General features: G+C 57.5%; 102 protein-coding genes and 1 tRNA gene (1 of these 103 only partly in view). 57 read left to right on the top strand and 46 right to left on the bottom strand.

Going from position 1 to position 115,343, the window contains the following annotated elements; genetic code table 11:
* Positions 1-1,046: the 3' portion of a response regulator gene (locus tag MED193_RS14750; protein ID WP_039966231.1), read on the top strand. It extends 1,288 nt beyond the left edge of the window; 1,046 of the gene's 2,334 nt are visible here — the last part of the coding sequence; its start codon lies beyond the left edge, outside the window; the stop codon is at positions 1,044-1,046.
* Between the two features lie 9 nt (positions 1,047-1,055).
* On the opposite strand, the gene yaaA is transcribed toward MED193_RS14750, so the two are convergent.
* The 3 genes from yaaA to MED193_RS14735 all read right to left on the bottom strand — a co-directional run bounded on the left by yaaA (position 1,056) and on the right by MED193_RS14735 (position 4,388).
* The gene (gene yaaA / locus MED193_RS14745; RefSeq protein WP_009810541.1) at positions 1,056-1,826 is read right to left on the bottom strand and encodes a peroxide stress protein YaaA; all 771 of its coding nucleotides are present in this window, start codon (positions 1,824-1,826) and stop codon (positions 1,056-1,058) included.
* 41 nt (positions 1,827-1,867) lie between these two features.
* Positions 1,868-3,940, bottom strand: a complete 2,073-nt coding sequence (recQ, locus tag MED193_RS14740; RefSeq protein ID WP_009810540.1) for a DNA helicase RecQ — start codon at positions 3,938-3,940, stop codon at positions 1,868-1,870.
* A gap of 160 nt (positions 3,941-4,100) precedes the next feature.
* Positions 4,101-4,388, bottom strand: coding sequence for a YggT family protein (locus MED193_RS14735; protein WP_009810539.1), 288 nt, complete (start codon positions 4,386-4,388; stop codon positions 4,101-4,103).
* 133 nt (positions 4,389-4,521) lie between these two features.
* Between MED193_RS14735 and MED193_RS14730 the strand changes: the two genes are divergently transcribed.
* From MED193_RS14730 to MED193_RS14715, 4 genes are read left to right on the top strand one after another with little or no spacing between them, the layout of a single operon-like run.
* On the top strand, positions 4,522-5,070 hold the full coding sequence (locus MED193_RS14730) for an acyl-CoA thioesterase (RefSeq protein WP_009810538.1): 549 nt from the start codon (positions 4,522-4,524) through the stop codon (positions 5,068-5,070).
* A gap of 57 nt (positions 5,071-5,127) precedes the next feature.
* Entirely contained in the window at positions 5,128-6,492 is a 1,365-nt protein-coding gene (locus tag MED193_RS14725) for an MFS transporter (protein ID WP_009810537.1), read from the top strand.
* Between the two features lie 29 nt (positions 6,493-6,521).
* The gene (gene mepA, locus MED193_RS14720; RefSeq protein WP_254655500.1) at positions 6,522-7,358 is read left to right on the top strand and encodes a penicillin-insensitive murein endopeptidase; all 837 of its coding nucleotides are present in this window, start codon (positions 6,522-6,524) and stop codon (positions 7,356-7,358) included.
* Between the two features lie 11 nt (positions 7,359-7,369).
* Complete coding sequence (locus MED193_RS14715) at positions 7,370-8,308, top strand: esterase-like activity of phytase family protein (protein ID WP_009810535.1); 939 nt, start codon at positions 7,370-7,372, stop codon at positions 8,306-8,308.
* A 59-nt stretch (positions 8,309-8,367) separates the two neighbouring features.
* Here MED193_RS14715 and MED193_RS14710 read toward each other — a convergent pair whose 3' ends face one another.
* The gene (locus tag MED193_RS14710) at positions 8,368-8,847 is read right to left on the bottom strand and encodes a hypothetical protein (protein ID WP_009810534.1); all 480 of its coding nucleotides are present in this window, start codon (positions 8,845-8,847) and stop codon (positions 8,368-8,370) included.
* Positions 8,848-9,171: 324 nt separating this feature from the next.
* Between MED193_RS14710 and MED193_RS14705 the strand changes: the two genes are divergently transcribed.
* The 8 genes from MED193_RS14705 to MED193_RS14670 all read left to right on the top strand — a co-directional run bounded on the left by MED193_RS14705 (position 9,172) and on the right by MED193_RS14670 (position 15,303).
* Positions 9,172-9,795 (top strand): queuosine precursor transporter, encoded by a 624-nt coding sequence (locus tag MED193_RS14705; protein ID WP_009810533.1) that lies wholly within the window; start codon positions 9,172-9,174, stop codon positions 9,793-9,795.
* A 91-nt stretch (positions 9,796-9,886) separates the two neighbouring features.
* Positions 9,887-10,312, top strand: coding sequence for an alternative ribosome rescue aminoacyl-tRNA hydrolase ArfB (gene arfB / locus MED193_RS14700; protein WP_039966229.1), 426 nt, complete (start codon positions 9,887-9,889; stop codon positions 10,310-10,312).
* Between the two features lie 62 nt (positions 10,313-10,374).
* A complete protein-coding gene (locus tag MED193_RS14695) occupies positions 10,375-11,121 on the top strand; it encodes an SDR family oxidoreductase (RefSeq protein ID WP_009810531.1) in 747 nt (248 codons plus the stop codon).
* A complete protein-coding gene (locus MED193_RS14690) occupies positions 11,118-11,471 on the top strand; it encodes a cupin domain-containing protein (RefSeq protein WP_009810530.1) in 354 nt (117 codons plus the stop codon). Before MED193_RS14695 ends, MED193_RS14690 begins: the two co-directional genes overlap by 4 nt.
* A gap of 128 nt (positions 11,472-11,599) precedes the next feature.
* The gene (locus MED193_RS14685; protein WP_009810529.1) at positions 11,600-12,631 is read left to right on the top strand and encodes a P1 family peptidase; all 1,032 of its coding nucleotides are present in this window, start codon (positions 11,600-11,602) and stop codon (positions 12,629-12,631) included.
* A gap of 89 nt (positions 12,632-12,720) precedes the next feature.
* Positions 12,721-13,200, top strand: coding sequence for a cytochrome c family protein (locus tag MED193_RS14680; RefSeq protein ID WP_009810528.1), 480 nt, complete (start codon positions 12,721-12,723; stop codon positions 13,198-13,200).
* 185 nt (positions 13,201-13,385) lie between these two features.
* Positions 13,386-13,928, top strand: a complete 543-nt coding sequence (gene idi / locus MED193_RS14675) for an isopentenyl-diphosphate Delta-isomerase (protein ID WP_009810527.1) — start codon at positions 13,386-13,388, stop codon at positions 13,926-13,928.
* 115 nt (positions 13,929-14,043) lie between these two features.
* Positions 14,044-15,303 (top strand): flavin-dependent oxidoreductase, encoded by a 1,260-nt coding sequence (locus MED193_RS14670; RefSeq protein ID WP_009810526.1) that lies wholly within the window; start codon positions 14,044-14,046, stop codon positions 15,301-15,303.
* A gap of 258 nt (positions 15,304-15,561) precedes the next feature.
* Here the strand turns inward: MED193_RS14670 and glpK are convergent, their stop codons facing one another.
* The 3 genes from glpK to panB form a co-directional block, all read right to left on the bottom strand.
* Positions 15,562-17,046 carry a glycerol kinase GlpK gene (glpK, locus tag MED193_RS14665; protein ID WP_009810525.1) on the bottom strand — a complete coding sequence of 495 codons (1,485 nt, stop codon included), beginning with the start codon at positions 17,044-17,046 and terminating at the stop codon, positions 15,562-15,564.
* A 95-nt stretch (positions 17,047-17,141) separates the two neighbouring features.
* Positions 17,142-17,984 (bottom strand): pantoate--beta-alanine ligase, encoded by an 843-nt coding sequence (gene panC, locus MED193_RS14660; RefSeq protein ID WP_009810524.1) that lies wholly within the window; start codon positions 17,982-17,984, stop codon positions 17,142-17,144.
* Between the two features lie 7 nt (positions 17,985-17,991).
* Positions 17,992-18,825 (bottom strand): 3-methyl-2-oxobutanoate hydroxymethyltransferase, encoded by an 834-nt coding sequence (gene panB, locus MED193_RS14655; protein ID WP_009810523.1) that lies wholly within the window; start codon positions 18,823-18,825, stop codon positions 17,992-17,994.
* Between the two features lie 163 nt (positions 18,826-18,988).
* Between panB and MED193_RS14650 the strand changes: the two genes are divergently transcribed.
* From MED193_RS14650 to MED193_RS14620, 7 genes are all read left to right on the top strand, one after another.
* Positions 18,989-20,467 carry an ABC transporter substrate-binding protein gene (locus MED193_RS14650; RefSeq protein ID WP_009810522.1) on the top strand — a complete coding sequence of 493 codons (1,479 nt, stop codon included), beginning with the start codon at positions 18,989-18,991 and terminating at the stop codon, positions 20,465-20,467.
* Positions 20,468-20,538: 71 nt separating this feature from the next.
* Positions 20,539-20,955 carry a cupin domain-containing protein gene (locus MED193_RS14645; RefSeq protein ID WP_009810521.1) on the top strand — a complete coding sequence of 139 codons (417 nt, stop codon included), beginning with the start codon at positions 20,539-20,541 and terminating at the stop codon, positions 20,953-20,955.
* Between the two features lie 5 nt (positions 20,956-20,960).
* Positions 20,961-21,908: an ABC transporter permease gene (locus MED193_RS14640; RefSeq protein WP_009810520.1), complete on the top strand. Its 948-nt coding sequence runs from the start codon at positions 20,961-20,963 to the stop codon at positions 21,906-21,908.
* A 127-nt stretch (positions 21,909-22,035) separates the two neighbouring features.
* Positions 22,036-22,848: an ABC transporter permease gene (locus MED193_RS14635; RefSeq protein ID WP_009810519.1), complete on the top strand. Its 813-nt coding sequence runs from the start codon at positions 22,036-22,038 to the stop codon at positions 22,846-22,848.
* Entirely contained in the window at positions 22,848-24,440 is a 1,593-nt protein-coding gene (locus MED193_RS14630; protein WP_009810518.1) for an ABC transporter ATP-binding protein, read from the top strand. Before MED193_RS14635 ends, MED193_RS14630 begins: the two co-directional genes overlap by 1 nt.
* Positions 24,440-24,910, top strand: a complete 471-nt coding sequence (locus tag MED193_RS14625) for a GNAT family N-acetyltransferase (RefSeq protein ID WP_009810517.1) — start codon at positions 24,440-24,442, stop codon at positions 24,908-24,910. Before MED193_RS14630 ends, MED193_RS14625 begins: the two co-directional genes overlap by 1 nt.
* The gene (locus MED193_RS14620) at positions 24,903-26,375 is read left to right on the top strand and encodes an aldehyde dehydrogenase family protein (RefSeq protein ID WP_009810516.1); all 1,473 of its coding nucleotides are present in this window, start codon (positions 24,903-24,905) and stop codon (positions 26,373-26,375) included. The genes MED193_RS14625 and MED193_RS14620 overlap by 8 nt, the downstream gene beginning before the upstream one ends.
* 182 nt (positions 26,376-26,557) lie before the next feature.
* Here MED193_RS14620 and pncB read toward each other — a convergent pair whose 3' ends face one another.
* From pncB to pncA, 3 genes are all read right to left on the bottom strand, one after another.
* On the bottom strand, positions 26,558-27,847 hold the full coding sequence (gene pncB / locus MED193_RS14615; protein WP_039966221.1) for a nicotinate phosphoribosyltransferase: 1,290 nt from the start codon (positions 27,845-27,847) through the stop codon (positions 26,558-26,560).
* 168 nt (positions 27,848-28,015) lie between these two features.
* Positions 28,016-30,277, bottom strand: a complete 2,262-nt coding sequence (locus MED193_RS14610; RefSeq protein WP_009810514.1) for an ATP-binding protein — start codon at positions 30,275-30,277, stop codon at positions 28,016-28,018.
* A 110-nt stretch (positions 30,278-30,387) separates the two neighbouring features.
* Complete coding sequence (gene pncA / locus MED193_RS14605) at positions 30,388-30,987, bottom strand: bifunctional nicotinamidase/pyrazinamidase (protein WP_009810513.1); 600 nt, start codon at positions 30,985-30,987, stop codon at positions 30,388-30,390.
* 184 nt (positions 30,988-31,171) lie between these two features.
* Between pncA and MED193_RS14600 the strand changes: the two genes are divergently transcribed.
* The gene (locus MED193_RS14600) at positions 31,172-32,083 is read left to right on the top strand and encodes a rhodanese-related sulfurtransferase (RefSeq protein ID WP_009810512.1); all 912 of its coding nucleotides are present in this window, start codon (positions 31,172-31,174) and stop codon (positions 32,081-32,083) included.
* Between the two features lie 272 nt (positions 32,084-32,355).
* Positions 32,356-33,300 (top strand): PAS domain S-box protein, encoded by a 945-nt coding sequence (locus MED193_RS14595; RefSeq protein ID WP_157041359.1) that lies wholly within the window; start codon positions 32,356-32,358, stop codon positions 33,298-33,300.
* A gap of 18 nt (positions 33,301-33,318) precedes the next feature.
* On the opposite strand, the gene MED193_RS14590 is transcribed toward MED193_RS14595, so the two are convergent.
* From MED193_RS14590 to gcvT, 5 genes are all read right to left on the bottom strand, one after another.
* Complete coding sequence (locus MED193_RS14590; protein WP_009810510.1) at positions 33,319-33,747, bottom strand: helix-turn-helix domain-containing protein; 429 nt, start codon at positions 33,745-33,747, stop codon at positions 33,319-33,321.
* A gap of 1 nt (position 33,748) precedes the next feature.
* Positions 33,749-35,866, bottom strand: a complete 2,118-nt coding sequence (locus tag MED193_RS14585) for a cation-translocating P-type ATPase (protein ID WP_039966915.1) — start codon at positions 35,864-35,866, stop codon at positions 33,749-33,751.
* A gap of 365 nt (positions 35,867-36,231) precedes the next feature.
* A complete protein-coding gene (gene gcvP, locus MED193_RS14580; RefSeq protein ID WP_009810508.1) occupies positions 36,232-39,093 on the bottom strand; it encodes an aminomethyl-transferring glycine dehydrogenase in 2,862 nt (953 codons plus the stop codon).
* Positions 39,094-39,204: 111 nt separating this feature from the next.
* Positions 39,205-39,570: a glycine cleavage system protein GcvH gene (gene gcvH, locus MED193_RS14575; protein WP_009810507.1), complete on the bottom strand. Its 366-nt coding sequence runs from the start codon at positions 39,568-39,570 to the stop codon at positions 39,205-39,207.
* Between the two features lie 31 nt (positions 39,571-39,601).
* The gene (gene gcvT / locus MED193_RS14570; RefSeq protein ID WP_009810506.1) at positions 39,602-40,699 is read right to left on the bottom strand and encodes a glycine cleavage system aminomethyltransferase GcvT; all 1,098 of its coding nucleotides are present in this window, start codon (positions 40,697-40,699) and stop codon (positions 39,602-39,604) included.
* A gap of 241 nt (positions 40,700-40,940) precedes the next feature.
* Between gcvT and MED193_RS14565 the strand changes: the two genes are divergently transcribed.
* On the top strand, positions 40,941-41,555 hold the full coding sequence (locus tag MED193_RS14565) for a helix-turn-helix domain-containing protein (RefSeq protein WP_009810505.1): 615 nt from the start codon (positions 40,941-40,943) through the stop codon (positions 41,553-41,555).
* A gap of 40 nt (positions 41,556-41,595) precedes the next feature.
* Here the strand turns inward: MED193_RS14565 and MED193_RS14560 are convergent, their stop codons facing one another.
* Both MED193_RS14560 and MED193_RS14555 read right to left on the bottom strand, forming a co-directional pair.
* Positions 41,596-41,883, bottom strand: a complete 288-nt coding sequence (locus MED193_RS14560) for a DUF1330 domain-containing protein (protein WP_009810504.1) — start codon at positions 41,881-41,883, stop codon at positions 41,596-41,598.
* Between the two features lie 4 nt (positions 41,884-41,887).
* On the bottom strand, positions 41,888-42,589 hold the full coding sequence (locus tag MED193_RS14555) for a GntR family transcriptional regulator (protein WP_009810503.1): 702 nt from the start codon (positions 42,587-42,589) through the stop codon (positions 41,888-41,890).
* 107 nt (positions 42,590-42,696) lie between these two features.
* Between MED193_RS14555 and MED193_RS14550 the strand changes: the two genes are divergently transcribed.
* The 9 genes from MED193_RS14550 to MED193_RS14510 all read left to right on the top strand — a co-directional run bounded on the left by MED193_RS14550 (position 42,697) and on the right by MED193_RS14510 (position 52,641).
* Entirely contained in the window at positions 42,697-43,299 is a 603-nt protein-coding gene (locus tag MED193_RS14550; RefSeq protein ID WP_009810502.1) for an amino acid synthesis family protein, read from the top strand.
* Positions 43,271-45,004, top strand: a complete 1,734-nt coding sequence (locus MED193_RS23350) for an alpha/beta fold hydrolase (RefSeq protein ID WP_009810501.1) — start codon at positions 43,271-43,273, stop codon at positions 45,002-45,004. Before MED193_RS14550 ends, MED193_RS23350 begins: the two co-directional genes overlap by 29 nt.
* Before the next feature lie 5 nt (positions 45,005-45,009).
* A complete protein-coding gene (locus MED193_RS14540) occupies positions 45,010-46,047 on the top strand; it encodes an LLM class flavin-dependent oxidoreductase (RefSeq protein WP_009810500.1) in 1,038 nt (345 codons plus the stop codon).
* A 27-nt stretch (positions 46,048-46,074) separates the two neighbouring features.
* Positions 46,075-47,538, top strand: coding sequence for an aldehyde dehydrogenase (locus MED193_RS14535; RefSeq protein ID WP_009810499.1), 1,464 nt, complete (start codon positions 46,075-46,077; stop codon positions 47,536-47,538).
* A 105-nt stretch (positions 47,539-47,643) separates the two neighbouring features.
* Positions 47,644-48,342, top strand: a complete 699-nt coding sequence (locus MED193_RS14530; protein WP_009810498.1) for a fumarylacetoacetate hydrolase family protein — start codon at positions 47,644-47,646, stop codon at positions 48,340-48,342.
* Positions 48,343-48,856: 514 nt separating this feature from the next.
* A complete protein-coding gene (locus MED193_RS14525; protein WP_009810497.1) occupies positions 48,857-49,903 on the top strand; it encodes a TRAP transporter substrate-binding protein in 1,047 nt (348 codons plus the stop codon).
* A 74-nt stretch (positions 49,904-49,977) separates the two neighbouring features.
* Positions 49,978-50,559, top strand: coding sequence for a TRAP transporter small permease (locus tag MED193_RS14520; RefSeq protein ID WP_009810496.1), 582 nt, complete (start codon positions 49,978-49,980; stop codon positions 50,557-50,559).
* Complete coding sequence (locus MED193_RS14515; RefSeq protein WP_039966219.1) at positions 50,556-52,061, top strand: TRAP transporter large permease; 1,506 nt, start codon at positions 50,556-50,558, stop codon at positions 52,059-52,061. Before MED193_RS14520 ends, MED193_RS14515 begins: the two co-directional genes overlap by 4 nt.
* A 130-nt stretch (positions 52,062-52,191) precedes the next feature.
* Positions 52,192-52,641 carry a thioesterase family protein gene (locus MED193_RS14510; protein WP_009810494.1) on the top strand — a complete coding sequence of 150 codons (450 nt, stop codon included), beginning with the start codon at positions 52,192-52,194 and terminating at the stop codon, positions 52,639-52,641.
* Between the two features lie 3 nt (positions 52,642-52,644).
* Here MED193_RS14510 and MED193_RS14505 read toward each other — a convergent pair whose 3' ends face one another.
* Both MED193_RS14505 and MED193_RS14500 read right to left on the bottom strand, forming a co-directional pair.
* Complete coding sequence (locus MED193_RS14505; protein ID WP_009810493.1) at positions 52,645-53,859, bottom strand: winged helix-turn-helix domain-containing protein; 1,215 nt, start codon at positions 53,857-53,859, stop codon at positions 52,645-52,647.
* Positions 53,859-54,884, bottom strand: coding sequence for a LacI family DNA-binding transcriptional regulator (locus tag MED193_RS14500; protein WP_009810492.1), 1,026 nt, complete (start codon positions 54,882-54,884; stop codon positions 53,859-53,861). Before MED193_RS14500 ends, MED193_RS14505 begins: the two co-directional genes overlap by 1 nt.
* Before the next feature lie 168 nt (positions 54,885-55,052).
* Between MED193_RS14500 and MED193_RS14495 the strand changes: the two genes are divergently transcribed.
* The 4 genes from MED193_RS14495 to MED193_RS14480 all read left to right on the top strand — a co-directional run bounded on the left by MED193_RS14495 (position 55,053) and on the right by MED193_RS14480 (position 58,162).
* Positions 55,053-55,129, top strand: a tRNA-Arg gene (locus MED193_RS14495).
* Positions 55,130-55,284: 155 nt separating this feature from the next.
* The gene (locus tag MED193_RS14490; RefSeq protein WP_009810491.1) at positions 55,285-56,142 is read left to right on the top strand and encodes a hypothetical protein; all 858 of its coding nucleotides are present in this window, start codon (positions 55,285-55,287) and stop codon (positions 56,140-56,142) included.
* Positions 56,139-56,606 carry a plasmid mobilization relaxosome protein MobC gene (locus tag MED193_RS23260; RefSeq protein WP_009810490.1) on the top strand — a complete coding sequence of 156 codons (468 nt, stop codon included), beginning with the start codon at positions 56,139-56,141 and terminating at the stop codon, positions 56,604-56,606. Before MED193_RS14490 ends, MED193_RS23260 begins: the two co-directional genes overlap by 4 nt.
* Positions 56,606-58,162, top strand: a complete 1,557-nt coding sequence (locus MED193_RS14480) for a relaxase/mobilization nuclease domain-containing protein (RefSeq protein ID WP_009810488.1) — start codon at positions 56,606-56,608, stop codon at positions 58,160-58,162. The genes MED193_RS23260 and MED193_RS14480 overlap by 1 nt, the downstream gene beginning before the upstream one ends.
* 207 nt (positions 58,163-58,369) lie before the next feature.
* Here MED193_RS14480 and MED193_RS14475 read toward each other — a convergent pair whose 3' ends face one another.
* Together MED193_RS14475 and MED193_RS14470 are read right to left on the bottom strand one after the other, a co-directional pair.
* Positions 58,370-59,779: a Glu/Leu/Phe/Val dehydrogenase gene (locus tag MED193_RS14475; RefSeq protein WP_009810487.1), complete on the bottom strand. Its 1,410-nt coding sequence runs from the start codon at positions 59,777-59,779 to the stop codon at positions 58,370-58,372.
* Entirely contained in the window at positions 59,776-63,378 is a 3,603-nt protein-coding gene (locus MED193_RS14470; RefSeq protein WP_009810486.1) for a hydantoinase B/oxoprolinase family protein, read from the bottom strand. The genes MED193_RS14475 and MED193_RS14470 overlap by 4 nt, the downstream gene beginning before the upstream one ends.
* A gap of 114 nt (positions 63,379-63,492) precedes the next feature.
* On the opposite strand from MED193_RS14470, the gene MED193_RS14465 reads away from it, so the two are divergent.
* From MED193_RS14465 to MED193_RS14455, 3 genes are all read left to right on the top strand, one after another.
* A complete protein-coding gene (locus MED193_RS14465; RefSeq protein ID WP_009810485.1) occupies positions 63,493-64,452 on the top strand; it encodes a TRAP transporter substrate-binding protein in 960 nt (319 codons plus the stop codon).
* Between the two features lie 69 nt (positions 64,453-64,521).
* Positions 64,522-65,046 (top strand): TRAP transporter small permease, encoded by a 525-nt coding sequence (locus MED193_RS14460; protein ID WP_039966216.1) that lies wholly within the window; start codon positions 64,522-64,524, stop codon positions 65,044-65,046.
* Positions 65,047-65,048: 2 nt separating this feature from the next.
* Positions 65,049-66,350: a TRAP transporter large permease gene (locus MED193_RS14455; RefSeq protein WP_009810483.1), complete on the top strand. Its 1,302-nt coding sequence runs from the start codon at positions 65,049-65,051 to the stop codon at positions 66,348-66,350.
* On the opposite strand, the gene MED193_RS14450 is transcribed toward MED193_RS14455, so the two are convergent.
* The 4 genes from MED193_RS14450 to MED193_RS14435 all read right to left on the bottom strand — a co-directional run bounded on the left by MED193_RS14450 (position 66,347) and on the right by MED193_RS14435 (position 68,809).
* Positions 66,347-66,868, bottom strand: a complete 522-nt coding sequence (locus MED193_RS14450; RefSeq protein WP_009810482.1) for a winged helix DNA-binding protein — start codon at positions 66,866-66,868, stop codon at positions 66,347-66,349. The two genes, MED193_RS14455 and MED193_RS14450, sit on opposite strands and share 4 nt — an antisense overlap.
* A 199-nt stretch (positions 66,869-67,067) precedes the next feature.
* On the bottom strand, positions 67,068-67,967 hold the full coding sequence (locus MED193_RS14445) for an HNH endonuclease (protein ID WP_009810481.1): 900 nt from the start codon (positions 67,965-67,967) through the stop codon (positions 67,068-67,070).
* A gap of 4 nt (positions 67,968-67,971) precedes the next feature.
* The gene (locus tag MED193_RS14440) at positions 67,972-68,268 is read right to left on the bottom strand and encodes a hypothetical protein (protein WP_039966215.1); all 297 of its coding nucleotides are present in this window, start codon (positions 68,266-68,268) and stop codon (positions 67,972-67,974) included.
* A 4-nt stretch (positions 68,269-68,272) separates the two neighbouring features.
* On the bottom strand, positions 68,273-68,809 hold the full coding sequence (locus tag MED193_RS14435; protein ID WP_254655455.1) for a helix-turn-helix domain-containing protein: 537 nt from the start codon (positions 68,807-68,809) through the stop codon (positions 68,273-68,275).
* Between the two features lie 253 nt (positions 68,810-69,062).
* Here MED193_RS14435 and MED193_RS14430 point away from each other — a divergent pair, with 253 nt between their 5' ends.
* On the top strand, positions 69,063-70,157 hold the full coding sequence (locus MED193_RS14430) for a tyrosine-type recombinase/integrase (RefSeq protein WP_009810478.1): 1,095 nt from the start codon (positions 69,063-69,065) through the stop codon (positions 70,155-70,157).
* Between the two features lie 113 nt (positions 70,158-70,270).
* Here MED193_RS14430 and MED193_RS14425 read toward each other — a convergent pair whose 3' ends face one another.
* The gene (locus tag MED193_RS14425) at positions 70,271-71,689 is read right to left on the bottom strand and encodes a WD40 repeat domain-containing protein (RefSeq protein WP_009810477.1); all 1,419 of its coding nucleotides are present in this window, start codon (positions 71,687-71,689) and stop codon (positions 70,271-70,273) included.
* 239 nt (positions 71,690-71,928) lie between these two features.
* On the opposite strand from MED193_RS14425, the gene MED193_RS14420 reads away from it, so the two are divergent.
* The 11 genes from MED193_RS14420 (at position 71,929) to MED193_RS14365 (ending at position 86,523) form a co-directional block, all read left to right on the top strand.
* Complete coding sequence (locus tag MED193_RS14420; RefSeq protein ID WP_009810476.1) at positions 71,929-72,513, top strand: ANTAR domain-containing response regulator; 585 nt, start codon at positions 71,929-71,931, stop codon at positions 72,511-72,513.
* Complete coding sequence (locus tag MED193_RS14415; protein ID WP_009810475.1) at positions 72,510-73,700, top strand: CmpA/NrtA family ABC transporter substrate-binding protein; 1,191 nt, start codon at positions 72,510-72,512, stop codon at positions 73,698-73,700. The genes MED193_RS14420 and MED193_RS14415 overlap by 4 nt, the downstream gene beginning before the upstream one ends.
* A gap of 218 nt (positions 73,701-73,918) precedes the next feature.
* Positions 73,919-75,286: a CmpA/NrtA family ABC transporter substrate-binding protein gene (locus MED193_RS14405; protein ID WP_009810474.1), complete on the top strand. Its 1,368-nt coding sequence runs from the start codon at positions 73,919-73,921 to the stop codon at positions 75,284-75,286.
* Between the two features lie 73 nt (positions 75,287-75,359).
* On the top strand, positions 75,360-76,433 hold the full coding sequence (locus MED193_RS14400) for an ABC transporter permease (protein WP_009810473.1): 1,074 nt from the start codon (positions 75,360-75,362) through the stop codon (positions 76,431-76,433).
* A 5-nt stretch (positions 76,434-76,438) separates the two neighbouring features.
* Positions 76,439-78,115: an ABC transporter ATP-binding protein gene (locus MED193_RS14395; RefSeq protein WP_009810472.1), complete on the top strand. Its 1,677-nt coding sequence runs from the start codon at positions 76,439-76,441 to the stop codon at positions 78,113-78,115.
* Between the two features lie 3 nt (positions 78,116-78,118).
* Complete coding sequence (gene nirB / locus MED193_RS14390; protein ID WP_009810471.1) at positions 78,119-80,545, top strand: nitrite reductase large subunit NirB; 2,427 nt, start codon at positions 78,119-78,121, stop codon at positions 80,543-80,545.
* Positions 80,542-80,877: a nitrite reductase small subunit NirD gene (gene nirD / locus MED193_RS14385; RefSeq protein WP_009810470.1), complete on the top strand. Its 336-nt coding sequence runs from the start codon at positions 80,542-80,544 to the stop codon at positions 80,875-80,877. Before nirB ends, nirD begins: the two co-directional genes overlap by 4 nt.
* Positions 80,874-83,465: a molybdopterin-dependent oxidoreductase gene (locus tag MED193_RS14380; RefSeq protein WP_009810469.1), complete on the top strand. Its 2,592-nt coding sequence runs from the start codon at positions 80,874-80,876 to the stop codon at positions 83,463-83,465. The genes nirD and MED193_RS14380 overlap by 4 nt, the downstream gene beginning before the upstream one ends.
* Positions 83,462-84,427 carry a glycosyl transferase family protein gene (locus MED193_RS14375; RefSeq protein ID WP_009810468.1) on the top strand — a complete coding sequence of 322 codons (966 nt, stop codon included), beginning with the start codon at positions 83,462-83,464 and terminating at the stop codon, positions 84,425-84,427. The genes MED193_RS14380 and MED193_RS14375 overlap by 4 nt, the downstream gene beginning before the upstream one ends.
* Positions 84,424-85,413, top strand: a complete 990-nt coding sequence (gene cobA / locus MED193_RS14370) for a uroporphyrinogen-III C-methyltransferase (RefSeq protein ID WP_009810467.1) — start codon at positions 84,424-84,426, stop codon at positions 85,411-85,413. Before MED193_RS14375 ends, cobA begins: the two co-directional genes overlap by 4 nt.
* A gap of 126 nt (positions 85,414-85,539) precedes the next feature.
* A complete protein-coding gene (locus MED193_RS14365) occupies positions 85,540-86,523 on the top strand; it encodes a hypothetical protein (RefSeq protein ID WP_009810466.1) in 984 nt (327 codons plus the stop codon).
* A gap of 63 nt (positions 86,524-86,586) precedes the next feature.
* Here the strand turns inward: MED193_RS14365 and MED193_RS14360 are convergent, their stop codons facing one another.
* The 11 genes from MED193_RS14360 to MED193_RS14310 all read right to left on the bottom strand — a co-directional run bounded on the left by MED193_RS14360 (position 86,587) and on the right by MED193_RS14310 (position 98,645).
* A complete protein-coding gene (locus MED193_RS14360) occupies positions 86,587-89,037 on the bottom strand; it encodes an FAD-dependent oxidoreductase (protein ID WP_009810465.1) in 2,451 nt (816 codons plus the stop codon).
* Positions 89,038-89,123: 86 nt separating this feature from the next.
* Complete coding sequence (locus MED193_RS14355; protein WP_039966213.1) at positions 89,124-90,131, bottom strand: GlxA family transcriptional regulator; 1,008 nt, start codon at positions 90,129-90,131, stop codon at positions 89,124-89,126.
* A 30-nt stretch (positions 90,132-90,161) separates the two neighbouring features.
* Positions 90,162-91,055 (bottom strand): homocysteine S-methyltransferase family protein, encoded by an 894-nt coding sequence (locus MED193_RS14350; RefSeq protein WP_009810463.1) that lies wholly within the window; start codon positions 91,053-91,055, stop codon positions 90,162-90,164.
* 13 nt (positions 91,056-91,068) lie between these two features.
* On the bottom strand, positions 91,069-92,118 hold the full coding sequence (locus MED193_RS14345; protein WP_009810462.1) for an alcohol dehydrogenase family protein: 1,050 nt from the start codon (positions 92,116-92,118) through the stop codon (positions 91,069-91,071).
* Between the two features lie 55 nt (positions 92,119-92,173).
* Positions 92,174-94,621, bottom strand: coding sequence for an FAD-dependent oxidoreductase (locus MED193_RS14340; RefSeq protein ID WP_009810461.1), 2,448 nt, complete (start codon positions 94,619-94,621; stop codon positions 92,174-92,176).
* Positions 94,622-94,636: 15 nt separating this feature from the next.
* Entirely contained in the window at positions 94,637-95,020 is a 384-nt protein-coding gene (locus MED193_RS14335; protein ID WP_039966211.1) for a GFA family protein, read from the bottom strand.
* The gene (locus MED193_RS14330) at positions 95,017-95,646 is read right to left on the bottom strand and encodes a LysE family translocator (protein WP_009810459.1); all 630 of its coding nucleotides are present in this window, start codon (positions 95,644-95,646) and stop codon (positions 95,017-95,019) included. Before MED193_RS14330 ends, MED193_RS14335 begins: the two co-directional genes overlap by 4 nt.
* On the bottom strand, positions 95,643-96,137 hold the full coding sequence (locus MED193_RS14325; protein ID WP_009810458.1) for a hypothetical protein: 495 nt from the start codon (positions 96,135-96,137) through the stop codon (positions 95,643-95,645). The genes MED193_RS14330 and MED193_RS14325 overlap by 4 nt, the downstream gene beginning before the upstream one ends.
* Positions 96,137-96,706 (bottom strand): helix-turn-helix domain-containing protein, encoded by a 570-nt coding sequence (locus tag MED193_RS14320; RefSeq protein WP_039966210.1) that lies wholly within the window; start codon positions 96,704-96,706, stop codon positions 96,137-96,139. The genes MED193_RS14325 and MED193_RS14320 overlap by 1 nt, the downstream gene beginning before the upstream one ends.
* 216 nt (positions 96,707-96,922) lie before the next feature.
* Entirely contained in the window at positions 96,923-97,378 is a 456-nt protein-coding gene (locus tag MED193_RS14315; RefSeq protein ID WP_009810455.1) for a GAF domain-containing protein, read from the bottom strand.
* 94 nt (positions 97,379-97,472) lie between these two features.
* Positions 97,473-98,645, bottom strand: a complete 1,173-nt coding sequence (locus tag MED193_RS14310; RefSeq protein ID WP_009810454.1) for an acetyl-CoA C-acyltransferase — start codon at positions 98,643-98,645, stop codon at positions 97,473-97,475.
* Positions 98,646-98,744: 99 nt separating this feature from the next.
* Here MED193_RS14310 and MED193_RS14305 point away from each other — a divergent pair, with 99 nt between their 5' ends.
* The 3 genes from MED193_RS14305 to MED193_RS14295 all read left to right on the top strand — a co-directional run bounded on the left by MED193_RS14305 (position 98,745) and on the right by MED193_RS14295 (position 101,465).
* Positions 98,745-99,083 (top strand): STAS domain-containing protein, encoded by a 339-nt coding sequence (locus MED193_RS14305; RefSeq protein WP_009810453.1) that lies wholly within the window; start codon positions 98,745-98,747, stop codon positions 99,081-99,083.
* Between the two features lie 43 nt (positions 99,084-99,126).
* Complete coding sequence (locus tag MED193_RS14300; protein WP_009810452.1) at positions 99,127-99,567, top strand: ATP-binding protein; 441 nt, start codon at positions 99,127-99,129, stop codon at positions 99,565-99,567.
* Between the two features lie 320 nt (positions 99,568-99,887).
* Positions 99,888-101,465: a gamma-glutamyltransferase family protein gene (locus tag MED193_RS14295; RefSeq protein WP_009810451.1), complete on the top strand. Its 1,578-nt coding sequence runs from the start codon at positions 99,888-99,890 to the stop codon at positions 101,463-101,465.
* Positions 101,466-101,649: 184 nt separating this feature from the next.
* On the opposite strand, the gene hspQ is transcribed toward MED193_RS14295, so the two are convergent.
* On the bottom strand, positions 101,650-101,976 hold the full coding sequence (gene hspQ, locus MED193_RS14290) for a heat shock protein HspQ (protein WP_009810450.1): 327 nt from the start codon (positions 101,974-101,976) through the stop codon (positions 101,650-101,652).
* An 85-nt stretch (positions 101,977-102,061) separates the two neighbouring features.
* Between hspQ and MED193_RS14285 the strand changes: the two genes are divergently transcribed.
* Together MED193_RS14285 and MED193_RS14280 are read left to right on the top strand one after the other, a co-directional pair.
* Positions 102,062-102,949, top strand: coding sequence for an AEC family transporter (locus MED193_RS14285; RefSeq protein WP_009810449.1), 888 nt, complete (start codon positions 102,062-102,064; stop codon positions 102,947-102,949).
* A 60-nt stretch (positions 102,950-103,009) separates the two neighbouring features.
* On the top strand, positions 103,010-103,597 hold the full coding sequence (locus MED193_RS14280) for a hypothetical protein (RefSeq protein ID WP_009810448.1): 588 nt from the start codon (positions 103,010-103,012) through the stop codon (positions 103,595-103,597).
* A 925-nt stretch (positions 103,598-104,522) separates the two neighbouring features.
* On the opposite strand, the gene MED193_RS14270 is transcribed toward MED193_RS14280, so the two are convergent.
* From MED193_RS14270 to MED193_RS14255, 4 genes are all read right to left on the bottom strand, one after another.
* On the bottom strand, positions 104,523-105,125 hold the full coding sequence (locus MED193_RS14270) for an outer membrane lipoprotein carrier protein LolA (RefSeq protein WP_039966908.1): 603 nt from the start codon (positions 105,123-105,125) through the stop codon (positions 104,523-104,525).
* Between the two features lie 79 nt (positions 105,126-105,204).
* Positions 105,205-108,252 (bottom strand): DNA translocase FtsK, encoded by a 3,048-nt coding sequence (locus tag MED193_RS14265; protein ID WP_009810445.1) that lies wholly within the window; start codon positions 108,250-108,252, stop codon positions 105,205-105,207.
* Between the two features lie 113 nt (positions 108,253-108,365).
* Positions 108,366-109,550, bottom strand: a complete 1,185-nt coding sequence (locus MED193_RS14260; protein WP_009810444.1) for an aminotransferase class I/II-fold pyridoxal phosphate-dependent enzyme — start codon at positions 109,548-109,550, stop codon at positions 108,366-108,368.
* Between the two features lie 142 nt (positions 109,551-109,692).
* Positions 109,693-111,027: an amidase gene (locus MED193_RS14255; RefSeq protein WP_039966209.1), complete on the bottom strand. Its 1,335-nt coding sequence runs from the start codon at positions 111,025-111,027 to the stop codon at positions 109,693-109,695.
* 155 nt (positions 111,028-111,182) lie between these two features.
* Between MED193_RS14255 and MED193_RS14250 the strand changes: the two genes are divergently transcribed.
* A complete protein-coding gene (locus tag MED193_RS14250) occupies positions 111,183-112,409 on the top strand; it encodes a UbiH/UbiF/VisC/COQ6 family ubiquinone biosynthesis hydroxylase (RefSeq protein WP_039966207.1) in 1,227 nt (408 codons plus the stop codon).
* A 109-nt stretch (positions 112,410-112,518) separates the two neighbouring features.
* Here the strand turns inward: MED193_RS14250 and MED193_RS14245 are convergent, their stop codons facing one another.
* From MED193_RS14245 to MED193_RS14230, 4 genes are all read right to left on the bottom strand, one after another.
* Positions 112,519-112,707: a Trm112 family protein gene (locus MED193_RS14245; RefSeq protein WP_009810441.1), complete on the bottom strand. Its 189-nt coding sequence runs from the start codon at positions 112,705-112,707 to the stop codon at positions 112,519-112,521.
* Positions 112,704-113,348 carry an LON peptidase substrate-binding domain-containing protein gene (locus MED193_RS14240; protein WP_009810440.1) on the bottom strand — a complete coding sequence of 215 codons (645 nt, stop codon included), beginning with the start codon at positions 113,346-113,348 and terminating at the stop codon, positions 112,704-112,706. The genes MED193_RS14245 and MED193_RS14240 overlap by 4 nt, the downstream gene beginning before the upstream one ends.
* A gap of 27 nt (positions 113,349-113,375) precedes the next feature.
* Positions 113,376-114,308 carry a tetratricopeptide repeat protein gene (locus tag MED193_RS14235; RefSeq protein WP_009810439.1) on the bottom strand — a complete coding sequence of 311 codons (933 nt, stop codon included), beginning with the start codon at positions 114,306-114,308 and terminating at the stop codon, positions 113,376-113,378.
* Positions 114,309-114,539: 231 nt separating this feature from the next.
* Positions 114,540-115,328: an exodeoxyribonuclease III gene (locus tag MED193_RS14230; RefSeq protein ID WP_009810438.1), complete on the bottom strand. Its 789-nt coding sequence runs from the start codon at positions 115,326-115,328 to the stop codon at positions 114,540-114,542.
* Positions 115,329-115,343 lie beyond the last annotated feature (15 nt).

Raw genomic sequence — 115,343 nt, 5'->3', positions numbered from 1 at the left:
AAGGCAAGGGGTCTTGCTTTGGGTTCCGTATTCCCTTGCCCATCGTCGAAGGGAGCCATGCAGGCACGCCTAAGCTGCCCCAAAGCCTGCGCCACATTTTGCTAGTGGACTACTCCACCCTCAACAGTGAAATTCTTCAGCGCCAGTTGATGCTGCTCGGGGTGGAAACCACAACCGCTGACAGCGTCTCAGACGCCCTGAGCAAAATGAATGACGGCATTGATTTGATCCTTAGCGATCATGCCATTTCAGGTGGTGGTGGGCTAGAACTGGCACAACAATTGCGGCAGGGCGGCTGGCCAGACGCTCCCATGGTGATGCTCTGTTCAAACCCGCATGAGTACAACGCCACGGACATCGAAAATCTCAACATAGACCTGCTGCCCCGTCCCACCCCGCGTGGTGAGCTATTCGCCAAACTTGAAAGCCTCGGAAATGGGTTACTGGACAAGCAGGATGCCTCAGCACCTGCTGAAGACCAGCCACCCCAGATTGAGCAGCCCCAGCTTGAAATGGGCCAAATCGATACGGACCGAACTGAAACGCAACCAGGGTGCGCCGACCAGACCCTGGAAGAGGCCTATGCCGCCGACAATGCGTCCGCTCCCCCGCTGCCCGATCCCGAGCCAAGCGGCGCGCGGCAGATGCGCATTCTGGCAGCCGAAGACAACAGAACCAATCAGCTGGTCTTCCGCAAGATGGTAAAAGATCTCAATATTGAGCTTCAATTTGCCAACAACGGTGTCGAGGCGGTGGCTCTGTATCAATCCTTTGAACCCGATCTGGTTTTTATGGACATTTCAATGCCGGAGATGGACGGCAAAGAGGCCACAGGCGAGATCCGCAAGCTCGAAGCCCTCACAGGGCGACACGTCCCCATCGTCGCCCTGACAGCCCATGCCATGACCGGAGATTCCGATGGTATCCTGGCTGCTGGTTTGGATCACTATTTGACCAAGCCCCTGCGCAAGGCCGTTATCTTGGAGCGCATCCTGCAGCATGTCTCAGAAGGTTTCCAAGAGGTTGAGACGACCTCGGCCGCATAAGGTCCCGGTTCAAGCAGAGACCTTACGCAAGAACACTGGCTTCAGCGGCTCCGACATCTGTGGTTGGTAAGCATAGCCGCCGCTGTCAAACTCCTGCAAACTCGCAACATCGGAAATCCGGTTTTGAATCACATAGCGCGCCATCGCCCCACGCGCCCGTTTGGCATAAAAGCTCACCACCTTTGGGGTACCATTCTTGTCTTCCATAAAGACTGGCGTCACCACCTGCGGCTTCAGGGCTTTCAAATCAACCGCACCAAAATACTCCTGGCTGGCGCAGTTTACCAACACCTGCGACCCGGTTGTTTCAGCCTGCGTATTCAGCGCCTCAGCGATCTGGCTGCCCCAATATTCATACAGGTTCTTACCGCGTGGGTTGGTCAGTCTCGAGCCCATTTCCAACCGGTAGGGCTGCATCGCATCCAGTGGCCGCAGCAGACCATAAAGCCCCGAAAGAATACGGAAATGATCCTGTGCCCAGGCCAATTCGTCAGGATCCAGCGAACTGGCTTCCAGTCCCTGATAGGTGTCGCCTGCAAAGGCCAGCGCGGCGGGGCGAAGATCCTCGGCTTTGGGGTCTGAGGCAAAATCGCGAAACCGGTCGTAGTTCAGCTTGGCCAGATCTTCGCTGATATGCATCAACTTCATCAGCTCGGCCACCGTAAGGTCACGCGCCACAGCGTTCAAAGCGATGGCATCGCTCTGAAAGTCAGGGAAGGTCATCTCCTGATCTTGCTCCGACCAATCCAGCTTCTTGGCCGGGGACACCACTACCAGCATCGCGCGCTCCTTTGTTTCCGATTTGTTTCCTTTTTCCAGACTTAATCAGTCTGACGCAAAACGTCCAGAAAAGCGGGCAAGAATCTCTCAGCGCGACGCTCTCCCAGCAATATCGTGATGCTGCGGCTGTCCTCCGCACGCATCTGAGCCAGCTTTGCCAACATGGTAGCTGGACAGCTAAGCGGTTTCAGCGTGCCACAATCGCCACGGATCAACTGGCTCTGCGCATCCATCAAGGCGTCGTAGATCGTACCCGCGCCGGCCCGTGTTGCCAGTTTGCGGCGCTGGGGGTGCACTTGCTCTACGGCGCCATTGATCACCTCTAGAAACTCATCGCCATAGCGATCCAGTTTTTTTGCACCAACACCACCAATCCGCGCCATCTGGTCCAGGGTTTCAGGTCGGGTTTCCGCCATCTCAATCAGCGTCTTGTCGTTAAACACCACATAAGCCGGCACTTTTTGCGCCTCCGCCAACGCCCGGCGCTTGGCCTTCAGGGCCGACAGAAGCGGCGCATCTTCTTCGGACACCAGCATTTTAACCGCCGGACGGCGTTCGGCAGATTTGATGGTATCCTTGCGCAGGGAGATCTGCGCCCCCCCTTTCAGCACCGGCAGCGCTGCCTCGGTCATCCGCAGCGCGCCGTGGCGTTCGGGATCAGGGCGCACCAGATCATGGCCCATCATTTGCCGAAACACCGCCTGCCACTGGCGTTTGCTGTATTCCTTACCACAGCCAAAGACCGACAAATCGTTATGACCCTTTTCCCGCACCCGGTCGGTTTCATTGCCAAAAAGGATGTCGATCAAATGCCCAGCGCCATAGGTCTCATTGGTGCGCAAAATAGCCGAGAGCGCCTTGCGTACCGCCGTGGTGCCGTCAAAAACCTCCACCGGGCTATCGCAGAGATCGCAATTGCCACAGGGCTGAGACTCTTCTTCGAAATAGGCCAGCAGGCTCTGCCGACGGCAGGTCAGCGCCTCAGCCAATCCCAGCAAGGCGTTTAGCCGACCATGATCAGCAGCCCGGCGTTCGGGGGGGGCGAGACCCTCGTCGATCTGACTGCGGCGCAGACGGATGTCATCAGATCCAAAGAGCGTCAGCGTCTCGGCCGGGGCCCCATCACGGCCGGCGCGGCCAATTTCCTGATAATAGGATTCGATCGATTTGGGCAGATCCGCATGGGCCACCCAGCGAATATCCGGCTTATCAATCCCCATGCCAAAGGCCACCGTGGCCACCACGATTAGCCCATCTTCGCGCGCGAACCGCACCTCCACATCGCGACGCTCCCCTGCCTCCATGCCACCATGATAATGGCAGGCCGCATGCCCCGCATCCCGCAGGGCGCGGGCCAGGTCTTCGGTCTTGGCGCGGGTGCCACAGTAGACGATGCCCGACTGCCCCTTACGCGGCGCTGCAAACTCAAGGATCTGCCGTCGAGGACCGTCCTTGGCGGCAAAGGCCAGATGGATATTGGGCCGATCAAATCCACGCAGAAAGGCGCGCGGCGCATGGCCGTCAAACAGCTTGCGTGTGATTTCTTCGCGGGTCTCGGAATCGGCGGTGGCGGTAAAGGCCGCCAGCGGCACATCCAGCGCCTGACGCAGCTCGCCAATGCGCAGATAATCGGGGCGGAAGTCATGGCCCCATTGGCTGACACAATGGGCCTCATCCACGGCGATCAGGCTGACATTGATGCGATGCAACATGTTGAGCGTCGATCCGGATGCCAGCCGTTCTGGCGCCATGTACAACAGCTTCAGCTCACCTGCCTCTATGGCTTGCCAGACGGCCTCGGTCTCTGCTTCGGTATTGCCGGAGGTCAGCGCGCCTGCCGTGACACCAACGGCCTGCAGAGCCCGCACTTGATCGCGCATCAAGGCAATCAGAGGTGAAATCACCACAGTGATGCCGGCCCGTTGCAGCGCGGGCAACTGGAAACACAGGGATTTTCCGCCCCCTGTGGGCATGATCGCCAAGACGTTTTCGCCCCGCGTCACCGCATCGACGATTTCCTCCTGGCCGGGGCGAAAGGCATCAAAGCCAAAAATCTCACGCAGCAGCGGAGTGGCACTGCTCTCCGTCTCGGTGATCGCGGACGCGGCTGTCATGAAGTGGGACCTCGTTGGGTGCGGCTGCTCTGATTTGGTGGCCACAATCCCACAGGTCGATTCGGGCGGCAAGAGCAAGGGGCAAAGCTTTACGCTTCGCCCCCCTAGTTTTACTCAGATCATCCACCGGAAGCAGCCCATCACAGGCCCGCAGAAAGGCTTAGTAGAAATAGACCATGTTGTTCTGGATGATGATGCGCAGAGCATAGACAGAAATCAACACCACCAGCGGAGCCAGATCTATGCCGCTCATATTTGGCAGAATACGGCGTACCGGCGCGTATAGGGGCTCGAGAATGCGCTGTAGCATATACCAGATCTGGCTCACCAGTTGCTGTTGCAGGTTCAGCACTTGGAAATTGATCAGCCAGCTCATGATCACATGAGCAATGATAAAGAACCAGACGATGTCCAGGATCAGCAGCAGAATTTGGAACAGAGAGAGCATTCTTTACCTCTTTGGAATAGCAGCCCTACAGGTAAGCAGCCCTGTGCTTATGTGCAAGGCTTCCCCGAGGTTGCGGTTGACCATTGGTTAATCGGTGGCATGAGGGGCACAATGCGCAAAGAAAGAAATGCCGATGTTTCCCATTGTCCGCCTTATCAAAGACCTGCTGAAGGCCCGCCGAATGGCGCCCCTGAACCTCACCGAGACCCATGTCTCCAGCCATATCTGCTGGCCCTGGGATCTGGATTTCTGGCTGGAACTGAACAATGGTCGCGCCATGACGCTCTATGATCTGGGGCGCACCATGCTGGCGCAGCGGGTTGGCTTGATCGGCACCCTGCGCCAGAACCGCTGGGGCATGACGGTTGCTGGCTCCTCTGTGCGGTTTCGCCAGCGCATTCGCGGTTTTGAACGCTTCGAGATGCGCAGCCGGGCCGTGGCCTGGGATGATAAGTTCATCTACCTGGAACAAAGCATGTGGAAAAAGGACGGGGAATGCGCCAGCCATGTGATGCTGCGCACCGCCCTCACCGACAAAAACGGTATTGTGTCCCCTTCCCGCGTGCTCAAGGCGATGGGCCATCCTGATCTGCCCACCTTTGAAATGCCCGATTGGATTGACGCCTGGCGCGCGGCGGACGCGCAACGCCCATGGCCGCCCATGCAAGATCCCCTTGCCTAGGGGCCTAAGTGCCTGTCTTATCGCTGGTAACAAATAGGTGGGGACAGGCAGGAACACATGAGCAATATTTCAACGCGCAAGCGCATTTGGGGCTGGTGGTTCTTTGACTGGGCCAGCCAGCCCTATCACACGCTCTTGGTCACCTTTGTCTTTGGCCCCTTCTTTGCCGCCGTGGCGGCAAATTATTACTTGGGAGAGGGGCTGGAGCCCGAAGCCGCCAAGGCCCAAGCTCAGACCATGTGGTCAACGGGGATGACCATCATTGGATTGCTGATCGGCTTTGGCGCGCCCTTCATCGGTGCCCTGGCCGATATTTCTGGGCGTAAGCGGCCCTGGTTGTTGGGCTTTTCGCTGATGTATGTGCTTGGGGCCTGGGGGATCTGGTATTCGGATCCCGCCGGCAGCAACCTTTGGTGGATGCTGGTGACCTTTGGGTTTGGTTTCATTGGGGCGGAATTCGCCCTCATTTTTGCCAATTCGCAGCTGCCTAGCCTCGGAGAAAAGGATGACGTTGGTGCCATCTCTGGGTCCGGCTTTGCCTTTGGCTATCTGGGCGGGGTCTTGGCGCTGTTCATCATGCTGCTCTTCTTTGTTGAACAAGGCAGTGGCAAAACCCTTATCGGGTTAGATCCCATATTGGGGCTGGATGCGGAAACCCGCGAAGGCACCCGCGCGGTGGGACCGATAACCGCCCTGTGGTTCATCATTTTTATGATCCCCTATTATCTCTGGGTCAAAGATGGTCCCCGCACAGGCAAGCGTGGTACTTTAAGCCAAAGCGTCTCCTTGGTGGTCTCTTCGGTTAAGGCCCTGCGGCATCGCTCCAGCCTGGCCCACTACCTTGGTTCGTCCATGTTGTACCGGGATGCATTGAACGGGCTGTATAGCTTTGGCGGTGTCTATGCCGCGCTGGTCTTGGGCTGGCAAATCACCCTTATCGGTATCTTCGGAATCATCTCGGCTATTGCCGCTGCGGCCTTTAGCTGGGTCGGCGGCATGGCTGACAAACGTTATGGCCCCAAACCAGTTATCATCGCTGCGATTTTGGTGCTCACTCTGGTCTGCATCATCGTCGTCAATATGTCCCGCGAAACGCTGTTTGGTTTTGAATTGGCCGAGGGCTCCAAGCTGCCAGATGTGGTTTTCTTTGGCTGCGGTGTGCTGATCGGTGGTTTCGGCGGAATCTTGCAGGCCGCCAGCCGCAGCCTGATGGTGCGTCATACCAACCCTGCAAAGGCAACCGAGAGCTTTGGGCTCTATGGTTTGTCCGGGCGCGCCACCGCCTTTTTGGCGCCTGGGCTAATTTGGGTTGCCACAACCTGGACAGGTAGCGCACGATTGGGCATTAGCCCGGTGATCTTTCTGTTTATCCTCGGATTGATCGTCTTGTACCGGGTCAAGGCAGAAGGAGATCAGGTTTGAGACTGCTTGTAGCGAGTTTTTGTTTAGCCATTGTAGCGCTTGGTGGCGCCAGCGCCGCCACCCCGGCCAAGCAGCTTTTTGGTGCCAAGGATACAGGATCACAGCAGGCGCCTGCTCCCTATGGCTCCTATGCCAAGGGCTGCGTCGCCGGCGCGGTGCAGCTGCCGGAAACCGGGGCCACCTGGCAGGCCATGCGGCTCAGCCGGAACCGCAATTGGGGCCATCCCGAAACCATCGACTTTATCGAAAAGCTCAGCCAATTTGCTGCCCGCCAGCCTGGTTGGAACGGGCTTTATATTGGCGACATCAGCCAGCCTCGTGGTGGCCCAATGCTGTCAGGGCACCGCAGCCATCAGGTGGGGCTGGATATTGATATCTGGATGCGCCCGGCTGACAAGCTGACCTACAGTCGGGCCCAGCGCGAAAAGATCTCCTCCATCTCGATGCGGCGCAACAACGGCGCCTATGTGAATTCAGACTGGACCCGCGCCCATCACGAGATCATCAAGGCAGCCGCCCAGGACAAACGTGTGGCGCGAATCTTTGTGTTTCCCGGTGCCAAGGTACAAATGTGCAAAGACGCAAAGGGGGATCGACGCTGGCTGCGCAAGATCCGCCCCTGGTGGGGGCATCACTACCATTTCCATGTGCGCCTTGCCTGCCCCAAGGGATCGCAGGGCTGCGTCAATCAGGATCGCCCCCCTCGTGGTGACGGCTGTGATGCGGCCCAGAAATGGGTCGATGACATCCTGAACCCGCCCCCACCGCAACCCGTTGATCCAAATGCGCCAGCGCCGAAGCCGCGCCGGGAGTACACCCTGTCAGATCTGCCCAGGCAGTGCTCTGGCGTCTTGCAATCAAACTGAGCTGACCCAGAATGACGCCTTGGAAATTGGCCAGTTGGTTGACCGGTGGCCTCGTGCTGCTCAGCGGCCTGATTGCAGCGGCAGCTCTGGCAGCCAACCGACAGGCCGACCCCTTTGCGCGTGCACGAGCGGCACTGGAACAGGCGCAACCGGCGGGCAGCTACACCTGGCGGGCCAATCCCAAATGGTTCGGCGGTTTCTCCGGAATCGAGCTCTCAGCGGATGGGTCGCAAATGGTTGTCCTAAGCGACCGTGCCCATGTGGCCCGGGCCTATATCCATCGGCAGGACGGTGAGATTTCAGGGATCTCCCTACGCAGTGCCCAGCATTTGCGTTCCTCCAAAGGACAGCAGCTATTGGGGCGGATCATGGACAGCGAAGGCCTGGCCCTGGCGCCCGATGGCTCGCTGTTTATCTCCTTTGAAGGCCTGGCGCGCGTGGTCCACCACCAAACCGAGGCCAGCCGCGCCCGTGTGCTGCCCCGCCCCAATGATTTTCGCGGCTTGCCCTTGAACAAATCGCTTGAGGCCCTGGCGATTGACCCCCAGGGGCGGTTGTACACCCTGCCAGAAAACGCGCTGAACGCCGCCGGAGAAATCCCGGTCTGGCGCTGGAATGGCGCGCGGTGGAGCCAGCCCTTTGCTCTGCCCCGGCGGGGTGGATTTTTGCCGGTGGGCGCCGATTTTGGCCCTGACGGACGCTTCTATCTGCTGGAACGCAGTTTTGTCTTTATCGGCTTTCGCAGCCGGTTGCGGCGTTGGGACATCACCGATCAGGGCGCGGTGAATGAGGTCACCCTGCTGGAGAGCAGCACCGGGGTGCATGACAATCTCGAAGGTCTTTCGGTCTGGCGCGATCCCAAGGGAACCCTGCGCGCCACCATGGTATCTGATGATAACTTCAAAGCTCTGCAACGTACCGAACTGGTGGAATACACCCTGCCAGACTAGTCAGGACCTCAGGATACTTCTCTTACAGCCACACTGGAAGCCCAGTCGGAAAGCCCACCTTAGTATCCCCTGAGAGTGGCCTGAAAGATTTTGAATCTCCGAGCGATCTCCTGCACAATCGTTTTGTCGCTGAATACTCGAAACGCCAATGCGCAAAGGAACGTCAAAGCAAAAGAGGCGAGAAAGAAGCCTGCAAAGGCATACCCTTCGCCGGAATTGTCAAACATGAGCTTCGGAATCGAAACTCCTACAAAAGCGATCGGAAAGGCCATTACCGCAGACCAGAGCAGTGACCTATTGCCAATCAACCCAATTGCCAACCAAGAAAGAACAACATCCCTGCAAACGTTTGCCACGCTTGATAATCCATAAACTCCATAATAAAATTCTTCGGTTTCCCGGTCAGTTCTCACCTTGTTTAGTAGTCTTTTTCCGTGTTCCAACGAGATAGGGTCAACCAAAAACTGTTCAAGACACTCAACCGCAAATGATCCAAGTAAACACCACAGGAAGACCTGGCCCACATTCTTCAAAATCATAATTTTCCTTCACTTCACCTTCTCCAAGAGCGCCAACTTGCACAAGCAACCTTTGCAACCGCAACCCTCTCCCGTTGAGCCCACCTTGCAATGATAAGCAAGACTTTCTCGTCTGCAATCATAGAGCGCTGCCCGGCCCAACGGGAGCGGCAGATTCTTTGAAGGTGGTGGTCCAGGCGGGAGCCGCCGCTTTCGCAGCTCCGCTAGGTTCTTCGATGCTTCAAAACACTTGCCAAGTGTCTCCAACACAGCTAGATGAGCGCGTCTTCCGCACAAGATGCGGAACAAGTCGCCGCGACCTTGTATAAAAAACGGAACTGAAAAATGAATCGTTCTCATCTACCTGGCATTCTTGCCATGGCTGCCGTTGTGGTGGCCTCCAATATCCTGGTGCAATTCTTGTTTGGCCAATGGCTGACCTGGGGCGCCTTTACCTACCCAATCGCCTTTCTCATCACCGATGTGATGAACCGCGTTTACGGCGCCGGACCTGCCCGCCGCGTGGTTTTTGTGGGCTTTGTGGTGGGCGTCATCTGCTCACTCATTGGCACTCAGATCATGGGTGAATTTGGCCCGCTTGTGACCCTGCGCATCGCGCTTGGCTCTGGTCTCGCCTTCCTTACCGCGCAGCTGCTTGACGTGTCGATCTTTGCCGCCCTACGTGAGGGCAAATGGTGGCGCGCGCCGCTGGCCTCAACTCTGGTTGGTTCCTCAGTGGATACGGCCATCTTCTTTACCATCGCCTTTTCTGGTGCGCTGACCTGGGTCGAACCCGGCAATGACGTCTCCTGGGCCACCGAAATGCTGCCACTCTTGGGCGCAGGCCCCATGGCGCCACTCTGGGTGTCGCTGGCAGTGGCCGACTGGCTGGTGAAACTCTCGCTGGCGCTGCTGGCGCTGGTGCCTTTCCGCATGATCGTCACCCGCCTGACAGCCAAACCTGCCTAACACCTACGTCAATACAACAGTTCCGGCAAAAGGCCGTGGTCCAGCGGACTGCGGCCTTTTCCATTTGCGCCAGCCGCGCTACATGCGGCCCATGCTCCATATCAACAACGATATCGCACTCCAGGATTGGGAACTCTCGGAAAGCTTCATGCGCGCTTCGGGTCCCGGTGGGCAGAACGTGAACAAGGTGGCCACAGCCGTCGAGCTGCGGTTTGAGGCTGCCCGCAGCCCCGCGCTCACCCCCGCAGTGAAAGCGCGGCTCAAACGGCTGGCTGGTCGGCGCTGGACCAAAGAGGGCGCGATTCTGATGCAATGCGACGAAACCCGCTCGCAGCTGCGCAACCGCGAGCTGGTGCGCGAACGCTTAGCCGAGCTCATTCGCAAGGCCTTGGTAGCGCCAAAGCGTCGTATAGCGACCAAACCAACGCGCGGGTCCGTCAAACGGCGACTGGAGAGCAAAAAGCAACGCAGCAGCCTCAAATCGACGCGAGGAAAAATCACGCCAGAAGGCTCCTAGCGATTGCACCTCGCCACGGGCTTGGCCATGTTTGCTGTAAATGACTTTTGAGGGAGAACATTATGCGGCTTGCAGGAAAATGCGCAATTGTAACAGGTGGAGCCTCTGGTTTTGGGCTTGGCATCGTTGATAAATTTCTAGCCGAAGGAGCCCGGGTGATGATCGCCGACATCAATGGCGACGGTGCCGCTGCCCTGGCGGCTGAGCGCGGTGACGCCGCGCATGCCCAGCAGGTCGACGTTGGCCATGCCGCCTCAGTCAGCGCCATGGCGGAGGCCGCGATAGAAGCGTTTGGTCAGGTCGACATATTGATCAACAATGCTGGCGTCACCCATCTGCCCACCCCGTTGGACGAAGTGAGCGAGGAAGATTTTGACCGCGTCTTCAACGTCAATATGAAGTCGGTCTATCTGACAGCCCGCGCTTTGGTGCCGCATATGAAGGCAAATGGCAGCGGCGCCATTCTCAACGTGGCCTCCACCGCCGGGGTTTCGCCGCGCCCTAATCTGAACTGGTACAATGCCTCCAAGGGCTGGATGATCACCGCAACCAAGGCCATGGCGGTCGAGCTGGCCCCCAAGGGCATTCGCGTCAATGCCATCAACCCGGTGGCCGGCGAGACCCCGCTGCTGAAGTCCTTTATGGGAGAAGACACACCAGAGGTGCGCGCCAAGTTCATCTCAACCATCCCGATCGGGCGCTTTTCGACGCCAGAAGACATGGGCAATGCCGCCTGCTATCTGTGCTCAGACGAGGCCAGCATGGTCACCGGGGTTGCCATGGAAGTGGACGGGGGCCGCTGCATATGAAGACGGTAAATCTAGCCGAGAAACTGGCGCTCTTTGACAGCCATTGGGACCCAAAGGTAGTGGCTGACTACAACGACAACGAGATAATGGTGGTCAAATTCCAGGGCGCCTTCCCGTTTCACCTGCACGAGAACACCGATGATTTCTTTCTGGTGCTTGAAGGCGAAATGGTCATGGATATCGAAGGAGGGGCCGCACATCCCGTGCGCACTGGTGAGCTGTTTGTCGTGCCCAAAGGTGTCACCCATCGCCCCCGCGCCGAGCATGAATGTAAGGTCTTGCTCATTGAACCAAAAGGAGAGCCCAATTCCGGCGACCCTGCTACGGCGGCGGCAAAAAATCGAATTTGACGCTCTCCCTCTGTGCTCTGTGCTTCCGGCGCAACCTGTTTGCGCCGGATCAAAGACCCCACTGGAAACGACTCTAAAAGGAAGGGGCGCATTTGCCCCGCCGCACGTTTTGAAACAGGACACTCCACATGACTCCAGGTGCCAAGAACCTCATCACCGATGTGCCCGGCCTGATGGTCGGCAATGCCAGTGATGCCGACTTGAAATCCGGCACGACAGTCTTGTTGGCTGCCAAGCCTCTAACCGCTTCAGTGCATGTGATGGGCGGCGCGCCGGGAACGCGCGAGACGGATCTGCTGGCGCCGGATAAATCCGTCGCAAAGATCGACGCGCTGGTCCTATCTGGAGGCTCCGCCTTTGGGCTGGATGCCTGTTCCGGCGTGGTAGATGGGCTGCGCGCCCAGGGACGCGGCTTTGCCTTGGGACCAGCAATCATTCCGCTGGTGCCTGGTGCGATCCTGTTTGATCTGTTGAATGGTGGCAACAAGGATTGGGTCGATAATCCCTATCGCGCCCTCGGCCGCGCTGCGTTTGAAGCGGCTTCTGATGATTTTGCCCTTGGCAGCCACGGTGCTGGAACCGGAGCGCTGACAGCGATGCTTAAGGGGGGCTTGGGCTCTGCCTCCTTCGTGCTGGAAAACGGCGTCACTGTGGGGGCACTGGTGGCCGCCAATCCCATGGGCAGTGTCACCACACCTGGGGATCGCCATTTCTGGGCTGCACCTTTTGAGGTCGATGGCGAATTTGGCGGTGCGGGACCAGACAGCGCAGTGGGCTTGGGGCGCAACCTCGATAGCCGCAAAATGCAGGCCATGCGCGCTCTCGCAGCGGGTGAAGATCTGCCCACTGAGCGCGGCAATACCACCATTGCCATTGTGGCCACCGATGCCGCCCTGACCAAGGCCGAATGCCAGCGCATGGCCACTGCCGCCCATGACGGTATTGGCCGCGCCACCGTTCCGGCTCATGCGCCAGGAGACGGCGATTTGGTGTTTGCCGCCAGCACTGGTACGCGGGTTCTGGCCTCCCCCGAAGCTGAACTGGGCCAAATTGGCCATGCCGCCGCCCTGTGCCTCAGCCGCGCTATTGCGCGCGCTGTATATAGTGCCCGGCCAGCAGAGAAGGATCTGCTGCCATGTTGGAGCGCAATCCAAACCTAACCCCCCTCCCATGCGGCAGTTTCGCCCGTTGACACTGTCGGCCAACAAGCGCCGTATTCCATCAGCCAACTCAAAACTGGAGCAAGCATATGAAACCCGTCCTGACTGCAGCCCTTCTTAGCCTTCTGGCTGCCCCCGCCTTTGCCGAGGGCGATGCCGCAAAAGGCCAAAAACTCTTTAACAAATGCAAATCCTGCCACACCATCGTCACCGACACCGGTGAAAAGATCGTCAAAGGCGGCAAAACCGGTCCCAACCTCTGGGGTGTTGTCGGCCGTACAGCTGGCACCTATGAAGGCTTCAGATATGGCAAGGATCTGGTTGCCGCCGGCGAAGGTGGCTTGGTTTGGGATCTTGAGAGTTTTACCGCCTATACTCAGGACCCGCGCGGCTTCCTGCGGAGCCATTTGGACAACAGCAAAGCCAAGTCCAAAATGTCCTTCAAGCTGAAAAAAGGGGCTGAAGACATCTATGCTTTCCTGGCTCAGTTCAGCCCAGTTGCGGAAGAGCCTGCAGAGGACGATGCTGCTGAAGCAACTGAGACCAGCGAACAGCCCGCTTCCGAGTAAACGGCCCTTGCAGTCCGGCTCTTTGCCCTAGGGAGCGAAACGGGCAGGCATATCGGACTGCCTGAAACTTGAGCATCAAAGGCCGTGACCTCAGGGGCGCGGCCTTTCGCGTAGTTGCTTTGCTAGGCGACCCGCGTTAGCCATTGCTGGCTGCGCGACGACGGCAAGACGATTATGGATCCGAAATGCCCCATATGATCCCGGCCTGGGTGAACGGCGAACTGACACCGGTGGAGAAGCTCCTGGCACACGAACAGGGGCTAAAGCACAAGGCTGTCTCGGTGTTTGTGGTCAAAGGCGTCAAGATCTTGATGCAACGTCGGGCTTTAGGAAAATATCACACGCCCGGCCTTTGGGCCAATACCTGCTGCACCCATCCCATGTGGGAAGAGGCCTCCTCTGCCTGTGCCGTGCGCCGCATGGAAGAGGAACTGGGCCTCAAAGGTCTATATCCTGAGTTTCGCCATCAGCTGGAATACAGGGCCGATGTGGGTCACGGCATGGTGGAACATGAGGTCGTCGATGTCTTTCTTGCTCATGCCCATCGTCCACTCACCCCCGTCGCCAACCCGGATGAGGTGATGGAAACCCGCTGGATGGACTACCATGACCTTTTGGCTGAGGTGCAACGCCACCCCGAACGGTTTACGCCCTGGCTCAAGATCTATCTTCACAAATATGCCGATATCATCTTTGGTCCTGACCTGATTATCGCCTCCAAAACCTGATCTCAGCAGTGGCATTTTGCCCTTGGCAACAAGGCCACGATCTGGCCCGTTTCTCCTTGCCCTTAGGACGGTCCATATGGTTTTGTGCCCCCAAATAATGGGAGGCACACGTATCATGTCAGTTCTTATTGCAGGCGGCGGTATCGCCGGGCTCAGCCTGGGTCTGACATTGCACCAGATCGGTGTTCCCTTTCATATCTACGAATCCGCTGCGCAATTGCGCCCGATGGGCGTGGGCATCAATCTGCAGCCCAATGCCGTACGGGAGCTGTTTGACCTCGGACTAGAGGCCGAATTGGAACGGATCGGCATCCGTACCCGGCAGCTGGGTTTCTATTCCAAATTCGGAAAGACCATCTGGGAAGAGCCGCGTGGCTTGGAGGCCGGATACGCCTGGCCGCAATACTCGGTCCATCGCGGTGCTTTGCAGATGATGCTATATCATGCGCTGGTGGCACGGGCGGGCGCTGATTGTATCACCACTGATGCGCGCGCTGTTGGTTTTGATCAAACAGCAAGCGGGGCAGACCTGATTTTGGCAGATGGGTCTCGCAAGAGCGGCACATTGGTTCTGGCAGCAGATGGCATCCACTCCGCCCTGCGCCAGCAGATGTACCCGGATGAGGGTGCCCCGATCTGGAATGGTCGCATCCTGTGGCGTGCGACCACCAAAGGCGCGCCCTGGAAGGGAGGGGCTTCCATGGCGATGATCGGTCATGACAGCCTGCGCATGGTCGCTTACCCAATCTCCCGTCCTGATGCCGAGGGGCTGGCGACCCTCAACTGGATTGCCGAGAAGAGCTTTGATCCCACCAGTCCCTGGAAGAAAGAGGATTGGAACCGCGCCGCCGACATCAACGATTTCATCGGCGACTTCGAGGACTGGAAATTCGACTGGATTGATGTACCTGGCCTAATCCATGGCGCTGAGGTGGTTTACGAATACCCCATGGTTGATCGTGATCCTTTGCCGCAGTGGGGTTTTGGCGCTGTGACACTGATGGGAGATGCAGCCCACCCAACCTACCCTGTTGGCTCAAACGGAGCCAGCCAGGCGATTCTCGATGCACGGGTCATTGGCGCGAGCATGCTGTCCCACGGTGTCACCCCAAAAGCACTTGCAGCCTATGAAACCGAGGTCCGCCCCCTAGCCACTGGCATTGGTCAGACCAACCGCGCAGGCAAAGGGCCAGATGCGGTGTTGCAACAGGTCGAAGATCTCTGCGGCGGTGAGTTTACCAGCATCGATGATGTGATCCCCAGTGGCGACCTCGCCGCTCATGCCGCGCGCTATAAATCCATCTCAGGGTTTTCCATAGAAGATCTGAATGCCCGCCCAGAAACAATCAAAGCCGGTGCCAGACTAACCGGTTAAAGGTGGGGGGCTCCCGCCCGTCATCAGGCCCTTTTGGGCCCTCTTCCCGTTGGGCCTGGCGCCGTGCTGGCGCACGACGGTGGTCCTGTACCCACTCCGGTTAATTTGCGCGAAACTGCGCCGCGCGCAAGCGCGGCGCCGGGCCCAAGGCCGCCAGGGTCACACGGCGCCAGCCGATGCCCCGCGGGCGCGGGAGCTCCCGCTTTGCCCTTGATGACCTTGGCGTCGCAGCGCCGATCCTGAACTGCGATGACGATGTCAAATACCTATGACTGCCTGAACTGCGCGCTGCCAACGCGCATAGGCCATATTGCGCTGCTCTGGCGCCATCTGCGGCGTAAACTTGTGATCCAGCGCCCAGGTCGCTGCAAACCCGGCTTGGTCAGGATAGATCCCGGCCTGCATGCCAGCCAGCCAGCCAGCCCCCAATACTGTCGTCTCCTGCATCTTCGGACGATCCACTGCGGCACCAAGCAGATCAGACAAGCTCTGCATCGTCCAGTCGCTGGCGCTCATGCCGCCATCAACCCGCAGGGTGACATGAGTTTCCTCGGGCCAATCCGCCCGCATCGCCTCCCAAAGATCCCGCGTCTGATAGGCGACGCTTTGCAGAGCCGCGCGGGCCATTTCCGCCGGGCCGGAGCCCCGCGTCAGGCCAAAGACGGCGCCACGGCATTCGGGCTGCCAATAGGGCGCACCCAGACCCGTAAACGCAGGTACCAAAAGTACATCCTGTTCGGGGTCTGCTGCGCGCGCCAAAGCGCCCGACTGGGCCGCATCCTCCAGAATACCCAATCCATCCCGCAACCACTGCACCGCTGCACCGGCGATAAAGATCGACCCCTCCAATGCATAGGTGGGCTGGCCCTTCAGCTGATAGGCCACAGTGGTCAGCAGACGATTGTTTGAGACAACCGGTGTGTCGCCGGTGTTCAACAGGGCAAAACAGCCAGTTCCATAGGTGGATTTCATCATTCCCGGTTCAAAACAGGCCTGCCCGATAGTCGCCGCCTGTTGATCGCCGGCAACGCCGAGAATGGGCACCGCAGCGCCGAGGATTTCAGGCTGGGTCGTGCCAAACTCCGCCGCGCAATCCTTGACTTGAGGCAACATCTCCATCGGCACCTTGAGCACCCGGCAAATCTCTTCGCTCCAAGCGCCTGCACGAATATCATAAAGCATGGTGCGCGAGGCATTGGTTGCATCCGTCACATGCGAAGCCCCCCCGGTCAGCCGCCAGATCAGAAAACTGTCGATGGTACCAAACAGAAGCTCCCCCTGTGCAGCCCGCGCGCGAGCCCCCGGTTGCTGATCCAGGATCCAGCTGACCTTGGTGCCTGAGAAATAGGGATCCAGCAGCAGCCCTGTCTTGTAGCGGATCATCTCCTCATGCCCCTCAGCACGCAGAGCCTCGCATATTTCAACGGTCCGACGATCCTGCCAAACGATCGCTTTGTGGATCGGCTTACCACTGTCTTTTTCCCAAACAGCGGTGGTTTCGCGCTGATTGGTAATGCCGATCCCTGCAAGATCAGCGGCTGTAAGGCCCCGTTCTGCCAGCACTTTGCGGCAGGTCTCTACAACGCTCTCCCAGATCTCTTCCAAGTCGTGCTCAACCCAGCCCGCCTTGGGGAAATACTGGGGAAACTCCCGCTGTGCCGTGCCAACGGCCTGCATATCTGCGTCAAACAACACCGCACGTGTCGACGTGGTGCCCTGGTCGATTGCCAGAATATATGTCATGTCCCGCCCCTGTGATGAATCTCCTCAGAGCGGGACTTTAGCCGCTAGATGTTACCGCTGCCAGTCCTGACTAAAGTATTAGTTTAAAAACCGGATCACACAGCGATATTGTCAATCAGTCGGACACCTTCGATCCAGGCTGCAACAAACAAACGTGCTGGCTCCCGGGCCAGCTCCGTGGCACTTAAATCCTCGGCAGAGCAGAGCGACAGATATTCCAGCTCGTCAAATCCTGCCGCCAGGATCGCAACCTCCGATTGCTGTTTTAGATCCGCAAAGGCACCGCCCGCGGACAACTCTCCAGCCAGAGAAGTCAAGATTGGGTACAGTGCCCCGGCCTTGCTGACCCCCTCAGCCGACAACCGCATATTGCGTGAGGACATCGCCAAACCCGAAGCTTCGCGCACAGTTGGACAGCCCACCACCTCAATCGGGATATCCAGATCGCGCGCCATGCGCCGGACCACCAGAAGCTGCTGATAGTCCTTTTCACCAAAGAACGCCTGGTGCGCCCCGGTTTGCAGAAACAGCTTGGCCACAACTGTGGCGACCCCGTCAAAGTGGCCCGGGCGGCTTGCCCCCTCCATCTGATCTGCCACCCCGGTCACAGAGACAGTGCTGGCAAAGCCATCGGGATAGATCTGTTCCGGGTCCGGCACATAGATCACATCCACATCATAGGGCGCCAGTTTGATAGCATCCTCATGTTCAGTCCGGGGATAATTGGCCAGATCTTCCGGGTTGTTGAACTGCTTGGGATTGACAAAAATCGTCACAATCACCCGGTCACAGGCTGCCTTGGCGGCGTCAACCAGGGACAAGTGACCGGCATGCAGCGCCCCCATTGTGGGCACCACAGCGACACGTTCTCCAGCGCGAATCCAGTCACTATGCTTGGCTCGCAGCTCCGCGAGTTGGCGAATAATCGGGGCAGTCATGTTGGATTTACCCTTTTGCAGGTGTTATCTGGTCAGCGAATATATGTTCAGCAGCAGGAAACTCCCGCGCGCGGACCTCGGCTGCATAGGCAGCGATGGCGGCTTTGGCATCAACGCCCAGCGCGCCGTAGCGTTTCACGAATTTTGGTTTGAAGGCAGTAAACAGGCCCAGCATGTCATCCACCACCAGGACCTGGCCATCACAGCCTGCTGAGGCGCCAATGCCAATGGTAGGGATTGGCACTTCAGCCGTGATCTCATCCGCCAATTTTTGTGGCACTTTCTCCAGCACCACCGCAAAGGCCCCGGCCTCTGCCACTGCCTGGGCCCCTGCGAGCACAGTTGCACCAGCGTCATCACGGCCCTGCACCTTGTAACCGCCCAAAGTGTTGATCGACTGCGGTGTCAGCCCAACATGGGCCATCACCGGAATACCACGCTCCACGAGAAAACGGATCGTCGGCGCCATCTCGACGCCGCCCTCCAGCTTGACTGCCGCCGCATTGGCTTCCCGCATCAGGCGAGCCGCGTTGCCAAAGGCCTGTTCTGGGCTCTCTTCGTAAGAGCCAAAGGGCATATCAATCACCAACATGGCCCGGTTCAGCCCCCGCGCAACCGCCGCACCGTGGAGAATCATCATCTCCATGGTAACTCCCAACGTCGAAGAAAGCCCGTGCAACACCATGCCAACACTGTCACCGACCAAAACAAAGTCACAATGTTCATCCATCATCTGCGCCATTGGCGTGGTATAGGCCGTCAGGCTGACAATTGGCGTTTTGCCCTTCTGCGCAAGGATATCGCTCGCAGTAATGGCCGTGGTCTTTGAGGTCGCGCTCATGGTTTTCCCTAGGTTTGTACGGGTTGCGCACGGCTAACAACTAACGCGGCGCACTTCCAGAGGGCGAAATGTCTCGCAGCCCTTGATTACCCAGCGGAAAACGGGAAACCTTGGCGCTAAGGCCCCGGCAACAGGGGATCAAACGCAACAAGGGAATTGAGAAATGACATTCAGATCAATCATCTTTGCCGCCAGTTCGACCCTGGCTTTGATGGCCGGTGCCGCTTTTGCCAAGGATTCCGTTACCATCGGTCTTCAACTGGAGCCCCCCCATCTTGATCCTACCAGTGCCGCAGCCGGTGCCATTGATCAGGTGCTTTACTCTAACGTCTTTGAGGGTCTGACCCGGTTTATGGGCGATGGATCGGTTGTCCCCGGCCTGGCCAAAAGCTGGGAAATCTCCGAAGATGGGCTAACCTATACCTTCCATCTGAACAGCGGCGTCACCTTTCATGATGGTACCACCATGGATGCCGATGACGTGAAATTCTCGTTGGACCGCGCCCGCGCTGAGGACAGCACCAACGCACAAAAAGCCCTCTACGCTGATATCGCCAGCGTCGAGGTCATTGATCCCGCGACAGTCAAGCTTACCCTCAGCAAACCAAACGGCAATATGCTGTTCAACCTGGCCTGGGGGGATGCTGTCATCGTGGCACCCGAAAGCATTGATGACATCAAGACCTCCCCCGTGGGCACCGGCGCGTTCAAATTCGCAAACTGGGTGCAGGGCGACCGCATCACCCTGGAAAAGAACGCAGATTATTGGGGCACACCCGCGGTGCTGAACAGCGCGACGTTTAAATTCATCTCCGACCCGACCGCCGCCTTTGCTGCGGTGATGGCCGAAGATGTGGATGCCTTTTCCGGCTTCCCGGCGCCGGAAAACCTGCCACAGTTTGAGGCCGATCCGCGCTTTCAGGTGCTGGTCGGCTCGACCGAGGGGGAAACCATCCTGTCGACCAACAACAAACAGGCGCCCTTTGATGATGTGCGCGTGCGCGAGGCCCTGGCCCATGCCATCGACCGTCAGGCCATCATTGATGGTGCCATGTTTGGCTATGGCACCCCGATTGGCACCCACTTTGCGCCGCATAACCCCGCCTATAAGGATCTGACTGGCGGCTCGGCCTATGACCCCGAACGCGCCAAGGCGCTGCTGGCGGAGGCAGGCCTGGCGGACGGCTTTGAAACCACTTTGCACCTGCCGCCGCCCTCTTACGCGCGTCGCGGTGGCGAGATCATCGCAGCGCAGCTGGCCCAGGTCGGCATCAAGGCTGAGATCATCAATGTGGAATGGGCTCAGTGGCTTGAAACCGTGTTCCGCGGCAAGGATTTTGGCCTGACAATCGTCAGCCATACCGAGCCCATGGACATCGGCATCTATGCGCGCCCCGACTACTATTTCCAGTATGACAACTCTGGCTTCCAGGATCTGATGACCACCCTGAATGGCACCACCGATCCCGACAAGCGCATGGCGCTGCTACAGGAAGCCCAGGAGACCATCGCCAAGGACTATGTGAACGGCTACCTGTTCCAGCTGGCCTCGCTCGGCGTCGCCAAGGCCGATCTGCAGGGGCTTTGGGCCAATGCGCCAACCCAGGCCACCGACCTGACCGCCGTCAGCTGGGCTGAGTAAACCATCAACACCTCGCCGGGCGCGACAGAGCTTTGCGCCCGGCAGAGTCACCTCTTTTCAGGACACATTCGATGATTGATCTCTATCCGGCCGGCAGTCGCCCCAGCCGCAAAGCCCCGGCCCAGTGGTTCACCGGCGAGGTTTGGATGGATCCGATCATCACAGCCCCTGCACCCGCCCGTATCAATGCACTGCGCGTCAGCTTTGCCCCTGGTGCGCGCACCGCCTGGCATACCCATCCCCTGGGTCAGACCCTGAACATCATCAGCGGGCTGGGACTGGTTGGACTGCGCAATGAAGCCCCCCGCGAGATGCGCCCTGGCGATACCATCTGGATCCCGCCAGGGGTGGAACACTGGCATGGTGCCGCGCCCGAAACCGCCATGGTGCACCTTGCCCTGCAGGAAGAGCAGGATGGGTCGGCCGCCGCGTGGCTGGAACATGTCTCCGACGCCGACTATCTGCCTAGCACAGACGATAGCGCCTGAAACAGATGCTACGCTATGCTCTGAAACGTGGGTTTTCGCTGATAATCAGCCTCGCCGTTGCCTCGCTTGTCATCTTCTTCGTGATTGAAATCGCGCCCGGAGATCCCGCCTCTTTTATGCTTGGCATCAATGCCGAGCCCGATACCGTGGCCGCCCTGCGCGCCGAGCTGGGGCTGGATCAGGGCAAGTTGCAGCGCTACCTCGCCTGGGTTGGCGGCATGCTGCAGGGGGATTTTGGTATGTCCTATACCTATCGCACCCCTGTCGCGGGCATGATTGCCGACCGCATGTGGGTCTCGCTGCCGCTGGCGCTCTATGCGCTGGCGCTATCAACGCTGATCGCCTTTCCAGCCGGTATCTACGCGGCGGCGCGGCGCGGCAAGGCAGGCGATATGGCCGTAATGGGCGCAACCCAGCTGGGCGTTGCGGTGCCCAATTTCTGGTTTGCTATGATCCTGGTGCTGGTCTTTGCCATCAACCTACGCTGGTTTGGCGCGGGTGGCTTTGCCGGATGGGATGACGGGCTTGGCACAGCCCTGCATTCGCTGACTCTGCCCGCCATCGCCCTGGCCCTGCCACAGGCGGCCATCCTGGCCCGTGTCATGCGCTCCGCCCTGCTGGATATTCTGGGCGAGGATTTCATGCGCACCGCCCGTGCCAAGGGGCTCACCCGTCGGCAAGCATTGTGGCGCCACGGGCTGCGCAATGCGATGATTCCGGTGCTCACCATCATCGGCCTGCAGTTTTCCTTTTTGCTGGCCGGGGCCATCATCATCGAACAGGTGTTTTTCCTACCCGGACTGGGGCGGTTGGTGTTTCAGGCGATTTCCTCGCGTGATCTGATCGTGGTGGAATCGGTGGTGATGATACTGGTCTTTGCGGTGATCACTGTGAACTTTCTGGTCGATCTGGCCTATGCGCTGGTCGACCCCCGGCTGAGGAGCCGCACATGAGACTGGTCAATCGATACGCCATTGGTCCGGCCAAGCCGGACTGCGCCCGACCCTCCCCACGGGAGGGCGCTTTGCACCCACCCAGGGTCAGGCGCAGTCCTAGCGTCCAATCAGCAAAGGCACATCCATGACCCGCAACCTCATCCTCGGCACAGGGCTGTCCTCATTGGTGGTTCTGGCGGCGCTTGTCTCCTTCATCTGGACGCCTTTTGATCACACGGCGATGGATATCCCGGCCAAACTACAGCAGCCCAATGGCACCCATTGGCTGGGCACCGATCACTTTGGCCGCGATATTTTTTCGATGATCATGGTCGGAGCGCGGACCTCTATCGCCGTGGCCCTGGTGGCCGTGGGTATCGGCATGGGGCTAGGCGTGCCGTTGGGGCTGGCCGCCGCCGCCAACAAGGGCAGCTGGCTGGACGAGATCATTATGCGCGGCAATGATCTGGTCTTTGCCTTTCCATCCCTGGTAATCGCCATTCTGATCACTGCCATCTTTGGCGCTGGCGCCATAAACGCCATTGCCGCCATCGGCATCTTCAACATTCCCGTCTTTGCCCGCATTACCCGGGGCGCGGCGCTGTCGCTCTGGGAGCGAGAGTTCATCCTCGCGGCGCGGGTTGCAGGCAAAGGTGCCGCACGTATTTCCGGCGAGCACATCCTGCCCAATATCGCCAACCTGCTGATCGTGCAGGGCACCATCCAGTTCTCGCTGGGGATCCTGGCCGAGGCAGGGCTGTCCTACGTGGGTCTGGGTGCACAGCCCCCCACTCCCAGCTGGGGTCGGATGCTGGCAGATGCCCAAACCATGGTCAGCTTTGCGCCGCATCTTGCCCTTATTCCCGGTTCCGCAATCGTGATCACTGTGCTGGGGCTGAACCTAATGGGCGACGGTCTCCGCGACTGGTTGGACCCAAAATTGAGGCTGGCGCGCTGATGACCCTGCTTGATATAACCAATCTGTCGCTGCGGATCGGCACCCACGAGATCCTCAAAGAGGTCTCTCTGTCGGTAGAGGCAGGCGAGATTGTCGCCATCACCGGCGAAAGCGGCTCTGGCAAATCAATGACCGCATTTTCTGCCATGGGATTGCTACCTGAAACAGCGACGACATCAGGTGGGATCAGCCTCTCTGGAACCGATCTTTTGGCACAAAGCGAGGCCCAGATGTGCGACTTGCGCGGGCAGGCCATTGGCATGGTGTTTCAAGAACCGATGACAGCGCTCAACCCGGTCAAAACCATCGGCGATCAGGTGATGGAGACCATCCTAATTCACAAGGCATTGCCGCCGGATCAGGCCCGCGCCCGCGCCCGCGAATTGCTGGACCGTGTCGGCTTGTCTGCTGATCGCTTCCCCCTTGGCCGCTTCCCGCATGAGCTGTCTGGCGGGCAACGGCAAAGGGTCGTGATTGCCATGGCCATCGCTCTGCGCCCCAAGCTCTTGATCGCCGATGAACCCACCACGGCGCTGGATGTCACCACTCAGGCACAAATTCTGGAACTGCTGCGTGACCTGGTGCGTGAATTTGACATGGGGCTGATGATCATCACCCACGATCTGGCAGTCGTCGCCGATCTCGCTGATCGCATTGTCGTCATGCGCCACGGAGAAGTCGTGGAAACAGGCGCAACGCAGACGCTATTGCACAATATGCAGCATCCCTACACCAAGATGTTGTTTGCCGCTTCCAACCATCAGGTGACCCTGCCAGAGCCCCCAGCGCCTAGCCCGCTTCTAGAGGTCAAGGGCGCTGTGCGGGACTATCCCCTGCCCCGCAAGAACCTGTTTGCAAAACCCGAGCATTTTCGCGCCGTCAAGGATGTCTCCTTTACTCTCTATCGGGGGGAGCGCCTGGGACTGGTGGGGGAGTCGGGATGTGGAAAATCGACCCTAACGCGGGCGATTCTGGGGCTAGAGCCACTTCAGAGTGGTGAAATCTGCCTAGATGGAATGGCGATCACCACCACCCAGAACCCGGAAATTCGCCGCCGAATGCAGGTAGTGTTTCAAGACCCCTTTGGCAGTTTTAATCCGCGTCACCGGGTTGACCGATTGATCACCGAACCCTTTTACACCTTGATCGCCCCCCCCACAGGCTCTGCTCGCAGCGACCTCATTGCCGAGACCCTGCGCGCGGTTGGGCTGCAGCCAGAAGATGCCCAAAAATATGTGCATCAGTTTTCCGGAGGCCAGCGCCAGCGCATCGCCATTGCCCGCGCGCTCATAACCCGCCCCGAACTGATCTTGTTTGACGAGGCAGTCTCAGCGCTGGATGTTTCGGTACGGGCGCAGATACTGGACCTGCTGGCAGACCTCTGTGAGGCCTATGGCCTCAGCTATCTCTTCATCAGCCACGACCTGAGCGTCGTGCGCACCATCACCGACCGCTGTCTGGTGATGCAAAAAGGCGAGATCGTTGAGGCAGCTGCCACCGAAGAGATTTTTGCCACCCCCAAACACCCCTATACCCGCGCGCTGATCGCAGCGGCGCCGCAGCTGCCAGAGCTTGATCAGGGGGTCGCGTGATGGTCTCGCTTTCCTTGATTCTGCCGCGTCAGCAGACGATCTTTGCCTCGGTGCTCGCCCCCTATTTCCACGAAGTCGCCCCAGGCGCTCCAATCGATCCGGCCAAACGCGCCGAGCAGATGTTGAACCGCAAAGACGTGACAGCCTTTTGGATACATCAGGCCCGGGCGCGTATTGGCTTTGCCCTGGTTTTGAATCTGCCCGATGATCGTCGTGAGCTGTCAGAGTTTCTGATCGTGCCGCAATATCGGCGCCAGGGCTACGGACGAGAGGCGGCCAGCCTGATCCTACAAGAGTTTCCAGGGCGCTGGCGCATGGGCATCTCTCAACAGTCACCGCAGGCCGCCGCCTTTTGGGGCACGTGCCTCAGCCTGGTGCCAGGCCTAAGCGCCCTGCAAACCGGGGCGCCGTTTACCGAACATCAGACCAAAAGCTATACCTTCGACATTGCAGGACCCGAAAATGCCTAATCCCAAAACAGATAATGCGACGCCAATTTGGTTCGATCCCAGCCTGTGCCTGATTGGCGGTAACTGGCTGCCTGCACAGAGCGGCCAAACCCTGCCGCTGGTAGATCCTTCAGATGGCAGCGACCTGTGCCAGATCGCGCGCGGGGGGAGCGCAGATATTGACGCCGCAGTTCAGGCCGCCGAAGCGGCTCTCTCTGGGGGGTGGGGCCGGATGACCGCGCTGGAACGTGGCCGTATTCTGACCCGTATTGGCCAGCTGGTACTGGAACGGGTCGACGATCTGGCGGCACTGGAAGTCCGTGACGTGGGTAAACCTCTGACCCAGGCGCGGGCAGATGCAATAGCGCTGGCTCGTTACTGCGAATTCTACGGCGGCGCAGCGGATAAGGTGCATGGTGAGACCATCCCCTATCTGGATGGATATACGGTCTATACCCTGCGAGAACCGCATGGTGTCACAGGCCACATCGTGCCTTGGAATTACCCGATGCAGATCATTGGCCGCTCCGTTGGGGCGGCGCTGGCCATGGGCAATGCCTGTGTGCTTAAACCCGCCGAAGAAGCCTGCCTGACAGCGCTGGCCTTTGCCCATATCGCGCAGGAGGCCGGATTGCCAGCCGGTGCCCTGAATGTGGTGCCTGGCATCGGCGCCGAGGCGGGCGCAGCATTGACCGCTCACACCGGCGTGCATCACATTTCCTTCACGGGATCTGTGGCCACCGGAGCCCTGGTACAGCAAGCGGCAGGCAAGAACGTTGTACCCGTCACTCTGGAACTGGGCGGCAAATCCCCGCAGTTGGTCTTTGACGATGCTGACCTGGATGCGGCTCTGCCCTTTCTGGTCAATGCCGGCATTCAAAACGCAGGTCAAACCTGCTCTGCCTCTTCGCGTATTCTGGTACATCGAACTGTCTATCAGCAGGTCAAGTCCCGGATGTCAGAGGCCTATGCTGCACTCACGGTGGGCCCCGCTGCCGAGGATCTGCGGCTTGGGCCATTGATCTCCAATCGACAAAAAGAGCTCGTCGAAGGATTTCTTGCCAAAGGTGCAGACCTTGATATCGCAGCCCAGGGGAAGCTGGTTGATCACGCGCCAGCGCAGGGTGCCTATGTGCGTCCAACGCTCTTTGCAGATGTGCCCGCTGATCACATACTGGCGCAGGAAGAAATCTTTGGTCCGGTTCAGGTTCTTATCCCCTTCGACACTGAGGAGGAAGCGTTGAAAATCGCCAACTCAACCGCGTTTGGCCTGGTCGCAAGCGTCTGGACCCGGGATGGGGCCCGACAGATGCGTTTGGCCAAGAAACTACGCGCAGGACAGGTCTTTTTGAACAACTACGGTGCCGGTGGAGGTGTCGAACTGCCCTTTGGTGGTGTGGGGAAATCAGGCCATGGGCGCGAAAAAGGGTTTGAGGCGCTTTATGGATTTTCGCAACTCAAAACTGTCGCAGCGCATCACGGTTGAGAGGGATGAGGGGCTCTGCCCCCGGGATACGTCTAGCCAAATGAATAGCTTAAGCCCGAACCCGTCGGCGCGGACTTGGTGCCAGAAGGCGCGAATACACCCTCCCTATCACCTTCTCTAAATATTCCCGCCGGAGGCCTCACCGCGCGCAAGCGCGGTGATCACAAAGCACTACGGGAAGTCTAGACCAAGACGTCAATGTGGTCCTGTTCGCCAACGCCAAAGACGCGTTTATAGCGGGCGATCTCTGACCTGGGCCCCATGGCCTTTTCCGGATTGTCAGACAGTTTCACCGTTGGTTTTCCATTGGCCGAGATCGCCTTGCAGACCAGCGAAAATGGCGCCAGCCCATCATTAGGAACCAGCCCGCGAAAATCATTGGTCAGCAGGGTGCCCCAACCAAAAGAGACCTTGGTGCGGCCGGCAAACTGCCCATGGAGTTCAGTGATTTTTTCAACGTCCAACCCGTCCGAGAAGATGACCCGCTTGTCTTGCGGGTCCTCACCGCGATCCTGCCACCATTTGATCGCCACTTCAGCCCCAGCCGCAGGGTCACCGCTGTCGATGCGGATGCCGGTCCACCCCGCCAGCCAGTCTGGTGCATGGTCCAGAAAGCCCTGGGTGCCATAGGTGTCGGGCAGAATGATCCGCAGGTTACCGTCATGTTCGTCATGCCAGTCTGACAGGACTTCATAGGGCGCCTGCGCCAGGGCGGTATCATCCGCTGCCAAAGCTGAATAGACCATCGGCAGCTCATGGGCATTAGTGCCGATCGCCTCGACCTCGCGGCGCATGGCAATCAAACAGTTCGAGGTGCCGGTGAACGCATCGCCCAAACCTTCGCGCATCGCTTGCACGCACCAGTCCTGCCAGAGAAAGCCATGTCGCCGCCGGGTGCCAAAATCCGCAATGCTGAGTCCGTCGATCTGGCGCAGCCGTTCGATTTTTTCCCAGACCCGGGTCATGGCCCGCGCATAGAGCACCTGCAGTTCAAACCGCCCCATGTCGTTCAAGACCGCACGCGAACGCAGCTCCATCAGCACGGCCAGGGCCGATATCTCCCAGAGCATCACCTCATGCCACTTGCCTTCAAAGGTCAGCTCGTACTGATCGCCAACACGTTCCAGGTGGTAGGCCGGCAGGCGCAGGTTCTCGAACCATTCCATGAAATCTGGGCGGAACATCTGGCGTTTGCCGTAGAAGGTATTGCCGCGCAGCCAGGTGCTCTCACCGCGCGATAATGAGAGAGAGCGGATATGATCCAGCTGCTCCCGCAGCTCGCCCTCGTCAATCAAGCGCGCCAGCGGCACCGAGGTAGACCGATTGATCAGCGAGAAAGTGACCTCGGTCTCTGGTTTGTTGCGAAATACTGATTGGCACATCAGCAGCTTATAAAAGTCCGTATCAATCAACGAACGGATGATTGGATCGATCTTCCATTTGTGATTGTAGACGCGGGTTGCAATATCCACCGGCGGCCTCATGTAAGTTGGGTCACAACTTGATAGGACAGCCAACCAGCCAGAGCAAGCCAAGGCCGAGCAGGTTGGCTTCTGTCTGTTTGACTATTCCGCACCAGTGCGCGCACGGCCTGCCCGTGTTGTTCTTCCCACCAATTAGCCGAAGCGGCCCTGCTGGGTTCACCCGGTCAGCTGGACCCCCTGTATGTCAGAAAAACTGGCCAGAACTTCCAACAGTTGGCTTTTGGAGATTGGTTTTGTCACAAATTCATTCATACCCGCTGCCAGACAGGCTTCACGATCTGAATCAAACGCATTCGCAGTCAAAGCGACAATCACAGGCTGCGACTGCCCGGAGGCGCGAATGATACGTGTTGCCTCCAATCCATCCATGACCGGCATGCTGATATCCATCAAAATAATGTCCGGCCTAAACAGCTTTGCTTTATCCACCGCCTCGGCGCCGTCATGGGCAAATTCCAGTTCAACAGACGCGTCTTTGAGGAACTTTTGGATCAATAGTCGGTTCACTCGGTTGTCTTCAGCCACCAAGATCCGCTCCCCTGACAGCCCGTCATTCCCCCCTTTGGGTTCTTGATTGGGCAGGGCCGTTGCCTCTGCAGTGCTGCCCAAGGCAAAAGGGAGGACGAGGGTAAAACAGGAGCCAGAGCCGATTTCAGAAGTGACCGTGATACGCCCCCCCATGGCCTCAGCCAAGCGCCTGGATATGGCCAGCCCAAGGCCAGAGCCGCCAAACCGGCGGCTGATCGCGGCATCGGCCTGTGAGAAGCGCTCGAAGATTCCTGTGAGCATATCTTTTGGAATGCCAATACCTGTGTCGATAATCGCGCAGTTCAATAGAACCCCGCCATCCTGGGCTGGTTCCATTTCTACCGAGACCTTTACCCTGCCTTTTTCCGTAAACTTAATCGCATTGCCGACCAAGTTATTCAAAATTTGCCGCAGTCGGTGATCATCTCCTACCAGGTAACGCGGCAGATCTACATCACGCTCAACTTCCAGCGTCAGCCCCTTGGCTTCGGCCTGAGTAAGGAGCAACTGGATTGTCTCTTCCAAGCACTGATGCAGGTCAAAATTGCACGGGTTGAGCGAAATCTGCCCTGCGTCAAGTTTTGACAAATCAAGGATATCGTTGATCAGCGCCAACAGTGTCTTGGCAGAGCTGAGGATCGTGTTTGTATAGAGCCTCTGGTCGCCATCAAGATCGGTTTCCTCCAACAATTGCGCCATCCCGATCACCCCATTCATGGGGGTGCGGATTTCATGGCTCATAGTGGCAAGGAAATCCGATTTGGCGCGCCCGCCTTCTTCCGCAGCGAGACGCGCTTCTTCTAATTGTTGGGCATTTTGTTTGGCCGCTGTCATGTCGCGCTCAATGGCGATGTAGGACATTTCCCCTCCCTGGTTGCCCAATATGGGAACCTGGTTTGTCTCCAGCCAGACATCATGTCCATCTTTGTGGCGGTTCAAAATCTCCAACCTAAAGGGCTGCCGAGCCCGTCGCCCCTCTATCAACTTGTCGAGAGTATCTTGATTGGTCTGTGGATGGTTCAACAATTCACCGGGTTCCCGCCCCTGAATTTCTTCAAAGCTGTATCCGGTAATCCGGGTAAAGGCCTCGTTCACCCATTGGACCTTGTTGTTTTGATCGATGAGCAAGACACTGTCATTGGCGTGGCGTGCCACCAAGGCCAGTCTCTTGGCCTCAACCTGCTGCGAAAGTAGGCGTTGGTAGGCACCTTCCAGCTCTTGCTGTTGCAGGGCCTGCGTCAACATTATGCTACGGATGCGGGAAAAACTGCGGACAACAAATGTCAAATGCCAGATCAGCGCCCCATAGAGGATCAGAAGACCCGCCAATTGGAGGTGAAAGCCCATGTCATCAAAGCTACCCCTCCCCGTTGCCAAAATAAGGATAGGAGTAAGGGCATAGGCGCACAATCTCACGATTGCTGCGGGCTTATGAAAGGGATAGGTCAAACCGGCATTTATTGCACCGCCAGCCAACAGGCCAACGGTAAATACCGGGTCGACCGCCTGCTGCCCGCCATCGCCAAACAGAGACGAAACCCAAAACGGCGTCGCTGCGCCAACGGCAAAGGCAGTTCCATGCAACAGGGCTGTGATCGTGCTGACAATCCGTAACGCCCTAGTGTCGGCGCCCTGTTCTACCTTGCGCCGCGCATAGCGCAGGTAGAGACCATCAATGACTTCTGCAGTGCTCGCCACGGTCATCCCAAGGACCCCCGCCAGCGGCGAAACAACAAACCCCAAGACTAAGCTCACCAGTGCAACAAATCCGATGCGTGGCCAGAATATCCGGATTTGCCCACGCAGATACCGCAGGAACAACCCATCCAGACTATATCGGTCATGGTGCTGGGCCAGCGGTCCCGTTCCAGACTTTCCATGGGTCGTCATACGTCGCTTTTGCCTCCGCGCAATCAGCCAAACATAACCAGCCCACTCTTTCAAAATTCCTAAAACAACGCGATATGGAACGAAATTGCGTCTGGCCATACTATGGTCCTTCAGCCCTGTTGGACCTGCACCCCAGCCGCCTGCATATCTGTTAAAGACTTAGCCAGCGATCCGCCCAGATCTATGCCTCGACACGCGGCGAGCTCAACCTTGGCCTGAAACCCCAACCTAGCGGCATCAAGCGCCGAAAAAGCGACGCAAAAATCGGTAGCCAACCCAACAAACGTCAACTCGGATATCCCACGAGAACGGAGATAGCCTTCCAAACCGGTCGGGGTCAGTTGATCATTCTCAAAAAAGGCCGAATAGCTGTCAATCGCGGAACGGAAGCCCTTGCGGATAATCAAATCGCCACTCAAATCAAGCGCCGGGTGAAACGCTGCCCCCTGACTGCCCTGGATACAATGATCCGGCCATAGCACCTGGGTACCATAGCTCATTTCCAGGGTCTCTAGTGGAGACATGCCCGGATGCGAACTGGCAAAGGAAGAATGTCCCGCCGGGTGCCAGTCCTGCGTCAGGATCACGGTCTCGAAATCCTTCATCATCGCATTGATTGGCACCACAACCTCATCCCCGCCGGGAACTGCAAGAGCTCCTCCCGGGCAAAAATCGTTTTGCACGTCAACTACGATCAGGGCCTGCGTCATCTCTGTTTCTCCAAGTCTCTTGAGGCATGGTGGCTCCCTGCTTTTACAAAAGGAAACAATGCCTGCTTGCAACACTGGATAAAAGTCATAGGGACGCAAGAGCAAAGGCGAAAAAGGGGTACAAAACACCCTATCCTTTGGGGTTTTCCTTGAAAAATGCGGCACAGCGCTCTAAGGGCGCTGCATGTACAAAATCGCTGCCCTTTATCACTTCACTCGTTTCGCTGATCCTGCCGCTCTGAAGCCGGCGCTGCTGGAGCTTTGCCTGCAGCAAGAAGTAACTGGCTCTCTCTTGCTGGCACAGGAAGGGATCAATGGCACCATTGCGGGCCCAGAGGCCGGGATTAAGGCCGTTCTTGATCATATAAAAACGCTGCCGGGCTGCGCGGATTTGGTCTGGAAAGAAGCCTTTAGCGATCATCCTCCCTTTGGCAAGATCAAGGTTCGCCTGAAAAAAGAAATCGTCACCATGGGGCAACCCGATGTCGATCCAAAGGCCAGCGTTGGCCATTATGTCGAGCCCGAAGACTGGAACGCGCTGATCCGCGCCGAGGATGTTGCCGTCATTGATACGCGTAATGATTACGAAGTGCAGATCGGTACATTTGAAGGTGCCATCGATCCCGAAACCGCAAGTTTTCGTGAATTTCCCGCCTGGTGGCAGGCCAACAAAGATCGGTTCCACAACAAACGTGTGGCGATGTTTTGCACCGGCGGCATTCGCTGCGAAAAATCGACGAACTATCTGCTGAGCCAAGGCGTAGAGGATGTCTATCACCTCAAGGGGGGCATTCTGCGCTATCTGGAAGAAATGCCGCCTGAGGACAGCAGCTGGCAAGGCGAGTGCTTTGTTTTTGACAACCGGGTCTCCGTTGGTCACGGCTTGGTCGAGGGCCCGCATGAGCTTTGCCACGGCTGCCGCCGCCCCATCCTGCCCAAGGACAAACTGCTTCCCTCCTTTGAAATGGGGGTGTCTTGCTACCAGTGCATTGATGAAACCTCAGAGGCAGATAAGGCCCGTTTCCGCGAGCGGCAGAAACAGATGCGTCTCGCCCGTGAACGCGGGGAAGCCCATCACGGCGGGCGTAGCGCCTGAGCGTTCCCAACCATAAGACAAGTATACTCAAGGCAATGCAACTAAACGGATTTTTTGTTGCACTGCCGACCAAATTATATGCATGTTTCAGACAGGCTTTTTTAGTGCTCGATTGGCGCAATTTCAGCGTTTTGCCGGATTTTGAGCGTTCTTCGATTTATGCGTCTGAATTTTAAGTGGTTTACCCTCACTTCTAATCTCGCAACCACGCAGGCACCAAAGTCACTACCAACGGGTAAAATGAACGACCTAGAATGGGGGGGGAAGCGCGCATGAATGACGTGAGGGTCAGCACGAGGCCACAAGTGGCACAGGAAACGAGTGAGCCTACGGGTATTTCCATGGGTGCCATTCAACTCCCGGATTTGTTTCGCGATCTCCCCGACGCCGTAATTGTTGCGGATGCAGATCGACGCATCACCTGGGTCAACCCCGCCTTTGAGCTCCTGTTCGGATACGCGCACGAAGAAATGGTGGGTGAGATCACAAAAAACCTCTATGCTGATCCAGAAAGCTACATGGAACAGAGCCGCAACCGCTTCACCCCCGACAGTACCCAAGCTGACCACAATTACGAAATGCGGTATCGGCGCAAAAACGGCAAAACCTTCCTAACCCAGACCACCGGCGGCCCGATCCGTGCCAATAGCGGGGCCGTTTTTGGATACTTTGCGATTATCAAAGATATCTCCAAAACCCGCGCCATCGAAGAGCTGCTGCATAAACTGTTCCATATCTCTACGGATCAGGAGATGTGTCACACAGCAAAAATCAACTCCATACTGAAGCTTGGCTGTGAGCATTTCCAAACGGATTCCGCAATTGTGAGCTGGGTGCGTGAGGACATCTATACCATTCTCTACAGTCAATCGGATCTGGTAGAGATCCCACGCGGCACCAGCTTCCCGCTCGGCGACACCTATTGCTCTGAAATGCTGGCAGGCGATGGCCCTCTGGCCTGCCATTCTGCCAAACAATCGCAATTTGCCAGCCACCCTTGCTATGATCTGTTCCTGTTGGAAACCTATATCGGGGTGCCTCTGATTGTAGATGGCCAACCGTTTGGCACTCTGAACTTCACCTCCCCCGAAGCGCGCCATCCGTTTGAAACCGGTGATCTGGAGATGATAAAGATGTTCGCCGCCTGGATTGGGCAGCAATTGAGCATTGAGAAAGAGACCAATCAGTTGCCAACAGGCACTACGCCACAGGATTAGGCAAATTGCAGGCCAGGGTCAGGCGCCTATCTGATCGTGGTCCGTCAAGCACTCGGAGTGGTCGCGCAACACCTCCAGCACCCGGCAGTCTGCAACCGAATGATGGGTGCAATCACTGATCATTCGCTTCAACTCTAGCTGCAGCACCTGCAATCGTGCGATGCGATCCTCAACCTGTTTCAACTGCCGCTGAGCAATGGAATCTGCATCCACACAGGATTGCGATGGGTTATCCGCCAAAACCAGCAACTCGCGAATAGCCTCTAGCGAAAACCCCAGTTGCCGCCCGTGGCGGACAAAACTCAGCCTGTCCAGCTCTGCCTGACCATAGCGCCGTTGACCGCCTCGCGTCCGCTCAGGCTCTGGCATCAGGCCAATGGTCTCATAATAGCGAATGGTCTGCACCTTTGTTCCAGTGCGTTTTGCTAGGGTGCCAATCGTCAGCATTTCAAACCTCCCTCCCCTTAAGCAGCCGTAAAGCATTGCCAACCACCAAGAGCGAAACCCCCACATCAGCAGCAATTGCCCCCCACATGGAGGCCAGGCCAAAGGCGGTTGCTAGGGCAAATCCCATCTTGGTCACCAGTGAAAGTCCAATGTTTTGACGGATCACCGCCATGGTTCGGCGCGAATGAGCAATCAACCAGGGCAAGCGGCTGATGTCATCGCTCATCAGAGCGATGTCTGCGGTTTCAATCGCTGCATCTGAGCCCACAGCCCCCATTGCCACGGCAAAATGCGCCCGCGCCATCGCCGGGGCATCATTGACCCCGTCCCCCATCATCGCCACCATATCATAGCGCTCGGTGAGCCTCTCCACCTTGGCGAGCTTGTCAGCAGGCAGTAACCCGGCATGCACCTCATCTATCCCCGTGGCTTGCGCAACGGCGCCAGCAGCGGCCGCATTGTCACCGGTGAGCATCACCACCTGTTTGACTCCCAAATCATGCAGGGCCTCGATGGTGTCACGCGCCCCGACGCGCAGTCTGTCGCGCAGGGCAATCAACCCCATAGGCCCGCTGGCATCCCCCACCACCACAATCGTAGCCCCTGCAGCCTCAATCTCGGCCATCAGGGTGGTGGGCAGTGCAGCACCAAAACCCCGTTCCGTCCCAAAGCGGGGGGAGCCGAGCCAGAGCGCCTGCTCTCCCTGCCGTCCCTCCAGCCCGCGTCCCGGTATGATGCGGCTGTCCGCGGCGGCCACATAGGCCAGCTTTTGACGCGTGGCCTCGGCCAGTATGGCCAGCGCCAGCGGGTGCGAAGCCCGTGCCTCCAGCGCTGCTGCAGCCTGTAACACTTCGGTTTGGCTAGCGCTGCCAAGAGGATGGATCCCGACGACTTCGGGGCGACCTTCGGTCAATGTGCCGGTCTTATCCAGTGCAATGGCCTGCAGCTTTCCCGGGGCCTCGATATAGGCACCACCTTTGATCAGCACCCCGGCACGGGCCGCCGCAGTAAGCGCCGCGACAATCGACACCGGGGTCGAAATCACCAAGGCACAGGGGCAGGCAATCACCAGCAGCACCAGGGCATTGTAGACCCAAAAACCCCAATCCCGGCCCATCAACAGCGGCGGCAGGCAGGCCAGGGCAATGGCCAGCGCCAGAACTGTTGGCGTATAGATACGGGCGAACTTTGACACCCATTGCTCTACCGGGGCGCGGCGGGCATGGGCGTCGCCAACCATGCGGGTGATCTTGGCCAGAACTGTATCGCTGGCCAGCTTGGTTGCCTCCACGGTCAGGCTGCCCTCACCATTCAGCGTCCCAGCGTAAACCTCATCGCCGGGTTCTTTGGCAACCAGGGCGCTTTCCCCGGTGATGGGCGCCTGATCCACAGCACCTGCCCCTGCAATCACCCGCCCGTCCATCGGGATGCGGTCGCCGCCACGCAGGACAAAATGCTGGCCGATCTGCACCTCACCGGCGGGCATTTCAACCTCGTGCCCATTCTCCTGCACAACACGGGCTGTGGCAGGAGCCAGATCGAGCAGGGCCGAAACCGCGTTGCGCGCCCGTCCAACGCTCCAGGATTCCAGCGTCAGTGACAGGGCAAAGAAAAACGCCACTGTAGCGGCTTCGAAATATTCGCCCAGGCTGATGGCCCCGACAACGGCTACCACCATCAGAAGGTTCATATCCGGGGAAAGATTGCGCAGCGCATACCAGGCCTTTGGCAGTACCAGCCAAACCCCCAGCGCCACCGCAACCAGAAACAAACCCAACTCCCCCACAGGCACCGGCAAATCGTCGTGACCGTCAAATAGCTGTCCCAGACCCGCAGCTCCCGAATGGGCCACATGCCAGGCCAGCCCCCCGCCCCAAAACAGCGCGCTAGCCGCGGTAAAGCGCGTTTGGCGGTTGAGATGGGCCGCCTGATCGGCCTCCGCACTTTTGCCATCCCAGGGCATGGCGCTCATACCGGTCTTGGCAACCAGGCTCAGCACCTGCTCATCCGGGATCTGCAGCGCTGAGGCCAACAGGGTCATGCGCCCGTTCAGCACATCAAAACCGAGATGGTCAGCTCCGCCCACCACCGGGCCAAGCACCCGGTTGAGGCTCGCCACCTCTTCGGCGCAGCATAGACCAGTGATGCGGAAATTGCGCCCCGCCCTAAGCTCTGCGGTGTTCGGAACCGCAGCCTCAGCCCCACGGCTGCAACAGCCTGCGGGATCAGCTACATGGGCATGGGGTTTGGGGTCAGCAGGGGCCAGATTGGCGGAGCAGCAGCGGGTATCCTGGGGCATTGGGGCCTCTCGGTTTTCAAAGACCTGCCCTAGATAGGACCTACAGTGACTAGAGGTTCAAGAGATTTCTTCACAGACTTTGGTCAAAGGATATCCCTGACAGTTTAGTGCCCTTTGTCGCCGTGGAAAAGGAAAGGGGGACGCTGCCCCAGGATGGGACAGGGGCAGCGCTGAGAGGCCTTGAATCAGCTGTCGCCGGTCTCGTCGTAATCCGACATCGGCGGACAGGTGCAGATCAGGTTGCGGTCGCCATAAGCGTTGTCCACCCGATTGACGGCCGACCAGTATTTGTCGACGCCAAGGTTGCCGGGAGGGAAGCAGGCTTGCTCGCGGCTGTAGGGACGATCCCAGTCCCCCACCAGATCACGCACGGTGTGTGGCGCGTTCTTCAGCGGGTTGTTTTCCGCGTCGATCTTGCCGTCGATGATGTCCTGCGCTTCCGAACGGATCGACAGCATGGCTTCGCAGAAGCGATCCAGTTCATCCTTGGGCTCGGACTCGGTGGGCTCAACCATCAGCGTGCCAGCCACCGGCCAGGACATGGTTGGGGCGTGGAATCCGCTATCGATCAAACGCTTGGCCACATCATCCACGGTGACGCCGCCCTCGTCATTCAACGGACGGGTGTCCAGAATACATTCATGGGCCACACGCCCCGTCGCCGAGGTATAGAGGATGCCATAGTCATCCTTGAGCCGCGCGGCGATGTAGTTGGCGTTGAGAATTGCAACCTTGGTCGCCTGTGTTAGACCAGCGCCCCCCATCAACAGGATATAGGCCCAGCTGACTGGCAGGATCGAAGGCGAGCCAAAGGGCGCGGCCGAAACCGGACCAACGGCAGTGCCATACTCGGGGTGGCCTGGGAGGTGCTCTTCCAGATGCGCCTTGACGCCGATCGGACCCATGCCGGGGCCACCGCCACCATGCGGAATGCAGAAAGTTTTGTGTAAGTTCAGGTGGCTAACGTCGCCGCCAATCTTGCCCGGCTGGGCGAGGCCCACCATGGCGTTCATATTGGCTCCATCAATATAGACCTGACCGCCATGATCATGGGTGATCTGGCAAACTTCCTGCACCGTTTCCTCAAACACACCATGGGTCGAAGGATAGGTGATCATGCAGGCCGCAAGGTTGTCAGAGTGTTTGTCAGCTTTGGCACGAAAGTCGGCGACATCGATGTTACCATCCTCATCCGCGATGACCGGAACCACCTTATAGCCTACCATCTGCGCCGAGGCCGGGTTGGTACCATGGGCCGAAGTCGGGATCAGGCAGACATTACGATGCGCTTCACCGCGCGACGCATGGTAGCTGCGGATGGTCAACAGACCCGCATATTCGCCCTGGGCCCCCGAGTTGGGCTGCTGGGAGATCGCGTCATATCCGGTGATCTGGCAGAGCTTGTCGTTCAGATCCTCGATCATCGCATGATAACCCTGCGCCTGATCTTTCGGGCAGAAGGGGTGCAGGTTGCCAAACTCGGGCCAGGTGACCGGGATCATCTCAACGGTGGCGTTCAGCTTCATGGTGCAAGAGCCCAGCGGGATCATCGAGCGATCCAAAGCCAGATCGCGGTCCGCCAGGCGGCGCATGTAGCGGGTGATCTCTGCCTCAGCCCGATTCTTGTGAAAGATCGGGTGGGTCAGATAGGCGCTTTCGCGCAGCGCGTAGTCCGGCAAACGATAGGCACGGTTGGCCTGGCTGTCGTCTTTTTTGTCGATGCCAAAGGCGCCCCACACGGCCTCGATTGTTTCCTTGCGGGTCTGCTCATCCAGGCTGATGCCCACCTTGGTTTCGCCCACCTTGCGCAGGTTGATACCACGGGCAACGGCAGCTTCCATGACGGTCTGCTGCAGCGGGCCGACCTCAACGGTGATGGTGTCAAAGAAGACTTCGGGCTCAACCTTGAAGCCGTGCTCTTCCAGGCCGGCAGCCAGGCGCGAGGTCTTGCGGTGGACCGACTGCGCGATCGCCTTGATGCCGTCGGGGCCGTGGTAGACCGCATACATAGAGGCCATGACGGCCAGCAGTGCCTGCGCAGTGCAGACGTTGGAGTTGGCCTTTTCGCGACGGATGTGCTGCTCGCGGGTTTGCAGCGCCAGGCGGTAGGCTTTGTTGCCACGGCTGTCGATTGACACACCAATGATACGCCCAGGCATGGCTCGTTTCAATTTGTCGGTGGTTGCCATATAGGCGGCGTGGGGGCCGCCATATCCCATGGGGACGCCAAAGCGCTGGGTCGAACCGATGGCGATGTCTGCCCCCATCTCACCGGGCGATTTCAGCAGCGCCAACGACAGGATGTCAGCAGCAACTACGGCGATACCTTTATGATCGTGCAGGGCTTTGATCTCATCGGTAAAGTCGCGCACGTGGCCATAGGTGCCTGGGTATTGGAAGATCGCACCAAAGACCGCGCCGGGCTCCAGCTCATCCGGATCCGCAACCACAACGTCGATCCCCAGAGGCTCGGCCCGGGTCTTGATCACAGCGATGGTCTGGGCGTGGCAGTTCTGGTCCACAAAGAAGGCCGCATTGTTGGCCTTGGAGCGCGAGCCACGGTGCGCCATCGCCATGGCTTCGGCCGCCGCTGTGGCCTCGTCCAGCAGGGAGGCATTTGCAATATCCATACCTGTCAGGTCGCTGACCATGGTCTGGTAGTTCAACAGCGCCTCAAGGCGACCCTGAGAAATTTCGGGCTGATAGGGCGTATAGGCAGTGTACCAGGCAGGGTTTTCCAGGATGTTGCGCAGGATCGGCGCCGGGGTCGAGGTACCGTAATAGCCCTGGCCAATCAGCGAGGTCAGAACCTTGTTTTGATCGGCAACTTCTTTCATGTGGAACAGTGCGTCACGCTCTGTCATCGCCGGACCCCAGTCCAGTGGATCGTGCTGACGGATGGCGGCGGGCACAGTGGCGTCGATCAGATCGTCAAGAGTCTTGAAGCCGATCACGTTGAGCATCTCAGCCATTTCAGTCGGCGAGGGCCCGATGTGGCGACGATTGGCAAAGTCATAGGCTTCGTAATCAGTCAGTTTAAAGGCCATTTGCGGCGCTCCTATGGAGAAGGGGTATCCAACCGGATCTGTTGGAGCCTCCGGCGGGAATATTTGAAGAAAGGTGAATGAGAGGGGCGGGATCAGCCCGCCCCAACAGGATCAACCGATCAGGGCTTTGTAGCCATCCAGATCCATCAACTCTTCCAGCTGAGCGGGATCAGCCAGTTTGATTTTATAAATCCAGGCCTCGCCCTCGGGAGTTTCGTTCAAGGCGCCAGGGGTCTCGGTGAGGGTCTCGTTTGCGGCAATCACTTCGCCGTCCAGCGGCGCAAAGATTTCCGAAGCCGCTTTGACGGATTCAATCACACCAATCTCTTCGCCTTTTTCAAAAGTATCGCCTGCTTCTTTCTGTTCACAAAAGACAATTTCACCCAGTTGATCCGCCGCATGCTGGGTAATCCCAAGAGTTGCGACATCTCCAGCGACGGTGATCCATTCATGTTCTTCGGAATAATAGGTGGTCATCTGCGATTCCTCCCCAATCTTATGGTTGATTTCAGCGTTTGTAGTTCTGGGTGACAAAGGGCAGCGCGACGATTTCTGCGGGCTGCGCTTTGCCGCGAATAATCAGGCTGACCTGCTCGTCAGGTGCGCCATGTCCAGCGGCGACATAGCCCATGGCCACGGGGCCTCCCACGGTTGGACCGAAGCCACCCGAGGTAATGGATCCGATGGGGGAGCCTTCGGCGCTGTGCACCTCAACGCCCTGACGAGCAGGCGCACGCCCGAGAGGCTTAATACCCACCAGTTTGCGCCCAGCGCCCTCGGTCAGTTCTTTCTGAATGCGCGCTGCACCCGGGAAGCCGCCCTCTTCGCGACGGCGTTTCTGCATCGCCCAGGTCAGTGAGGCCTCCACCGGGGATGTATCGTTGTCGATGTCATTGCCGTAGAGGCACAGACCCGCCTCCAGCCGCAGGGAATCGCGCGCGCCCAGACCGGCAGGCTCACAATCCGGATGGGCCAGGAAAGCTCGGGTGATCTCGACGGCCCTATCCTCGGGGATGGAAATCTCGTAGCCATCCTCACCGGTATACCCCAGGCGCGACAACCGGCAGCTTACCCCGTTGATATCGGCCACGATGGTTTCCATAAACGTCATATCGCAGGCTGCAGGGCAAAGGGCACCCACGACATTTTCCGCCGAGGGTCCCTGCACAGCCACCAGAGCGCGATCGAAAATCTCGGTCACTTCGACGCCTTCCAGATGTTTCTCCATATGCGGGATGTCCTGATGGCGCATCGAGGCATTGACCACGACAAAGAAGTGATCACCAGCATTGGAAACGATCAGATCGTCCATGATGCCGCCATTGTCATTGGTGAAAAACGTGTAGCGGGCTTTACCTTCCTTTAGGTTGGTAAAGCTGGAGGGCGCGAGTTTTTCCAGTTGCGCTGCGACATTCGCACCTCTGAGGATCACCTGCCCCATATGCGAGACGTCGAACAGCCCCGCCTTTTCGCGACATTGCTTATGCTCTCCCATGATGCCCAGCGGGTACTGCACCGGCATTTCCCAACCAGCGAAATCAACCATCTTACCGCCAAGTTCTACATGCAGATCGTAAAGCGGGGTGCGTTTGGGTGCGTCGGTCATTTCAAGATGCCTCTTTGTCGAAATCAGTGTCACAGAACCACAGCTGGTGAGATGCAAGCGCAGCTCTTGTCAGCCAGGATATCAAACCCAAGAGCCAGCGTCGTCACCCCCGGCTTGATCCGCCTTGAATGTTCTTTTAGGAAACTTTTCCCTCATGAGCAACAAAAGATGTCATATGAGAATTTTTGACGGAACTGATCATCAGGGTTATGGTTCGGGTTCAATAGGAGAAAATACCCGAATGGAACCCATCCAGTCAGAAGAAACAGGTCTCGCGCCCGAGGCAAGTGAGGCCCCGGACGGAGAAGTTCTGGGGAAAATGATTCGCGATGCGCGCAAAGAAAAGGGCCTGACACTGGAGGAGGCAGCCAAGGCAGCAGCCATCGGGCGCTCCACCCTGTCCAAGATCGAAAACAACCAGACCCGCCCTAGTTTTGAGATCATCCGACGACTGATGCAGACCCTAGAACTGGAGACACCACAACTCTTTGTGCAATCCGCACAGAGCAGTATTTCAGGGCGACGCGACTACACACTGTCGGGGCGCGGCGAACACCAGAAAACCAAGACCTATGACCATGAGTTGCTATGCACCGAGCTGACCAGCAAACGTATGCTCCCCTATATCAGCACAATCAAGGCGCGGGATGTCACAGAATATGACAGCTGGGTGCGCCATCGCGGCGAAGAGTTCATGTATGTGATCAGTGGCGACCTGGTGCTCTACACTGAGCACTATCGCCCTCTATCCATGTCCGCTGGCGATTCTGTCTATTATGATAGCGGCATGGGGCACGGCTGCGTCTCCACCAGCGAAGAAGAGGCCAAGGTGCTCTGGGTTTCACTGGAGATCTAGCACCCCTGAACGTCGCGCCCTCCTCGCGTCACGGCCCCAGTCAGCCCCCCTCGACAATGGTAATGCTGGCCTCGCAGGCCCCGGCGCGGCGGGTGCGGGCCTCCTGATACTCGGGTGAGTTATAACAATCTCTGGCCTGTTGCAGGCTGTCGAACTCAATAACCACATGGCGCTGCCAACTGCCGCCTTCCAGAGTTTCAGCCGCGCCACCACGCGCCAGGAAACGGGCCCCGTATTGACCAAAGGCAACCGGAGCAACGGCCTGATAACCTGCGTAGGCCTCCGGGTCCGTCACAGTAACATGGGCTATCCAATAGGCCTTTGCCATCGCTCTAGCCCTTCCCTTCTACTGACAACAGGCGCTCGGCCACTGCTGAGGCATCCGCCAGGTGGGCTACCACAGCACACCGCGCCGCCTCTGCATCCCCGGCCACGATGGCGTCACAAATCCTCTGCATATGAAGCAGCCCGGGCTGCTCCCGCTCGGAGGCCGAAAGCGTCATCGCTCGCAACCGGCTAATGCGCCCATTGAGACGATTGACCACCTCCCATGCGATGTGATGGCCAGCAGCTTCGAAGATCACTTGGTAGAACCGGGTTGAGGCCTTGAACAGAGCCCCTGGCAGCGCATCCGCCGTGTTTTGGGCAGACGCCTGTTTAAGCGCCGCCAGCGCAAGGCGCAGATCGCCGTGCAGACGTGCAGATCCAGATCGTGCGCAGGCCATGGCGGCTTCGGTTTCGAGCATGCGGCGGATCTCATATATCTGGCGTGCATCATCCCAGCTCAGCTGTGCCACTATCGGGCCACGATTGGGCAGGATCTCCACCAGCCCTTCGGCCTCCAGATACCGAATCGTCTCCCGGATGACGGTTCGGCTCACCCCCAGCTGGTCGCAAAGGGGGCGTTCTACCAAACGCTCCCCAGGTGAGAACAGCCCGGAGATGATGGCGTCGCGCATCTTCTCCTGCACGATTTCACGAAGCGTTGCAGGAGGTTGTTCGATTTTCAACTGGGCCAAAGCAGGATTTTCCATGGGCCATACCTACCAGCGCCTCCGCCCCAAGACAACAGGTTGTTGACTAACAGGATTATGGTATACCATAAGTCAAACTAACAGTTTCACTTCAACTCAGGTGCCCCATGCCCGCCATTATCCGCAAAACCCTGCTGCAGGTCGAAGAAACCTTGATCGAGGGTGGCAAAGAAGCCGCTACACCGCTCAAGATGATTGCCGCCATCGCTGTGATCAAAAACCCCTGGGCAGGCCGTGGCTTTGTTAACGACCTAAAGCCAGAAATCTTTGACTGCGCTCCTGGCCTGGGTGAGATGCTGACCAAAATGGTGCTGGATGCAGCAGGCGGGGGCGACAAAGTCGAAGGCTACGGTAAATCCGCCATTGTCGGTCTGGACGGTGAGGTCGAGCACGCCTCGGCGCTGATCCACACCCTGCGCTTTGGAAACCATTACCGCGAGGCCGTCGGCGCAAAAAGCTACCTGGCCTTCTGCAACACCCGCGGTCCGGCCAATGCGCCTCTGATGATCCCCTTGATGGACAAAAATGACGGCGGACGCCGCTCACACTATCTCACCATTCAATGTTCGGTTGCGGATGCCCCGGCTGCGGATGAAATCGTCATTGCATTGGGCGCCTCTATCGGTGGCCGACCGCATCATCGCATTGGAGACCGCTATCAGGACCTAAAGGATCTGGGCCATGACGTCGACAACCCTGCAGCTGTCTGACCCCTGGGGCTGCCTTAGCTACCGAGAGGCCGGAACGGGCGAACCCTTGGTGTTGATCCACGGGGTCGGCATGCAAAACGCCGCCTGGACGCCGCAGATTGAAGCACTATCAAAAACCCACCGCGTGCTGGCACTGGACATGCCTGGCCATGGGGGCAGCAGCCCGCTGCCTGAGGGGGCACAGCTGCCTGACTTTGTCGCCTGGGTACAGGCCTCCCTCACCGCTCTGGGCACAGGTCCCGTCAATCTGGCCGGGCATTCCATGGGTGCGCTGATCGCAGGTGGCTTTGCCTGCACCCATCCTGAGATGCTGCGCCGGGTTGCGTTGATCAACGGCGTGTTCAAACGCTCACAACAAGCCAGTGAGGCGGTTCTGGCCCGCGCCGCAGAAATCAAAGCTGGCAAAGTCGATCTGGAAACCCCGCTCGCCCGCTGGTTTGGCAACAGCACTGCAGACCAGAGCGCCCGCGAGAACGTGGCTGGCTGGCTCACCTCCGTCGATATGACGGGCTATGCCACCGCCTATGGTGCCTTTGCGCGTGGAGATGCAACCTATGCAGAAAGATGGCCCCTGATCACCCACCCGCTGCTGGCACTGACAGGGGATGGTGACCCCAATTCGACCCCTGCGATGTCGCGCGCTATGGCAGAACAGGCTCCAAACGGTGAGGTGGAAATTTTGGCCGGGCGCCATATGGTTAATCTCACCCAGCCTGACGCTGTGACAAACAGTCTGATCCGCTGGCTGCGCCGCCCGACAACCACCAAAATGGAGACTCCAATGGCCCCTGCCCCGCTTGATCCCCGCGCTTTGCGCGATGCCTTTGGCACCTTCCTGACGGGTGTCACTGTGGTGACCAGTCACGACGGCGACGGCGCACCATTGGGTTTCACGGCCAACTCCTTTTCTTCGGTCTCGCTGGACCCGCCCCTGGTACTGGTTTGCCTGGCCAACACGTCGCGCAATTACGAGGCCCTAACCCAGGCCTCCGGATTTGCGGTGAATATTCTAGCCGAGGACCAGAAAGACGTCTCCAACACCTTTGCCCGCCCTTCTGAGGACCGCTTTGCAGCGATCGACTGGCAAACTGGCCCGCATGGCTCCCCCATTTTGGCCGGGGTCAGCGCCTGGTTCGACTGCTCCATGCACAAAACCGTTGAGGCCGGTGATCATGTCATTCTGATCGGCAAGGTCGAAGGCTTTGACACCAGCACCGCCCCTGGCCTGGGCTATGCCCGTGGCGCCTATGTTACCCCTGCTGCCGAGGCAGTGGCACTGGCGCAGGGGGCCAATCTAGTGGTCTCTGCCTTGATTGAACGCGCAGGCGAAGTGCTGCTGCTTGATGATGGCAATGGCGGGTTGACCCTGCCAGAAAAACCGGTTGGCCGCGGCGGGGCTTCAGTCGCCCTGAGTGAGCTGATCGCAGCCTGTGGGATAGAGGCGGATCCCGGCTTTATCTATTCCGTCTTTGAAGATGGTGCGCGCGAACACCAGCATATCTCGTTCCTCTGCCAGGCTGCCGATGGCGCGCCAAAACAGGGCTGCTTCACGCCACTTAGCGCCTCAACCATGATGGAGGTGACCGATCCGGCCCTGCGCATCATGCTAGAGCGCTTTGCCAGCGAAAGCCGCATGGGCAACTACGGGGTATTTTACGGCAACCAGATCAGCGGCGATGTCCGCAAAATCGTGTCAGGGAGTTGAGTGACATGAAGTTTTCCTTGTTTGCGCATATGGAGCGTATCTCGCCCGATCAGGACCAAAAGCAGCTCTATGATGAGTTCATCGAACTGTGCAAAATCGCTGATCGTGGCGGTATGCATGCCGTCTGGACCGGTGAACACCACGGGATGAATTTCACCATCTCGCCCAATCCCTTTTTGAATCTCGTGGATGTGGCCCGCCACACTGAAAATGTCCGCCTGGGCACCGGCACGGTGATTGCGCCTTTCTGGCACCCCATCCGCCTGGCAGGTGAGGCGGCGCTGACCGATATCATCACCGATGGCCGCCTGGATCTGGGGATTGCACGGGGAGCTTATTCGTTCGAATACGAACGCATGATGCCCGGCATGGACGCCTGGGAGGCCGGCCAGCGCATGCGTGAGTTGATCCCTGCGGTGCAGGGCCTGTGGCAAGGCGACTATGCCCAGGAAGGCGAATTTCACTCCTTCCCCAAGACCACTTCCTCGCCCAAGCCATTGCAGCAGGACGGCCCACCGATCTGGGTAGCCGCCCGCGACCCCAACAGCCACGAGTTTGCCGTCGCCAACAACTGCAATGTACAGGTCACTCCGCTGTGGCAGGGGGACGGCGAAATCGCCAGCCTGATGCAGCGTTTCACCGATGCCTGCGCCAAGTTCCCCGACACTCCGCGTCCCAAAATCATGCTGCTGCTGCACACCTATGTGGCGGACAGCGCCGAAGACGTGAAGCTGGCCGCCGAAGAGTTGAACCGGTTCTACTGCTACTTTGGCGCCTGGTTCAAAAATGAACGCCCCGTGGAGCAAGGCCTGATCAAAGAACTTTCGCCAGACGAGATCGCGGCACATCCGTTTTACTCTCCCGAGGCGATGGAGCGTGATCTGGTCATTGCGGAACCTGCAGGTGTCATTGAACGGCTGAAATCCTATGAGGCCCTGGGCTATGATGAATATGCGTTCTGGATCGACTCCAGCATGAGCTTTGCACGCAAGAAAGCATCGCTGGAGCGTTTCATCAACGAGGTCATGCCCGCCTTCGCCTAAGGTTCGGATTATCAACGAGGACAGAAAATGCAGCATTTTCAGCAGTATATCGGCGGACAGTTCGAAGACGGCACCAGTCAGTTCGAGAGCTTTGATCCCGCAACCAGCACGGCCTGGGCGCAGATGCCTGCCGCCTCGGCCGCGGATGTGGACCGGGCTGTGCAGGCCGCAGAAGATGCGTTTTTTGCCCCTGACTGGTCATTGATGACCGCCAGCCAACGCGGCAAGCTGCTGCTGAAATTGGCCGATCTGGTGGCGGAAAATGCTCCGCGACTGGCAGAGTTGGAAACCCGCGACACAGGCAAGATCATCCGCGAGACCTCAGCCCAGATCGCCTATGTGGCAGAGTACTACCGCTATTATGCGGGCCTGGCGGATAAGATCGAAGGCGCGCATCTGCCGATTGATAAACCAGATATGGAGGTCTGGCTAAGGCGCGAACCTCTGGGCGTGGTGGCGGCGATTGTACCCTGGAACTCGCAGCTGTTCCTGTCGGCGGTAAAGATCGGCCCTGCGCTGGCGGCCGGTTGCACGGTGGTGCTGAAAGCCTCCGAGGAAGGCCCGGCGCCGATGCTGGAGTTTGCCCGCATTTTTGATCAGGCAGGGTTTCCGCCCGGCGTGCTGAACGTAATCACTGGCGGACCAGAGGCAGGCGCGACACTCACTTCGCATCCAAAGGTGGCCCATGTCGCCTTTACCGGCGGGCCCGAAACCGCGCGCCATATTGTACGCAATTCGGCAGAAAACCTTGCCTCTACCTCACTGGAGCTGGGCGGCAAATCGCCGTTTATCGTCTTTGAAGACGCCGATATTGAGAGTGCCGTGAATGCGCAGATCTCAGGGATCTTTGCCGCGACCGGGCAAAGCTGTGTTGCGGGATCACGACTGGTGATTTCCAGCAAGATCAAAAATCAATTCTTGGCGCGGTTGAAAAAAAAAGCTGAGGCCGTAGTCATTGGTGCGCCGGATGATATGGCCACCGAAGTGGGCCCCCTTTGCACAAAGGCGCAGCGCGACCATGCGCTGGCTCTGATTGCCGCCTCCACCGCAGCAGGCGCCAAGCTGGTCACCGGCGGCAGCGCGCCGGATGGTCCGGGCTATTACTTTCCGCCAACTATTCTGGATTGCTCTGACGCGCCAGAGGCCCCCTGCCTGAGCCGCGAATTCTTTGGACCAGTGCTATCGGTGGTCAGCTTTGACACCGAGGAAGAGGCCCTGCGCATTGCCAATGATACCAAATTCGGGCTTGCCTCGGGGGTGTTTACCCAGAGCCTGACGCGGGCGCATCGGATGATCCGAGGCATTCGGGCCGGCATTGTCTGGGTCAACACCTACCGGGCGGTCTCTCCAATTGCGCCCTTTGGTGGGCATGGGCTGTCCGGGCATGGACGGGAAGGCGGGCTGCAGGCCGCGCTGGACTATACCAAGGTCAAAGCCGTCTGGCTGCGCACCTCGGATGATCCTATCCCTGACCCCTTTGTGATGCGCTAGTCACACAGCGCATCCTTTCCTATAGGCAAGGCTGAATATCTCCTTATGGTGGCACCACATAGGCAGAGGCAGGTTTGACCCTGCCTCCATTATAGAGGTGCTGACATGCCAGAAACCCTGTTCCCCCTCCCCGAGCCGCTGTCCATCCCGGTACAGGGCGAAACGGCGAAATACCCTGTTGGCCGGATTTTCTGTGTGGGCCGCAACTATGCCGCCCATGCGGCTGAAATGGGGGTAGAAGTCGACCGCGAGGCGCCATTCTACTTCACCAAATCCAGTGCCAATGCGATGCTTTCCGGCGGTTCTGCCCCCTACCCTCCGGGCAGCGAGAATTTTCACTACGAAATGGAGCTGGCCCTGGCCATTGGCAAACCGCTGTTTCGAGCCACAGCCAAAGAAGCCCGCGCAGCGATCTACGGTTATGGCTGCGCGTTGGACATGACCCGGCGCGACCTGCAGATCCGTGAGCGTAAAAAACAGCGTCCCTGGGATCTGGGGAAGGATCTGGAACAAGGCGCCGTCTTTGCACCACTGACCAAGGCAGGGGATTGGGGGCCAGTAGCAGATCAACGCATTTGGTTGACCCTAGATGATGAGATCAAACAGGACGCCACGCTGGCCGAGCTGATTTGGTCGGTCGAGGAAATTATCTGCCACCTATCCGGCTTCTACCACCTCCGCCCTGGAGATCTGATCCTGACAGGCACCCCGGCAGGCGTTGGTCCGGTCCTCCCTAATCAACAAATCAACGGCGCAATCACCGGCCTCACCCCGATCTCCCTAAACCTGATAGAACCAGAGTAAGTTCGCCCCATGGGCGAGGTCCAGGTATGAAATTGACAAGATCATGTGCCCTCGGTCCATTCGCAAACAGCCCTGTGCTTTGCATAGTAGGGCCCAATTGGTCGTGATGTCGGCAAAGGTCTGCGGCGATTATCACAACAGGGATTGGGGGAAGCCTGCGCGATCTTGTCGCCACATTGGCCGGCAAAGAGGGATTGAAAAAACCTCTACATAGTGGTGAGATGTATCACTCGGCATGCGAATGTTAAAAATATGTAACATATCCATGTCAGGACTGGGAAAGGACCCAATAGACATCTCAGACCAGATCCAATCAGCAAATTCATGAGTGGAAAATACATCAACTGGCATTGATAGTTACAAATGCACCAAATAGCTGAGGGTCCAGACAGATCGTTTCACGCACGAATCTTGGCCCTCTGGGAACAAAATGGAAAGAATTGAGCCTCTTGTTGCAATATCGTTTTTCACGGCAATAGGATGGTAAATGACAAGGTCAAAAGGGAGGAATCATATGACCACTCGTAGAAAGCTTCTTGGAGCTGCTGGCGCCGCCGCCATCGTCGCCCTCAGCGCCACTTCGGCATTTGCCGAAAACGTCACCCTGAAACTGCACCAGTTTCTGCCAGCACAGGCCAATGTGCCAAAGCTGATCCTGGATGTCTGGGCTGACAAGGTCGAAGCGGCCTCTGGTGGGGAAATCACCATTGACCGTTTTCCTTCGATGCAGCTGGGCGGTAAGCCACCAGAGCTGATGGACCAGGCCATCGATGGCGTTGCAGACATCGTTTGGACCGTTGTCGCCTATACACCCGGTCGTTTCCCTTCTACCGAAGTCTTTGAACTGCCCTTCATGATGACCAATGCCCGTGCAACCTCGCACGCCTATTGGGAAATGTTCGATAAGCACATGAAAGACACCGAGTTCAAGGATGTCAAAATCCTGGGTACATGGGTTCACGGCCCTGGCGTTATCCATACCTCAGATCCGGTAGAAACCCCCGCTGACCTGCAGGGCATGAAAATCCGTGGCGGTGGCCGTTCGGTCAACTCGCTGCTGACACAGCTGGGCGCGACCCCCGTTGGCATGCCTGTTCCTGCGATCCCCGAAGGTCTGTCCAAAGGCGTGATCGATGGCACCACCATCCCATGGGAAGTCACCGCAGCGCTGAAAGTGCCAGAACTGGTTGAAAGCCACACTGAGTTCACCGGCAAGGCGCTCTACACTCTGACCTTTGTTCTGGCGATGAACAAAGAGAAGTACGAGAGCCTCTCCGACGCCCAGAAAGCAGCAATTGATGACAATTCTGGTCTGGAATTCTCCGTCTTTGCTGGTGGCACCATGGCCGATTCTGATGATCCATCGCGTGAGGCTGCTCTGGATAATGGCAACAACGTCATCACCCTGGACGAAGACCAGACCGCTGAATGGCGTACACTGTCGCAGCCTGTCTATGACAAATGGCTGGCCGACATGACCGAAAAAGGCATCGACGGGCAGGCGCTTCTGGATGAAGCTTCCTATCTGATCGAAAAATACACGCCACAATACGTGAAGTAAGCTAGACGTACTGTTAAAGGGCCGCAGCAGCATTTGGTGCCGCGGCCCTTTGCGCACAATAAAGGGTTTAAACCATGCATAAGCTCATGATGGGGCTGGCCAGAACTATGGCCATTATCGGCGGTATGGTCCTCTCTCTTCTGATCATCATGACCTGCCTGTCGATTGTCGGCCGCTTGCTCAATGGCGTCTTCCATGGCGATATTATGCAGTTTCTTGCACCGGGCTTTTCAAACTGGATGATCACCTGGGTGGGACCAATCAATGGCGATTTCGAACTGGTCGAAGCCGGTGTTGCCTTTGCGATTTTTGCCTTCATTCCCCTCTGCCAGATCTCTGCCGGACACGCCGCAGTGGATGTAGTTGCCAATGCTTTTCCCCGCGGTGTGAACCGCTTTTTGCGCATGGTCACCGAAATCCTGTTTGCTGCCGTCCTGGTGCTGATCGCTTGGCGTCTAGCCGCTGGAACCATCAGCAAATTTGGCAATGGAGAGACCTCTTTCCTACTGGAGTTCAAAGTTTGGTGGGCCTATGGCGCCAGCCTCTTCGGCGCAACGATTGCTGCGGTGCTTGGCCTCTACATGGCCGGTGTACGCACTTATGAATTTTTTACCGGCCGCATCCAGATCTGGGACGGCGTGGAGGGTGAACAGTGACTACTCTTGAAATAGGCATCGCCTCCTTTCCGGTACTGATGGGGCTGATCTTTCTGCGGGTGCCGATTGGCCTGTCGATGTTTCTGGTCGGCTTAGGCGGCCTGATCATCGTCACCGATGGCACGCAGGTGGCCTTTGGCCGCCTCAAAAGTGAGACCTACTCGACCTTTTCCTCCTATTCGCTGACCATTGTTCCCATGTTCCTGCTGATGGGCCATTTTGCCACCCTGGGCGGCATGTCCACGGCACTGTTCAAAGCGGCTGAGGGTTTTCTTGGTCACAAAAAGGGCGGTGTTGCCATGGCCTCGATCGGGGCCTGCGCCGGTTTTGGTGCCATCTGTGGCTCCTCACTGGCCACGGCTGCGACCATGGGCCGGGTCGCTCTGCCTGAGCTGAAGCAGTATGGCTATGCCGGCGGGTTTTCCACCGCGACACTGGCAGCAGGCGGCACTCTTGGCATCCTGATCCCGCCCTCGGTTGTGTTGGTGATCTATGCCATCCTAACCGAACAAAACATTGCCAAGCTGTTCCTCGCGGCCTTTATTCCAGGCCTGCTGGCGGCCATTGGCTATGTCATTGTGATTTCGATCTATGTGCGCCTGAACCCCAAAGCCGCAGGCACCCGCCCAGCCATTCCATGGTCTGACCGCTTTGCCAACCTGGTCAAAGTCTGGCCTGTGCTCACGGTCTTTGGTCTGGTTGTTGGCGGCATCTATGGCGGATTGTTCACCCCAACCGAGGGCGCAGCAGTGGGCGCCTTTGGCACCGGTTTGATTGCCTGGCTGAACGGCGGGCTGGATCGCCCCAATCTCATCGACAGCTTCATGGTAACGGCGCGCTCTACCGCAATGATCTTTTTCATCGTTCTGGGGGCGGGCTTTTACAACGGCTTCCTCGCCCTGACGAAGGTGCCGCAGGAACTCGCCGATTTCGTGGTCAGCCAGGGCTTTAGCCCCTGGATGGTGCTGGCGTTGATCCTCGCCTTCTATCTGATCTTTGGCTGCCTAATGGACAGTCTGTCGATGATCCTGTTGACCATTCCGATTTTCTTCCCGGTGATCTCAGTGATGGATTTTGGACTGCTCTCGCTCATCGACATGCAGGCCAGTGCCGCCATGGAGGTGTTGAACAACGGGGTGCCTGACGGCATGGGGGCTGAAATGCTCGCCTCAATTCAGGAAAGCATCGCCAATGGCGTTGAACTGACCCGCGAGCAGATGAAAGAGCTGGGCATTCGGGTCACAGAGGGCCGCGTCAACCGCATCGAGGCAGAATATGTCGCCATCTGGTTTGGTATTCTGGTGCTCATCGTGGTCGAGGTTGGCCTGATCACCCCGCCTGTTGGGATGAACCTCTTCATCATCAACGCGATGGATCGCAAGACCAAGATGATCGATACCTACAAGGCGGTGATGTACTTTGTGGCCTCCGATATCATCCGCGTGATTATCCTGGTGATATTCCCCTTCATCACCCTATTGCCACTGGTGCTCTGGGGCTAACCAAGGGCTAAACCGGATCAAACAGCGCCCTCTTCCAGCTCGCCTGGGAGAGGGCTTTTCACTGAAGCGTTTGAAACCTCGCGCGCCCAAAGTTAGGGTAGCACACCCGCAGCGCAGGCAAGGAATTGAAATGTCACAACAGCTTAGCGATACAGGCCATATTAGCCCCTTTGTCCACAGCATGCGCGTCGGCTGGGGTCACTGTGACCCCGCCCAGATCGCCTATACCGGCCATTTGCCTACCTTTGCACTGGAGGCAATCGACGCCTGGTGGGAGCACCATCTGGACGGCGACGGTTGGTACCAGATGGAGCTGGATCGCGGCACCGGCACGCCCTTTGTCAGCATGGGGTTGGAATTCCGCTCGCCCGTCACCCCGCGCCACCGCCTGGAGTGCGAGGTCTGGCCCAGCGCCATTGGCAATAAATCGGTGACCTTCCGCGTCGATGCCCGCCAGAAGGGCACACTGTGCTTTGAGGGCCGTTTCACCTGCGTCTTTATCGACCCGTCAGAGTTCAAAGCCCGCCCTGCCCCAGCAGATTATCGCGCCGTGATCGAAGCCAATTTGCGCCCGGAGTAATCTTCAAACCGGTTGGCGCAACCAGCCATCCGCAAAACCCACCGCTGCCAGTCCGGCAAAGCGTGCAACCCGATCCAATTCAGCCTCCAGCCGTTTTGTCCGCGCAGCAGAGAACTTAACACCACGCTCTGGCCAGAGCGCGGTCACCCGGAGGCAATCCGCCGCACGATCCGCCTTCATGTCGATGCGGCCCACCATTTTCTGCCCTTCAATCAGCGGAAAGACATAGTAGCCATAGATGCGCTTTGGCGCCGGGGTAAAAACCTCAATCCGGTAGTGGAAACCAAATAGCCGTTCGGCCCGTTTGCGGTCGCGCAACATCGGATCAAAGGGGCTAAGCACCCGCATCCGCCCCGGCGCAGGCCCCAGCTCCGCTGCCTGCTCAATCACACCCGGACGGGCATAGCTCTTGCGCAGGCTGCCATCTGCCGCCGCGACCTCGATCTCTTCGATCTCACCGCGCGCCTTTGCCTCTTGGCACCAGCTCCGCGCCTCGGCATTACTGGCCGTGTCCCAGAACGCGGCAAGCTCTCCTGGCGTAGCAAAGCCAAGCCGGTCCAGCGCATTGTTGCACAGCCAGTCCACCGTCTGCGCCGGATCCAGCTGATTTGCCGGAGCATGCAAGTGCTCTTCGATCACCCGTTCAGTCAGATCATAGCGTTTTTGGAACCCTGAACGGCCTATTACGGTCAGTGCACCGGTGCGCCATAGATACTCCAATGCGGTCTTGGAGGGGTGCCAATCCCACCATCCGCCAGAGCTCTTTTTCTCATCCTTGCCCAGATCAGACGAACTGACTGGACCGTGGTCGCGGATGTGTTTCAGTACCGTCTCAAACTGCTGCTCAAACCCATCGCGGCGCCAGTTGCGCCAGCGCTTGCGGAGCAATTCTTCGTCGCGCTGGAACCGCAAATGCCACTGCGGATAATAGGCCAGCGGGATCATCGCCGCGTCATGGGTCCAATGTTCGAACAGCGCCCCACCACCGTGATAGAGATTGGTCAGATGTTTGGCGCGATAACTGGGGCGTCGGGCATAGAGGATCATATCATGAGCCCGTGCCACAGTGTTGATACTGTCGAGCTGCACAAACCCCAGCTGGGAAATCAGCTGTAACAGGTCTGCCCCCTTGGAGCCGCCGCTTGGTGGCTGCAGCAGGGCATGACGATCCATGAACAACCGCCGTGCCTGCGCGTTTTCAAGGCGCGGCAGAGCCATCAACGACGCTTAAGCGTATCACCAAAAGAAATGGTGGGGGTTAGCGTCACATGGTGTTCTTGTGCCGCCTCAGGGTCATCCAGCTGCGAGGCAATGATCTCGGCCGCCTTGCGCCCAATCTCGAGCCTGCAGGCATCCATAGTGGCCAACTGGCGCGGCAATCCCTGCAGCAGCTCAACCCCGTTGAACCCCGCAAGACCAATCTGCCCTGGCACATCAATGCCCTGCTCTAGTAGGTACAAAAGCCCCCCAGCACCGATCATATCGTTGGAATAATAAAGGAAATCCAGTTCAGGCGAGCGTTCCAGCATCTCTGCCGTCATCTCGCGTCCCTTTGCCAAGGCCGAACCACCAGAATAAAACGCACGATCCTCTATCTCGACGCCCTCTTTGGCCAGGGCCTCGGTAAAGCCCTCGAACCGTTTGCGCGCGCGATGATCCAGCGGCATCTTTGTGCCCATGAAACCTATATGACGATAGCCAGCCTTCAGGATTGCACGCGCCATTTCACTGCCTGCGCGGCGATGGGAAATGCCCACCATGGAATCCACTGGCTTGCCATCCGTATCCATGATCTCCACCACCGGAATCCCCGCGGCATTGAGCATAGCCCGCGCGGCTTCGGTATGTTCCAGGCCTGCAATAATCACACCAGAGGGTCGCCAGGATAACATCTCATAGAGAACTTTTTCTTCTTTTTCCGGTTGGTAGTCCGTCACGCCTACCACCGGCTGCAACGGGGTGTTTTCCAACACTTGATTGACCCCGGTGAGCACCTCGGGAAAGACCATATTGGACAGCGAAGGAATAATCACCGCGACAAGGTTGACCCGCTTGGAGGCCAGCGCTCCGGCGATTTTATTGGGCACATAGCCCAGTTCCTTTGCAGCGGTCAGGACTTTGACGCGGGTTTTTTCCGATACATCTCCGCGGTTTCGTAAGACCCGGCTTACAGTCATTTCTGAGACGCCGGTGGCCTCTGATACATCGCGTAGGGTAAGCGGGCGCTTGGTTTCCGTGGTCACGTTCTAAGGCCTCATATATTCAGCTGCTTTCAGGTTAGCCAGTGCACGGGCCTAGTACAATGGGGCCCAGCACGAAAGGCGCGCAACAGAGCCCTTGAAGAAACACTGACACAGGCCCTGAGCCTCATTGTGATAGCTCTGAGGATTTGCTATCGCGTAAACAGACACGGCCCCGTGGCTCAACTGGATAGAGCAGCCCCCTCCTAAGGGGCAGGTTGCAGGTTCGAATCCTGCCGGGGTCGCCAAAAACACCTGAAAAATGTGGCTTATTTACAGGGCGTTGTGTGGAAGCGTGCAGAAAGCCCCGCCAGCCTTCGGCCCGAAATCGGCTGAAACGGCCGATTTCTCGTACAAAACCTGTACAAAATTCGCACGTTTGTGCGTATTTCGGGGGTCGATCATGAGCCGCCATAGCTTTGATCCCGAAATCGCCGGACGTGTCGGTCTCAATGCAGCGGTGATTTTCCAAAACATCACCTTCTGGATCGAGAAGAACCAAGCCAATCGCCGTAACCTTCGAGACGGGCGGTATTGGACCTACAATTCGATCTCGGCCTTTGGTGACTTGTTCCCCTATCTGAGCGAGAAGCAGATCCGCACGGCGCTCGAAAAGTTGGTCAGCGCAGAGCTGATCATCAAGGGCAATTTCAGCGATGATCGCTATGACCGAACCTGTTGGTATGCCCTGGGCAACTCCATTTGCCCAAATGGGCAAATCGATCCGACCGAAAGGGAAAATGATGCATTTGCCCCTGAGGGCAAGCCATCTGCCCCAGAGGGCAAATCCTATAAGAACAGATATAAACCATATCAAAAACCAGATCCTTCGCACGCGAAGGCGGCGGTGGAGGAAGAAGCTTCTGAAAAGATTTTGTCAGCCTATCCGGAGGATCGCATTCGCGGCAAAGCGGTTTGTCTCTCACAAATCCGCCAAGCGTTGGCCGACGGAGTGGATGCCAAAGACCTCGAGGGCGCCGTGCGGGCCTATGCATCCGAAAGCGAAGGCTTCACCCGCTCCAAAGTGTGTTTCTCCGACAATTGGTTCACGTCTGGCCGTTGGTTGAAATACCTTCACGATGTTGAGGAGGCGCGAGAAGCAGGCAAAGCCAAAGAAGCCGAACTGCTGAAAGGCTTGGCCGACTGGGTCACGGACAAGCACCCCCTTTGCCGCCATATCACGCCCGGCCAAGTAACCGCTTTGCTGGCCGCAAACCTGGTCAGCCCTGCTGAAATCGAGGCGGCGGGGCTCAGAGCATGAGTGCGACCGATCCCAACAAAGAGCAGAGAGCAAGGTTACCCACCGATTACATCGGCGGGACTTGTGAGGGGCGGCAAGCCTCCCCTTCAAACCCCAACCAGACGCGCGCAAGCGGCGTCAAAGAGGGCCTTTCCGAGAGTGTGATCTTTCGATGCACCCCGTCGGAAAAGGCAGCGCTTGTGGCCAAATCGCACGCCGCTGGCCTGCCCAATGCCACGTTGATGCGTGAGGCCTTGGGGCTGACTGAGGCACGTCGGCGCAAGCCCGTCCCCCGTGTTGACCCGAAGCTGACCTTTGCGATTGCCCGCGTCGGCGGCAACCTCAATCAGCTCTCCCGCTGGATCAACGGCGCGGTCAAATCCGGCCGCGCGAGCCAGATCGATGCTCTCAAGGTCGCGACACAACTGGTGGTCATCGAGCGGCAGATGGCGCAGATCGTGGCGGCGCACACAGGCGGTGGCTAATGATCATCTCGTTCTTCTCCACCGGCACTGGTGGCGGTGCAGCTCCCGTAGACTACCTGACAGCGCGTGAAGTTCTGGCCTATGACGAGAACCGCAATCTGATCCGTTATGACAACGGCCAGCCGCAAACCAAGATCCGCGACCCGCTGCCCGAGGTGCTGCACGGCAATCCCGATCAGACCCGCGACCTGATCGATGCGAGCCCCAACAAATGGAGCTACACGGCAGGTGTGATCAGCTTTGCCGACAGCGACGATCCCAGTCCCGCCGCCCAGCAAGAGGCCATTGAGCTATTTGAGGCTCTGGCCTTTGCTGGGCTGGACAGGGATCAATACGACTGCCTTTGGGTGCGCCACTCGCATGAGGGCAACGTCGAGCTGCACTTCTGTACGCCACGCCTTGAGTTCAGCACCGGCAAGGCGCTGAACATCGCACCGCCAGGCCATGAGAGCGCTTTTTCCAGCCTGCGCGATTTGATGAACAAGACTCACGGTTGGGCAGACCCTTTGGACCCAGAACGCGCCCGTGAAGTGAGAGCGACGATTGAAGCGCCGACGCGCGCGCAAGGTCGCGAGGCGCTGCACGAATGGATACTCGATCAGATCAGCGTCGGCATCATCACTGACCGCGCTAGCATGATCGACGCACTCACTGACGCGGGCTTCGAGATCCCCCGTGCCAGCAAAGATTACATCATCGCCAAAGACCCGGACACCGGTGAACGCTGGCGCTTGAAAGGAGAGATTTTCCATGACGACTGGCAAGCCGAACCGCCTCGCCGAGAAATTGAACGCGGACCTGGAGACAATACGCAGCGACCACGCCGCCTTGATGGCATCTCAGCTGGAGAGCTTCAGGAGCGATTTCAGCAGCATTGCGACCAGCGCGCTACATACAATCGAGACCGATATCAGGTTCTTTCTGAGCGACAGCAGGAGCGAGTTGGAGAGGCGGAGCGAGACGATCAGGCGCTGGTTGACGATCTCACCCTGGGTGATCGTGGCGATGGTCTCATCCTGGATCGCGACAGTGCTGATCGCGAGTTGGTTTTGGACGGGCTTGTTCACGCGCTCGGAGATGACGAGGCTTGGCCTGACACGGATCGAACAGGCTGGGCAGACATGGGTGACGCTGGACCCCGACCGGACCGAATTGAAGACCTGCACCATGGCCGGGACGCCGGTCATCTGTATCGAGATCAAGGAACCCTAGATGACACAGACCCTGACAGCATTGGAACGCGAATTGCTCGCATCCGTCGAGCGGTTGGTGACGGCCTGCGAGAGTTCAGCCAAGGAATTGCACGCCTTGGAGAAGCGCTCGACCAGCAGGATCGAAAGCAAGGTGAATGGCTTGGCGCATTGCGTGGCGCTATTGATGAAATCACATCTTACGTCCGTCACCACATTGGCCGACTTGCTGCGCGAGGAGCAGAATTACGCGACGCTGCAGGCGGGGTTAGAGACCAGCTGGAAACTAGCGAAAGACGCCGAGAAGCGGCTGAAAGAGAGTTAGACGCGAGAGATAGCCACCGCAGCGCTGGACATTCGCTTTGATCTTATTGCAATTTCTGACGTGGTTCGAAGGTCTTTAGCAGGAACCCTGAATTCGATCTTCAGCAAAACGCTGCATGTATGCGATTTCCTTGGGGGGCGCGCAGCGGAGAAACCAGTCATTCGCGAGCCTGCGAAGGATGGCCGTGTTGTGGGACGAAGTGAGCTTTCGCTGCGGTTGCGCCAATGTCCGGTTTGATTTTGTCAAACTTAGAGGCCAATTGCTTGGTACGCTCCGGAAATGCGCTTGATGGCAATTTCATAAGCAGCGTCTCGTAATGTCACTGCACCCTCCCGGCTCTGGTGCGCATGTGCTGACACTTCGTCAAACGCCTGATGCATCATCTCTGCCAAACCAGACCGTACAAGGTCGATCTCACCGCGTTCGGCCAGAAATTCGCCCTTATGTTCTGATGGGAAAGATTGCCCTGTCATTTTCTCCATGGAGTGGGCGAGAATGCGATGCTCACGGTCGGTTTGGCGACGCTCCATTAAACCAAAGGGCATGTGAGTAATGTTTTTGACCCATTCAAAATAACTGACGACCACGCCACCCGCGTTGGCCAACATATCGGGTATGATCGTGATGCCGCGTTGTCTAAGGATTTCATCAGCCGCATATGTGACGGGGCCGTTCGCAGCTTCCACCACCAGCCGCGCCTGTATTCTTGCAGCGTTGTCTGCGTGAATGACGCTTTCCAAGGCCGCAGGGATCAAGATATCGCAGGCATCTTCCAAGGCCGCAGCGCCGTTTCCGTCAGATGTTCCGCCATCAAATCCCATGATGCTTCCCGTCGCGATTTGATGCGCCTTGAGGGCTGCGATGTCCAAACCATCGGCGTTGCGAACCACACCGTCATGTTCAATCACGGCGATAATCTTGCATCCGTCGTCATCGCTTAGAAACTGCGCGGCGTGGCTGCCGACGTTTCCCAACCCCTGTATGATAACGCGCTGCCCCTCCAATTTGTCGCTCTCGAATCCTGCAGCATGTCGGTCCCTTTCAGACTGAAAGAACGCATGGATCGCGTATTGCACACCGCGCCCTGTGGCTTCCGTTCGTCCTGCGATCCCGCCACCGGTCACCGGTTTGCCGGTGACACATCCCATGCCGTTGATATCATCGGGTTTGTAGCGGCGATATTCATCGGCAATCCACATCATCATTTGCTGGTTGGTGCCAACATCAGGGGCCGGAACATTGGTGGCAGAGGCCAAAAATCCGTGACGCATAAGCTCTTGCGCGAAGCGGCGGGTGATTTTCTCAAGCTCGAACGGTTCCCAATCGGATGGCGTGATTTCCAACGCGCCCTTTGATCCGCCAAAAGGCAGGTTCAGCAAGGCGCATTTATAACTCATCAGCGCGGCCAGTGCTTCGACCTCATCTTGATCAACGTTGGGCGCGTATCTGATCCCGCCCTTCGCAGGGCCGCTATGGGTGGAATGCGTGGCGCGCCATCCGCGAAAGGTGAACATCCGCCCACGCAGACGTACACCAAAACGGGTGACATAGGTTGCATTGCAGGCCTTGATTTTATCAGACAAGCCGTCTGGCATATCCACATTTACGGCTGCGCGGTCGTACATCGCCTCTACGTCAGACAGGAACCCCGCGCTCATGATTTTGCCTTTCCATAACCACCACCGCCGGGGGATTTGAGGACAAAAACATCACCGACATCCATCTGCGCGACATCATTGCCCTGCATTGCGATCTGAGTTCCATCCGCACGAACGACAGAGTTTTCGCCCGTAGCGCCGGGTGCCCCGCCTGATGCCCCGTGCGGCGCAGTTTTGCGATGTGATGTGAGGGTCGTGACAGTCATCGGTTCCATAAACCGCAATTTGCGGATGATGCCGTCACCGCCTTTGAACGCGCCATTACCACCAGACCCGCGCCGGATCGAAAATTCCTCCACGCGCACGGGAAAACGCGTTTCCAGAACTTCGGGGTCCGTCATGCGGGTGTTGGTCATGTGGCTATGCACGGCACTGGCACCATCAAATCCGTCGCCCGCACCAGTGCCGCCGCAAATCGTTTCATAGTTTTGGACGTCGTCATTTCCATAGACGAAGTTGTTCATCGTCCCTTGGCTGCCCGCAACGACACCAAGCGCGCCATAAAGCGTGTCGGCAATGGCTTGGCTAACTTCCGTATTGCCCGAAATCACGGCAGCAGGCGCATCAGGGTTGATCATTGACCCTGAAGGAACCGTAAGATGCAGGGGTTTCATGCAGCCTTCGTTCATGGGGATGTTGGCCCCGACGAGCGTGCGGAAGACATACAAAACCACGGCGCGACAAATGGACAAAGGTGCATTGTAGTTAAGGTCGTCTTGTTTGGACGTACCCGTAAAATCAATGTCAGCAGTGCGTGCTTTTTTGTCTACCGAGATCTTCACTTTGATCTGCGCACCGCTGTCCAGTGGATAGGTGAAATCGCAATCATGCAGCACATCCAAAACACGGCGCACGCTTTCTTCGGCGTTGTCTTGCACGTGGCCCATATAGGCATGCACAACGTCCAAACCGAACTGGCGGGTAATTTTCTGTAATTCCCGCTCGCCCGTCGCGTTGGCGGCAATTTGCGCGGCCAGATCGGCCATGTTCTGATCCACATTGCGGCATGGGTATTTGGCAGACGATAACAGGTCGCGGGTTTGCGCCTCTTGCAGGACGCCTTGTTTGACCAGCAAGAAATTGTCGATCAATACGCCTTCTTCGTCGATATGGCGGCTGTCTGGAGGTGCGGAGCCGGGCGTAGTGCCTCCAATGTCAGCGTGATGCCCGCGCGAGGCGACCGTGTAAATGATATTTTCGCCAGCAGCATCAAAAACCGGGGTGATGACCGTCACATCCGGCAAGTGGGTGCCGCCATTAAACGGGTTGTTCATCATGAACACATCGCCGGGGCGGATTTTGCCCGCGTTTTGATGAAGGATCGACCGAACGCTGCCTGACATTGATCCCAGGTGCACCGGCACATGCGGCGCGTTGGCGACCAGATCACCGTGATGGTCGAAAATCGCACAAGAGAAATCCAAGCGTTCTTTGATGTTCACTGAAAAAGCAGTGTTCGCGAGGGTCGCGCCCATCTGTTCGGCAATGGACATGTAAAGGTTGTTGAACACCTCAAGCATGACCGGATCAACGGTGGTGCCAATGGCCTCAACCCGATCCAGCGGCACGATGCGGCGCAGTACAAGGTTACCGCCCGCAGCACACTCAGCATGCCAACCGTCCTCGATGATATTGGTGCCTGTGGGTTCTGTCAAAATCGCGGGGCCAGTAACGGTGTCCCCAGCCGCAAGGCCCGCGCGATTGACCAAGGGCACATCCGTCCACGCCCCATTCACATACATTTGCGCGGTTTTGCCGTCTTCATCACTGTGCGTTGTATCGGACAACGTCACCGTTTCACCGGTCGAGCCAATCGCTTCCGCTGTCAGAAGGTCAATAATCAGCGTCGCGTTTTCGGGTACGAAGCCAAAGCGGGTTTTATGCGCTTTGTTAAATCTTTCGGTCATCTCGCTCGGTGTGCCAAAGGGCACTTCTAGCGTCTGATGCGCGCCATCGGTCCGGATATGCGCGGCGACGACCGTTGAGATATCTGTGTCAGCAATGCCCTGGGACCGCACTTCCGCTTGGGCGGCTTCAATGAGTTCACCTAGTGTAATTTCCGCCTGTGTCGTCTCGCCAATGGGTTTGGCAAATTGGTGCTCATGGATTGATCTGACGTCCGCCAATCCCATTCCGAATGCGGACAGAACGCCTGCAAATGGATGGATAAAGATGCTTTCCATCCCCAAAGTGTCCGCGACGAGACAGGCGTGTTGGCCACCCGCGCCACCAAAGCAATTCATGGTGTATTGGGTCACGTCATAGCCACGTTGCACACTGATCTGTTTGATCGCATTGGCCATGTTCTCGACCGCAATGCGCAAAAACCCTTCGGCGATGTCTTCGATGGATTTGTCGGTGCCAATGTCTTGTTTTAGGGCAGTGAACCTTTCACGCACGACATCTGCGTCCAGCGGTTGATCCGCTTCCGGCCCAAACACAGACGGGAACTGGCTCGGTTGCAGTTTACCCAGCAACACGTTGCAATCGGTCACCGTCAAAGGACCGCCGCGACGGTATGCGGCGGGGCCAGGGTTGGCGCCTGCGCTTTCGGGGCCAACTTGCATACGCCCGTCTCGGTAAGAAAGGATTGATCCGCCACCCGCAGCGACCGTATGAATCGACATCATTGGTGCGCGCATCCGCACACCTGCCACTTCGGTCTCGAACGAGCGCTCAAATTCACCCGCATAGTGGCAAACATCTGTTGAAGTTCCGCCCATGTCGAACCCAATCAGGCGATCAAACCCAAGATCGGCGGCGGTGCGCACCATGCCGACAACGCCACCTGCAGGGCCTGATAGGATCGCATCCTTGCCCTGAAACCGCTCAGCGTCGGTCAAGCCTCCGTTGGATTGCATGAACATTAGACTGTCACAGCCGCCGTCTTTGGCATTCAAAGCTGACGCAACTTGTTCGATGTAGCGACGTAAAATGGGGGATAGGTAGGCATCCACCACAGCGGTATCACCGCGCGACACCAGCTTGATTAACGGGCTGGCCTCATGGCTGAGAGAGACCTGCGTAAAGCCCGACTGCCGCGCCATCTCGCCCAATCGCACCTCATGATCGGTGTATTTGTACCCATGCATCAGCGCGATCGCGACAGAGCGGTAACCTTTCCCGTAGGCGCGCGACAGTGCTTCGCGTGCGCTTGTTGTATCAAGTGCTGTGATGATTTTCCCGTCGGCTGCGACCCGCTCGTCGATCTCAATTGCGTCTTCATAGAGCAGTTCCGGCAGTTTGATGTTCAGCGCAAAAAGATCAGGACGGTTCTGATAGCCGATGCGTAACAAATCTCGCAAGCCTTTGGTGATCAGCAAAACAGTGCGCTCGCCCTTGCGTTCCAACAAAGCGTTGGTCGCAACGGTCGTGCCCATCTTCAGTGCCGCAATTTGACCGGGAGGGAGGTCTTCACCGGGGGCGACACCAAGGAGTGACTTGATGCCGTGCACGGCAGCGTCGGGATAAACCTCGGGATTCTCGGACAAAAGCTTGTGGGTCTGTAGCGTGCCATCGGGCTTTCGTGCGACGATATCGGTAAAGGTGCCGCCACGGTCGACCCAAAACTGCCATTTCTTATTATCCGCGTGATCCACATCGCTCTCCCAGAATCAATTTGTTGTTGCTTTATGGATATAACGCTGACAAATTGTCAACGTCATGGATTCGAAATAATTCGTACCATTTTTGTCTTGATAGGGAGAGACACCATGAAACACTTCATTCTTGGCGCAGCAGCGCTTGTTTGTGCGACAGCCGCCCATGCGCAAAGCTGGGACATGCCAACACCGTACGGCGACAGCACATTCCACACGCAAAACATCGCCGCGTTCGCCGATGACGTGCGTGCCGCAACCGATGGTGCGCTGGATATCACGCTGCATTCTGCGGGCTCATTGTTCCCACATGCGGAAATCAAAGGCGCCGTGCGCAACCGCTCTGTTCCATTGGGCGAATTCTTTTTGTCGCGTCTGTCAAACGAAGATTTGGCGTTCGGCGTAGACAGCCAGCCGTTCGTCGCCACCAGCTATGAAGACGCAGCGCGCCTTTGGGCCGCCCAAGAGCCCGTCATTACCGAGCTGTTGGCCGAACAGGGTTTGATCCCGCTATTTTCTGTGCCGTGGCCAGCGCAGGGCCTTTATACAAACGGTGAAATCGCCACCGTCGATGATCTGAACGGCCTGCGCTTCCGCGCCTATAACGCCGCGTTGGAAGAATTTGCTACGCTGGCCGGTGCCGCACCCGTCCAGATTGAGGCGTCCAACATCCCGCAGGCCTTTGCGACAGGTCAAGTGGAAGCGATGATTACGTCGCCTTCGACTGGTGTGAACTCAACCGCATGGGATTTTGTTACCCATTACACACCGATCAATGCTTGGGTACCTAAGAACATCGTAGTTGTGAACCAGCGTATGTTTGATGGTTTGGATGCTGACACGCAGGCCGCAGTTCTGGCTGCTGCCGAAGCCGCCGAAACCCGTGGTTGGGAAATGTCTGCAGCCGAGGCCGAAAGCATGACAGCCGCGCTCGCAGAGAACGGCATCACCGTTTATGAGCCAAGTGCAGAATTGATCGAAGGCCTGCAAGGCATCGGTGAAACAATGCTCGGCACATGGGATGCGGCTGCATCCGACAGCGCCCGCGCAGTTCTGAACGCCTATAACAACTAATACCTCCCTGAACTGGCCGGCAGCGTGTAAGCTGTCGGCCAGTTTTCTATTTATAAGGACGGCTTTGCGATGTCTCGCCTACTTCAAAACCTATATAACGTATGCGGCATGATCGCTGGTGGGCTGATCCTGTGCATCTGCCTTCTGATCTCTGCTCAAATTTGCCTCAATGCCTTCGGGCGTTTTGCGCCGGGTATCTTACCTTCAACCATTCCATCCTACGCGGATTTTTCTGGCTTTATGCTGGCGGGGGCCACCTTCTTGGCGATGGCCCATACCCTGCGCGCAGGCGGACATATTCGGGTCAACCTCGTGGTATCTCGTTTGCCAAAGACCGCCCAGTTCGTGGCCGAGCTGTTCGTGCTGATCGCCGCCACCGGTTTGATCGGCTACGCGACCTATTTCATGGGCGCACTTGTGGTGGAAAGCGTCCACTACGGGGATGTGTCGAACGGGATCATCCCTGTGCCCCTTTGGATTCCGCAAGGTGTCGCAGCCTTCGGGATCGGGCTGTTGCTGGTGGCCGTTATTCATACCTTGTTCGACCTACTTGCGGCCCGCGCGCCGATCCTGTCCAGCCCGGGGGAGGTGTAATCATGTCGGATCCGATGATTGGCCTCGTCCTTCTTGGGCTTCTAATGGCCTTGCTTGCCAGCGGGGTATGGGTTGCCATTTCGCTCTCTCTTGTCGGTCTTGCGGGCCTCGTGTTTTTCTCGAACGCGCCATCGGGATTGGTCTTGGCCTCTACGTTTTGGGGGCATTCGCATTCTTGGGCGCTGACAGCCTTGCCGCTTTTTATCCTAATGGGTGAGATTCTGCTCCGCTCCCGCATGAGCGATGATATGTTCACCGGCCTCGTACCATGGCTTAGCCGTGCACCGGGCCGCTTGCTGCACGTGAATGTCTTTGGCTGTGCGATCTTCGCGGCGGTGTCAGGTTCATCCGCGGCGACAGCGGCTACCATTGGCCGGATGTCGGTGCCAGAGCTGACCAAACGTGGCTACCCCGAAAGCCTGATCTTGGGCACGCTTGCCGGATCAGCCACGCTTGGCCTTCTTATTCCGCCCTCGATCATCCTGATCGTCTACGGCGTCGCGACCGAGCAATCTATCGCCCGCTTGTTTATCGCCGCGATTATTCCCGGCATCATGCTCATGACGCTGTTCGCAAGCTATGTTGCGGTGCGTGCTTGGATGAACCCCGATCTGATCCCCGCAATAGATGAGACGTTTAGCTTTCGTGAAAAGTTCCGCGCATCGCGCAGGTTGATCCCTGTCGCACTTTTGATCGGGGGGGTCATTGGGTCAATCTATGGCGGCCTTGCCTCTCCGACGGATGCGGCGGCACTGGGGGTTGTGTTGGCCACGATCCTTGCGTGGACCTCTGGCGCGTTTAGTTGGAAGCTGTTTGGCGAAGCGGTCATGTCGGCAACCCGCACATCTTGCATGATTGCCCTGATCCTGCTTGGCGCGGCGTTCTTATCCGTTGCAATGGGGTTCACAGGTCTGCCACGGAACCTTGCGTCATGGATATCTGACATGAACCTGTCGATCACTGCCTTGCTTGTGGCTTTGACGATCTTCTTCATCATCCTTGGATGTTTTCTGGATGGGATTTCGGTCATCGTGCTGACAACGTCGATCATCATGCCGATGGTGAGCGCCGTCGGGATCGACCCGATCTGGTTCGGCATCTATCTTGTGATCGTCGTCGAGATGAGCCAGATCACGCCCCCCGTTGGTTTCAACTTGTTCGTCATTCAAGGGCTGACAGGTATCGACATCCTCAGGATCGCCAAAGCGGCGTTCCCGTTCTTTCTGTTGCTCTTGTTGGGCGTTCTCCTGATCTGTCTGTTCCCGCAGATCGTGACGTTCCTGCCGACCTACATGGCAAGTTAAAGCGACGCTGCCGCCCTGCTGGCTTGATCATATTGGCCGGACAGGGCGCGCATGCTCGCTGCGATCTCGCGCATTTCCTCGCCCGTCATATCCAACCGCGAAAGCCCATCCAAGAAACAGCGTTCCCGCACCTCACGGTAGGCTTCGCACAATTCCTCCCCCGTGGGTGAGGCACTGTAGAAGACTTCCTTCCCGCGCTTTTCCGACACGAGGAGCTCCATCTTCATCAGCTTACGCAAAGCATAATTCACGGTATGCGTGTCCTCGATGTTCAGCAGAAAACAAATGTCAGTCAGCCGTTTATCGCGACCGCGGTGATTGGTGTTGTGCAAGACAAGGATTTCCAACGGTGTCAGATCGGTATTACCCGCCGCTGACATGCAACGTGTCATCCATCGTGAAAAAGCATTGTAGGCGATAATCATGCCATATTCGATCTCGGAGGATTCCCAGTTCGCCCCGTCCGCCAAATGGCGGGAAGAAACGATCCGTCGCTTTGGGATGTCATGCTCGCTCATACTTACACTTCCTCAACGTTTTACCCGTGTTTAACGTATGTTTTGCACTTGGGGAATTCAATTTATCTTTTAAGAAATGATCGGATCACAGAAACGTTCAGAGTGAAAAGTGGACGTTCGAGCACACTGCAGCATCGGTCAAATTGGGCTCCTTCCGGCCGTTAGCTGCGTTTTGCACCAATGTCCGCACTGAGTATCGTTAATGCTTGAAACAGTTCTCTCTGTGCCAATTCACAAATTCCGCCCTTGGCCGGTTGGCGAGGCGGTCCGGCACCAAGATCTTGCCGGACGAGTTGATCATCGATGCCACTGCTTCGATGTCGTTGCTTTGGCGGGAAACCAGAATAGTCAGGTCGTCAGCCAATCCAACGAGACCGCGATCAAACATCCAATGTGCAGTTCCGGACAGGGCGAGCCCGTTGCTGACGATATCAGGGCCGTCATGCTCTACAGGTCTGATATGAGCGGCTTCTACTTCAGCGCGGCCACCGCCATTGATCAGACGTAAACCAGTGATGGCGCAGCGCTCGCCGTAGGCGCGCAGGACGTTCTTTCTGAAATTACGATCGCGAACCGCGCGATTGGTCAGCTGGTTGACGCGTTCTCGAGCGGGCATGTGTTGGAAAGGTGTTTGAGCATCTTGAAACCCTGGCATCTGCATCGTGACGCCCACGCGAGGCAGGATGTCCTCATCTCGTCCAAGGCCACGTTCGACTATTCGGGCAAAGTCTTCAGCTGAAAGGGTTCTTACTGCGGCTTGCGCGCGTCCGGATATCTTGCCTTGATCGTTCAGCAATCCTCTTTCGATGATTGAATTCTCGTCCCGGAATGAAACAGGGTCGCCGAAATCAAGATACGTTCCTAGCTCGATCACCGCCAAGAACATGTCCTGCTTCCTAGGATCCGGAATGATCTCCTGGACCTTGGCGACAGCGAAGTAACCTTTGGTCTCTTTGACTTTGCTTGGCTCCAGGTAGACGATCCAATCCCCTTCGCACTGTTGGGCGCGAGAGAGGTATTGCTTGGGAAACTGATACCGCTCAGAGGGAATGTCGTCGTAGATCGAGTCGCTGCGATGGATGAAGATGCCGAAAGCCATCGGATCACCTGCGTTGTAGGCGTTCCAATTTTCGATCGGCCGCGCGTAGGGTCAGCACCGCACCTGTCAAAAATGGAAGTGCCAAGCCCGCTGCAGCGATTGCGAAAATCATGATGGTGGCCAAAACCGAGTATTCGGCGGTCTGTTGTGCCAGTGATAGTCGACCCAAGCCAATCAGGTAGAACACGCTGGTTCCCAGGAAGATCAGGTAAAGCGGCCCAAAGGGTTCGATCACCTCACGGCGAGTGCGCTCCAAGACCGAATGCCGCAACATGTTCCAGCGTTTGCTTGCCTTGTTCACCAGACTACTCCCTTACCAACTCGATCCATGTGTGCACGTCATCATCCGTCACTTCACGACCTTCGACATGCGATTGATACCAGCGCGCGACAATGGCCCCGCGCTTTTCGCTTTTGATTTTTATGCCCTCATCGGTGAGGTGCTTATCCAGCGAGCTTTCGATGTGCTTGAGGGCCTCGAAATCATGTCCAGCCCGAATGGATTTGGTGCCGAGTAGCAGCCAGGGCACGTCCACCTCGAACCGCTCACCCATCGCGACCAAGGCTTCTACAGGCATTCCTCGCTGGCCCTTTTCGTAGCTGTGATACGCGCGCGGTGAGACACCGATAGCCTCGGCCATGGCCGCTTGTGAAAAGCCGATTTCATTGCGAGCAATGGTGAGACGAGCACCCATTGCAGCAAAAAGATCAGCATGTTTCTGCGGCATCTGAATTTTCCAATTGACTACTTCGCCGAAATTCGCGAACTTTGCAAAAAATGACGAACATTTACAGTTAATCACATCTGACCACGTCAGAAGGTGCAGAACAAGCGATTCCATGCGTGTCGCCGATTCAACTTAAGCGGACAAGGACGACTGAAATGGCAGAGACCAACTATTCAGACAGCTCTCAGATCCTGGGGCACGGAAAGACTCCCGCGCAGTGGGTCGAAGTTATGGCCGGGATGGGGATCGATATTTCAGAGCGCACGTTGCGTGAGCGGGCAAATGAGACGGGCGCGTTTTACCGCCTTGGGCGGACCATGCTGATCACGCCCGCGCAGATCGATACGATTTTTGAAGGAGGCCAGTCATGCCGCTCCAAATTTACAAGAGGGGCCGTGTCTACTGGGCCAAGGGGTGGATTGAGTACAACGGCAGGCCAATCGCCGGCCCATACCGGCGAAGCACTAAGGCATCTACAGAAGAGGGCGCAAGGGACTGGATAAACCATGAGACCGAACGTCAGATCCGTCGCCATGTCGTGGGCGATGAACCGAGCAAGACGTTCTCTGATGCAATCATGCTCTACAACGCGTCGCCTAAGGCAGCAAAGCAGTTGATCCCCATTGTCGAAGCAATCGGCGACCTGTCGTTAGGTGCGATTTCTGGCGCGCTATTGAAGAGCCTTGGACCAAAGCTGAAACCCAAGGCGTCGACCGATACCTGGTGGCGTGAAATCGTGACGCCCGCGAGTGCGGTCATCAACAATGCGCACGAACTGGAGGGGACGCCGCTGATCCGCGTGAAGCCGTACGACAAGTTCGAGCGGATCGCGCAGGACAAGCGACGCGGGAAGCTTAGCCGCGTGGAGCGTACGCCAGCTGACAAGGAATGGATCGAGGCATTTTGCGGTGCCGCTGATCCATATAACGCCGCTCTGGTCCGCTTCATGTTCGAGACGGCCGCGCGGATTGATCAGGCCGTATCATTAGAGCCTGATGACCTACGGCCGCACGAGAACAAAGTCCGAGTGAAGGCGCAGAAGGGCCACCCAGAGAGCTGGATCACCGTATCGCCTCAGATGATGGACGAGTTGCTGGCCTTGCCGCCTAAGCGCCCCAAGAACCGCAAGACCGGCAAACTGATGAAGGCGCGTGTTTTTGGCTATGGCAGCTCAACCGGCTACAACACGCGCTGGAAGACGATCTGCAAGCGCGCGGGCATTCCATACCTGTCAGCGCATCCCGCCGGTCGGCATGGGTTCTTCACTGAGTTAGTCGTCCGGCAAGGCGTTGATCCGGTCACAGCTGCCAAGGCGGGCCGCTGGTCAGACCCGAATTTGCCCATGCGCATCTATGCCCACGCAGAGACCGATGAGGCCGACATTAGGGCCCGTTTTCGTACAAACCACGTACAGGATGACGCTGTACAAACACCCAACAGCAAGAAATCAAAAAAGGAATAGCGCTATGAACGCATCCCTCCTAAGGGGCAGGTTGCAGGTTCGAATCCTGCCGGGGTCGCCATTTGCGTTTCTGAAGGCCGTGGGGCTGGCAGCTGTGCTTGAGACGCATGAACCTACCAGCTGATCGGATGCTTCAGCTGATCCCAAAAGATCCAACGACGTATTTCCATCGGAGCTTTATAGCCAGAAGAGAGTGGCGGGTCCTGCTGCCTGCTGGGGTCCAACAAGTGCAAAAACCCTGAATAACTGGCGAGCAGAATACGTCCTGTTTGCGGGCAGACGTCAAGACCACCAGCGCTTGATCCGTGCTCTAGCTCCCATTGCACCTGCCCATCCACCGCCACGCAGTTTGTAAAACCGGACCCGGCCAACAAAAACGCTCCGCCTGTTGCTGATAGAGCCAAAGATTCTGGCAAAAAGCCAGAGGCATAGACCCGCAGATAAGAATTGAGGGTGACTTGTGAACTATGCTGTTCCCAGGGAGGCGTTTGCAGTCCTTTGACTCTGTCGATCTCGCTACAAAAGGTGGTGCCATTGTAGAAATGACATGAGTTGAACGCGACGTGCCTGCTGTCACTGCTAAAGCAGGCATCATGGGGATATTCGCTCAAGTATCCCAAGGTTGCATGTTCTTTTGGCGCACTGGGATCTTCGATATCAATCAGATAATGACCGCCAAACTGATGGCCCACGGCTATGAATTTGCCGTCTGGACTCAGCGCTGCATGCAGCATGTCTTGCTGTGAACGGTATTCTTCGTCCTCTTGCAGCGTCTCACGCATGTCCTCAACAAGGCCAAGCAGCACCGAAGGGAAGATAAGCTGCTCCGCCCAATCCCTGCCGTTATGGTACAAAAGCACGACACCGCGTTCAGCGTCACACAACAGAATCCTTTGACCGTCATCCGAAACAGCGACATGGGTCAAAGCCAAACGATCGCCCGGCATTTCAAAGGCGTCCTGAAGTTCCTCGGGCAGGTCCAGGGGCACAAAGGTCGCCCTTGTGACTGTTGCGACAGGCGGCTGTGGCAAGGTTGAGTATCCAGAGCCAAGCGTCACCCGGCCATCTGGCATGACCGCAAGAAAATGCTGACGATTACGCGACCAGGCAAAGGCTGCCAGCGGCGCGACCTTTGAGATCTCGCCGCCGCGAATATGCCAAGTGGTATTGTCTTGATAATAAGTTCCCTGACGCACAAGAAACTCATCCGGCCCAAGGATCGCGCAAAACAGCAGACCCCGGTCGCTCTTTTCCATTTGCCCGATAAAGGGCGCATGAGCAGGATCGAACAGGGCGCGGGCTTCGCTTCCCCGCCCCTGTGCATTCAGTGCAATGACCTCAGACAAAACAGCCTCGGCCATCTCCGGTGTGCGGCTGTCTTCTTTCAGGTTAGGCGCTTCTTTCCGCCCCTCGTGAAATGCGCCGATTTCTTCAGAGTTGAACCTGGCGACGGCACGTCCCTGCTCATTCCATCCGCTCACATCAACGGTGTTTCTCTCTCCAAGAAGCACCTCAAGAAACTTTCGAAACATAGAGCTTCAAATCCTTACATCCTTCAAAATCTATTCAAGAGTAGACAACTCGCCCCGAAGGCGAAAGAAGTCATCACTGACATCCAGAGGTTAGTGCAAATATGACACGGCAAGCAGGTGATCAATGAATTGGCGATTTGCGGAATTGAGCCTAAAAATTGAGCAAATTCTGCAAGCTCCAGCCAATTCATACTGCAACTGCATAGAACCTCTCCTGATTTTGGCGCTACCCAGTCTCTGTGCAAAACGATCTGAACATACTGGTGGTCGAAGCGGACCAGACCAAGGCGCATGAGATCTTGGAAGCGTTGAAGGACGGTGGTTGGCAAAATGCTACCGTCATTGCTTCAGCCTCCGCATTGGAACGCATTTTGCAACAACACGATCCGGATATCATCCTGATCGATCTCGCCAATCCCGACAGGGATACGCTGGAACACCTGTGTTTTGTTTCTAACGCCCGCAAACGCCCTGTTGCCATGTTTGTGGACCAAACAGACGAGGCCATGACTCAGACCGCGATTTCTGCAGGCCTGAGCGCCTATGTTGTGAATGGTCTGCAAAAGGACCGGATCAAACCTGTGCTGGAAACCGCCATTGCACGCTTCAACGTCATTACCAAAATGCAATCTGAACTGGAGGCCGCCAAACAGGCGCTGGCGGATCGCAAGACCATTGACCGGGCCAAGGGGCTGTTGATCAGCGCCCGTAACATTTCGGAAGACGAAGCCTATAGCCTGCTCCGAAAAACTGCGATGGATCAGGGGCGAAAGGTCATCGACGTCGCCACTGCCCTGGTCACAGCGTCAGAACTGCTGCAATGAAGATGACACCAATACACTGCGGATATCTGCCATTGGTCGATTGCGCGCCGCTGATTATCGCGCAAGAACTGCGTTTTGCCGCCGAGGAAGGGCTGGATCTGCAGCTGATGAAACAGCCCTCCTGGTCGGCCCTGCGCGACAGGTTGGCCTTTGGGCAAATTGATTTTGCACATATGCTGTCACCTATGCCCATTGCCATGTCTCTGGGATTGGGCGGGGTGGCCACGCGTGTTGATGCGCTGATGGTTCTGTCGGTAAATGGCACCGTGATTGGCATCTCTGCGGATCTGGAACGCCAAATGCAGCAGACAGGCTGGACCAACAGCTTTGACGCCCCTCAGGCGACCTCAAGGGCCCTGTTCGAGGCCAGCTCCCGGCCATTGCGTATCGGTGTTCCCTTCCCCTTCTCCATGCATCGAATGTTGCTGGAAACCTGGCTGTCACAGGCGCCAGGTTATGCACAGGAACGGATCGAAATCGTCACGGTTCCACCACCCCAAATGGCCGACGCCATGCGGGAGGGCGCGCTTGACATGTTCTGCGTCGGCGAACCCTGGGGCACCGTGGCCGTGCAACACAGCGGGGCGTCACTGATCCTCCCTGGCTCCAGCATCTGGGCCTGTGCCCCGGAAAAAGTTTTGGGCGTGCGCCACGATTGGGCTGCGGAGAATAACCAGACCTGTCAGGCGATGATCCGCGCGCTGTCAAAAGCCACTCACTGGCTGGACCAGCCACAGAACACGCCGTTGGCGACGAGTATTCTGGCCCGCAGCCAACATCTGGACCTGCCTGATCACGCAATTGATCCAGCTTTGACCCACCAAATCACCACCAAACTGGGGCAGCCGCCTAGGCAAACCGACCGGTTCCTACGCTTTTACCAAAGCGCCGCGAACTTCCCTTGGCTCAGCCAGGCGAGCTGGATTGCTGATGTCCTGTCTGACTGGCACGCACTGGAGAACGATCAGGCGCGCCAGATCGCCCGCGCGTGTTTCCGCAGCGACCTTTACCGTGCTGCGCTGGCCCCGATCGGCGTAGACCTCCCAAAGACCTCAGAGAAAGTAGAGGGAGCCATGAAGGCACCGACCCTCACCTCCTCCACTATGGGGCAGATGATTCTGGGGCCAGATGAATTTTTTAATGGCGCGGTATTCGACTTTTCCGCGTCAGATATGCCCAAAAACTAGGCGAGCGCTGCATTGCAGCAAAAGTTCGTGACCCAGTTAGCGTTTTTGCTAGAGACCTCAGCTCTAGAGCGGCATGATGAAAACAGGGCAACGATGCCCACTAGGCTGACAACGCTGTTAGCTACTGAATTTATGAGCAAAGCCGCTCGATTGTGCATGCACCTCCTCCCGCATGCAACAATCGTGCGGCTTTTTTGTGTTTTAGAGGAAGCGAACAAATGAAAACTGTAAAATGGCTTCTCGCCTCCAGCGCCCTTCTCGCCAACCCCGCTATGGCTGAGATACTGGACCTGGAAAAAGACGAGCTCACCTTTGGGTTCATCAAGCTCACCGATATGGCACCTTTGGCCGTGGCCTATGAAAACGGCTACTTTGAAGACGAAGGCCTGTTTGTAACGCTTGAAGCGCAGGCGAACTGGAAAGTGCTGCTGGATGGTGTGATCGACGGCCAGCTGGACGGCGCCCATATGCTGGCAGGACAACCCCTGGCCGCCACCATTGGCTATGGCACGGAGGCGCATATTATTACGCCCTTCTCTATGGATCTGAATGGCAATGGCATCACCGTTTCCAATGAAATCTGGGAGCAGATGAAGCCGCATATCCCGCTGATGGAGGACGGTCGCCCACAGCATCCGATCAGTGCCAGCGCCCTTGCGCCTGTTGTGGAGGATTATAAGGACCAAGGTGTACCCTTCAAAATGGGCATGGTGTTCCCCGTCTCCACTCATAACTACGAGCTGCGTTACTGGCTGGCAGCGGGCGGACTGGAGCCCGGCTATTACTCCCCCGAAGACGTCACCGGACAGATTGGCGCTGATGTTTTCCTCAGCGTGACGCCTCCGCCACAGATGCCATCGACAATGGAGGCAGGTACCATCTTTGGCTATTGCGTTGGCGAGCCCTGGAACCAGCAGGCCGTATTCAAAGGTATCGGCGTGCCCGTGGTCACTGATTATGAGTTGTGGAAGAACAACCCAGAAAAGGTCTTTGGCATCTCGGCGGAATTTGCCGAAGAAAACCCCAATACCACCATTGCTCTGACCAAGGCTCTGATCCGCGCAGCCATGTGGCTTGACGCCGATAACAACGCGAACCGCGCAGAGGCGGTGGAGATGCTGTCGCGCTCGGAATATGTCGGTGCCGATGAAGCTGTTATTGCCAACTCGATGACCGGCACCTTTGAATATGAAAAAGGTGATGTCCGCGAAGTTCCCGATTTCAACGTCTTCTTCCGCTACAATGCTACCTACCCCTTCTACTCGGACGCTATTTGGTATCTCAGCCAGATGCGCCGTTGGGGTCAGATCGCCGAAGCAAAGTCAGATCAGTGGTTCTTTGACACCGCCAAATCGGTCTACCGCCCCGACATCTATCTGCAGGCTGCCCGCATGCTGGTGGATGAAGACCTAGCAAACGAGGCCGATTTCCCCTGGGACAGCGACGGCTTTAAGGCTCCGACCCCTGCAGCAGATATCATAGATGGGATCCCCTATGACGGGCGGGCGCCCAACGCCTATCTTGAGAGCCTGCCTATCGGCCTCAAAGGCAGCCAGACCGTCTCGGGCTCGAAAATCCTGAACTAAGCCCTATGCCCGCCGCTCCAGAAGCTGCGGCGGGCGCGCTCCTTGCACATTCCTCCAGATCATAGGCCCCGTTATGACCGCCATTGACCCAGATACACTCGCCGCCGAAGCCCGTCGCGCCCGCCTGTTCACGCGCATCAACAAGGCAGACGCCTGGTTCCAGGTGCTGGGCCTTGCCTGGCTCACCCCCATTTTGAAGGCGGCAGCTGGAGACAATCCACGTGCACAGGTGGCTGAGATCTGGCGACTTCTCGGGGTGCCCGTTTTGGCGATCTGCCTCTTTGTTGCTGCCTGGGCTACGCTGGCTCCCCGGGTTCAGACCTCGCTTGGTGCCATTCCAGGCCCGATGCAGGTCTGGGAACAGGTTGGTAATCTGCATGCCGACGCGCTGCGCGAAGGTGAAAAGGCCGAAGCCTTTTATGAACGCCAAGAAGCGCGCAATGCCAAGCTGATTGCGGCGGGAAAATCAGACAAGGTTCGCCACCGTACCTATACAGGCAAACCCACCTATTATCAGCAGATCTGGACCTCAATCAAAACCGTCTTCTTTGGCTTTCTGATTGGGTCGGTGATTGCCATTCCGCTGGGCATAATGGCGGGCCTGTCGCCCACCGCAAATGCCGCCATCAACCCGATCATCCAGATCTTCAAACCCGTCAGCCCCCTGGCCTGGCTGCCCATCGTGACCATGGTTGTCTCGGCGGTTTATGCCACCAATGACGGCCTGTTCTCCAAATCCTTCCTGGTCTCAGCCATCACAGTGACGCTCTGTTCACTCTGGCCCACCTTGATCAACACCGCGCTGGGGGTTGCCTCAATAGACAAGGATCTGATCAGCGTCTCCAAAGTTCTGAAGATGAGCACCTATTCCAAGATCACCAAGCTGGTGCTGCCCTCGGCCCTGCCGCTGATCTTCACCGGTCTACGCCTGTCACTCGGGGTTGGCTGGATGGTGCTGATCGCAGCTGAAATGCTGGCGCAGAACCCAGGGCTCGGCAAATTTGTCTGGGATGAATTCCAGAATGGCTCGTCGCAGTCGCTGGCCAAGATCATGGTCGCCGTCTTTACCATTGGCATCATCGGCTTCCTGCTCGACCGCATCATGTTCGCCCTGCAGTCGATGTTCACCTTTACAGAAAACCGGTGAGACCCATGAGTATTCTCAAGTTTGAAAACGTCTCCAAGGGTTTTGGCCAGGGCACCAACCGGGTCGAAGTACTGAAGGACATCAACCTCGAGGTCAGTGAGGGCGAATTTGTCGCCATACTCGGCTTCTCGGGCACCGGCAAATCCACCCTGATGAATCTGGTTGCAGGTCTGGAGATGCCCGATAGCGGCAGTGTGACCTTCAAGGGCGAGACAATCACCGCCCCTGGCCCCGAACGCGGCCTGGTATTCCAAAGCTACTCACTGATGCCTTGGCTGACTGTCAGCGGCAATATCGGCCTCGCCGTGGATGCGGTCTTCCCAAAACTCTCGGCCGAAAAACGCCAGGCCAAGATCGACCACTATGTCGCCATGGTGGGCCTGTCCCATGCGACCTCCCGGCGTCCGGCAGAGCTGTCTGGCGGTATGCGTCAACGGGTTTCCGTGGCGCGGGCGCTGGCGATGAACCCGGAAATGCTGCTGCTGGATGAACCGCTCTCTGCACTGGACGCGCTGACCCGCGCCAATCTGGCGGATGAGATCCTGGAGATCTGGGAGCAGGAGAAAAAGACCTGTATCCTGATCACCAATGACGTCGACGAAGCCATCCTACTGGCCGACCGCATCATCCCGCTGAACCCGGATGGCACCCTGGCCGAGCCGGTCAAGGTCAATATCCCGCGCCCGCGCGATCGCGGAGCGATGAATGACGACGAGATGTTCAAAGCCCTGCGCGCTCAGGTCACTAAATACCTGATGGATGTGGGCATCGCTTCCAAGATCGAAGAGACCCGCACCCTACCCGATGCGACCCCGATCCACGGCGTGCCTTCGGCGGTGGCTGAGGCGCAAAAAGGCGCGCTTGAAGATCGCTATCTGGTGTTCTCCCAGCTGCACAAGGTCTATCCAACCCCCAAGGGGCCGCTCACCGTGGTGGAGGATTTTGACCTAAAGGTGAAAAAGGGGGAATTCATCAGTCTGATTGGTCACTCGGGCTGTGGGAAATCCACGGTTCTCACCATGGCGGCGGGGCTGAATCCGATTTCCAAAGGCGGCATCCGGCTGGATGGCAAACATATTGAGGGCGCCAATCCCGAACGTGCCGTAGTTTTCCAGTCCCCCAACCTGTTTCCCTGGCTCACCGCCAAAGAAAACGTCTCTATTGGCGTCGATAGGGTCTATCCCAATGCCAGTCAGGCAGAGCGTCAGGATGTGGTGGAATACTACCTCGAACGGGTAGGGCTGGCCGACAGTATGGACAAACAGGCTGCGGGCCTGTCCAACGGCATGCGCCAGCGAGTTGGCATCGCGCGGGCCTTTGCGCTCTCGCCCAAACTGCTCTTGCTGGATGAACCCTTTGGCATGCTCGACAGCCTCACCCGCTGGGAGCTGCAAGAGGTGCTCATGGAAGTCTGGTCACGCACCAAGGTGACCGCGATCTGCGTCACCCATGATGTGGATGAAGCCATCTTGCTGGCTGACCGCGTGGTGATGATGACCAATGGCCCCCAGGCCACCATCGGCAAGATCACCGATGTGAAACTGCCCCGCCCCCGCACCCGCAAGGCGCTGCTCGAGCACCCAGACTACTACCGGTACCGCGCCGAGGTTCTCGATTTCCTTGAGGAATACGAGCATGGCGCCAAACCAAAACCTAAACCCACCAATATCGCAGCGGAGTAAGACATGACTCAGAAACTTGTTGTTATCGGTGCGGGCATGGCATCTGGCCGTGTACTCGAACATCTCTTTGAGGCGGAGGCGGGTTTTGACGTCACCCTGTTCAACGCCGAGGAGCGCGGCAATTACAACCGCATCATGCTGTCGCCGGTACTATCAGGCGAGAAAACCTACGAGGATATCGTCACCCACGACGCTGAGTGGTACGAGGCCAACAATGTGACCTGCCATTTTGGCACCCATGTCACCGCCATCGACCGTGCAGCCAAAACCGTGACCAGCACCAAGGGCACCGTGGCCTACGACAAGCTGCTGATCGCCACCGGCTCGGCCCCATTTATCATCCCGGTTGAGGGCAAGGATCTGCCCGGCGTCATAACCTACCGCGATCTGGATGATACGAACGCCATGATCGAAGCCTCCAAATCGGGCGGCAAGGCCGTGGTAATTGGCGGCGGGTTACTGGGGCTGGAAGCAGCTGCCGGCCTGGCAGAACGCGGCATGGATGTAACCGTGCTGCATCTGATGGGCCACCTGATGGAGCGTCAGCTGGATGAGGCCGCTGGTTTTCTGTTGCGCCGCGATCTGGAAAAGCGCGGCATCACCGTGAAGTGCCGCGCCTCCACCGCCGCCATTCTCGGCACTGACAGGGTCGAAGGCGTGCTCTTGGAAGACAACGAAGGGCTGGAGGCCGATCTGGTGGTCATGGCCGTGGGCATTCGCCCCGAAACCCGCCTGGCCACCGACGCCGGGCTAGAGGTCGCCCGCGGTATCGAGGTCGGTGCTCAGCTGCAGACCTCAGACCCGGATATCTTTGCGGTTGGCGAATGTGTGGAATTCGACGGGCAGCTTTTTGGGCTGGTGGCGCCGCTGTATGATCAGGCCAAGGTGCTCGCCAATACGCTGATGGATGTACCGGCAGTCTTCACCCCAAAGGAGCTGTCAACCAAGCTGAAGGTCACTGGCTGTGATCTGTTCAGTGCAGGCGATTTTGCGAGCGGTGAGGGCCGCGAAGACATCGTGTTTCGTGATCCAGCCCGTGGCGTCTATCGTCGTTTGGTGATCGAAGACGACGTGATCGTCGGCGCGGTGATGTATGGCGACACGGCTGATGGCAACTGGTTCTTTGGCCTGATCCGCGACAAGACCGATATCTCGGAGATGCGCGACACGGTGATCTTTGGTCCCGCCTATCAGGGAGGTGCCCCCTCGGACCCGCTCTCAGCCGTTGCAGCCTTACCGCGTGACGCGGAAATCTGTGGCTGCAACGGCATTTGCAAAGGTGAAATCGAAGATGCTATTGCCGCTGGGGCCACCGACATTGGTGCCCTGCGCAGCCAGACCAAGGCCTCGGCCTCCTGTGGGACCTGCACAGGACTGGTCGAACAGGTGCTTGCCGTCACGCTGGGGGATGATTTTGTCCTGCCAACGGCCCAGCCCATCTGTGGCTGCACCGAGATGACCCACGAAGATGTGCGTCGCATGATTAAGAGCCAAGAGCTGAAGTCCCTCCCTGCCGTCTGGCAGGCCTGCGATTGGAAAACCCCCTGTGGCTGCCATGTCTGTCGCCCGGCGCTGAACTACTATCTGCTGTCGGATTGGCCGCTGGACTATGAAGACGACCCGCAGTCGCGGTTTGTCAACGAGCGCAAACACGCCAATATCCAGAAAGATGGCACCTTTAGCGTGGTGCCCCGCATGTGGGGCGGCATCACCACCCCGGATGAGCTGCGCGCCATTGCCGATGCGGCGGATAAATTCGCGGTGCCCACGGTGAAGGTCACCGGCGGTCAGCGCATTGATTTGTTGGGGGTCAAAAACGAAGACCTGCCCGCGATCTGGGATGACCTGAATAAGGCAGGTATGGTCTCGGGGCACGCTTATTCCAAGGGGCTGCGCACGGTGAAAACCTGCGTCGGCACGGATCACTGTCGCTTTGGAACCCAGGACAGTACCGGTCTGGGCATCCAACTGGAAAAGGCGCTTTGGGGCTCTTGGACACCGCATAAACTCAAGCTGGCCGTCTCTGGTTGCCCACGCAACTGCGCCGAGGCCACCTGCAAGGATATCGGCATTGTCTGCGTCGACAGTGGCTATCAAATCAGCATCGGTGGTGCTGCGGGCATGGATGTGCGCGAGACCTCACTGCTGTGTCAGGTGCCGACAGAGAAAGAGGTCATGGACGTGGTCAAGGCCGTGACGCAGAGCTACCGCGAGAATGCCAAATACTTGGATCGCATTTACAAATGGATGGACAAGGTGGGCCTTGAGTGGATCCAGGAGCAGATCACTGATCTGGACACCCGCGCCGCGCTGGTGGAGCGATTTGACCTCTCCCAAACCATCTATCGCAAGGATCCCTGGGCCCAACATGTGGCTAAACCTGATCCCTATGAGCCTCTTGCCACTCTCACCCTGGAGGCCGCCGAATGAGCAACTGGATCGATATCGCCGCCCTTGATGACGTGCCCCAGCGCGGGGCGCGTCTGGTAAAAACCCTGCATGGTTGCGTTGCAGTATTTCGTACCGCAGGGGATGAGGTCTTTGCGCTGGATAATGCCTGTCCCCACAAAAACGGCCCGCTGGCCGATGGGATCGTGCACGGAAAGGCGGTGACCTGCCCGCTGCACAACTGGGTTATTTCCCTGGAAACAGGCCAGGCCCAGGGCGCGGATGAGGGTCAGGTCACAACCTACCCCGCCAAGATCAGCGAAGGTCGCATCATGCTGGACGCTGATTTCCTGCAACAGCGGTCCGTCGCATGAGCAAGAATGACGCTCTGACACGCACCACCTGCCCCTATTGCGGGGTTGGTTGCGGCTTGCTGGCTGGCGCAGATGGCACCATCAAGGGCGACCCCGAACACCCTGCCAATTTTGGGCGACTTTGCTCCAAAGGCGCAGCGCTGGGACAAACCATTGATCTGGAGGGGCGTTTGTTGTCGCCTCAGATCATGGGTCGTGAGGCAGGTTGGGATGAAACGCTCGATTTAATGGCAAAGAAATTCACTACCGCCATCCGCGACCATGGTCCTGATAGCGTGGCATTCTACATCTCTGGGCAGCTGCTGACCGAAGATTACTATGTCGCAAACAAGCTGATGAAGGGCTTTATCGGTTCAGCCAATATCGACACCAATTCGCGGCTCTGTATGGCTTCTTCTGTGGCGGGGCACAAACGCGCCTTTGGTAGCGATACTGTGCCTGGAACCTATGCTGATCTGGAAGAGGCGGATCTGATCGTGCTGGTTGGGTCAAACCTTGCCTGGTGTCACCCGGTGCTGCACCAACGCATTGCCGCAGCAAAAAAGGCAAAGCCGGGCATGAAGGTGGTCAACATTGATCCCCGCAAGACCGCAACCACGGATCTGGCGGATTACCACCTGCGTATTGTCCCTGATGGCGATACGGCCGTGTTCAATGGTTTACTGACATATTTGGCCGATACCGATCAGCTCGATGGTGCCTTTCTCAAGGCCCATGTAACCGGCCGCCGCCCCGCAATCACTCAGGCGCGTCTGGGAGATCCGTTGGAAAGTGGGTTGTCAGAGGCAGAACTGGCGCAATTCTATCGGCTCTGGGCGGGCACGCAAAAGGTGGTTACTCTCTACTCGCAGGGCGTCAACCAATCACAATGCGGCACAGACAAGGTCAATGCGATCCTGAATTGCCACCTTGCCACCGGTCGCATTGGCAAACCTGGCTGCGGGCCTTTCTCGGCCACCGGTCAGCCCAATGCAATGGGCGGTCGTGAGGTAGGCGGCTTGGCAAATATGCTGGCCAATCACCTGGACATTGAAAACCCCGATCACCGCGCCAGCGTTCAGGCGTTTTGGCAAAGCCCGACCATCTGCACCCAACCAGGCCTCAAGGCGGTTGACCTGTTTCAGGCCTGCGCCGACGGCAAGATCAAGGCGCTTTGGGTGATCTCCACCAATCCGGCCGTCAGCCTGCCAAATGCCGATGGCGTGGCCGCTGCCATCGCCAATGTACCCTTTGTAGCAGTCTCTGACATTATGGCCCGCACGGATACCGGCGATCTGGCGGATGTTTTGCTGCCCGCAACAGGCTGGGGCGAAAAGGACGGCACAGTAACCAATTCCGAACGCCGCATATCGCGCCAACGCGCCTTTCTTCCCGCCCCAGGCACTGCCCGCCCTGATTGGAAAATCATCTGTGACCTCGCAGCCCGCATGGGCTGGGCAGAGGCCTTTGACTTTGCCTCTCCGGCAGAGGTCTTTGCCGAATATGTCGCGCTGTCCGGCGCAACGCGGAGGTTTGGCCGCGATCTAGATCTCAGCATATTTGCCGATATAGACTACGCCAATCTTCTGCCAACCCAGTGGCCGCAGAATGACAAACGGTTTTTTGCCGATGGCGGGTTTTTCCACCCTGATGGCAAGGCAAAAATGTTGCCGGTCATGGCCCCCGCGCCAGTCCAACACGACGGGTTTACGCTCAATACCGGACGCAATCGCGATCAGTGGCACACCATGACGCGCAGTGGCAAAGCCCCCCGTCTAGGCGCACATCTGGCGGAGCCCTATGTGGAAATCCACCCACAGGACGCAGGTAATCTGGATCTGACTCCTGGTGACCTCGTGACGGTGAACAACGGACAGGGCACCGCAATTTTGCGCGCCCTGATTACTGATCGCTGTGCGCGGGGGCAGTTCTTTGCGCCGATGCACTGGACCCGACAGCAAAGCTCAAACGGCTGCATCAATACCTTGACGCCCCCTGTGGTCGATCCGATTTCTGGCCAACCCGCCTCAAAACGGCTGCCAGTGAATGCAACAAAGTTTAACACCGCCTGGTTTGGCTTTGCCGCTTCGCTCGCCCCGATGCGTCCCAAAGAGGCCTATAGCGCTGTGGCTCGGTCTCTGACCGGTTGGCAGGGCGAATTCGCGGGAACCGAAACACCTGAAAACTGGCAGGAGTTTGCGGCTGATCTGTTGAGACTGGATTACAGTGAAATTACCGAATTGACCGACCAGACCCAACGGCTGACACGTCTGGCCTTCTACAAAGGCGACACTCTGCTTGGGCTATTCTTTGCTGGCCCCGATCCTGTCACGCTTTCCCGTGCCTTTACGGTCTCGCTGATTGGCACAGCCACGTCTCCACTCCAGGCCCTGGCCGGGCGCAGCGGCGCAGACCAGCCTGACCCTGGCCCAACTGTCTGTGCCTGCCTCAATGTGGGGGTGAATACTCTGCGTGCGGCCATCAGCGCAGGAGCCTCTTCGGTGGAAAGCCTAGGTGAAATCACCTGTGCGGGGACAAGTTGTGGCTCCTGCAAGCCCGAGCTTTCCACTCTGATTGCCCAGCACTCCATGCCCTTGGCCGCAGAATGACCCTAGCCCCCTTTGTCCGTATTGTTGCCCAGGGGAAGGGGCGTGCCCGGCCGCTGACCCAAAGCGAAGCCTGTGACGCCATGACCCTGATCCTGTCAGGAAAGGCCGCTTCAGAAGCTGTCGGGGCCCTGTTGATGGTGCTGCGGATGCGGGGGGAAACCGATGCAGAGATCGCCGGTTTCACCACGGCATTGCGCCAATCCAGGCAGGGCACACTGGGCCTTCAAGCGAGATCTGCGGACAGGATTGATCTAGATTGGCCTTGCTATGCCGCTGGGCGCAGCCGCGGTTCACCACTGTTTGCGCTGGCTGCCAAACTAGTGGCCCAGGCCGGCTACAGAGTCGCTCTGCATGGCTGGAATTCACACCAAAGTAACGCAGCTGATCTGCGCTATGCCTTAACCGCAACAGGCATACTTGGCCAAGGCCTGTCCTACAGTCCTCTGGAGGAGCTGAACCCAGCAGCATTTGAACTGCTCAATCTACGTGCCACCTTTGGGTTGCGCAGCTGCATAAATACGGTGCTGCGCATGTGGAACCCCTATGCGGCAGAGGCCTCGGTGCAGGGGGTATTTCATCCCTCCTACAGAGGGTTGCAGTCACGCGCCGCAGCGTTGTTGGGGGATCAAAACCTAACCGTCATCAAAGGCGGCGGCGGCGAGTTTGAGCGCAACCCAGCCAAAGACACTGCGATATTTGGCCTGCAATCTGGCCTTGAGATCAACTGCCACACCCCAGCACTGCTGACAGATACACGCCGCCTACATGACCCAGACCAGCCAATAGAAATAGGCGCTCTGTGGCGCGGCACACAGAAAGACAGTTTTGCCAGTGCGACAGTGGTCGGAACCGCAGCTCTGGCGCTTTGGACGGTGGGCGCAGAAAGCACGGTAGAGCAGGCAACAGCCCTGGCGACGGATCTCTGGGAAACGCGCCATAGCCAACAACGGAGAGCCCTATGAAAACCTTTTCCCTATCTTTGCCCCTGGCAAACCGCACTCAATCTCCGGCAAATACCTTTGGACCTTCAACGCTCTTGCGGCTAACCCGCCGGGCGATCATCCGTTTGGGAGGCTTGGGGCTGCAGTTGGACGCCCTTTTTCCAGGATCCTTGGTCGCCTGGCGACTGGCACGCCGCACGGCGACCCTAGGTGGAAGCGGGCCCAAAGCCAGGCTGCTGCAAGGGGCTATTGGCCGGGCCAGACCTGGCCCGCAATCGATGGGGGCCGTTGCTCTGGTCGGGGCAGGTCCGGGGGCCAAGGATCTGATTACACTGCGCGGCGCGCGGCGCCTGCAAGAGGCGGATGTGGTCTTTTATGACCGTTTGGTTGATCCTGAGATCCTTGATCTCGCACCAAAAGATGCGAAACGGATCTACGTGGGCAAAGCCCCTGGGTGTCACCACTGGCCGCAGGAAAAGATCTCGCAAGCACTGGTGGCGGTTGCCGGTCAAGGACAGCGAGTGGTGCGGCTGAAATGCGGTGATCCCGGCGTTTTTGCACGGGGGGCAGAGGAACTCGATGCCCTGAAGGAAGCGCAGATCCCCTGCGAGATCATTCCAGGAGTGACAGCAGCAAGTGCGGCCTCTGCCTCCCTTGGCGGGTTCCTCACCGAGCGTGGAATCTGCGACACCCTGGTTCTGGCAACGGGACAGACCGAAAGAGACGCTGGCAACGCCCGGTGGATCACCCAGTTGCAGCCTGGCACCCGGATGGCGATTTACATGGGGGTTGGGGCTGCCACCAACACCGCCCGCGCTCTGATTGAGGCAGGGTTGGGGAAAGAAGTGTCCATTGATATCGTGTCACGCGCCCAGCAACGCGATGAGGTCATTGCCCGGTGCTGTGCCAGCTCCTTGGTTGACACGATTGCCTCTGCCAAAATCTCCAATCCCGCGATCATGTTCTTGACCCGCTCTCATGAAGACCTACCCGCGTCGCAAGGCTGATTTGGCAAAATTGGGTCCGCCAATCATCGGTCGCAATTGAATTCCCCAAAATCAACGCGCCGGAAAAAGCTTGCGCCCTTGGAGAAATTCGCGCTTAAATTGAGTCTTTTCTGGGAGGGATTTTCTATGGCACAGCGCATTATTGTCATTCATGGACGGCACACCAAACCGGCAAAAGCTCCACATGCAGAACTACTTAAAAAGTCTTTGATTTCAGGCCTGTCGCGGGTTGATAAGGCCAAAGCAAAAAAGGTTCAGTCGGGAAAAATTCCCGTTGAATTTGTGTACTATGGCGATGTGAACAACGAATTGCTTTCAACCAAACTAAAGATCCGTAAAACTCTCAGCGCCAAAGATCCTGACTGTGCAAATGCACCATGTCTGCCACATGAAGGGTACCAAGAATCCATTGATAGGCTTGGAGAATTTTCAAAATTCAGCAAGTCGGCCTATCACAAGACCCTAAAAGAAAACAAAGATTTTCGCTGGCTTGATGACGCCGCCAGGGCCTTTAGCACCCTGACAGCCATTGCCAGCGCGTCGCGACTCAACATGAAAGTCATCGCTAAGGCCACCGAAGACATGGGCGCATACTTGCTCACACGGAAGGTCGGGTCCAAAGTTCGCCAACGCCTGCAAGAGCCACTTAAGGCTGCGATCCTGCGCGGGGATGACATATGTCTTATCTCCCACAGTATGGGTTGCATGGTTGCCTACGATGTTATGTGGAAATTCTCGCAAATGAGCGAGTATTCAGATGTTCAAGCCTCTGGAAACAAGGTCAATCTTTGGATGACCCTTGGATGCCCCCTGGGCGAAGCCGGTGTCAAACGCAACCTCTACGATGGCGACGAAAGGAAATCAGACAAACACCCGCGCAAAATCATCAAAGATTGGGTCAATGTTGCAGCCAAAGACGATTTTGTTGCCCATGACAGCTCGATGAAAGATGACTACCGGGGCATGCTTACAAACGGGTATATTGACTCAATCACTGACAAAAAGATCTACAACTGCTTTGCCTATAAGGGGAAGTCGAACCCTCATAAGTCCTATGGCTATTTGGCCCATACCTATGTTGGCATGCGGATTGCCGAATGGATCAAATAACCCTGGGATCGCCGGTGGAGAACGCAGGTCTTTACATGGCCACGGTCTCCACCAAAGATCTTCTTAGGCTTTCACCCGTTCGGATTTCGGATCGTACATCGGCTTCAATGAGGCCTCGGCCTGCACCCGTGCGCCCATCACCTCAATTTCATAGGATGAGCCCAACACATCCGTGGCCTTTTCGCCCTCGCAAGGCACATAGCCCATGCCAATGGCCGCCCCCAATGTGTGCCCATAGTTGCCTGAGCTGATATAGCCAACAATCTCGCCATCACGGATCAGCGGCTCGTTGTGATAGAGCAACGGCTCGGGATCGGTGAGTTTGAACTGCATCATCCGCATTTTCGGCCCGCTTTCCTTGCGCGCCAGTACAGCATCGCGACCGATAAAGTCCGGCTTATCGGTTTTGACTGCAAAGCCAAGACCTGCGTCGATCACATGGTCCTCGCAGGTGATGTCATGACCAAAGTGGCGGAAACCTTTCTCGATCCGGCAGCTGTCCATCATATGCATGCCGCAGAGCTTTAGCCCCATGTCCTGCCCCGCCTCATGCAGGGTCTCAAAGGCATGCCCCGCCATGTCCGAGCTCATATAGATCTCCCAGCCGAGTTCTCCCACGTAGGTCACCCGGTGCACCCGCGCCAGCCCCATGCCCAGCTCAATCTCCTGGGCGGTGCCAAAGGGGTTCACATCATTGGAAAAGTCATTGGGCGAGACCTTTTCCAGCAGTTTGCGCGCATTGGGACCCATCACTGCCAGAACACCCTCGCCAGCGGTCACATCGGTGATCACCACGCGGAAATCACCCACATGGCGCATCATCCAGGTCTGGTCCGCCAGACGAGTGATCGCCGGGGTCACCACCAGATAGGCGGTCTCGCTCATCCGGGTGACGGTGACATCCGCTTCGATGCCACCGCGCGGGTTCAGGAACTGGGTATAGACGATCTTGCCCACCGGCACAGAGAGGTTGGCACCGCAGATATAGTTTAGGAAAGCCTCGGCATCTGGCCCTTCCACCCGCAGCTTACCGAAGGACGACATATCATACATGCCGACATTTTCGCGCACAGCACGGTGCTCGGCGGCCGAGTTTTCAAACCAGTTCTGGCGTTTCCAGCTGTATTTGTATTCGCGCTCTTGGCCTTCATTGGCAAACCAGTTGGCGCGTTCCCAGCCGCCCAGCTCGCCCATGACCGCGCCCTGCTCCAGCAGGTGATGGTGGAAAGGTGTACGCCGCACACCGCGCGCGGTGGCCTTTTGGCGATAGGGGAAATGGTCAGCATAAAGCAGCCCCAGCGTCTCTTTGGACCGCTCAAACAGGTAGTGTTTGTTGCCTTGGAACGGCTGCATACGGGAAATGTCCACATCGCCGAGATCAAAGGGTTTCTGCCCCTCGTCCATCCACTGCGCCAGCGCCATGCCCGCACCACCTGCGGATTGGATACCGATTGAGTTGAACCCGGCGGCCACCCAGAAATTATCCATCTCGGGCGCCAGACCCAGATGATAGGCATCATCGGGGGTAAAGCTCTCGGGCCCGTTAAAGAAGGTGTGGATCCCCGCCTCGGCCAGCATTGGCATCCGGTTGCAGGCGTTTTCCAGAATGGGCTCAAAGTGGTCAAAATCTTCCGGCAGCTGATCGAATTCAAAGCTGTCAGGAATGCCCTTCATCGCCCAGGGTTTGGCATTGGGTTCAAAGGCCCCCAACAACATCTTTCCCGCGTCTTCCTTGTAATAGGCGCATTCATCGGGCACCCGCAACACGGGCATTTGGGTCAGACCCTTAATGGCCTCAGTCACGATATAGAAATGCTCACAGGCATGCAGCGGCACGTTGACCCCCGCCATGCGGCCAACTTCGTGACCCCACATGCCGGCGCAGTTCACCACCATGTCAGCCGCCATATGGCCCTGAGCCGCACCATCGTCACTGACCCAATCAACTCCCGTCACCCGGCGACCGTCCTTGGACAGGCCTGTGACCTTGATCCGTTCCTTGACCAGCGCCCCACGCTGACGCGCGCCCTTGGCCAGGGCCAAGGCGATATTGGCAGGATCCCCCTGACCATCCTTGGGCAGCCAGACCCCGGCCTTCACATCGCCAATGTTCAGGTGTTCGTATTTTGCCTTCACCTCTTGCGGGGAGATCTCTTCCACTTCGACACCAAAGGCCCGCGCCATACCGGCCTGACGGAAGATCTCTTCGCGGCGCTCTTCGGTTAGGGCCACGGTGATTGAACCGCAGCGCTTGAACCCTGTCGCCACACCGGTTTCCGCTTCCAGCGCGCCATAGAGCTCTTGGGAGTATTTTGCCAATTTCGTCATATTGGCGGTGGCGCGCAACTGGGCGATCAGCCCGGCGGCATGCCAGGTGGTGCCCGAGGTGAGCTGCTTGCGCTCCAAGAGCACCACATCCTTCCAGCCCAGCTTGGTCAGATGGTAAGCAACCGAGCAGCCAATAACGCCGCCGCCGATAATGACCACACGGGCCTGGGAAGGAAGTTCGCTCATGTCAGCACTCCGAAAGAACTTGAATTCCCCTCCATTTATCATGATCAGGCGTCAAAAAAGGTGCCAAAAACGTCAAATATCGCCGGCTATTCTCCGGCGTTCAAGAAATCAATCGACGGGTCTCCGCCCAGGCGACGACGTTTGCGCAGAGCAAAAGGCGTGATTCCAAAGATAGATTTGTAAAGCGTGGAGAACCCGTTCTGAAATCCACAAGCGAGGCCAATTTCACGCACGCTCATAGTGGTGTTCAACAACAGATTATTCGCCTTGTTAAGCCGCATCTCTCGGTAAAAACCATTGGGGGTGGTGGCAAGATAGGTCTTGAACTTACGCTCCAACGAGCGGGTCGAAATACCGAGCTCGGCCACGATCTCGCCAATAGGCATTGGCTCTTCGATATTGGCCTGCATCAGGCGGATCGCTTGATCCAGATCCCGATCGCCGGTGATCGTGGGTTTGGCACCGGCAAAGGGTTGTAGTGAGGAATAGTCGCGCACCTGTTCATGCAGCATGATATTGGCCACACTTAACTGCGCCGCCGCCGAGGTGAGCCGCCCAATCAGTGCCAGCACAATGTCAGTGGTCGCCCCCATTCCGGCACAGGTAATGACCGGACCATCTTCACTTGCCAAAGCATGGCTGGCCTCAAACAACCCTTGGCGTTCCCGCAGCAGAGCCGCGTTTTCCCAATGCGTTGCCCCGGCTCGCCCCTGGTCCTTCAGATAACGTGCCGCCGCCTCCGCCAGCAGGTAGACCCGCGCTCCCCGGTTGGTGTAGCTTTTAATCACCCGCCCCAGCGAGAGGCCCGGATGATCTGGATCTGTATTGCCCAGTACGAAGGCAAAATCCGCATCTGGACGATCCACATAGGGCGTGGTTTCCACCAGGAGCCCCGCCCGACAGGACAGCTGCCCTCCCTGTGCCGAGCGGAAGTATATTCGAAACGGCGGTTGGGCGAGCACCCGGTTGGCAATGCGCAGGGTATCCACAACAGCGGACATTTCCGTCAGCACAAAACCTTCGCACACCAGAATATCCACCGTCCAACTGGGGGACGGTGAAGCCAAGAGGCTTGTCGTAGTTTTCTTCGCCATGTAACGCCACCCCTTATGCCAGATCACTGGTCAGATGATTTCGTGCCCCGCCTCGCGCAGTTGGCGCGCCACCTCAGCGATATGCGCAGGGCCTACTTCGCAACAGCCGCCTACAATGGAGGCCCCTCCTGCAACCCACCCCATAACAAACGCAGCATATTCTACCGGTCCCAAGTCGCGCCGCTGCTCCAGGGCCTCTACGGTTGGTGCCTCATCCAGAAAGCCCTCGGTAATACCGGTAAACCCATTAGCGTAGGCGCCAAACCGGCGGCCAAAGCCCTTGATGATCTGCAACCCGGCAGCAATCGCCTCTGGGCGGGAACAGTTGATCAACACAGCAGCGGGCTGGAACTCTTCGATCACTGGCGCCAGATCCTGCACGGGTTCACCAGAACGCAACAGCCTGCCGTCGTCATCGTTCACAGAGACCGCCAACCAGACAGGTTTTTCGGTCTCCGCACAGCCCATCAAAGCGCCGCGGGCGTGATCAACGGAAGAAACTGTTTCAAGCAAAAAAAGATCGGCCTTGGGCTCCATCAGACGGACCAGTTCCGAGAATAGCGTTTTTGCCTTTTCCAGCGGTATATCAAGATCCGGACGGTAGCTGGCACCGATGGGTCCCAGCGCTGCGGCGATGCGGCCCGATCCATGGGCATCGCGAGCCATTTCGGCCTGCCTCATGGCGACTTCAAGCAATTCTTCAAAGCGGTCTTCCATCCCAGCCCGCACCAAACGGTCACGATGCACCGCATAGGTATTGGTCGTGGCAACGGTGGCCCCAACAGTAAAATAGTCACCGTGCACCGCTCCGACCAATTCGGGTTGCTCTATCATCACCGAGGTCGACCACAAAGGCGTCGGCCGATCACCTGATCGTTTGACAATTTCCTGGCCAATCGAGCCATCCAACAGGGTTATCTGCATGCGCTTCTTCTCATTATGGGATCAAAACCAGCTTGCCCGGCAGCGCTTTTGACTGAAACGCCTCCTGGGCTATGGCAATGTCGTGGAGGGGGTAGGTTTTGGACACCAAGGGTTTGATCCTCCCGGCATTGATCAAAGCAACGAGGCGGCCAAAATTCTCTGGTGATTGATAGGTACAGCCATGAATCGTTATATCTCGCAGGTAGATGTCACGCAGATCCGCTGCCACCATAGGCCCCGCAATTGCACCCGCGACTGCGTAGTGTCCGCCAGGCCTCAGCGCCAGAATGAGGTCACCCCAACCAGAGCCTCCAACGATGTCAATCACCACATCAAAGTGATCCCTGGGGAGCGCTGCATCCCGCTCCAATGTAACGACGGCTCCCTGGCTTCGAACTGCCGCAGCCTTAGTCGCGCTTGTCAACGCTGTGACGGTGGCACCACGCAGACTGGCCAGTTGCACCGCCGCCAGGCCAACGCCGCCAGAAGCGCCAGTGATCAACACCTCTTGACCAGCCGTGACGCCCGCGCGCGCTAACAGGCCTTCGGCGGTGCCAAAGGCACAGGGAATGGCCGCAATCTCTACATCGCTCAGTGGTGACGCGCTGACATCATAAAGATCGTCCACATCCATCAGGCAGAACTGCGCAAAGGCCCCGTCGATCTCAGACCCAATAGCGATATAGCCCATGGGAGCACCAGGGCGGGCACGGGGCAGGTTTACCGGACATGTGACACGGCTGCCGATTTCAAACTGGCTGACGCCTTCCCCTAAGGCCCGCACAACACCGCATAGATCCCCCCCCTGAATGCGCGGAAAGCCCAGCGCACCGGCATGGCCGCCAGCCTCGACCTGCTGCGTAACCTCATCGGTAGCGCCAGTGACCTCAGGGGAGTACCAACCAATGCGGGTGTTGATATCGGTATTGTTGACCCCGGCCGCCGTGACCCGGATCAGCACCTGCCCCGGCCCAGGCACCGGAACAGGAATATCTTCGCGGAACTCCAGCCTGTCCGGCCCACCGTGGCCCATGAGGTAGACCCCCTGCATGCGATCAGTCATGGTTTTTCCTCTCAGGTCACGGGATTGGCCCGCTACAGGCTTGGACGTCTTACGCTCAGGCGCGCAAGCGTATGTTGCTTGGATCCCATAGGGGTTGGTCTTCCTGGACAACGGCGCGGAGTTTTTCGCCGTAGATTTCGACCTCAACTTCGGTTCCTGGCACCGCCAGATCACTGCGCAGGGTGCCCAGCGCGATTGAGGCATCAACCCGGTAGCCGTAGTCACCAGAGGTGGTCTCGCCCACAATCTCGCCCTCTTTCCAAATACAGGACATATAAGGCGCATCCGCATCACCGGCCTCGACGATCATAGTCACAAAGGTCTTTTTGGGCCCCTGCTGCATCTCGTTCTGGATTGCTGCCTTGCCGGGGAAATCCTGTGGCTTGTCGAGTTTGACGAACCGGCCAAGACCGCCTTCGAGCATCGTGAAATCGGTCGAAAGATCCCCTTTCCAGGTGCGGTAGCCTTTCTCGATCCGCAAGGAGTTCAGCGCATACATGCCAAAGGGTTTGGCACCGCCAGAAATCAATGCTGCATAGATTTCCGGCTGGGCTTCGTTGGCGCAATGCACCTCCCAACCCAGCTCGCCCGCGTAGGACACCCGCGCCAGAAAGGCAGGTTTACCGGCCACTGTAGCGCTTTGGTGAGTGAGCCAACCAAGGGACAGATCAGCGTCGGAGATCCCGGCAAACAGCTCCCGCGATTTTGGGCCCGTGACGATCATGGTGGCAAATTCTGTGGTGTGGTCGGTCAGCGAAAGCCCTGCAGGCAGTGCCTTTCTCAGCACTTCAAAGTCATGCCACTGGGCCGAGCCTGCAGTGATCATGGTGAAATGGTCTTCGCCGTGGCGCACACATGACATCTCAGTCAGGATACGGCCACGTGTGTCCGAGAAATAGACCAGATTCATCCGGCCCACCTTGGGCAGAGCACCAGTCACCAGACCGCGCAGGAACTCGGCCGCGCCCGCGCCTTCCAGATTGAAGCGCGAGAAGCCCGGCAGGTCGAGAACGCCAACACCGTCACGCACCGCTTCACATTCTTCCTTGATGCGGATCTGCCAGGGGCCAGAACGCCCCCAGGTATGAGTGGCTTCTTCGGAGGTGTCATCACCCTCCTTAGCGAACCAGTTGGCGCGCTCCCAACCGTTGTAGGCGCCCATCTGACCGCCCAGCTCCTTGATCTGGTCATGCACCTGACTGACCTTCTTGTCGCGCGCGGCGGGCCATTCGTGATGTGGGAAATGCATGGCATATTCGTTGCCGTAGACCTCCATACCCTTCTGGTCGCAATAGTCCTGATCGGTATAGTCGGTGTAGCGGCGCGGATCGACCGACCACATGTCCCATTCAGTCTGACCATCCACAATCCATTCCGCCAGAACTTTACCAGCGCCACCACCCTGAGCGATACCAAAGGTAAAGACGCAGGCCTCAAAGGCGTTGTCGACACCCGGCATTGGTCCAAGCAATGGCAGGCCATCGGGGGCATAGGGGATCGGGCCGTTGATCACGCTCGACACGCCAGAAGAAGCCATCAGCGGCACCCGCTCCATCGCATCGGTGACGATATCCTCAATACGGTCCAAATCATCCTGCCAAAGCTGGAAAGAGAAATCATCGGGCATCTGGTCATCCTCAGACATCCAGTGGCCCCGGCAATTGGGCTCATAGGGGCCAAGGTTGTAGCCATTCTTTTCCTGGCGCAGATAATAGGACACATCCACATCGCGGATCAGCGGCAGTTTCTTACCCGTCTGTTTGACATGGGCTTCGATCTCGCTGATCTGCTCGGTCAGCAGATACTGGTGCGACATCACCATCATCGGCACGGTACGACCGCCAAAGGGCTTGAACATCTCACCAACCCGCTGGGCATAATAACCGGCGGCATTGACCACATAGTCACATACGATATCGCCTTTGTCGGTATGGACGATCCAGGTCTTGTCTTCGTTCTGGGTGACACCCGTCGCAGGACAGAAACGAATGATCTTTTGGCCCATATCGCGCGCGCCTTTGGCCAAGGCCTGAGTCACCTGCGCTGGGTCGATATCACCATCCGTGGGATCCCAGAGCACGCCTTCCAGATCATGGGTCTCTAGAAACGGATAATGCGCCTTGGCCTGTTCCGGCGTCCAGATCTCCATCTCGATACCCTGGTACCGGCCCATCGAGCAGGCGCGTTCAAACTCCTGCATCCGCTCCTTGCTATGCGCCAGACGGATCGACCCGGTCTGGTGATAATTCATCGGATAATCCACCTCTTCACCCAGACGGGCATAGAGCTCGGTCGAATAGCGCTGCATATTCATGATCGACCAAGAGGTGGAAAAGGTCGGCACATTGCCCGCCGCATGCCAGGTGGACCCGGCGGTCAGCTCGTTCTTCTCCAGAAGCACACAATCACTCCAGCCCTTCTTGGCCAGATGGTAGAGGCTAGAGGCGCCAATCACACCGCCGCCGATAATGACCACACGGGCCTTGGTTGGAAAATCAGACATGTTTGCTCCCTAGCCTTAGTCTTTTTGCAAAACGCCATCGGCGATCTCGTAGAAATCGCCTTTGTCGCGCACAAAGATATGTTTCTCGATTCTCAACCCGGTAGGCGCTTCCACCGCGCCGAGGGCAAAACTTGTGGTGTCTTCATCATGGGCTTTCCAGAACAGGTAAGACCCGCAGCGCGCACAAAAGCCGCGTTTGGCCTGCAGGCTCGCCTCAAACCAACTCACCGCGCCGCTAATGGTCAGCTCCGTGTCTTTCACATAGGCAGAGGACCAGATCCCGCCGGATTGCTTACGGCACTGACCACAATGACACATTGAGGCCCCCTGAGGTTCTGCCTCAGTCTCAAAACGGATGTCCCCGCACAGGCAGGAACCTCTGGTGACATGAGTCGTCATCGCATGACCTCCACTTGCGGCGCGCTGCTGGCCCCCAGAAGCACCCCATAGATGATGAAACACAGAGCCAAGATCCGGCGGATCCAAGTGCTGAATACCGCCTTCAGCGCCGCCTTGCCCATCAGCGCACCCAGCAGAGTGAACCCCGTGTAGCTGAGCGCAGTGAGCAGCAGGGCTGTGGGCATGATCACCCCCATCTGCTGCCAGATCGGCACACCGGGCTGCACAAATTGCGAAAAGGCCGCAAGATAACCAGCGACGCTTTTGGGATTGATCGTGGCCACCGCCAGCGCATGCAGATAGACATGACGCGCCGGGCGTTCCGCAGAAGGGGCCGGTTTGCTGGCATTGCGCCAGCCGCGCAGGCCCAGAAAGATCAAGAACGCCGCGCCAATGATCTTGGCGACAAAAAAGCCCGTGGGCGAGGTGGCAATCAGCGCAGTGACACCCAGCGCCGAGAGCAGCAAAAACAGCGTTGCCTGTGTCAGGATTGCCAGCACGCCGAGCATTGCCTTGGGAAGGCTCAGCGACATGCCATTGCTGATGCAATTCACCGCATTGGGTCCGGGCGTGGTGACAAAAACCACCCAGAAGAATGCAAAGAGGGTCCAGGCTTCAAAACTCATTCCTTGTCTCCTGATTGGGACTTCGCCAGTTCAGAGCTCAACGCCTCTACGAGATCTGGAACTTCTCGTTGCAAAATTTCATACCAAAGGGCTCGCGCCTCCGAGGGGACATGGTCGTGGTGAACCCGAACGAACGCTTTGAAAAGCGCTTCTGGGATCGGAAAACCTGACTTTAGGGAGATTGAATGTCTGCTCCTGCTGCCCCTGTCATAGGCGGTTTGGAACTCGTCATTTGCCTGTTCTTTTTCACCTGCGCGAAAGCTCGCCACTGCGTAGCCAATGTACAGGATAGAATCAGACGGCCTGTGAGACTGACCAATTTTGTGAAACGTAAGCATGCCAAATTTGCTAATACGGCAGGCCCGGTCTGTTCTTTCCGTTTGTGTCAGCCCGTTTATGCAACCGCTCGAAGCCAATGAGGGAACCATTCCAAAGGTCCAGAACACAAGGAACCCGACAATCAGGATCGAGATAACGGAACCTTTTGTCATCAATACACCGGCGGTGCGATGACCCAGACGGCGGTGGCGGGTTCATCATAGGGGTTGGCCCATTGATAGGGCTGGTGCTTGATACGGAAACTGTCTCCGGCCCCCACGGTAAAGAGCTTGCCATCAATCACAAGATCAAGACGGCCGGAAATCATATAGCCCACTTCCTGCGTTGCCCGATCCGCAGGTTCCTGCATTTTGGAATGGGGCTGAAACGTGGAATGCACCATCTCAAAATCGTCTGTAAGATCCGGAGAGAGCAGCTCCTCAATCAAACCTTCTTCACCTGACCCCATGGGTCGGCGCGATCCAGCCCGCACGACATAGCCGTGTTCTCCCGCTGCTGCGCCCGAATGGGCAAAGAGCATCGACATCGGGACCCCCAGACAATTCGCCAGTTGCCGCAGGTCAGAAATCGAAGGCTCGGAAAGATCCCGCTCCACCTGGCTCAACCAACCGACCGATTTGTCCAGCATACCTGCGATATCCGTAAGCGTTAGTCCACGCGCCTTGCGCAGGGCACGAATATCAGCACCTAAAGTAGCGGATTGTGGGGCTTGACTGGTCACGCCGAGTATCTCCGGGAAGAAATATGGTGAAATTTTTGCCTCTTATTTCACGATGCGGCAGGTGAATGAAATTTTCAATCATTTTTTCACACCCAGCTTCACCCAAAACGGCGAAACCCAAATCGCCCAATCAGCAATTTGTCTTTCGCCTTTCCAAAAATATTCTGGGGTGAGGCCAGAGGCCGAGGGGCAAAGCCCCTTGTTATGTAGCCGCTACTACGGTCTTCCAAACACCTGCTGCAAAATCGCAGAGAGTTGTTCCTGATCTTCCTCTGTAAAGGCATTTGGCAGATCGCTATCGATATCCAACACCGCAATCAATTGCCCTGCGGAATTCCAAACCGGCAAAACCAATTCAGAACGGGTGGAAGAAGCACAGGCAATATGTCCTGGGAAGGAGTCGACATCCGCAACCAACTGCGCCTCCCCGCTGCGCGCTGCCGCGCCACAAACCCCACGTGAAAAAGGTATCTGCAGGCAACCATGCCCCCCCTGATAGGGGCCGATCTTCAGGAGCTCGGGCGCCACAACACGGTAGAACCCGGTCCAATCAAAGCGGTCATCGCTGTGATGCAGCTCGCAGGCCAGCGTGGCCATAAGTGCCACGGCATCATCCTCGCCCTCGGTAAGGGCAGCGATTGTTTTAGCGAGGGTTTTGTAGTCCGCAGCCATGTCATTATCCTTTAAAACAAAAGAGGGGGCTTTCTGCCCCCTCTTGCCCCTCCGGGTCAATTCACCCCTGAGGATATTTTTGGCCAAATGAAAATCATACCAGCTCGATGGCAATGGCTGTCCCTTCGCCACCACCAATACAGATTGCCGCCACCCCGCGCTTCAACCCCCGCTTTTCCAAAGCATTGAGGAGCGTCACTATGATCCTGGCTCCAGAGGCGCCAATAGGATGGCCCAAAGCACATGCACCACCGTTGACATTAACCCTGTCGCGACTGATGCCCATTTCATGCATGAATGCCATAGGTACGACGGCAAAGGCTTCATTCACCTCCCAGAGATCCACATCCTCGACCTTCCAGCCGACTTGATCGAGCAATTTCTTGGCGGCAGGGACTGGGGCAGTGGTAAACCAAGCGGGTGCCTGGGCGTGACTGGCATGACCCAGAATACGGGCGCGCGAGGTCAACCCCCGGGCGGCTGCAGCCTCCTCTGAGGCCAATACCAAAGCAGCGGCACCATCCGAAATTGACGATGCATTGGCCGCAGTCACAGTACCATCCTTGCGGAAAGCAGGTTTCAGGGTTGGGATCTTTTCCGGGCGCGCATTGCCAGGCTGCTCGTCCGCTGCGCTGATGGTTTCACCTTTGCGCGTCTTGATCGAAACCGCAGCGATTTCACCATCAAAGGCGTCGTTTTCCTGCGCTGTCAAAGCGTTAGACAGGGATTTCAGCGCATATTCATCCTGTGCTTCGCGGGTGAACTGGTAGTGCTCGGCGCAATCCTCTGCGAATGTCCCCATCAAACGGCCTTTATCGTAGGCATCCTCTAGGCCATCCAGAAACATATGGTCAATGACCTTACCATGGCCAATCCGAGCGCCGCCGCGCTGGTTTGGCAGCAGGTAAGGGGCATTTGTCATGCTCTCCATACCGCCGGCGACAACCGTGTCAGCTTGCCCCAGGGCAATTTGGTCATAGGCAATCATGGCGGCCTTCATGCCAGAACCACACATCTTGTTGAGTGTTGTTGCGGGAACCTCTTCCCCCAGGCCCGCCGCAAAGCCTGCCTGCCGTGCCGGGGCCTGACCCTGCCCTGCTGGCAAAACGCAGCCCATCAACACCTCATCGACCGTTTTTGCACCTGCGCCATCTAGCGCAGCCTTGATGGCAACACCACCCAGTTCACTAGCCGCCAGGGTTTGATAAACACCTTGGAATCCCCCCATAGGGGTCCGCGCTGCGCCTGCAATCACAACATTTTTCATCAGATCCTCCTCCAATCGTCGTCAATAAACATACCGAATGCTAAGGAATGAGGTCTAGACTGGTATAAATACGTTGAGACAACTTCCCGGAGGGTCATTATGAGCCTGACAAGTACACAAGCCGATGGTGCGCAGATCGTAACTGTAAATGCGGATCGCATCGATGCAGCCATGGCAATTCAATTCAAAGAGGACATGCGGACTGAAACCGAGAGCGGGCCTGATCGTGTGATCTTGGATCTGTCTCTGGTGCAATTCATCGATTCCAGCGGACTTGGCGCAATCGTTGCAGCGATGAAGCAATTGGGACGGGATCGCCGCCTAGATCTGGCTGGCCCGACGCCAATGGTTGAAAAAGTATTTCGCCTGACGCGCATGGATACAATTTTCACCCTCTATGCCTCCCTGAATGATGCCGTTAGCGCAAACGAGACCTGAGTTTTGTCAAACGTACCGCACAAGGGCGGGAAGTGAGAAATGAATGGCTGAGACTTTTGCATGTTCGTTTGAAGCAACCGAACAAAGCGCCAGATCCTGTATCTTGGCGGTTATGGAAGGGTTGAGGGATATTGATCTGCCTGCAGACCGGGCCGGAGATGTGCAAATCGCCCTGACCGAAGCGGTGAACAATGTGGTTGAACATGCCTATGCAGATACTTCGAACGGCGAGATCCGTATCCAATGCGATCTGTCATCAGATCTGCTGAAGATTAGAATCATCGATACCGGGCCTCCTCTGCCAAAAGGGGAACTTCCAGCTGGGCAGCCTGCTGACATTAGCGGGCCCCTTGAGACCCTCCCAGAAGGTGGCTTTGGCTGGTATCTGATTCGACAACTCACGTGCAAACTGCACTACGAAAGACAGGCCGGAAGCAATCTGCTGTCACTGTTCTTTGAGATGCCTTCCAAACCTGTCAGTTAGCTCAAGCAAGGGTTTTTGCCCAGATCAGTTGGAGGCCAATGGCACTGGTGCCGCAAAAGCGCCGCATTTGCGGCGCAGTTTCACCGCAAGACCCACCTATACTTTAACATGTAGCTAACACAGCTTCTCCTGGCGTCGGACATCCAAGCCCCCACCGATCGTGCGACGCCAGGGACATCCCCCTCTGAGGTTTCTGACCCTAGGGCCGCTATCTGCGAGATAGATGTGTTGACCAGAGGTCGCAAAGCGCTTTCAGAAAATTTAATTGTCATTTCTTCCAAGCTCTCTACTTTGCCGGATAACCAAAGCAGGAGAGGTAGATGCGCGATTTTCAAACCCCAGGCAGGTCTGCCGTCTTTGCCCAAAATGGCCTCTGTGCAACCTCGCACCCTCTGGCGGCTGGCGTAGCCATTGATGTGCTAAAGCGTGGTGGGAATGCCATGGATGCCGCCATTGCTGGGGCTGTGCTCTTAGGCATTTGCGAACCACAAATGACCGGAATTGGCGGCGATTGCTTTGTTCTATTTTCGCGTGGCGGCAGTGACGAGATCCAGGCGATAAATGGTTCGGGTCGGGCACCAACTGGCGCCTCGGCCCAGGCGTTGCGGGATCAGGGCCTTAACAGCATCCCCCTGGGCAGCGCGGATGCGGTCACCATTCCCACCGCAATCGAAACCTTCTGTCACCTGGCTGAAAAGGAAGGGAAGATTGGCCTAGATGCCCTGCTTGCTCCTGCCATTCACTATGCCGAAACCGGTGTACCAGTCGCTCCGCGTGTGGCGTTTGATTGGGGAAAAGACGCCGATACGCTTCAGGGGTCGGCTCGAGACGCCTACCTGTTTGCAGGCAAGCCCCCTTCAGTTGGTCAAGTCTTTCGCGCTCCTGGTCAGGCCGAAGTCTTGCGCCGCATCGCGCGCCATGGCCGCGACGCCTTTTACACCGGAGAGATCGCCGAAGACATGGTCGCGACTCTACAGGCAGCTGGTGGCACCCACCAGATCGAAGATTTCTCAGCCGCCGCTTGCGACCAGACCACGCCTGTCTCAGCCCCTTACAACGGAGTCGATCTCGTTGAGCATCCGCCCAATGGGCAGGGCGCAACTGCGCTGCTTATGCTCAATATACTCTCCCATTTTGACATCGCGGCAATGGATCCTCTTGGGGCGCAGCGTGCTCACATCGAAGCCGAGGCCGCCAAACTGGCTTATGACGCACGCAACCGTTTCCTGGCTGATCCCGCTCATATGCAGCGCCTTGACCATATGCTCGCGCCAGAGACCGCCAGCCGCCTCGCTGCGCTGATTGACCCCAAGCGCGCGATGGCAGCCCCCGCCCCGCTCACCGAAGCCATCCACAAAGATACGATTTATATTACAGTTGTGGACAAGGATCAGATGGCGGTCTCGCTGATCTATTCGATCTTTCATGGGTTTGGATCTGGCCTTGCCTCTGAAAAGTTCGGCATCCTGCTGCAAAACCGGGGCGCAGGCTTTACCCTACAACAGGGCCATCCAAATGAACTGGCAGGTGGTAAGCGCCCGATGCATACCATCATTCCTGGCATGTTGCGCCATCAGGGACGCGTCTTGATGCCCTTTGGCGTCATGGGCGGCGCCTATCAACCCAATGGCCACGCACGCTTTGTCTCGAACCTGCAGGACTTTGGCATGGAACCACAGGCCGCAATTGATAGCCCCCGCTGTTTTTCGGATGGGGGCACGCTCAATGTTGAACGAGGGTACAGTGACCAGGTGCGTCAAGAGTTAAGCGATCTCGGCCACAATGTCGAAATCCCCGTCACGGCAATTGGCGGCGCCCAAGCAATCAAGATCCACTCTGACGGGGTACTTGAGGGCGCTAGCGATCCCCGCAAAGATGGCTGTGCTATCGGCTATTAAGCCCTTGGCGACCTAACCTAGATTGACAAAGAGCGCGACCGCACCGGACCAAAGGTCCGGTGCCGGGCCCAAGGGCTGTCAGGCTGGCTCCGCCAGTTCTGAAGCAGCGCGCGGGAGCCCTACCCTCACGGGTCAAGCTAAAGGTTCGATGATTGCAATGGGACCCGTCAGGCGTCGGAAAGGGTCAGTTCAGCTGATATTGCAACGCATAGGCGGCGCCATCGAACTGATCAAACATCTCTGGCAAATCTGGATGACTAATCGGTTCACCGGAATAATCCGCAACCAGATTCTGCTCTGAAACATAAGCCACGTAGTAGGTCTGATCATTCTCCGCCAGCAGATGATAGAACGGCTGGTTCTTCACCGGGCGGCTTTCCTCTGGAATGGACTCATACCACTCTTCCGTGTTTTCAAACTCTGGATCGACATCAAAAACCACGCCGCGAAACGGGTGTTTCCGGTGCCGGACAACCTGTCCCAGATTATATTTGGCGCGTGTTCTTAGCATTGGCAGACTGTCTCCGTGACTTGTTACTAACGCAAATCGCTGGCAGATGTCCAACTGTTGACGCAAATTTTCGAGGAAACAGTCTGTGAACCTGGCCTTAACAGTGCTTGAAATTACTGCCCCGGTTTTTCTGCTTGCAGGGGTCGGTTTTGCCTGGGTCAAACTGGGGTTTGAGTACCGCATCCAGTTTGTCACCCGCCTGGCGATGACCCTGGCTGTCCCGGCCCTGATCTTCACCGCTTTGATGAAAACCGAGCTGGATAAATCCGCCCTCGGGACCTTTGTCGTCGCGGCCATTCTGGGGCATTTGCTGCTTGCACTGGTGGGAGCCCTGCTGATCAAGACCGGGCGCCTGAACCGGCAAACCTATCTGGCGCCTTTCATTTTTGGCAATACCGGCAACCTCGGCATCCCTCTGGCGCTCTTTGCTTTTGGCGAGGCGGGACTGGGCTATGCGGTGGTGATGCTGGCGGTCTCGGCCATACTGTCCTTCACCCTGGGCCTGTCTTTGGTGGCAGGCAAAGGCGGCGGCGCCAAGGCCCTGCGGGAACCGATGGTCTGGGCTACCTTGCTGGGCGCGCTGTTCCTCTGGCAGGATTGGCAGACACCCAAATTTCTGACCAATGCGCTGGAGCTCATGGGCCAGATGGCCATTCCAATGATGCTGATCACCCTCGGCGTCGCCATCGCCCGGCTCACTCCGGGGAAATCCGGTCTGGCGATTTTGCTCTCCCTGGCCAAGCTCTGCGCCAGCGTGGTCATTGGCTGGGCCTTGGGGCTGGCCTTTGGCCTGGATGAGATCGCCTTTGGTGTGTTGGTTCTGCAGCTGGCCACCCCGGTTGCTGTCACCTCTTATCTGCTGGCTGAAAAATTTAACGCCGATGCAGAGGCCGTCACGGGTCTTGTGGTGGTATCCACCTTGATGGCCATCGTTGCCCTACCGCTGGTGCTGTCGCTTTTGATTGATTTGTGATTTTCTCTTTTGCCAAAATTCGCTAGAATGGCAAAAAAATATAACACATAGGCAGAGGCAATGAGCAGAATCATCGTCGCACTCGCCCTTCTTCTGGTCGTCGCATCCTGCGGTGGTGGTCCCAATACCCCACCCCGCAATCTGGACAATGCGTGTAGTATCATCAAGGAGCGGCCCAAATACCTGAATGCCTTCCGCGCCACCGAGCGCCGCTGGGGCGTGCCCATCCATGTGCAGATGGCCACTATCCATCAGGAAAGCAAATTCCGCGGCAATGCCCGCACCCCGCATAAATACCTGCTGGGCGTGATCCCCATGGGGCGGCAATCCAGCGCCTATGGCTATGGCCAGGCCCTAGATGGCACCTGGGAGGATTACAAACGCGACACCGGACGGCGCCGCGCCAAACGCGACCGGATCGAGGACGCCACCGATTTCATGGGCTGGTATATGAACACCAGTCTCGAGAAGAACGGCATCCCGCTCTATGATGCGCGCAACCAGTACCTGGCCTATCACGACGGTCACACTGGCTATGCTCGTGGCACCTACAAGTCAAAAACCTGGCTCTTGCGCGTTGCCAGCAAGGTCGAGGCCCGCTCGCAGATGTACCAGGCCCAGCTCGCCACCTGCCGCCGCGCCCGCTGATCCAAGGGGCTCAAACTGGCCTAGAACCTATACAAGCTCCGGCTGTTCAGTTCTGGCTCCTCTTAGCTTTGTTAGAGAACAGGTACTCTAGAATAATCGCCCCTCCGGTGTGATCCACATGGGAGGGCGGGATGGCCGCCTGCAATGATGTAGCCAGAAAAGTTAGGGGTTATAGAGACGCTGGTGGCTGTCGCGTCTCGTTGCTACGGTATCCAAGACAAGGATGGGCGTCAGGTGTTTAGAAAACCAATCCTACGTACGAAAGCTACAGAGCTTTATTGAAATCACGCAGAACGAATTTTCTAAAATTGGGAATCTTTACGTTTCGATCAAAAAAGGACCAAAAGACTCATGAATATAAAGTACGCAGCTCTCGCTTTTATTGCTCTGGTCTCTCTCGCTTTTGTGTGGGTATGGTTTTTCGTCAAGAGCATTGAACACAGTGAGCGGTTACTACGAATACTGCCAGTGGCATCCAATATCGAGATTGTCCATCAAGCAGACACCTCAGCCAGGGTTCCGTTGGAACCATGGTGCAATGACCTGCGCGGAATCAAGATCAACAGACAGAACCTCTGCCGAACTCCAGTCAAGGTAAATGAGTTTACGGCCGCAGCACAGTGCAAACCGGCATCTGTCTTTCTAAGATATAGATTTTTCCCATTTACGGGACTTCAGGCAATAATTTTCACCCAAGGAGATGCAAGCGGGCTAGAAAAAGTTTTCCAGTCCCCCCCAAGTTATATGGCTCTTCCTAACACCACTATTTTGCCTAGGGCCCCATTTGATAAACTGTCGCGCGCAGATGCATATTACTTAAAAGCGAGTAAGCCACGTCAGGTCGGGTATCAGGACTGCGGAGCGTTTCAGGTCTATCAATTTAACTTATGATCAGGTGTTCAGTCTCGCAGAAAAAACCATGCCGCTAGGGTGAGCTGCCACCGCCATTTTGGCTGAACAGTGTCGAGGGCAGGCGCATACCGGTTTCCAGCGCTCCGAGAATAACGGTGGTTTTGCCCCCTGCCCCGTCATGCACCACCCATTTGCGCAGCTCAACTGGCTCGCCCGTGAACATCAGCTCAAGGCTGCCGTAATCCGGGTTTTCAGGGTCCTGCGCCTGCACTACGGTCGAGGTCCCGTCAAAGCCGTGCCCCACCACCATATTGGCGCGCCCCAGATCCACCTGTTTGGCCAGGATGATCGACAGCGGCGTGCGCTTCAGCGGGAAGGTTTCGGGCGGTTGATTGGATTTCGGGTCATGGATGCGCACAGCGCCAGCCCCGGCCACCACTGTGCCCCCGCCTTTGCCGTCATATTCAAACCGCATCCGGCCCGGCCGATGCAGGTAAAGCTTACCGGTGGTCAGGGTGCCATCGTCATTGATCTGGGTGAAACTCGCCGTCGCGGTCTTCATCCCGTTCAGATAGCCGGAGATCTCATTCAGGCTCAGCTTACCTTCGGCCCAGGCGGCAGTGGAAAAGACAAGGGCGCAACAGCTCAGCGCGATAGCATGCAAAATTTGTTTCATGAGATCTAGATAAGCCTTGCCATTCAAATGAAAAGAGGCCGGATCATTTCTGACCCGGCCCCGCAGTGTCATGCGCGATTTATTGCTCTGGTACCAGGATTTCACGTTTGCCCACGTGGTTTGCGGGCGAGACAAGGCCTTCGTCTTCCATCTGTTCGACCAGGCGCGCAGCCTTGTTGTAACCGATGGCCAGCTTGCGCTGGATATAAGAGGTGGAGCATTTGCGATCTTTGATGACGATCTGCACCGCAGAATCATAGAGCGCATCTTCTCCAGTGGTGTTGCCCCCCGTATTCAGCCCCAAAACCGCGTCGATATTATCGGCCTTTTCGTCATCCGGACCATCCACCACCCCACTCATATAGCTCGGCGGACCAAACTGTTTGAGGTGGTTCACTACCTCTTCGACCTCTTCATCCGACACGAATGGACCATGACAGCGGGTGATCTTGGCACCGCCGGCCATGTACAGCATATCGCCCATGCCCAGGAGTTGCTCAGCTCCCATTTCGCCGAGGATGGTGCGGCTGTCGATTTTGGAGGTCACCTGGAACGAAATCCGGGTGGGGAAGTTGGCCTTGATGGTACCGGTGATCACATCCACCGAGGGGCGCTGAGTGGCCATGATCAGGTGAATACCAGAGGCCCGCGCCATCTGCGCAAGACGCTGAATACAGGCCTCGATCTCCTTGCCCGCCACCATCATCAGATCGGCCATCTCATCGACGATCACCACGATATAGGGCAGCGCCTCGGGGGCGAATTCATCCGTCTCGAACACCGGCTCGCCGGTGTCATCATCAAATCCAGTCTGCACCGTGCGGCTGAACATCTCGCCCTTGGCCAGGGCTTCCTTCACCCGGCCATTGTAGCCGGCGATGTTGCGTACACCCATCTTGGACATCTTGCGGTAGCGGTCTTCCATTTCGCCGACCACCCATTTCAGCGCCACGACCGCCTTTTTGGGATCGGTCACAACAGGCGACAACAGATGCGGGATACCGTCATAGACGGAAAGCTCCAACATCTTGGGGTCGATCATGATCAAGCGGCATTCTTCTGGTGACAGTTTGTAAAGCAGCGACAGGATCATGGTATTGATCGCAACCGATTTACCCGAGCCCGTGGTCCCGGCAATCAGCAAATGCGGCATCTTAGCCAGATCGGCCACCATGGAGGACCCACCGATATCCTTGCCCAGCGCCAAAGGCAGGCTCTGAATGCCATCCCCATAGTCGCGCGACGACAGGATTTCACGGAAGTTCACCATCTCGCGCTTTTCATTTGGCAGTTCAATGCCAATGACCGTCCGACCCGGCACGGTCGAGACCCGCGCTGACAAGGCTGACATCGAGCGCGCAATATCATCGGACAGGCCAATCACACGGCTGGCCTTCAGACCAGGGGCTGGTTCCAGTTCATACATGGTGACAACAGGACCAGGACGCACCGAGACGATCTCGCCCTTCACGCCATAGTCATCCAGCACCACTTCCAGCATGCGCGCATTTTCTTCCAAAGCTTCGTCACTCAGGTGGTGGCGTTCGACCCCGTTGGGGTGGCCAAGCAGCGAGAGCGGCGGCAGTTCAAAATCGGCGGCATTATCCTCAAAGGCCAACGCAGGCTGGGCTTCGGCCTTGGCCCGCGTCGAGGGCTGCACTGGCTTACGCTGGGGTTGCTCCACAACGGCTTTACGCGGCGTGGCGACGGGCAGTTCATACTCAACCGGATCCGCAGCTTTTTGAGCAGAAACCGTCTTTGGCGCTGCACCAAATTCGCGGTTGATCACGCGACCTGCAGGCAGATCTTCTGAGGCAACCCGATCTGGCGCAAGCTCTGAGGATACATCCATAGCTGTGGGGTCAGGAGCCGCTCTCTCTTGGAAGGGCTCTGCTTCCATCGAAGCGGCCTCAAGGTCCGGAACCTGATGTAACTCTGGAGCAGAAGGCGCAAATGCGGCCGCTGCAGGCGCGGCAGGAGTGCTCTGTGTTGCGGTCAGTGGTGGCTCAGGTGGCAAATTGGCTTGGGCTGCGTTTGGATTAAACAACAAAGGCTCCGCCCGTTTGCCACGTCCCTTGGTCAGGGGGAGATCCGGGTCATGGTCTGGCGCTTGGCTCGCTGCACGACGAATGCGCACAGCGCTGGCGATCTTTTCTGAAATCCGCGCATCGCCTGACAGCAAGGATTCACCAGATTGCGCCGTTTCCACCAGCTCTGGTTCCGGCATTTGATCTGGGATCTCTTCGGGGTCAGAGCGACGCATCAAGCCTGGCACGCGAGCAAACAGCCCAACCTTTTCAGGCCTGCCCTCAACAAAGTCATCTTCAGCAGCCTCTGCACCAGTGCCGCTCTGCGGATAGCTTTCAAACATCTGCGCGCCATCGTCTTCAGCAATCCAGGCGTCCTCTTCGGCCTGCAATTTGGCCGCGCGACGCTGTTCACGCAGCGCCATAGCGGCTTTAAAGCCGCTGGTGGCACCCCGCCCCAGCAGACTGGCAATGCCGCCATAGATGATCACAAAGCCCAGGGTCAGATAGCGCCCTGCGCGGGACATTTCACCCCGGCTGAACCCAGCCACAAAAGCCCCAAGCGCCAGCATGCCAAAGGCCATCAACAACGACATCAATTTGACGGCGAAATGCGAACTGACTGGCAAGAGTGTCAGCAAAGCTCCCATGACGGTATCACCGAACAATCCACCCAAGCCGAAGCTATGGGTCGCTTTCCATTCGACACCCGGTACCAGGGTCGCCGCATAGATAGAGGCCACAGCCAATAGAACAGGCGCAAAAATCATCCGACCAAGCACGCGGTCTTCACCACTGTGCAGTAGGAACCGCAGGCCCCAGGCCAATGGCGTCAGCGCAAGGCTCCAGGCCGCCCAGCCCACAATCATGAACAAGGGTGCCGCGATCGAGGCCCCAGGGCGGCCAAGCCAATTCTGCACCGGCGCATCGGTAGAGACCATCCAATTGGGGTCATCCGGCGTATAGGAGCCAACCATCGCAGCCACAAAAACGCCGAGGCCAATCAGGAAGATCCCAATCAGTTCCTTGCCACGCTTTTCGATCGCCGCCTGCATCGAACTGTCAAGCAGGGGGTCCCTGCTGCGGGTTTGAAATGCCATGCCTACCTCGGTTCATTGTTGCCGATGTGTCCCGATTGTATCACAGGATCTAATTACCGGTCGTTCTTAAGTATTGGCCATGTCCCCAAGAGCCCCGGGGCCATCGCAGTCATTCAAGCGTCGTAAAGACAGCGTCGCAGTTTGGTCAGCGCTTCCCGCGTCACCTCGGGCGCGGCCACCAGTGCCACCCGGATATAGCCAGCACCAGGGTTCCCCTCGCCGCTGCCCTGCGCCAGATAGGCACCAGGCAGGACCCGCACGCCGGTCTGCGTCCACAGCTTCAGTGCCGCTTCCTCGCCATCTGGCACCGGAAGCCAAAGGAAAAAGCCCGCCTCGGGTGATACATAGCCGTCGAGCCCGGCAAAAACTTCATCCGCGATTTTGTATTTCTCAACATAAAGCGCCCGGTTTTCCACCACATGGGTTTCATCCGCCCAGACCGCTGCCGCGGCGGCCTGCAAAGGCCCCGGCAAGGGCGCCCCAGAGTAAGCCCGTAGTTGCTTGATTCGTTTGATATTCTCCGCACCGCTGGCAATCAGCCCTGACCGCAACCCCGGTAGGTTTGAACGTTTGGAGAGAGAGTTAAACAGCACCACCCGGTTCGGATCCGCGCCCATTTCCTGCGCCACTGTGAGGGCGCCAATGGGGGCCGCGTCGCGATAGATCTCGCTGTAGCATTCATCGGCAAAGATGCAGAAATCGTGCTTTTCTGCCAGGGTAATCAGCCGCTGCCAATAGCTGCGATCCGCTACCGCTCCCTGCGGATTGGCAGGCGAGCAGATATAGGCAATCGCCGTGCGCTCCAGCAGCTCATCCGGCAGGCTCTCATAATCTGGCAAATGGCCTGTTGCTGCCGTGGCGGAGAGGAACACGGGTTCGGCTGCAACCGACAGGCTGGCCACCATATAGACTTGGTAAAACGGGTTTGGGATCAGGATCGCGGGTGTCTGACCGTTCTTTTGTTCAGGGCAAAGCGCCATGGCAGCATTATACAGCCCCTCGCGGGTCCCGTTGAGCGCCATCATCTGCGTCGCCGGGTCCATAGTCACGCCGTAGCGGGACGAGACCCAATCCGCGATTGCTGCGCGCAATTCATCAGACCCATCGTTGGGCGGATAGCTGTTAAAGCCCGCCGCGTTCTCGACGATGACATCTGTCACCCACTGGGGAAACTGGTGTTTTGGCTCGCCAATGGTCATATGCACCACATCGCCCCCAGGCGTGTGATGGTCCAAAAGCGCCCGCAATCGCGGAAACGCATAGGCTGGCAGGTTCGCAAACCGCTCAGGGAAGTTCATAGCTGTGCCTCAAGTTCGGGATCATTCGCGCCCCGTTTGGAGCTAAATTACAGAGCAAGACCCAATGCGTCCAGCCACAGGATGTGGCCTTGGCTAAATTTGTGGCATTCCAGCCAGACTTTGGATCTTTGCCGCAGCACCCTTATCCCGCCAAAGCGGCCTCGACGCCGACCCCAAGCCGCAGCAACGCCTCTTCACAATCGGGCTGGCCAAGCATCTGCAAACCACAGCTAGGGGTGCCTGTGGGCAGACTCAAGCCGCAGGTGCCCATCAGATTGCCAATGCGGGTGTTGCGCAGGGTCAGCAAATTGGCCTGAACGTAATAATCCTCCTCCTGCTGCAGCCGCGCCAGATTTGGGGGCAGGATCGGACAGGTCGGTGATAGGACCGCATCAAATCCGACCGTTGCCTGATCCCAGGCCATGCGGGCTTGCTCCAGCCGCCCCCAGGCCGCGACATAATCAGCCCCCGAAAATTGCGCACCGGAACGGAACCGCTCTAGGATCTTGTCAAACATCACGTCCGGACTGGCTTCGATCACCTCTTTCCACAGGCCATAGGCTTCAGTGGTGAACAGGATTGCGCTCAACCCCATGGCCTCTGACAACTCAGGCACCTCCAGCGGAACAATCTCTGCCCCGGCCTCTTGCAGCTTTTGCAGGGCCTCTGCGTAACTTTGAGCGACAACAGGGTCGAGCTCGTCCTGCGCTATGCTCTGCAGATCGGCAAAGCGCCGCCCTTTGAGGGAGCCTGCACCGCGCAGATCCGGCCCCTCTGTGCCCTCCAGTAGCCCCAAAACCAGACCGGCATCCTCGACCGAACGCACCAATGGGCCAACGGTGTCGAACTTCAGGCACAGCGGAACCACACCCTCCAGGCTCACCCGCCCTGCGGTGGTTTTCAGGCCCACCAGGTCATTCCAGGCAGAAGGAATACGCACCGAGCCACCAGTATCAGATCCAATGGCCATCGGAGCTAAATCAAAAGCCACCGAGGCCGCCGCACCGGAGGAAGAGCCCCCTGGCACGGCGGCTTCGTCATTCACGCAGGGCGGCGTTGCGGTCACAGGGTTAAGCCCAAGGCCAGAGAAGGCCAGCTCGCTCATGTGGGTTTTGCCGAGACACACAGCCCCCATCGAGGTCGCGATTTCCAAGACCAAGGCATCCTGATCCGGCACCCGACCTTTGAGCAAGTGAGATCCTGCCTCGGTCTTGGCACCCGCAGAATCAAACAGGTCCTTCCAGCTGACTGGCACCCCATCCAAGGGCGAGCGTCGCAGGCCCATCCGCGCGCGCTCAGCGGCGGCAGTGGCTTCCGCCAAAGCACGTTCGTGGGTTACCTCACTATAGATGAGATCTCGGTGCGCATGCGCATCTATGGCTGCGAGGTAGCACTGTGCCAGGGCAACGGGGTCGATCTCCTGCGCCGCAATTCCCCGCCCCAGATCTGCGGCGCTCATCTTTAGCCAGTCCTGCATTGCCATCTCTCCGTTTGAATTTTTTGCAACGGTAGCCTTGTGCTTAAACCCGTACAATCCCGTAGCCCCGATTCCCTACCGACCAGTGGCTGAGATTTGCCAAATTGCGCAGCACCGCCATGGACAATTCCGCCAATCGGCGCATATTGCGAGATATGAAAAACACATCCGATATTCTGATCATAGGCGGTGGCTTGAATGGCCCCGCTCTGGCCTTGGCTCTGGCCCAAACCGGCCACAGCGTCACCCTTGTGGATGCTCTACCCCGGGGCGGGTTTGAAAAGGAGGACTTTGACGGGCGCGGCTATGCGCTGGCACTGGCTTCCCAGCGTCTACTGGATCAGATCGGGATTTGGACCATGGTTGCAGACCAGGCCCAACCGATGTTGGAGATCAAAGCCAGCGATGGCCATGTTGGTGAAGGGGCTTCACCATTTTTTGTGCATTTTGATCACCGCGAGATCGAAGATGGCCCAATGGGCTATATGCTGGAGGACCGCTATTTGCGCCGCGCCTTGCTCAAGGCAATGGCAGATGACCCTCGCATCACCCTGATCAATGAGGCCCGCGTGGTGGCACAGGAACCGGATCAAACGGGGGTCACGCTGACCTTGGAAAGTGGTGACACCCTGCGCGGTGGTATCCTCGTTGGGGCAGACGGTCGCAAAAGCGGCACTGCCGCGCGCGCCGGGATCAAGCGCACGGGCTGGGACTATGGCCAAACTGCACTGGTGTGCGCGATTGAACACCAAAAACCACATCACGGCATTGCCCATCAGTTTTTTATGGAACCAGGCCCTCTGGCAATCCTGCCCCTGCCGGGCAACCGCTCTTCGATTGTATGGAGTGAAAAGACCGAGATGGCCGAGGCGATCCAACAGCTTGATGAAAGCGATTATATCGCCGCGCTTAAGCCACGATTTGGAAATTTCCTGGGCGAGATTTCCCTAGCTGGCAAACGCTTTACCTATCCGCTGAACCTGACCGTCGCCAATAGCTTCACGGCTGCGCGCATGGCACTGATTGGCGATGCGGCCCATGGCCTGCACCCCATCGCAGGACAGGGGCTGAATGCCGGTCTGCGCGACGTAGGTGCCTTGGCAGAGATCCTGACTGAGGCCAAGCGGCGAGGTGAAGACGCCGGTTCATCATTGGTTCTGGACCGCTATCAGCAGTGGCGCCGCTTTGACACGGCCACGCTTGTGGCTGGCACAGATATGGTTAACAAGTTGTTTTCCAACGACAACCCGTTGCTGCGCCTTGGCCGGGATCTGGGGATGGGGCTGGTCAACAGCCTACCAGGCCTCCGACGCGGCTTCATGCGTGAGGCCGCCGGTTTGACGGGCGATTTGCCGCGTCTACTCAAAGGTAAAGCCATCTGACCGCTCGTCCCTCTTTGAAACACAGGAAACCTAGAGTTTTTAGCGCAACTAAAGGCAAGGCAGCTGGCATTCCTTGAACCATCAAGACATGCTGAGAAGACGAGCCGGTCTAGTCTAAGGTGCGGGCCTCATCCACCAGCATGACGGGAATGCCATTGCGGATTGGGAAGGCCAAATTGGCCGCCTTTGACAACAATTCCTGCGTCTCTGCGTTATACTCCAAGGTCCCCTGGGTTTGTGGACAGACCAGGGCCTCCAACATGCGCCGATCAAAAGTCGCCGATTTTGTATCACTCATTGCAAGATATCCTCATCTGCGCCGCCCCTGAGGGAAAACTCTATCAATGTCACCAGCGTTTTGCGCCTTGTGGCAAGACTGGGAGCCTCTAGCAAGGCCTGTTTATCTTCGGGATCAAATTCCAACAACATCGACAGGGAATTTATCAACAGCTCATCTTCGGCCTCTTTCAACGACTCCCAATCGGTCGACAACCCCTGGCTAACAAAGAACCGTCCCAGCAAAGCCAAAAACCGGTTGCGGTCAAATTCTCTATCCACGTCTGGCGCATGGACTAGATCGCCTTCAAATCCACCCCAGTTCACCGCACAGCGGCGATACGGGCTAAAGCCAGTGACTTCTTCCATAATGCGAAATCTGGATAGGCCCGACAGGGTTACCATATAGCGGCCATCTTCGGTCTCAGAGAACTGGGTTACCCGCCCAGCGCAGCCGATGGCCTGCAAGGCCCCGGCATCCCCAGAGCCCGTGCAGGGCTGTATCATGCCAATCAGGCGCTCCGGCGTTTTCAGCGTATCTTCGAACATCTGCAAATAGCGTGGTTCAAAGATATGCAGGGGCAAGCGCGCCCTGGGCAATAAAATCGCCCTGGGCAATGGAAAGACAGCAATAGTGTCCGGCAGATCTGCGATGTGCATCATGGATATTACTGTAGGGCAGTAGCCCAATTAGGCAAATATCAATGAACTCAGCTTGCGACGGCCATTCAAAACAACCGGATCATTTGGCTGCAACGCATCAAAGATGGTGAAAAGCTGCGCCTTGGCGGCACCATCGTTCCACTCACGATCACGCCGGAACAGCTCCAGGAGTTCCGTCACAGCAGCCTCAGCATCGCCAGCGGCATGCAGTGCCTGTGCCAGTTCAAACCGCGCCTCCAGGTCCTCAGGATTAGCCTCCACTTTGGCAGCGAGTTCCGCAACCGGTCCGGCATTCTCTGCCTGTCGCGCCAGTTCGATCTGTGCCCGCGCGGCCTCGATCTCTGCGGCATCGGCAATTTCCGCCGGAGCACCATTTAGAACCGCTTCGGCCTGGTCCAGATCTTCCAGAGCGATATGCGCCCGCGCCAACCCGCCATAGGCAGCTGCGCTCTTGTCATCTTCACCGATAATCGCAGCAAAGGTCTGCGCCGCATCCGCAACGTCACCATCTGCGAGCATCTGCTCGGCCACTTCCAAGGCTTCGCCCAAACCGCCGTCTGCACTGCCTCCACCAGCTTCGATCGCCTTGTTTACAAAGGCTTCGATCTCACTTGGAGGGATATTGCCCTGAAACATATCAATGGGGCGCCCTTCGACAAAGGCAACGACCGTTGGAATAGATTGCAGCGGCAACCCCTGCTGCGACAAGGCCTGCGCCAAACGCTGGTTCTCATCCACATTGACCTTAGCCATGGTGACCGCACCCTTGGCCTTGGTCACCACAGCCTCCAGCGCGGGACCAAGCGTCTTGCAAGGACCACACCAAGGTGCCCAGAAGTCCACAATCACCGGAGCCTGCATCGAGGCCTCGATCACGTCCTGCATAAAGGTCGCCTCGCCGACGTCCTTGATCACATCACCTGCGGGGGCTGCTGTGCCCGCTCCGCCAATAATATCCATTGTCCCAATCTTCTCCGTTTGAAGCTTGGCCCCTATATGGAACGCCGGGACGCAGAAACCAAGAGAGGAGTTCGCCTCAGGTCTCTCTCACGCTATTTCTCCATGCGTGAAATCACACTGATCAATGCGCAACCGCGCCGCGCATAAGCGCGGCGCTGGGCCCAACGGGAGGCGGGCATCTGTGATGCCCGATCGACGGGCGGGAGAGCCCCCCTCTTCTTCAAAGAAGGGCTACAGATCAAATGTCGCAAAAACTGGTGCATGGTCGCTGGGTTTTTCCCAACCGCGCGCCGCCCGCAACACGCGGCTGGAATGCGCTGCCTGACAAATGTCTTCGGTGGCCCAGACATGGTCCAAGCGACGCCCCTTATCTGCAGCGTCCCAATCCTTGGCACGATAGCTCCACCAACTATAGAGCAGACCTTCGGGAATATCCGCGCGTGTCACATCGGCCCATCCTCCAGCATCTTGCACCTCTGCCAGGAGGTCGACCTCTACCGGAGTATGGCTGACGATTTTCAGCATTTTCTTGTGATCCCAGACATCATCTTCGCGCGGCGCAATATTTAGATCGCCAACCAGAATAGATTTTTCAGGCGCCGCGGCCTTAAACCAATCCCGCATCTCGGTGAGGTAGTCCAGCTTCTGGCCAAACTTCTCATTCACCTCCCGATCAGGCTTGTCGCCGCCTGCAGGCACGTAGAAATTATGGACCGTGACGCCGTTTTCCAACCGCCCTGCGATATGGCGGGCATGGCCAAGACCGGCAAAATCCTCCGCTCCTGCCTCGGCAATGGGCAAACGCGACAGAATAGCAACGCCGTTATAGCCCTTTTGGCCCCTTGCGACCATGTAGGGATAGCCCAGCTTGGCAAAACCCTCAGTTGGGATTAGATCCACCGGGCTTTTACATTCCTGCAGACACAGCACATCCGGGCCCTCTTCTCGCATGAGTTTCTGCACCAGCCCTTCACGCAGGCGGACAGAGTTGATGTTCCAAGTGGCAAGGGTAAAGGCCATTCTGCGTCTCTCTTC

It is taken from the genome of Roseobacter sp. MED193 (genome assembly GCF_000152965.1).
GTDB lineage: Bacteria > Pseudomonadota > Alphaproteobacteria > Rhodobacterales > Rhodobacteraceae > Pseudophaeobacter.
Note: the sequence above shows the minus strand (reverse complement) of the source record. Positions and strands in the feature narration are given on the sequence as shown.

Excerpts from the sequence above, each read along its gene's own strand:
- yaaA (WP_009810541.1), bottom strand. The coding sequence starts at position 1,826 with ATGCTGGTAGTGGTGTCCCCGGCCAAGAAGCTGGATTGGTCGGAGCAA.
- recQ (WP_009810540.1), bottom strand. The coding sequence starts at position 3,940 with ATGACAGCCGCGTCCGCGATCACCGAGACGGAGAGCAGTGCCACTCCG.
- MED193_RS14735 (WP_009810539.1), bottom strand. The coding sequence starts at position 4,388 with ATGCTCTCTCTGTTCCAAATTCTGCTGCTGATCCTGGACATCGTCTGG.
- MED193_RS14730 (WP_009810538.1), top strand. The coding sequence starts at position 4,522 with ATGTTTCCCATTGTCCGCCTTATCAAAGACCTGCTGAAGGCCCGCCGA.
- MED193_RS14725 (WP_009810537.1), top strand. The coding sequence starts at position 5,128 with ATGAGCAATATTTCAACGCGCAAGCGCATTTGGGGCTGGTGGTTCTTT.
- MED193_RS14715 (WP_009810535.1), top strand. The coding sequence starts at position 7,370 with ATGACGCCTTGGAAATTGGCCAGTTGGTTGACCGGTGGCCTCGTGCTG.
- MED193_RS14710 (WP_009810534.1), bottom strand. The coding sequence starts at position 8,847 with ATGATTTTGAAGAATGTGGGCCAGGTCTTCCTGTGGTGTTTACTTGGA.
- MED193_RS14705 (WP_009810533.1), top strand. The coding sequence starts at position 9,172 with ATGAATCGTTCTCATCTACCTGGCATTCTTGCCATGGCTGCCGTTGTG.
- arfB (WP_039966229.1), top strand. The coding sequence starts at position 9,887 with ATGCTCCATATCAACAACGATATCGCACTCCAGGATTGGGAACTCTCG.
- MED193_RS14695 (WP_009810531.1), top strand. The coding sequence starts at position 10,375 with ATGCGGCTTGCAGGAAAATGCGCAATTGTAACAGGTGGAGCCTCTGGT.
- MED193_RS14690 (WP_009810530.1), top strand. The coding sequence starts at position 11,118 with ATGAAGACGGTAAATCTAGCCGAGAAACTGGCGCTCTTTGACAGCCAT.
- MED193_RS14685 (WP_009810529.1), top strand. The coding sequence starts at position 11,600 with ATGACTCCAGGTGCCAAGAACCTCATCACCGATGTGCCCGGCCTGATG.
- MED193_RS14680 (WP_009810528.1), top strand. The coding sequence starts at position 12,721 with ATGAAACCCGTCCTGACTGCAGCCCTTCTTAGCCTTCTGGCTGCCCCC.
- idi (WP_009810527.1), top strand. The coding sequence starts at position 13,386 with ATGCCCCATATGATCCCGGCCTGGGTGAACGGCGAACTGACACCGGTG.
- MED193_RS14670 (WP_009810526.1), top strand. The coding sequence starts at position 14,044 with ATGTCAGTTCTTATTGCAGGCGGCGGTATCGCCGGGCTCAGCCTGGGT.
- glpK (WP_009810525.1), bottom strand. The coding sequence starts at position 17,046 with ATGACATATATTCTGGCAATCGACCAGGGCACCACGTCGACACGTGCG.
- panC (WP_009810524.1), bottom strand. The coding sequence starts at position 17,984 with ATGACTGCCCCGATTATTCGCCAACTCGCGGAGCTGCGAGCCAAGCAT.
- panB (WP_009810523.1), bottom strand. The coding sequence starts at position 18,825 with ATGAGCGCGACCTCAAAGACCACGGCCATTACTGCGAGCGATATCCTT.
- MED193_RS14650 (WP_009810522.1), top strand. The coding sequence starts at position 18,989 with ATGACATTCAGATCAATCATCTTTGCCGCCAGTTCGACCCTGGCTTTG.
- MED193_RS14645 (WP_009810521.1), top strand. The coding sequence starts at position 20,539 with ATGATTGATCTCTATCCGGCCGGCAGTCGCCCCAGCCGCAAAGCCCCG.
- MED193_RS14640 (WP_009810520.1), top strand. The coding sequence starts at position 20,961 with ATGCTACGCTATGCTCTGAAACGTGGGTTTTCGCTGATAATCAGCCTC.
- MED193_RS14635 (WP_009810519.1), top strand. The coding sequence starts at position 22,036 with ATGACCCGCAACCTCATCCTCGGCACAGGGCTGTCCTCATTGGTGGTT.
- MED193_RS14630 (WP_009810518.1), top strand. The coding sequence starts at position 22,848 with ATGACCCTGCTTGATATAACCAATCTGTCGCTGCGGATCGGCACCCAC.
- MED193_RS14625 (WP_009810517.1), top strand. The coding sequence starts at position 24,440 with ATGGTCTCGCTTTCCTTGATTCTGCCGCGTCAGCAGACGATCTTTGCC.
- MED193_RS14620 (WP_009810516.1), top strand. The coding sequence starts at position 24,903 with ATGCCTAATCCCAAAACAGATAATGCGACGCCAATTTGGTTCGATCCC.
- MED193_RS14610 (WP_009810514.1), bottom strand. The coding sequence starts at position 30,277 with ATGACGACCCATGGAAAGTCTGGAACGGGACCGCTGGCCCAGCACCAT.
- pncA (WP_009810513.1), bottom strand. The coding sequence starts at position 30,987 with ATGACGCAGGCCCTGATCGTAGTTGACGTGCAAAACGATTTTTGCCCG.
- MED193_RS14600 (WP_009810512.1), top strand. The coding sequence starts at position 31,172 with ATGTACAAAATCGCTGCCCTTTATCACTTCACTCGTTTCGCTGATCCT.
- MED193_RS14595 (WP_157041359.1), top strand. The coding sequence starts at position 32,356 with ATGAATGACGTGAGGGTCAGCACGAGGCCACAAGTGGCACAGGAAACG.
- MED193_RS14590 (WP_009810510.1), bottom strand. The coding sequence starts at position 33,747 with ATGCTGACGATTGGCACCCTAGCAAAACGCACTGGAACAAAGGTGCAG.
- gcvP (WP_009810508.1), bottom strand. The coding sequence starts at position 39,093 with ATGGCCTTTAAACTGACTGATTACGAAGCCTATGACTTTGCCAATCGT.
- gcvH (WP_009810507.1), bottom strand. The coding sequence starts at position 39,570 with ATGACCACCTATTATTCCGAAGAACATGAATGGATCACCGTCGCTGGA.
- gcvT (WP_009810506.1), bottom strand. The coding sequence starts at position 40,699 with ATGACCGACGCACCCAAACGCACCCCGCTTTACGATCTGCATGTAGAA.
- MED193_RS14565 (WP_009810505.1), top strand. The coding sequence starts at position 40,941 with ATGGAACCCATCCAGTCAGAAGAAACAGGTCTCGCGCCCGAGGCAAGT.
- MED193_RS14560 (WP_009810504.1), bottom strand. The coding sequence starts at position 41,883 with ATGGCAAAGGCCTATTGGATAGCCCATGTTACTGTGACGGACCCGGAG.
- MED193_RS14555 (WP_009810503.1), bottom strand. The coding sequence starts at position 42,589 with ATGGAAAATCCTGCTTTGGCCCAGTTGAAAATCGAACAACCTCCTGCA.
- MED193_RS14550 (WP_009810502.1), top strand. The coding sequence starts at position 42,697 with ATGCCCGCCATTATCCGCAAAACCCTGCTGCAGGTCGAAGAAACCTTG.
- MED193_RS23350 (WP_009810501.1), top strand. The coding sequence starts at position 43,271 with ATGACGTCGACAACCCTGCAGCTGTCTGACCCCTGGGGCTGCCTTAGC.
- MED193_RS14540 (WP_009810500.1), top strand. The coding sequence starts at position 45,010 with ATGAAGTTTTCCTTGTTTGCGCATATGGAGCGTATCTCGCCCGATCAG.
- MED193_RS14535 (WP_009810499.1), top strand. The coding sequence starts at position 46,075 with ATGCAGCATTTTCAGCAGTATATCGGCGGACAGTTCGAAGACGGCACC.
- MED193_RS14530 (WP_009810498.1), top strand. The coding sequence starts at position 47,644 with ATGCCAGAAACCCTGTTCCCCCTCCCCGAGCCGCTGTCCATCCCGGTA.
- MED193_RS14525 (WP_009810497.1), top strand. The coding sequence starts at position 48,857 with ATGACCACTCGTAGAAAGCTTCTTGGAGCTGCTGGCGCCGCCGCCATC.
- MED193_RS14520 (WP_009810496.1), top strand. The coding sequence starts at position 49,978 with ATGCATAAGCTCATGATGGGGCTGGCCAGAACTATGGCCATTATCGGC.
- MED193_RS14510 (WP_009810494.1), top strand. The coding sequence starts at position 52,192 with ATGTCACAACAGCTTAGCGATACAGGCCATATTAGCCCCTTTGTCCAC.
- MED193_RS14505 (WP_009810493.1), bottom strand. The coding sequence starts at position 53,859 with ATGGCTCTGCCGCGCCTTGAAAACGCGCAGGCACGGCGGTTGTTCATG.
- MED193_RS14490 (WP_009810491.1), top strand. The coding sequence starts at position 55,285 with ATGAGCCGCCATAGCTTTGATCCCGAAATCGCCGGACGTGTCGGTCTC.
- MED193_RS23260 (WP_009810490.1), top strand. The coding sequence starts at position 56,139 with ATGAGTGCGACCGATCCCAACAAAGAGCAGAGAGCAAGGTTACCCACC.
- MED193_RS14480 (WP_009810488.1), top strand. The coding sequence starts at position 56,606 with ATGATCATCTCGTTCTTCTCCACCGGCACTGGTGGCGGTGCAGCTCCC.
- MED193_RS14475 (WP_009810487.1), bottom strand. The coding sequence starts at position 59,779 with ATGAGCGCGGGGTTCCTGTCTGACGTAGAGGCGATGTACGACCGCGCA.
- MED193_RS14465 (WP_009810485.1), top strand. The coding sequence starts at position 63,493 with ATGAAACACTTCATTCTTGGCGCAGCAGCGCTTGTTTGTGCGACAGCC.
- MED193_RS14460 (WP_039966216.1), top strand. The coding sequence starts at position 64,522 with ATGTCTCGCCTACTTCAAAACCTATATAACGTATGCGGCATGATCGCT.
- MED193_RS14455 (WP_009810483.1), top strand. The coding sequence starts at position 65,049 with ATGTCGGATCCGATGATTGGCCTCGTCCTTCTTGGGCTTCTAATGGCC.
- MED193_RS14450 (WP_009810482.1), bottom strand. The coding sequence starts at position 66,868 with ATGAGCGAGCATGACATCCCAAAGCGACGGATCGTTTCTTCCCGCCAT.
- MED193_RS14445 (WP_009810481.1), bottom strand. The coding sequence starts at position 67,967 with ATGGCTTTCGGCATCTTCATCCATCGCAGCGACTCGATCTACGACGAC.
- MED193_RS14435 (WP_254655455.1), bottom strand. The coding sequence starts at position 68,809 with ATGGAATCGCTTGTTCTGCACCTTCTGACGTGGTCAGATGTGATTAAC.
- MED193_RS14430 (WP_009810478.1), top strand. The coding sequence starts at position 69,063 with ATGCCGCTCCAAATTTACAAGAGGGGCCGTGTCTACTGGGCCAAGGGG.
- MED193_RS14425 (WP_009810477.1), bottom strand. The coding sequence starts at position 71,689 with ATGTTTCGAAAGTTTCTTGAGGTGCTTCTTGGAGAGAGAAACACCGTT.
- MED193_RS14415 (WP_009810475.1), top strand. The coding sequence starts at position 72,510 with ATGAAGATGACACCAATACACTGCGGATATCTGCCATTGGTCGATTGC.
- MED193_RS14405 (WP_009810474.1), top strand. The coding sequence starts at position 73,919 with ATGAAAACTGTAAAATGGCTTCTCGCCTCCAGCGCCCTTCTCGCCAAC.
- MED193_RS14400 (WP_009810473.1), top strand. The coding sequence starts at position 75,360 with ATGACCGCCATTGACCCAGATACACTCGCCGCCGAAGCCCGTCGCGCC.
- MED193_RS14395 (WP_009810472.1), top strand. The coding sequence starts at position 76,439 with ATGAGTATTCTCAAGTTTGAAAACGTCTCCAAGGGTTTTGGCCAGGGC.
- nirB (WP_009810471.1), top strand. The coding sequence starts at position 78,119 with ATGACTCAGAAACTTGTTGTTATCGGTGCGGGCATGGCATCTGGCCGT.
- nirD (WP_009810470.1), top strand. The coding sequence starts at position 80,542 with ATGAGCAACTGGATCGATATCGCCGCCCTTGATGACGTGCCCCAGCGC.
- MED193_RS14380 (WP_009810469.1), top strand. The coding sequence starts at position 80,874 with ATGAGCAAGAATGACGCTCTGACACGCACCACCTGCCCCTATTGCGGG.
- MED193_RS14375 (WP_009810468.1), top strand. The coding sequence starts at position 83,462 with ATGACCCTAGCCCCCTTTGTCCGTATTGTTGCCCAGGGGAAGGGGCGT.
- cobA (WP_009810467.1), top strand. The coding sequence starts at position 84,424 with ATGAAAACCTTTTCCCTATCTTTGCCCCTGGCAAACCGCACTCAATCT.
- MED193_RS14365 (WP_009810466.1), top strand. The coding sequence starts at position 85,540 with ATGGCACAGCGCATTATTGTCATTCATGGACGGCACACCAAACCGGCA.
- MED193_RS14360 (WP_009810465.1), bottom strand. The coding sequence starts at position 89,037 with ATGAGCGAACTTCCTTCCCAGGCCCGTGTGGTCATTATCGGCGGCGGC.
- MED193_RS14355 (WP_039966213.1), bottom strand. The coding sequence starts at position 90,131 with ATGGCGAAGAAAACTACGACAAGCCTCTTGGCTTCACCGTCCCCCAGT.
- MED193_RS14350 (WP_009810463.1), bottom strand. The coding sequence starts at position 91,055 with ATGCAGATAACCCTGTTGGATGGCTCGATTGGCCAGGAAATTGTCAAA.
- MED193_RS14345 (WP_009810462.1), bottom strand. The coding sequence starts at position 92,118 with ATGACTGATCGCATGCAGGGGGTCTACCTCATGGGCCACGGTGGGCCG.
- MED193_RS14340 (WP_009810461.1), bottom strand. The coding sequence starts at position 94,621 with ATGTCTGATTTTCCAACCAAGGCCCGTGTGGTCATTATCGGCGGCGGT.
- MED193_RS14335 (WP_039966211.1), bottom strand. The coding sequence starts at position 95,020 with ATGACGACTCATGTCACCAGAGGTTCCTGCCTGTGCGGGGACATCCGT.
- MED193_RS14330 (WP_009810459.1), bottom strand. The coding sequence starts at position 95,646 with ATGAGTTTTGAAGCCTGGACCCTCTTTGCATTCTTCTGGGTGGTTTTT.
- MED193_RS14325 (WP_009810458.1), bottom strand. The coding sequence starts at position 96,137 with ATGACAAAAGGTTCCGTTATCTCGATCCTGATTGTCGGGTTCCTTGTG.
- MED193_RS14315 (WP_009810455.1), bottom strand. The coding sequence starts at position 97,378 with ATGGCTGCGGACTACAAAACCCTCGCTAAAACAATCGCTGCCCTTACC.
- MED193_RS14310 (WP_009810454.1), bottom strand. The coding sequence starts at position 98,645 with ATGAAAAATGTTGTGATTGCAGGCGCAGCGCGGACCCCTATGGGGGGA.
- MED193_RS14305 (WP_009810453.1), top strand. The coding sequence starts at position 98,745 with ATGAGCCTGACAAGTACACAAGCCGATGGTGCGCAGATCGTAACTGTA.
- MED193_RS14300 (WP_009810452.1), top strand. The coding sequence starts at position 99,127 with ATGGCTGAGACTTTTGCATGTTCGTTTGAAGCAACCGAACAAAGCGCC.
- MED193_RS14295 (WP_009810451.1), top strand. The coding sequence starts at position 99,888 with ATGCGCGATTTTCAAACCCCAGGCAGGTCTGCCGTCTTTGCCCAAAAT.
- hspQ (WP_009810450.1), bottom strand. The coding sequence starts at position 101,976 with ATGCTAAGAACACGCGCCAAATATAATCTGGGACAGGTTGTCCGGCAC.
- MED193_RS14280 (WP_009810448.1), top strand. The coding sequence starts at position 103,010 with ATGAGCAGAATCATCGTCGCACTCGCCCTTCTTCTGGTCGTCGCATCC.
- MED193_RS14270 (WP_039966908.1), bottom strand. The coding sequence starts at position 105,125 with ATGAAACAAATTTTGCATGCTATCGCGCTGAGCTGTTGCGCCCTTGTC.
- MED193_RS14265 (WP_009810445.1), bottom strand. The coding sequence starts at position 108,252 with ATGGCATTTCAAACCCGCAGCAGGGACCCCCTGCTTGACAGTTCGATG.
- MED193_RS14260 (WP_009810444.1), bottom strand. The coding sequence starts at position 109,550 with ATGAACTTCCCTGAGCGGTTTGCGAACCTGCCAGCCTATGCGTTTCCG.
- MED193_RS14255 (WP_039966209.1), bottom strand. The coding sequence starts at position 111,027 with ATGCAGGACTGGCTAAAGATGAGCGCCGCAGATCTGGGGCGGGGAATT.
- MED193_RS14250 (WP_039966207.1), top strand. The coding sequence starts at position 111,183 with ATGAAAAACACATCCGATATTCTGATCATAGGCGGTGGCTTGAATGGC.
- MED193_RS14245 (WP_009810441.1), bottom strand. The coding sequence starts at position 112,707 with ATGAGTGATACAAAATCGGCGACTTTTGATCGGCGCATGTTGGAGGCC.
- MED193_RS14240 (WP_009810440.1), bottom strand. The coding sequence starts at position 113,348 with ATGATGCACATCGCAGATCTGCCGGACACTATTGCTGTCTTTCCATTG.
- MED193_RS14235 (WP_009810439.1), bottom strand. The coding sequence starts at position 114,308 with ATGGATATTATTGGCGGAGCGGGCACAGCAGCCCCCGCAGGTGATGTG.
- MED193_RS14230 (WP_009810438.1), bottom strand. The coding sequence starts at position 115,328 with ATGGCCTTTACCCTTGCCACTTGGAACATCAACTCTGTCCGCCTGCGT.